Origin of the sequence: Burkholderia sp. HI2761 (genome assembly GCF_002223355.1) — a bacterium.
In the GTDB taxonomy this organism is placed as follows: Bacteria; Pseudomonadota; Gammaproteobacteria; order Burkholderiales; family Burkholderiaceae; genus Burkholderia.
The window spans coordinates 57,672-169,365 of record NZ_NKFN01000001.1 but is presented as its reverse complement, the minus strand read 5'-3'; the positions used below and the strand labels follow the sequence as shown (position 1 = coordinate 169,365).

General features: G+C 67.7%; 110 protein-coding genes, 1 tRNA gene, 1 other RNA gene, 1 pseudogene and 1 riboswitch (2 of these 114 only partly in view). Of the genes and pseudogenes, 59 read left to right on the top strand and 54 right to left on the bottom strand.

Annotation, left to right across the window (positions count from 1 at the left end):
* Positions 1–617, top strand: partial view of a murein biosynthesis integral membrane protein MurJ gene (gene murJ / locus CFB46_RS00805; protein WP_027785239.1) — the 3' portion only. 934 nt of this gene lie to the left of the window's left edge; 617 of the gene's 1,551 nt are visible here — the last part of the coding sequence; the start codon falls outside the window, past its left edge; its stop codon occupies positions 615–617.
* Between the two features lie 8 nt (positions 618–625).
* Positions 626–1,468 (top strand): SirB1 family protein, encoded by an 843-nt coding sequence (locus CFB46_RS00800; protein WP_027785238.1) that lies wholly within the window; start codon positions 626–628, stop codon positions 1,466–1,468.
* A gap of 76 nt (positions 1,469–1,544) precedes the next feature.
* Here the strand turns inward: CFB46_RS00800 and CFB46_RS00795 are convergent.
* The 5 genes and pseudogenes from CFB46_RS00795 to lpxK all read right to left on the bottom strand — a co-directional run.
* Positions 1,545–1,742, bottom strand: a pseudogene (locus CFB46_RS00795) (3-hydroxyacyl-CoA dehydrogenase); the annotation flags it as partial.
* Positions 1,743–1,812: 70 nt separating this feature from the next.
* Positions 1,813–2,475 carry an adenylate kinase gene (gene adk / locus CFB46_RS00790; protein WP_027785236.1) on the bottom strand — a complete coding sequence of 221 codons (663 nt, stop codon included), beginning with the start codon at positions 2,473–2,475 and terminating at the stop codon, positions 1,813–1,815.
* 208 nt (positions 2,476–2,683) lie between these two features.
* Entirely contained in the window at positions 2,684–3,475 is a 792-nt protein-coding gene (gene kdsB / locus CFB46_RS00785; protein ID WP_011546043.1) for a 3-deoxy-manno-octulosonate cytidylyltransferase, read from the bottom strand.
* A 124-nt stretch (positions 3,476–3,599) separates the two neighbouring features.
* On the bottom strand, positions 3,600–3,794 hold the full coding sequence (locus tag CFB46_RS00780) for a Trm112 family protein (protein ID WP_006482216.1): 195 nt from the start codon (positions 3,792–3,794) through the stop codon (positions 3,600–3,602).
* Positions 3,775–4,803: a tetraacyldisaccharide 4'-kinase gene (gene lpxK / locus CFB46_RS00775; protein WP_089499110.1), complete on the bottom strand. Its 1,029-nt coding sequence runs from the start codon at positions 4,801–4,803 to the stop codon at positions 3,775–3,777. Before lpxK ends, CFB46_RS00780 begins: the two co-directional genes overlap by 20 nt.
* Before the next feature lie 450 nt (positions 4,804–5,253).
* On the opposite strand from lpxK, the gene xseA reads away from it, so the two are divergent.
* Together xseA and sodB are read left to right on the top strand one after the other, a co-directional pair.
* A complete protein-coding gene (gene xseA, locus CFB46_RS00770; RefSeq protein WP_089499109.1) occupies positions 5,254–6,636 on the top strand; it encodes an exodeoxyribonuclease VII large subunit in 1,383 nt (460 codons plus the stop codon).
* Between the two features lie 230 nt (positions 6,637–6,866).
* The gene (gene sodB / locus CFB46_RS00765) at positions 6,867–7,445 is read left to right on the top strand and encodes a superoxide dismutase [Fe] (RefSeq protein ID WP_027785232.1); all 579 of its coding nucleotides are present in this window, start codon (positions 6,867–6,869) and stop codon (positions 7,443–7,445) included.
* Between the two features lie 105 nt (positions 7,446–7,550).
* On the opposite strand, the gene chrA is transcribed toward sodB, so the two are convergent.
* Positions 7,551–8,762, bottom strand: coding sequence for a chromate efflux transporter (gene chrA / locus CFB46_RS00760; protein WP_089499108.1), 1,212 nt, complete (start codon positions 8,760–8,762; stop codon positions 7,551–7,553).
* 108 nt (positions 8,763–8,870) lie between these two features.
* Positions 8,871–9,578: a Crp/Fnr family transcriptional regulator gene (locus CFB46_RS00755; protein ID WP_027785230.1), complete on the bottom strand. Its 708-nt coding sequence runs from the start codon at positions 9,576–9,578 to the stop codon at positions 8,871–8,873.
* Positions 9,579–9,659: 81 nt separating this feature from the next.
* On the opposite strand from CFB46_RS00755, the gene CFB46_RS00750 reads away from it, so the two are divergent.
* The 3 genes from CFB46_RS00750 to CFB46_RS00740 all read left to right on the top strand — a co-directional run bounded on the left by CFB46_RS00750 (position 9,660) and on the right by CFB46_RS00740 (position 11,940).
* Entirely contained in the window at positions 9,660–10,184 is a 525-nt protein-coding gene (locus tag CFB46_RS00750) for an Mpo1 family 2-hydroxy fatty acid dioxygenase (protein WP_089499107.1), read from the top strand.
* Positions 10,177–11,232 (top strand): 2-dehydropantoate 2-reductase, encoded by a 1,056-nt coding sequence (locus CFB46_RS00745; RefSeq protein WP_027785228.1) that lies wholly within the window; start codon positions 10,177–10,179, stop codon positions 11,230–11,232. The genes CFB46_RS00750 and CFB46_RS00745 overlap by 8 nt, the downstream gene beginning before the upstream one ends.
* Before the next feature lie 102 nt (positions 11,233–11,334).
* Positions 11,335–11,940, top strand: coding sequence for a class I SAM-dependent methyltransferase (locus CFB46_RS00740; RefSeq protein WP_027785227.1), 606 nt, complete (start codon positions 11,335–11,337; stop codon positions 11,938–11,940).
* Between the two features lie 19 nt (positions 11,941–11,959).
* On the opposite strand, the gene CFB46_RS00735 is transcribed toward CFB46_RS00740, so the two are convergent.
* Entirely contained in the window at positions 11,960–13,234 is a 1,275-nt protein-coding gene (locus CFB46_RS00735) for an EAL domain-containing protein (protein WP_027785226.1), read from the bottom strand.
* Positions 13,235–13,402: 168 nt separating this feature from the next.
* Complete coding sequence (gene mdtD, locus CFB46_RS00730; protein WP_011694373.1) at positions 13,403–14,839, bottom strand: multidrug transporter subunit MdtD; 1,437 nt, start codon at positions 14,837–14,839, stop codon at positions 13,403–13,405.
* Between the two features lie 237 nt (positions 14,840–15,076).
* On the opposite strand from mdtD, the gene CFB46_RS00720 reads away from it, so the two are divergent.
* On the top strand, positions 15,077–15,400 hold the full coding sequence (locus CFB46_RS00720) for a DUF2917 domain-containing protein (RefSeq protein WP_027785225.1): 324 nt from the start codon (positions 15,077–15,079) through the stop codon (positions 15,398–15,400).
* Here CFB46_RS00720 and CFB46_RS00715 read toward each other — a convergent pair.
* A complete protein-coding gene (locus CFB46_RS00715) occupies positions 15,373–16,605 on the bottom strand; it encodes a citrate/2-methylcitrate synthase (RefSeq protein ID WP_027785224.1) in 1,233 nt (410 codons plus the stop codon). The genes CFB46_RS00720 and CFB46_RS00715 overlap by 28 nt on opposite strands.
* Before the next feature lie 140 nt (positions 16,606–16,745).
* On the opposite strand from CFB46_RS00715, the gene CFB46_RS00710 reads away from it, so the two are divergent.
* Positions 16,746–18,137: a CoA transferase gene (locus tag CFB46_RS00710; protein WP_027785223.1), complete on the top strand. Its 1,392-nt coding sequence runs from the start codon at positions 16,746–16,748 to the stop codon at positions 18,135–18,137.
* 22 nt (positions 18,138–18,159) lie between these two features.
* On the opposite strand, the gene CFB46_RS00705 is transcribed toward CFB46_RS00710, so the two are convergent.
* Complete coding sequence (locus CFB46_RS00705; protein ID WP_006489667.1) at positions 18,160–18,906, bottom strand: GntR family transcriptional regulator; 747 nt, start codon at positions 18,904–18,906, stop codon at positions 18,160–18,162.
* Positions 18,907–19,072: 166 nt separating this feature from the next.
* Here CFB46_RS00705 and CFB46_RS00700 point away from each other — a divergent pair, with 166 nt between their 5' ends.
* Positions 19,073–19,918, top strand: a complete 846-nt coding sequence (locus tag CFB46_RS00700; RefSeq protein ID WP_027785222.1) for an aldo/keto reductase — start codon at positions 19,073–19,075, stop codon at positions 19,916–19,918.
* Positions 19,919–19,945: 27 nt separating this feature from the next.
* Here CFB46_RS00700 and CFB46_RS36920 read toward each other — a convergent pair whose 3' ends face one another.
* From CFB46_RS36920 to CFB46_RS00670, 6 genes are all read right to left on the bottom strand, one after another.
* On the bottom strand, positions 19,946–21,706 hold the full coding sequence (locus CFB46_RS36920) for a hypothetical protein (protein ID WP_089499317.1): 1,761 nt from the start codon (positions 21,704–21,706) through the stop codon (positions 19,946–19,948).
* A gap of 292 nt (positions 21,707–21,998) precedes the next feature.
* A complete protein-coding gene (locus CFB46_RS00690; protein WP_027785221.1) occupies positions 21,999–23,009 on the bottom strand; it encodes a HoxN/HupN/NixA family nickel/cobalt transporter in 1,011 nt (336 codons plus the stop codon).
* A 162-nt stretch (positions 23,010–23,171) separates the two neighbouring features.
* Positions 23,172–25,277 (bottom strand): elongation factor G, encoded by a 2,106-nt coding sequence (fusA, locus tag CFB46_RS00685; RefSeq protein ID WP_027785220.1) that lies wholly within the window; start codon positions 25,275–25,277, stop codon positions 23,172–23,174.
* Between the two features lie 227 nt (positions 25,278–25,504).
* Positions 25,505–26,005 carry a DUF192 domain-containing protein gene (locus CFB46_RS00680; protein ID WP_027785219.1) on the bottom strand — a complete coding sequence of 167 codons (501 nt, stop codon included), beginning with the start codon at positions 26,003–26,005 and terminating at the stop codon, positions 25,505–25,507.
* 160 nt (positions 26,006–26,165) lie between these two features.
* Entirely contained in the window at positions 26,166–26,381 is a 216-nt protein-coding gene (locus CFB46_RS00675) for a hypothetical protein (RefSeq protein WP_011352970.1), read from the bottom strand.
* A gap of 283 nt (positions 26,382–26,664) precedes the next feature.
* Positions 26,665–27,243: a pseudouridine synthase gene (locus CFB46_RS00670; RefSeq protein ID WP_027785218.1), complete on the bottom strand. Its 579-nt coding sequence runs from the start codon at positions 27,241–27,243 to the stop codon at positions 26,665–26,667.
* 276 nt (positions 27,244–27,519) lie between these two features.
* Here CFB46_RS00670 and icd point away from each other — a divergent pair, with 276 nt between their 5' ends.
* Positions 27,520–28,776 (top strand): NADP-dependent isocitrate dehydrogenase, encoded by a 1,257-nt coding sequence (gene icd / locus CFB46_RS00660; RefSeq protein ID WP_027785216.1) that lies wholly within the window; start codon positions 27,520–27,522, stop codon positions 28,774–28,776.
* A 282-nt stretch (positions 28,777–29,058) separates the two neighbouring features.
* Positions 29,059–31,287: an NADP-dependent isocitrate dehydrogenase gene (locus CFB46_RS00655; protein ID WP_027785215.1), complete on the top strand. Its 2,229-nt coding sequence runs from the start codon at positions 29,059–29,061 to the stop codon at positions 31,285–31,287.
* A gap of 123 nt (positions 31,288–31,410) precedes the next feature.
* Here CFB46_RS00655 and CFB46_RS00650 read toward each other — a convergent pair whose 3' ends face one another.
* Positions 31,411–31,635: a hypothetical protein gene (locus CFB46_RS00650; RefSeq protein ID WP_027785214.1), complete on the bottom strand. Its 225-nt coding sequence runs from the start codon at positions 31,633–31,635 to the stop codon at positions 31,411–31,413.
* 588 nt (positions 31,636–32,223) lie between these two features.
* Between CFB46_RS00650 and CFB46_RS00645 the strand changes: the two genes are divergently transcribed.
* Positions 32,224–33,831: a multicopper oxidase family protein gene (locus CFB46_RS00645; protein ID WP_027785213.1), complete on the top strand. Its 1,608-nt coding sequence runs from the start codon at positions 32,224–32,226 to the stop codon at positions 33,829–33,831.
* A 390-nt stretch (positions 33,832–34,221) separates the two neighbouring features.
* Entirely contained in the window at positions 34,222–35,751 is a 1,530-nt protein-coding gene (locus CFB46_RS00640; protein ID WP_227789535.1) for a YadA family autotransporter adhesin, read from the top strand.
* 248 nt (positions 35,752–35,999) lie between these two features.
* Here CFB46_RS00640 and CFB46_RS00635 read toward each other — a convergent pair whose 3' ends face one another.
* Complete coding sequence (locus CFB46_RS00635) at positions 36,000–36,203, bottom strand: cold-shock protein (protein WP_006478030.1); 204 nt, start codon at positions 36,201–36,203, stop codon at positions 36,000–36,002.
* Between the two features lie 545 nt (positions 36,204–36,748).
* On the opposite strand from CFB46_RS00635, the gene clpS reads away from it, so the two are divergent.
* The 4 genes from clpS to CFB46_RS00615 all read left to right on the top strand — a co-directional run bounded on the left by clpS (position 36,749) and on the right by CFB46_RS00615 (position 41,748).
* On the top strand, positions 36,749–37,063 hold the full coding sequence (gene clpS / locus CFB46_RS00630) for an ATP-dependent Clp protease adapter ClpS (RefSeq protein WP_006398529.1): 315 nt from the start codon (positions 36,749–36,751) through the stop codon (positions 37,061–37,063).
* Positions 37,060–39,360, top strand: coding sequence for an ATP-dependent Clp protease ATP-binding subunit ClpA (gene clpA / locus CFB46_RS00625; protein WP_027785211.1), 2,301 nt, complete (start codon positions 37,060–37,062; stop codon positions 39,358–39,360). Before clpS ends, clpA begins: the two co-directional genes overlap by 4 nt.
* Before the next feature lie 103 nt (positions 39,361–39,463).
* Positions 39,464–40,843: an amino acid permease gene (locus CFB46_RS00620; protein ID WP_027785210.1), complete on the top strand. Its 1,380-nt coding sequence runs from the start codon at positions 39,464–39,466 to the stop codon at positions 40,841–40,843.
* 134 nt (positions 40,844–40,977) lie between these two features.
* Positions 40,978–41,748 carry a COG4705 family protein gene (locus CFB46_RS00615; protein ID WP_089499106.1) on the top strand — a complete coding sequence of 257 codons (771 nt, stop codon included), beginning with the start codon at positions 40,978–40,980 and terminating at the stop codon, positions 41,746–41,748.
* Between the two features lie 57 nt (positions 41,749–41,805).
* On the opposite strand, the gene dut is transcribed toward CFB46_RS00615, so the two are convergent.
* From dut to CFB46_RS00590, 5 genes are all read right to left on the bottom strand, one after another.
* On the bottom strand, positions 41,806–42,252 hold the full coding sequence (gene dut / locus CFB46_RS00610; RefSeq protein ID WP_027785208.1) for a dUTP diphosphatase: 447 nt from the start codon (positions 42,250–42,252) through the stop codon (positions 41,806–41,808).
* Between the two features lie 55 nt (positions 42,253–42,307).
* Positions 42,308–43,519, bottom strand: a complete 1,212-nt coding sequence (gene coaBC / locus CFB46_RS00605; RefSeq protein WP_027785207.1) for a bifunctional phosphopantothenoylcysteine decarboxylase/phosphopantothenate--cysteine ligase CoaBC — start codon at positions 43,517–43,519, stop codon at positions 42,308–42,310.
* 67 nt (positions 43,520–43,586) lie between these two features.
* Positions 43,587–44,087: a signal peptidase II gene (gene lspA / locus CFB46_RS00600; RefSeq protein WP_027785206.1), complete on the bottom strand. Its 501-nt coding sequence runs from the start codon at positions 44,085–44,087 to the stop codon at positions 43,587–43,589.
* A 2-nt stretch (positions 44,088–44,089) separates the two neighbouring features.
* The gene (ileS, locus tag CFB46_RS00595; protein ID WP_027785205.1) at positions 44,090–46,927 is read right to left on the bottom strand and encodes an isoleucine--tRNA ligase; all 2,838 of its coding nucleotides are present in this window, start codon (positions 46,925–46,927) and stop codon (positions 44,090–44,092) included.
* 104 nt (positions 46,928–47,031) lie between these two features.
* Complete coding sequence (locus tag CFB46_RS00590; RefSeq protein WP_027785204.1) at positions 47,032–48,024, bottom strand: bifunctional riboflavin kinase/FAD synthetase; 993 nt, start codon at positions 48,022–48,024, stop codon at positions 47,032–47,034.
* A gap of 123 nt (positions 48,025–48,147) precedes the next feature.
* Between CFB46_RS00590 and purN the strand changes: the two genes are divergently transcribed.
* The 6 genes from purN to nadC all read left to right on the top strand — a co-directional run bounded on the left by purN (position 48,148) and on the right by nadC (position 55,289).
* A complete protein-coding gene (purN, locus tag CFB46_RS00585) occupies positions 48,148–48,810 on the top strand; it encodes a phosphoribosylglycinamide formyltransferase (RefSeq protein WP_027785203.1) in 663 nt (220 codons plus the stop codon).
* Positions 48,807–50,072 carry an RsmB/NOP family class I SAM-dependent RNA methyltransferase gene (locus CFB46_RS00580; protein ID WP_027785202.1) on the top strand — a complete coding sequence of 422 codons (1,266 nt, stop codon included), beginning with the start codon at positions 48,807–48,809 and terminating at the stop codon, positions 50,070–50,072. Before purN ends, CFB46_RS00580 begins: the two co-directional genes overlap by 4 nt.
* 17 nt (positions 50,073–50,089) lie before the next feature.
* Entirely contained in the window at positions 50,090–51,472 is a 1,383-nt protein-coding gene (locus CFB46_RS00575) for a mechanosensitive ion channel family protein (protein ID WP_089499105.1), read from the top strand.
* Between the two features lie 220 nt (positions 51,473–51,692).
* Positions 51,693–52,889 (top strand): DesA family fatty acid desaturase, encoded by a 1,197-nt coding sequence (locus tag CFB46_RS00570; RefSeq protein ID WP_027785200.1) that lies wholly within the window; start codon positions 51,693–51,695, stop codon positions 52,887–52,889.
* Between the two features lie 253 nt (positions 52,890–53,142).
* Complete coding sequence (gene nadA, locus CFB46_RS00565) at positions 53,143–54,279, top strand: quinolinate synthase NadA (protein WP_027785199.1); 1,137 nt, start codon at positions 53,143–53,145, stop codon at positions 54,277–54,279.
* Positions 54,279–55,289 carry a carboxylating nicotinate-nucleotide diphosphorylase gene (nadC, locus tag CFB46_RS00560; protein ID WP_089499104.1) on the top strand — a complete coding sequence of 337 codons (1,011 nt, stop codon included), beginning with the start codon at positions 54,279–54,281 and terminating at the stop codon, positions 55,287–55,289. The genes nadA and nadC overlap by 1 nt, the downstream gene beginning before the upstream one ends.
* A 97-nt stretch (positions 55,290–55,386) precedes the next feature.
* Here the strand turns inward: nadC and nadB are convergent, their stop codons facing one another.
* The 4 genes from nadB to radC all read right to left on the bottom strand — a co-directional run bounded on the left by nadB (position 55,387) and on the right by radC (position 58,563).
* Positions 55,387–56,973, bottom strand: coding sequence for an L-aspartate oxidase (gene nadB / locus CFB46_RS00555; protein WP_027785197.1), 1,587 nt, complete (start codon positions 56,971–56,973; stop codon positions 55,387–55,389).
* Between the two features lie 160 nt (positions 56,974–57,133).
* The gene (gene rpmG / locus CFB46_RS00550; protein WP_006478046.1) at positions 57,134–57,301 is read right to left on the bottom strand and encodes a 50S ribosomal protein L33; all 168 of its coding nucleotides are present in this window, start codon (positions 57,299–57,301) and stop codon (positions 57,134–57,136) included.
* Between the two features lie 17 nt (positions 57,302–57,318).
* A complete protein-coding gene (gene rpmB, locus CFB46_RS00545) occupies positions 57,319–57,552 on the bottom strand; it encodes a 50S ribosomal protein L28 (RefSeq protein WP_004186391.1) in 234 nt (77 codons plus the stop codon).
* Positions 57,553–57,789: 237 nt separating this feature from the next.
* Positions 57,790–58,563, bottom strand: a complete 774-nt coding sequence (gene radC / locus CFB46_RS00540; protein WP_027785196.1) for a RadC family protein — start codon at positions 58,561–58,563, stop codon at positions 57,790–57,792.
* Positions 58,564–58,698: 135 nt separating this feature from the next.
* Between radC and CFB46_RS00535 the strand changes: the two genes are divergently transcribed.
* The 8 genes from CFB46_RS00535 to CFB46_RS00500 all read left to right on the top strand — a co-directional run bounded on the left by CFB46_RS00535 (position 58,699) and on the right by CFB46_RS00500 (position 65,854).
* Positions 58,699–59,154 (top strand): FKBP-type peptidyl-prolyl cis-trans isomerase, encoded by a 456-nt coding sequence (locus CFB46_RS00535; RefSeq protein ID WP_006488950.1) that lies wholly within the window; start codon positions 58,699–58,701, stop codon positions 59,152–59,154.
* Between the two features lie 2 nt (positions 59,155–59,156).
* On the top strand, positions 59,157–60,137 hold the full coding sequence (ispH, locus tag CFB46_RS00530; RefSeq protein WP_006488968.1) for a 4-hydroxy-3-methylbut-2-enyl diphosphate reductase: 981 nt from the start codon (positions 59,157–59,159) through the stop codon (positions 60,135–60,137).
* A 270-nt stretch (positions 60,138–60,407) separates the two neighbouring features.
* Positions 60,408–61,052 (top strand): hypothetical protein, encoded by a 645-nt coding sequence (locus CFB46_RS00525; RefSeq protein ID WP_027785195.1) that lies wholly within the window; start codon positions 60,408–60,410, stop codon positions 61,050–61,052.
* A 209-nt stretch (positions 61,053–61,261) separates the two neighbouring features.
* Positions 61,262–62,212 (top strand): branched-chain amino acid ABC transporter permease, encoded by a 951-nt coding sequence (locus tag CFB46_RS00520; RefSeq protein ID WP_027785194.1) that lies wholly within the window; start codon positions 61,262–61,264, stop codon positions 62,210–62,212.
* 19 nt (positions 62,213–62,231) lie between these two features.
* Entirely contained in the window at positions 62,232–63,401 is a 1,170-nt protein-coding gene (locus CFB46_RS00515) for an ABC transporter permease subunit (RefSeq protein WP_027785193.1), read from the top strand.
* 24 nt (positions 63,402–63,425) lie between these two features.
* Positions 63,426–64,202 (top strand): ABC transporter ATP-binding protein, encoded by a 777-nt coding sequence (locus CFB46_RS00510; RefSeq protein ID WP_027785192.1) that lies wholly within the window; start codon positions 63,426–63,428, stop codon positions 64,200–64,202.
* On the top strand, positions 64,202–64,918 hold the full coding sequence (locus CFB46_RS00505; protein ID WP_027785191.1) for an ABC transporter ATP-binding protein: 717 nt from the start codon (positions 64,202–64,204) through the stop codon (positions 64,916–64,918). The genes CFB46_RS00510 and CFB46_RS00505 overlap by 1 nt, the downstream gene beginning before the upstream one ends.
* 264 nt (positions 64,919–65,182) lie before the next feature.
* Entirely contained in the window at positions 65,183–65,854 is a 672-nt protein-coding gene (locus CFB46_RS00500) for a DUF2278 family protein (RefSeq protein ID WP_027785190.1), read from the top strand.
* Between the two features lie 24 nt (positions 65,855–65,878).
* On the opposite strand, the gene CFB46_RS00495 is transcribed toward CFB46_RS00500, so the two are convergent.
* From CFB46_RS00495 to CFB46_RS00485, 3 genes are all read right to left on the bottom strand, one after another.
* A complete protein-coding gene (locus tag CFB46_RS00495) occupies positions 65,879–66,334 on the bottom strand; it encodes a GNAT family acetyltransferase (RefSeq protein ID WP_027785189.1) in 456 nt (151 codons plus the stop codon).
* A gap of 12 nt (positions 66,335–66,346) precedes the next feature.
* The gene (locus tag CFB46_RS00490) at positions 66,347–67,531 is read right to left on the bottom strand and encodes an acetylornithine transaminase (protein WP_027785188.1); all 1,185 of its coding nucleotides are present in this window, start codon (positions 67,529–67,531) and stop codon (positions 66,347–66,349) included.
* A 294-nt stretch (positions 67,532–67,825) separates the two neighbouring features.
* A complete protein-coding gene (locus tag CFB46_RS00485) occupies positions 67,826–68,857 on the bottom strand; it encodes a CDP-6-deoxy-delta-3,4-glucoseen reductase (RefSeq protein WP_027785187.1) in 1,032 nt (343 codons plus the stop codon).
* 107 nt (positions 68,858–68,964) lie between these two features.
* Between CFB46_RS00485 and CFB46_RS00480 the strand changes: the two genes are divergently transcribed.
* Positions 68,965–70,002, top strand: coding sequence for an NAD-dependent epimerase/dehydratase family protein (locus CFB46_RS00480; protein ID WP_027785186.1), 1,038 nt, complete (start codon positions 68,965–68,967; stop codon positions 70,000–70,002).
* Here the strand turns inward: CFB46_RS00480 and CFB46_RS00475 are convergent.
* Positions 69,985–70,173, bottom strand: a complete 189-nt coding sequence (locus CFB46_RS00475) for a hypothetical protein (protein WP_027785185.1) — start codon at positions 70,171–70,173, stop codon at positions 69,985–69,987. The two genes, CFB46_RS00480 and CFB46_RS00475, sit on opposite strands and share 18 nt — an antisense overlap.
* A gap of 106 nt (positions 70,174–70,279) precedes the next feature.
* On the bottom strand, positions 70,280–70,996 hold the full coding sequence (locus tag CFB46_RS00470) for a 16S rRNA pseudouridine(516) synthase (RefSeq protein WP_027785184.1): 717 nt from the start codon (positions 70,994–70,996) through the stop codon (positions 70,280–70,282).
* A 113-nt stretch (positions 70,997–71,109) separates the two neighbouring features.
* Here CFB46_RS00470 and copC point away from each other — a divergent pair, with 113 nt between their 5' ends.
* The 4 genes from copC (at position 71,110) to CFB46_RS00450 (ending at position 74,099) form a co-directional block, all read left to right on the top strand.
* Positions 71,110–71,484 carry a copper homeostasis periplasmic binding protein CopC gene (gene copC, locus CFB46_RS00465; protein ID WP_027785183.1) on the top strand — a complete coding sequence of 125 codons (375 nt, stop codon included), beginning with the start codon at positions 71,110–71,112 and terminating at the stop codon, positions 71,482–71,484.
* 63 nt (positions 71,485–71,547) lie between these two features.
* On the top strand, positions 71,548–72,048 hold the full coding sequence (locus CFB46_RS00460; protein WP_027785182.1) for a DinB family protein: 501 nt from the start codon (positions 71,548–71,550) through the stop codon (positions 72,046–72,048).
* A gap of 177 nt (positions 72,049–72,225) precedes the next feature.
* A complete protein-coding gene (locus tag CFB46_RS00455; protein WP_027785181.1) occupies positions 72,226–72,999 on the top strand; it encodes an SDR family oxidoreductase in 774 nt (257 codons plus the stop codon).
* Positions 73,000–73,169: 170 nt separating this feature from the next.
* Positions 73,170–74,099 carry a LysR family transcriptional regulator gene (locus CFB46_RS00450; protein ID WP_027785180.1) on the top strand — a complete coding sequence of 310 codons (930 nt, stop codon included), beginning with the start codon at positions 73,170–73,172 and terminating at the stop codon, positions 74,097–74,099.
* Between the two features lie 121 nt (positions 74,100–74,220).
* Here the strand turns inward: CFB46_RS00450 and CFB46_RS00445 are convergent, their stop codons facing one another.
* Positions 74,221–75,108 carry a LysR family transcriptional regulator gene (locus CFB46_RS00445; protein WP_034185436.1) on the bottom strand — a complete coding sequence of 296 codons (888 nt, stop codon included), beginning with the start codon at positions 75,106–75,108 and terminating at the stop codon, positions 74,221–74,223.
* 105 nt (positions 75,109–75,213) lie between these two features.
* On the opposite strand from CFB46_RS00445, the gene CFB46_RS00440 reads away from it, so the two are divergent.
* Positions 75,214–76,104, top strand: a complete 891-nt coding sequence (locus CFB46_RS00440; RefSeq protein ID WP_027785178.1) for an alpha/beta fold hydrolase — start codon at positions 75,214–75,216, stop codon at positions 76,102–76,104.
* A gap of 30 nt (positions 76,105–76,134) precedes the next feature.
* Here CFB46_RS00440 and CFB46_RS00435 read toward each other — a convergent pair whose 3' ends face one another.
* Together CFB46_RS00435 and CFB46_RS00430 are read right to left on the bottom strand one after the other, a co-directional pair.
* Positions 76,135–77,034, bottom strand: a complete 900-nt coding sequence (locus CFB46_RS00435; protein WP_027785177.1) for an SDR family oxidoreductase — start codon at positions 77,032–77,034, stop codon at positions 76,135–76,137.
* Positions 77,035–77,077: 43 nt separating this feature from the next.
* Positions 77,078–77,815 carry an SDR family oxidoreductase gene (locus CFB46_RS00430; RefSeq protein ID WP_027785176.1) on the bottom strand — a complete coding sequence of 246 codons (738 nt, stop codon included), beginning with the start codon at positions 77,813–77,815 and terminating at the stop codon, positions 77,078–77,080.
* A 120-nt stretch (positions 77,816–77,935) separates the two neighbouring features.
* On the opposite strand from CFB46_RS00430, the gene CFB46_RS00425 reads away from it, so the two are divergent.
* On the top strand, positions 77,936–78,838 hold the full coding sequence (locus tag CFB46_RS00425) for a LysR family transcriptional regulator (protein ID WP_027785175.1): 903 nt from the start codon (positions 77,936–77,938) through the stop codon (positions 78,836–78,838).
* A gap of 30 nt (positions 78,839–78,868) precedes the next feature.
* Here CFB46_RS00425 and CFB46_RS35770 read toward each other — a convergent pair whose 3' ends face one another.
* The 4 genes from CFB46_RS35770 to CFB46_RS00410 all read right to left on the bottom strand — a co-directional run bounded on the left by CFB46_RS35770 (position 78,869) and on the right by CFB46_RS00410 (position 81,544).
* Entirely contained in the window at positions 78,869–79,036 is a 168-nt protein-coding gene (locus CFB46_RS35770; RefSeq protein ID WP_175888615.1) for a hypothetical protein, read from the bottom strand.
* A gap of 147 nt (positions 79,037–79,183) precedes the next feature.
* Positions 79,184–79,268: transfer RNA gene (locus CFB46_RS00420), tRNA-Leu, on the bottom strand.
* A 106-nt stretch (positions 79,269–79,374) separates the two neighbouring features.
* Positions 79,375–80,532: an ABC transporter substrate-binding protein gene (locus tag CFB46_RS00415; RefSeq protein WP_027785174.1), complete on the bottom strand. Its 1,158-nt coding sequence runs from the start codon at positions 80,530–80,532 to the stop codon at positions 79,375–79,377.
* Between the two features lie 70 nt (positions 80,533–80,602).
* Positions 80,603–81,544: a CysB family HTH-type transcriptional regulator gene (locus tag CFB46_RS00410; RefSeq protein ID WP_027785173.1), complete on the bottom strand. Its 942-nt coding sequence runs from the start codon at positions 81,542–81,544 to the stop codon at positions 80,603–80,605.
* A 218-nt stretch (positions 81,545–81,762) separates the two neighbouring features.
* On the opposite strand from CFB46_RS00410, the gene CFB46_RS00405 reads away from it, so the two are divergent.
* The 6 genes from CFB46_RS00405 to cobA all read left to right on the top strand — a co-directional run bounded on the left by CFB46_RS00405 (position 81,763) and on the right by cobA (position 87,946).
* Positions 81,763–83,442 (top strand): nitrite/sulfite reductase, encoded by a 1,680-nt coding sequence (locus tag CFB46_RS00405; protein WP_027785172.1) that lies wholly within the window; start codon positions 81,763–81,765, stop codon positions 83,440–83,442.
* A 25-nt stretch (positions 83,443–83,467) separates the two neighbouring features.
* Positions 83,468–84,010: a DUF934 domain-containing protein gene (locus tag CFB46_RS00400; protein ID WP_027785171.1), complete on the top strand. Its 543-nt coding sequence runs from the start codon at positions 83,468–83,470 to the stop codon at positions 84,008–84,010.
* Positions 84,007–84,759, top strand: a complete 753-nt coding sequence (locus CFB46_RS00395) for a phosphoadenylyl-sulfate reductase (protein WP_027785170.1) — start codon at positions 84,007–84,009, stop codon at positions 84,757–84,759. The genes CFB46_RS00400 and CFB46_RS00395 overlap by 4 nt, the downstream gene beginning before the upstream one ends.
* A gap of 75 nt (positions 84,760–84,834) precedes the next feature.
* The gene (cysD, locus tag CFB46_RS00390) at positions 84,835–85,797 is read left to right on the top strand and encodes a sulfate adenylyltransferase subunit CysD (RefSeq protein WP_006478076.1); all 963 of its coding nucleotides are present in this window, start codon (positions 84,835–84,837) and stop codon (positions 85,795–85,797) included.
* 22 nt (positions 85,798–85,819) lie between these two features.
* Positions 85,820–87,136: a sulfate adenylyltransferase subunit 1 gene (locus CFB46_RS00385; protein WP_027785169.1), complete on the top strand. Its 1,317-nt coding sequence runs from the start codon at positions 85,820–85,822 to the stop codon at positions 87,134–87,136.
* A gap of 60 nt (positions 87,137–87,196) precedes the next feature.
* A complete protein-coding gene (cobA, locus tag CFB46_RS00380) occupies positions 87,197–87,946 on the top strand; it encodes a uroporphyrinogen-III C-methyltransferase (RefSeq protein WP_027785168.1) in 750 nt (249 codons plus the stop codon).
* An 84-nt stretch (positions 87,947–88,030) separates the two neighbouring features.
* Here the strand turns inward: cobA and CFB46_RS00375 are convergent, their stop codons facing one another.
* From CFB46_RS00375 to lptF, 3 genes are read right to left on the bottom strand one after another with little or no spacing between them, the layout of a single operon-like run.
* Positions 88,031–88,414 (bottom strand): sirohydrochlorin chelatase, encoded by a 384-nt coding sequence (locus tag CFB46_RS00375; protein WP_027785167.1) that lies wholly within the window; start codon positions 88,412–88,414, stop codon positions 88,031–88,033.
* 27 nt (positions 88,415–88,441) lie between these two features.
* The gene (lptG, locus tag CFB46_RS00370) at positions 88,442–89,590 is read right to left on the bottom strand and encodes an LPS export ABC transporter permease LptG (protein ID WP_027785166.1); all 1,149 of its coding nucleotides are present in this window, start codon (positions 89,588–89,590) and stop codon (positions 88,442–88,444) included.
* Between the two features lie 3 nt (positions 89,591–89,593).
* A complete protein-coding gene (lptF, locus tag CFB46_RS00365; protein ID WP_027785165.1) occupies positions 89,594–90,688 on the bottom strand; it encodes an LPS export ABC transporter permease LptF in 1,095 nt (364 codons plus the stop codon).
* A gap of 122 nt (positions 90,689–90,810) precedes the next feature.
* Between lptF and CFB46_RS00360 the strand changes: the two genes are divergently transcribed.
* The 3 genes from CFB46_RS00360 to CFB46_RS00350 are packed head-to-tail and all read left to right on the top strand — an operon-like array spanning position 90,811 to position 93,554.
* On the top strand, positions 90,811–92,322 hold the full coding sequence (locus tag CFB46_RS00360; protein WP_027785164.1) for a leucyl aminopeptidase: 1,512 nt from the start codon (positions 90,811–90,813) through the stop codon (positions 92,320–92,322).
* A 34-nt stretch (positions 92,323–92,356) separates the two neighbouring features.
* Complete coding sequence (locus CFB46_RS00355; protein WP_027785163.1) at positions 92,357–92,773, top strand: DNA polymerase III subunit chi; 417 nt, start codon at positions 92,357–92,359, stop codon at positions 92,771–92,773.
* Between the two features lie 25 nt (positions 92,774–92,798).
* A complete protein-coding gene (locus CFB46_RS00350; RefSeq protein ID WP_027785162.1) occupies positions 92,799–93,554 on the top strand; it encodes a DUF2486 family protein in 756 nt (251 codons plus the stop codon).
* A gap of 149 nt (positions 93,555–93,703) precedes the next feature.
* Here CFB46_RS00350 and CFB46_RS00345 read toward each other — a convergent pair whose 3' ends face one another.
* A complete protein-coding gene (locus CFB46_RS00345) occupies positions 93,704–94,030 on the bottom strand; it encodes a c-type cytochrome (protein WP_027785161.1) in 327 nt (108 codons plus the stop codon).
* A 128-nt stretch (positions 94,031–94,158) separates the two neighbouring features.
* Entirely contained in the window at positions 94,159–95,832 is a 1,674-nt protein-coding gene (gene ilvD, locus CFB46_RS00340) for a dihydroxy-acid dehydratase (RefSeq protein ID WP_027785160.1), read from the bottom strand.
* A gap of 134 nt (positions 95,833–95,966) precedes the next feature.
* Between ilvD and CFB46_RS00335 the strand changes: the two genes are divergently transcribed.
* Together CFB46_RS00335 and lgt are read left to right on the top strand one after the other, a co-directional pair.
* Positions 95,967–96,881 carry a LysR substrate-binding domain-containing protein gene (locus CFB46_RS00335; protein WP_027785159.1) on the top strand — a complete coding sequence of 305 codons (915 nt, stop codon included), beginning with the start codon at positions 95,967–95,969 and terminating at the stop codon, positions 96,879–96,881.
* A gap of 89 nt (positions 96,882–96,970) precedes the next feature.
* On the top strand, positions 96,971–97,867 hold the full coding sequence (lgt, locus tag CFB46_RS00330; protein WP_027785158.1) for a prolipoprotein diacylglyceryl transferase: 897 nt from the start codon (positions 96,971–96,973) through the stop codon (positions 97,865–97,867).
* Between the two features lie 111 nt (positions 97,868–97,978).
* On the opposite strand, the gene CFB46_RS00325 is transcribed toward lgt, so the two are convergent.
* From CFB46_RS00325 to CFB46_RS00305, 5 genes are all read right to left on the bottom strand, one after another.
* Positions 97,979–98,719, bottom strand: coding sequence for an SIMPL domain-containing protein (locus CFB46_RS00325; RefSeq protein ID WP_027785157.1), 741 nt, complete (start codon positions 98,717–98,719; stop codon positions 97,979–97,981).
* A 180-nt stretch (positions 98,720–98,899) separates the two neighbouring features.
* Positions 98,900–99,361 (bottom strand): EVE domain-containing protein, encoded by a 462-nt coding sequence (locus CFB46_RS00320; protein WP_027785156.1) that lies wholly within the window; start codon positions 99,359–99,361, stop codon positions 98,900–98,902.
* Positions 99,362–99,430: 69 nt separating this feature from the next.
* Positions 99,431–99,612: non-coding RNA, 6S RNA (gene ssrS / locus CFB46_RS00315), on the bottom strand.
* Positions 99,613–99,693: 81 nt separating this feature from the next.
* Complete coding sequence (locus CFB46_RS00310; RefSeq protein ID WP_006478091.1) at positions 99,694–100,008, bottom strand: cell division protein ZapA; 315 nt, start codon at positions 100,006–100,008, stop codon at positions 99,694–99,696.
* Positions 100,005–100,355 carry an ATPase gene (locus tag CFB46_RS00305; RefSeq protein WP_027785155.1) on the bottom strand — a complete coding sequence of 117 codons (351 nt, stop codon included), beginning with the start codon at positions 100,353–100,355 and terminating at the stop codon, positions 100,005–100,007. Before CFB46_RS00305 ends, CFB46_RS00310 begins: the two co-directional genes overlap by 4 nt.
* 154 nt (positions 100,356–100,509) lie before the next feature.
* Positions 100,510–100,758, top strand: a riboswitch (cobalamin riboswitch).
* Positions 100,759–100,800: 42 nt separating this feature from the next.
* On the opposite strand from CFB46_RS00305, the gene CFB46_RS00300 reads away from it, so the two are divergent.
* From CFB46_RS00300 to cobC, 5 genes are all read left to right on the top strand, one after another.
* Positions 100,801–101,916, top strand: a complete 1,116-nt coding sequence (locus CFB46_RS00300) for a FecCD family ABC transporter permease (protein WP_089499103.1) — start codon at positions 100,801–100,803, stop codon at positions 101,914–101,916.
* On the top strand, positions 101,913–102,731 hold the full coding sequence (locus tag CFB46_RS00295; RefSeq protein ID WP_027785153.1) for an ABC transporter ATP-binding protein: 819 nt from the start codon (positions 101,913–101,915) through the stop codon (positions 102,729–102,731). Before CFB46_RS00300 ends, CFB46_RS00295 begins: the two co-directional genes overlap by 4 nt.
* A 61-nt stretch (positions 102,732–102,792) precedes the next feature.
* A complete protein-coding gene (gene cobT / locus CFB46_RS00290; protein ID WP_027785152.1) occupies positions 102,793–103,848 on the top strand; it encodes a nicotinate-nucleotide--dimethylbenzimidazole phosphoribosyltransferase in 1,056 nt (351 codons plus the stop codon).
* Positions 103,849–103,861: 13 nt separating this feature from the next.
* Positions 103,862–104,614 carry an adenosylcobinamide-GDP ribazoletransferase gene (locus CFB46_RS00285; RefSeq protein ID WP_034185434.1) on the top strand — a complete coding sequence of 251 codons (753 nt, stop codon included), beginning with the start codon at positions 103,862–103,864 and terminating at the stop codon, positions 104,612–104,614.
* A complete protein-coding gene (gene cobC / locus CFB46_RS00280; protein WP_027785150.1) occupies positions 104,599–105,183 on the top strand; it encodes an alpha-ribazole phosphatase in 585 nt (194 codons plus the stop codon). The genes CFB46_RS00285 and cobC overlap by 16 nt, the downstream gene beginning before the upstream one ends.
* Before the next feature lie 107 nt (positions 105,184–105,290).
* On the opposite strand, the gene CFB46_RS00275 is transcribed toward cobC, so the two are convergent.
* From CFB46_RS00275 to cobU, 4 genes are read right to left on the bottom strand one after another with little or no spacing between them, the layout of a single operon-like run.
* The gene (locus CFB46_RS00275) at positions 105,291–106,208 is read right to left on the bottom strand and encodes a cobalamin-binding protein (protein ID WP_027785149.1); all 918 of its coding nucleotides are present in this window, start codon (positions 106,206–106,208) and stop codon (positions 105,291–105,293) included.
* Complete coding sequence (cobD, locus tag CFB46_RS00270; RefSeq protein WP_027785148.1) at positions 106,205–107,224, bottom strand: threonine-phosphate decarboxylase CobD; 1,020 nt, start codon at positions 107,222–107,224, stop codon at positions 106,205–106,207. Before cobD ends, CFB46_RS00275 begins: the two co-directional genes overlap by 4 nt.
* Positions 107,217–108,161: an adenosylcobinamide-phosphate synthase CbiB gene (gene cbiB, locus CFB46_RS00265; RefSeq protein ID WP_027785147.1), complete on the bottom strand. Its 945-nt coding sequence runs from the start codon at positions 108,159–108,161 to the stop codon at positions 107,217–107,219. The genes cobD and cbiB overlap by 8 nt, the downstream gene beginning before the upstream one ends.
* Positions 108,155–108,709 carry a bifunctional adenosylcobinamide kinase/adenosylcobinamide-phosphate guanylyltransferase gene (gene cobU, locus CFB46_RS00260; RefSeq protein ID WP_027785146.1) on the bottom strand — a complete coding sequence of 185 codons (555 nt, stop codon included), beginning with the start codon at positions 108,707–108,709 and terminating at the stop codon, positions 108,155–108,157. Before cobU ends, cbiB begins: the two co-directional genes overlap by 7 nt.
* 75 nt (positions 108,710–108,784) lie before the next feature.
* Between cobU and CFB46_RS00255 the strand changes: the two genes are divergently transcribed.
* The 4 genes from CFB46_RS00255 to CFB46_RS00245 form a co-directional block, all read left to right on the top strand.
* Positions 108,785–110,287, top strand: coding sequence for a cobyric acid synthase (locus CFB46_RS00255; RefSeq protein WP_027785145.1), 1,503 nt, complete (start codon positions 108,785–108,787; stop codon positions 110,285–110,287).
* Between the two features lie 82 nt (positions 110,288–110,369).
* Positions 110,370–110,504 carry a hypothetical protein gene (locus CFB46_RS36270; RefSeq protein ID WP_256980616.1) on the top strand — a complete coding sequence of 45 codons (135 nt, stop codon included), beginning with the start codon at positions 110,370–110,372 and terminating at the stop codon, positions 110,502–110,504.
* A 148-nt stretch (positions 110,505–110,652) separates the two neighbouring features.
* Positions 110,653–111,066: a DoxX family protein gene (locus tag CFB46_RS00250; protein ID WP_027785144.1), complete on the top strand. Its 414-nt coding sequence runs from the start codon at positions 110,653–110,655 to the stop codon at positions 111,064–111,066.
* 156 nt (positions 111,067–111,222) lie between these two features.
* A protein-coding gene (locus CFB46_RS00245) for a ParA family protein (protein WP_027785143.1) crosses the window boundary here: on the top strand, positions 111,223–111,694 show its 5' portion. Its footprint extends 188 nt past the window's final position; the window shows 472 of its 660 coding nt (coding positions 1–472); it begins with the start codon at positions 111,223–111,225; the stop codon falls past the right edge of the window.

Sequence of the window (111,694 nt, the reverse complement as noted above, 5' to 3'; positions counted from 1 at the left end):
ACTGGGGGCTGCGCGTCACGTTCCTGCTCGCGGCGCCGAGCGCGCTCGCGCTGTTTTTCTTCGCGACGCCGCTCACCGCGACGCTGTTCAACTACGGCAAGTTCGACGCGCATACCGTCACGATGGTCGCGCGCGCGCTCGCCACCTACGGGATCGGCCTCGTCGGCATCATCCTGATCAAGATCCTCGCGCCGGGCTTCTATGCGAAGCAGGACATCAAGACGCCCGTGAAGATCGCGATCGGCGTGCTGATCGTCACGCAGCTCTCGAACTACGTGTTCGTGCCGCTGATCGGCCACGCGGGCCTCACGCTGAGCATCGGCGTCGGCGCGTGCCTGAACTCGCTGCTGCTGTTCCTCGGGCTGCGCAAGCGCGGCATTTACCAGCCTTCGCCGGGCTGGCTGCGCTTCTTCGTGCAGCTCGTCGGCGCGGCGCTCGTGCTCGCGGGCCTGATGCACTGGTGCGCGATCAGTTTCGACTGGACCGGGATGCGCGCGCAGCCGCTGGATCGCATTGCGCTGATGGCTGCGTGCCTCGTGCTGTTTGCTGCACTATATTTCGGTATGTTGTGGGTGATGGGCTTCAAATACGCTTACTTCAGAAGGCGCGCCAAGTGACGACCGCAATGACCCGCGTCCTCGACTACTTCAGCACGCTCGTGGCGGACGACGACAGTCTGCCCGTCACGGAAGCCGCGCTGTCGCTGGCGCAGGACGCGTATCCCGACCTCGACCTGCAGGGCACGCTGGCCGAACTCGACATGCTGGCGGCGCGGCTGCGCCGGCGGCTCGCCGACGATACGGACCTCAAGGGCCGCGTCGCCGCGCTGAACGACTTCTTTTTCCGCGAGCTCGGCTTCGCATGCAATCACAACGATTACTACGACCCCGATAACAGCCACCTGAACGCCGTGCTGAAACGGCGGCGCGGGATCCCGATCTCGCTGTCGGTGCTGTACCTGGAGCTCGCCGAGCAGATCGGCGTGCCGGCGCGCGGCGTCTCGTTCCCCGGCCATTTCCTGCTGCGCGTGACGCTGCCGGACGGCGACCTGATCATCGATCCGACCAACGGCCATTCGCTGTCCGAAGCCGAGATGGTCGAGATGCTCGAGCCGTACGTCGCGCGTGCTGCCGGTGCGGTCGACAGCGCGTTGCGCGCGTTGCTGCAGCCCGCGACGAGCCGCGAGATCATCGCGCGGATGCTGCGCAACCTGAAGACGGTCTATCTGCAGACGGAACGCTGGCAGCGGCTGCTCGCGGTGCAGCAGCGGCTCGTGATCCTGTTGCCCGAGCAGCTCGACGAAGTGCGCGACCGCGGCTTCGCGTATGCGCGGCTCGACTACCTGCGTCCCGCGCTCGAGGATCTCGAGCAGTATCTCGGCGAGCGGCCGGAGGCGGAAGACGCGACCGTCGTCGAGTCGCAGGTCAGCGAATTGCGGCAGCGGATGCAGCGCGACGGCGAGGATTGAGTCGCCCGCGCGCCGGTGCCGGTACACGGAAAAAACGCACGCCCGCATCGCGGGCGTTTTTCTTGCGCGCGTGCCGTTACTTCGACTGCATCCGGATCGCGCCGTCGAGCATCGGATTCTCGACGATCTGGCGCACCAGCATCGCGTATTCGGCCGGCTTGCCGAGCCGCGGCGGGAACGGCACCATCGCGCTGAGCGCGTCCGGGGGCACGCCGAGCAGCATCGGCGTCTCGAACAGGCCGGGCGCGACCGTCATCACGCGGACACGCGCACGGCCGTGCCAATCGCGGCAGGCGAAAAAAAACCGCCCGGAGCGGGCGGCTTGCGGGGGCGCGACGTGCTGCTTACTTCAGTGCGCCAAACGCGCGCTCGCGGATTTCGTCGACGCTGCCGAGGCCCGAGATCTTGCGATACTGCGGCGCCTTCAGGCCGTTTTCCTCGCCGCGCTGCGCCCAGTCGCCGTAGTACGTGATCAGCGGCTTGGTCTGCGCTTCGTACACCTCGAGACGCTTTTTGACGGTTTCTTCCTTGTCGTCGTCGCGCTGGATCAGCGGTTCGCCCGTCACGTCGTCGTGGCCTTCGACCTTCGGCGGGTTGAACTTGACGTGGTACGTGCGCCCCGATGCCGGGTGCGTGCGGCGGCCGCTCATGCGTTCGATGATTTCCGAGAACGGGACGTCGATCTCGAGCACGTAGTCGATCGCGACGCCGGCTTCCTTCATCGCGTCAGCCTGCGCGATCGTGCGCGGGAAGCCGTCGAACAGATAGCCGTTCGCGCAATCGGATTCCTTCAGGCGTTCCTTGACGAGGCCGATGATCAGCGCATCCGGCACGAGCTTGCCGGCGTCCATGTAGCCCTTCGCCTCGACGCCGAGCGGCGTGCCGGCCTTCACGGCCGCGCGCAGCATGTCGCCCGTCGAGATTTGCGGGATGCCGAATTTTTCCTTGATGAAGTTTGCCTGGGTGCCCTTTCCCGCGCCGGGCGCGCCCAACAGGATCAAACGCATGGTGATATCTCCAAGTATGTAGATTCGTGAGGCGAGACATAAAGGCGTCGGCGACGGCGGGCGCGGGGCTTGCCCGGCGCGAGGCGGACCGGTCTGATGCGGCGCGTCGGCGAGGGCGACGCGCGGCTGCCGGCAGGGCCACGGGCGGGGTCAAGCGAGGACGCGCTGGTCGCGGACGGCTCGCACAATCGCCTGATTATGCCACGGGTTATTTTGAACCCGGCTGAAAAAGGGCCTGCACGCGCGCGAGATCGGCCGGCGTGTCGATGCCGGCTTCGGGCGCGGACTCGGTGATCAGCACCGCGATGCGCTCGCCGTGCCACAGCGCGCGCAGCTGTTCGAGCTGCTCGGCCTGTTCGATCGGCGCCTGCGCGAGCGACGGATAGGTGCGCAGGAAACGCGCGCGATACGCATAGAGGCCGATGTGCCGGTAGACCGGGAAAGCCGGTGCAGGCATGGCCGCGACGTCCGGCCAGTGCGGCTGGTACGCGTCGCGGCTCCACGGAATCGGCGCGCGCGAGAAGTACAGCGCGACGCTCTGCGCGTCGAGCGCGACCTTCACGACGTTCGGATTGAACACGTCGGCCGCGTCGTGGATCGGGTGAGCCGCGGTCGCGATCGCGCATGCCGGATGCGCGGCCAGGTGCGACGCTACGTCGCGCACGAGCACGGGGTCGATCAGCGGCTCGTCGCCCTGTACGTTGACGACGACGGTATCGTCGCGCCAGCCGAAGGCAGCCGCGACTTCCGCGAGCCGATCGGTGCCGGACGGATGATCGGCGCGGGTGAGCACCGCTTCGAAGCCGTGATCGCGCGCCGCGTCGAGCACGCTTTGCGCGTCGGAGGCGACGAGCACCTGCTGCGCGCCCGCCTCGCGCGCGCGCTCGGCGACACGCACGACCATCGGCTTGCCGCCGAGATCGGCGAGCGGCTTGTTCGGGAGCCGCGTCGACGCGAGCCGGGCGGGAATGACGGCGATGAAGGGTGGCGGGTGAGTCATCGGGGAGTGCTGAGAAGGACGGGGCGGGCGACGCCGGAAGCCGGTCGCCCGGCGGAGTGCGGCGACCCGGCCGGGGCCGGGCCGTCGGTGTCGAATCGGTGCGCCGGGCGAGCGGCGCGGCGGTTCAGCGGCCGGCCGGGTCGACCGGCGTGCCTTCGACGGTCTGGCGCGCTTCGTCGACGAGCATCACGGGGATGCCGTCGCGGATCGGGTAGGCGAGCTTGTCCGCGTTGCAGATCAGCTCCTGCGCGGCACGGTCGTAGTGGAGCGGGCCTTTGCAGATAGGGCACACAATGATTTCAAGCAGGCGAGCGTCCACGGAGTTTCTCCACAACGAGGGCAATGAGGCGAGGGTCGAGCGCGGCTTCGACGGGGACAACCCACAGTCGGGCGTCGCGCCAGGAAGCGCCCAATTTTACTGCATCCTTCTCGGTGATCAGGATCGCATCGACGGCGTCGTCGACGAACGGATTGTCGGCGAACGCGTAATGGTCGGGCAGCGCGCGGGTCGCCGGCGCGAGGCCGGCCGCGCGCAGCGTCGCGAAGAAGCGTTCCGGCGCGCCGATGCCGGCCGCGGCGAGCACACGTTCGTTCGCGAATTGCGACAGCGGGCGGCGCAGCGCGGGCTGATCGAGATGCCACGCGGCGCCCGGCGTCAGCGCGAGCGCATAGGTGTCGGGCCACGGCGGCAGCGCGCCGCTGTACGGATCGTTGACGAGCGTGGCGTCGCGGTGCCGCGACAGCGGCTCGCGCAGCGGGCCGGCCGGCAGCAGGAAGCCGTTGCCGCCGAGCCGGTGGTCGAATACGACGAGTTCGACGGTACGCGCGAGACGGTAATGCTGCAGGCCGTCGTCGCTGACGATCACGTCGACGTCCGGATGCGCGGCGCGTAGCGCCTGCGCGGCCGCGACGCGGTCCGGGCACACCCACACGGGCGCGCCGGTGCGGCGCGCGATCAGCAGCGGTTCGTCGCCGGCCGCGTCCGCCCGCGACGCCGGCGTGACGGCGGTCGGCGCCTTCACGTTCGCGCCATAGCCGCGCGACACGACGCCGGGCGTGAAGCCGGCCGCGCGCAGCGCGTCGACGAGCGCGATCACGGTCGGCGTCTTGCCGGTGCCGCCCACGGTCACGTTGCCGACCACGACCACCGGCACGCCGACGTCGACCGGCTGCTTCCAGCCTTGCGCGTAAGCGGTGCGGCGCAGCGCCGCGCACAGGCCGAACACGCATGCGAACGGCGTGAGCGCCCACGCGAGCGCGCCGCGCCGCTGCCATTCGCGTGTCAGGCGCGCTTCGAGTCGCGCGAGCGGGCCGCCGGGCGCGCTCATCGGGCCGGGCGCGGCGCGTGGTGCGCCGCGGCGAGGGACGGATTCGTCAAGGCGGATTCTCCGTTGGGCGGCGCATGCCGCAGGGTCCGTGGAAGGCGGCACTCTAGCGCGCCGCACGCCGGCGCGGCAAGCGCGACCGGCCGCCGCCGCTCGCGGGGCCGGATCGGGGCGACCTGTGGATAACTCTGTGAAAAACTCCCCGGTCGATTGCCTCAAACGCCCGCCCGGCGGGCATCGAATCGGATGAGAATCGTTTCGAAAGGTTTAAAAAATTATAAAAATCAATACGTTACGGAGAATTGTCTGGTGTTTTTTGCGGTTTCGGACCGTTTTACGCGGACGAATGTCAGCATGTGGACACCTTTGCGTGCGCGGCGGCGAATGCGGCGGCGCTGGACGCGGCTCGCGTGTCGGACTATCGTGACGCCGCCAGCATTCATCCGACCGCCCATGCTTTCCGATTCCCCTTTTTCCGCACCCGGCGCCACGCGCGGCGGCGACGAAGTGATTCCCGTTTCGGCGCTCAATCGTGCGATTTCGACGATGCTCGAGCGTTCGTTCCCGCTGCTGTGGATTTCCGGCGAAGTGTCGAATTTCACGCGCGCCGCGAGCGGCCACTGGTATTTCTCGATCAAGGACCAGCAGGCGCAGATGCGCTGCGTGATGTTCCGCGGTCGCGCGCAATACGCCGAATTCACGCCGCGCGAAGGCGACCGCATCGAGGTGCGCGCGGTCGTCACGATGTACGAGCCGCGCGGCGAAGTGCAGCTCAACGTCGAAGCAGTGCGGCGCACCGGGCAGGGGCGCCTGTACGAGGCGTTCCTGCGGCTGAAGGCGCAGCTCGAAGGCGAGGGCCTGTTCGCCGCCGAGCGCAAGCGGCCGTTGCCGGCCCACCCGCGCGCGATCGGCATCGTCACGTCGCTGCAGGCCGCCGCGCTGCGCGACGTGCTGACCACGCTCGCCCGGCGCGCGCCGCACATTCCGGTGATCGTCTATCCGGCCCCCGTGCAGGGCGCCGGTTCCGCCGAAAAGCTCGTCGCGGCCGTCGCGACCGCGAATGCGCGGCGCGAGGTCGACGTGCTGCTGGTCTGTCGCGGCGGCGGCTCGATCGAGGATTTGTGGTCGTTCAACGACGAGGCGCTGGCGCGCGCCATCGCGGCGAGCGAACTGCCGGTCGTGAGCGGCGTCGGGCACGAAACCGACTTCACGATCGCGGATTTCGCGGCCGACCTGCGCGCGCCGACGCCGACGGGCGCGGCCGAACTCGCGAGCCCGCAGCGTGCACTGCTGCTGCGCGAGGTCGACGACCGCCAGCGGGCGCTCGCGCGCTGCATGGCGCGCCGGCTCGAACAGCGTGCGCAGCAGCTCGACTGGCTCGCACGCCGGCTCGTGAGCCCGGCCGAGCGGCTGCAGCGGCAGCGCACGCACGTCGAGCAGCTCGCGGTGCGGCTGGCGTCGGCGGCGTCGCGGCCGGTGCGCGATGCGCGAGCCCGTTTCGCGCTCGCGCAGCTGCGCTGGCAGCGCGCGCGGCCCGATCCGTCACAGGCGCGCCACGCGCTCGCGGGGCTGTCGCAACGTCTCGCGAGCGCATTGCAGCGCCGTCATGAACGCGACACGGCACGTGTGTCAGCCTGTGCGGCACGGCTCGAGGTGCTGAGCCCGCAGCGCACGCTCGAGCGCGGCTATGCGGCGCTGATCGATGCGCAGACGGGCCGCGCGGTGCGCGCGCCGAACGCGCTGAAGCCGCAGCGGCGCCTGACCGTGCATCTCGCCGAAGGCTCGGCCGACGTATCGCTCGCCGACGTGCAGCCGCGGCTGACCGATACGATCTGACGTAAGCGGCGCGAGCGACACGCGAGGAACGTCGCAATGCGCGCAGCGTGGCCGGGCACGAATGCTGCGCATCGTCGGGTTCGTCCTGCCGGACGTTGCGCCAGCATCGCTTTTCCGCATACCGCGGATAAATGGCCCGTGAGTTTGCGGGGTTATTCGTCCTCGCCTACAATCGGACGCTCGGCAGCATTCAACACAAGCCCCCCTACATACTCAACGAAGGAATCGCCATGGCTCATACGCTCCCGCCGCTCCCGTACGCCGAAGACGCACTCGCGCCGACCATCTCGGCCGAGACGATCCAGTACCACTACGGCAAGCACCATCAGGCTTATGTGACGAACCTGAACAATCTGATCCCGGGCACGGAATTCGAAAACCTGCCGCTGGAAGAGATCGTGAAGAAGTCGTCGGGCGGCATCTTCAACAACGCCGCGCAAATCTGGAACCACACGTTCTTCTGGAACAGCCTGTCGCCGAACGGCGGCGGCGCACCGACGGGCGCGCTGGGCGATGCGATCAACGCGAAGTGGGGTTCGTACGACGCATTCAAGGAAGCGTTCACGAAGGCCGCGGTCGGCACGTTCGGTTCGGGCTGGGCATGGCTCGTGAAGAAGGCCGACGGTTCGCTCGACATCGTGTCGACGAGCAACGCCGCCACGCCGCTGACGACCGCCGACAAGGCACTGCTGACGATCGACGTGTGGGAACACGCGTACTACATCGACTACCGCAACGCACGTCCGAAGTTCGTCGAAGCGTTCTGGAACATCGTGAACTGGGACTTCGCAGCGAAGAACTTCGCGTAAGTCCGGCGCCTGCGCGCCGCCACGGCGCGCGCGGCATCGAAAAAAAGCCCTCGTTTCCGAGGGCTTTTTGTTTTTGCGCCGCCCGAACGAGCCGCGTTCGCCGGATCAGCCCACCATGCCGAGCAGCCAGCCGAGCGCCGCGCTCGCGATCACGACTGCCCACGGCGGCACGCGCCAGAACATCAGCGCGACGAAGGCGACCAGTGCGGCGGCCAGGTCGCGCGGCGCGACGATCGTATCGGTCCAGACCGGGTGATAGAGCGCGGCGAGCAGCAGCCCGACGACGGCCGCGTTCACGCCGGCGAGCGCGGCCTGCATCCGCGTGCTGCGGCGCAGGCGTTCCCAGAACGGTGCGGTGCCGGCGACGAGCAGGAACGACGGCGCGAAGATCGACACGAGTGCGATCGTGCCGCCGAGCCAGCCGTTCGGCGCATCGCGCAGCGACGCTCCGAGGAATGCGGAGAACGTGAACAGCGGCCCCGGTACGGCCTGCGCGACCCCATACCCGGCGAGAAACGCCGAATCGCCGACCCAGCCGGGTGCGACCACCGCCGCCTGCAGCAGCGGCAGCACGACATGGCCGCCGCCGAACACGAGCGCACCGGTGCGGAAGAACGCATCGACGACGGCGAGCGTATCGGAACGCAGCGCGCGGGCCGCGAACGGCAGGGCGACGAGCAGTGCCGCGAACACCGCGAGCCACAGCACGCCTGCCCGCGGCGACACGTGCAGCGGCAACGGTTCATGCGCGTCGCGCGCCGGTTGCGGCAGCAGCACGAGACCGGCCGCTGCGGCCACGACGATCACCGCGACCTGCGTCCAGGCGGCCGGCGCGAGCAGCGCGACGCACGCGGCCGCGGCCATCAGCGTGACGCGCCGCGCATCCGGGCACAGCGTGCGCGCCATGCCCCATACGGCCTGCGCGATCACCGCGACCGACACGATGCGCAGCCCGTGCAGTGCGCCGGCTTCGATCGGCGCGCCCGTAGCATGCACGCCGAGTGCGAACAGCATCATCAGCAGCGCCGACGGCAGCGTGAAACCGAGCCACGCGGCGAACATGCCGGCATAGCCGGCACGCGCGAGACCGATCGCCATCCCGACCTGACTGCTCGCCGGCCCCGGCAGGAACTGGCACAGCCCGACGAGATCCGCATAAGTGCGCTCGGTGAGCCAGCCGCGCCGCGTGACGAATTCCGCGCGAAAGTAGCCGAGATGCGCGACCGGCCCCCCGAACGACGTGAGGCCGAGCCGCAGGAACGCGATGAATACGGGCCACGGGTGACGGGCGGGGGCGGGGAGGGTCGACGTGTTCAAGGGGCGGTGCGCGCGACGGATGGAACGAGCCGCCACGATAGCGCATCGCGGCGGCCGCGGGCAGCGCGTCGCGGTTGATAAAGACCGATGGCGGCCGTTATGCGGCGTTCAGTGCGTGCCGTCGCCGAGCCCGCTCGCGCGGCGCAACGCGTCGATGTCCACGAGTTCGATCTCGCCGACGTGCAGCCGCACGACGCCGTCGGCCTGCAGCGCCTTCAGCAACTGGTTGGTGGTCTGCCGCGTCAGCGACAGCATCGACGCGAGCGTTTCCTGCGACAGCCGGACGTGCGTGCGCCCGGCGCTGATGCCGCCGTAGCCTTCGGCGATCATCAGCAGTCGCGCGGCGAGCCGCTGCGCGGCCGGCATCACGCTCATCGACTCGACGGTCAGGAAACTCAGGCGCAGCTTTTGCGCCATCAGCAGCGCGAACTGCCGCCAGTATTGCGGCGTCGTATCGAGGATCGCGAGCAGCGCGGCCTGCGGTACGTGCAGCAGCAGCGCGTCGTCGAGTGCAATGGCGTCGTGCGTGCGCGGCTGGCCGTCGAACAACGCGATCTCGCCGAACCACGTGACGGGTTCGGCCACCGTCAGCAGCGCTTCCTTGCCCTGCGGATCGACCGCACCTATCGTGAGTGAACCGGCCAGTACCGCGTACAGCCCGCACGGCGGGTCGCCGCGCCGGAACAGCGCGTGGCCGGACGGCAGACGGCGCAGCGTCGCGCGGGCGATCAGCTCCGCGCGCAGCGCGGGCGGCAGCGCGGCGAACCACGGGTTCGCTTCGATCTGCGGCAGGTACGGGGCGAGCGAGGAAGGCATGGGCACGCGATGTCGGGTAGCTGACAGAGGTTCTCGGGCGTGACGCGCATCATAGCGCTCAATAACCGATCAGGAGACGCGATGAAGACCCTCGAAGACCATCTTTCCCAGTATGCGGCCTACCATCGCGACGCGCGCAACATCGCGACGCATCTGGTCGGCATCCCGATGATCGTGTTCGCGGTCGAGGTGTTGCTGTCGCGGCCGGCGATCGGGGCGCTGGCCGGCATCGCGTTGTCGCCGGCGCTGCTGCTCGTCGTCGTGTCCGCGGTGTTCTACCTGCGTCTCGACCTGCGGTTCGGGATCGTGATGGCCGTGCTGCTCGCGCTCGGCCTGTGGGCCGCGCAGTCGCTGGCGCGGCTGCCGACCGCGCAGTGGCTCGCGATCGGCGTCGGCGCGTTCGTCGTCGGCTGGATCGTGCAGTTCGTCGGGCACTGGTTCGAAGGCCGCAAGCCCGCGTTCGTCGACGATCTGGTCGGCCTGATCGTCGGGCCGCTGTTCGTCGTCGCCGAGGTCGCGTTCTTCGCGGGGCTGCGCAGCGACGTGCGCCGCGAAGTCGAGCGGCGCGCGGGCCCCGTGCATGGGGGCGCGCATTCGCATGTCTGACGGGCCGGCCGGGCCGGTCTGCGTGTTCGGCGCGGGGGCGCTCGGCTGCTATCTCGGCGGCCGCCTCGCGGCGGGCGGCGCGGATGTGACGCTCGTCGGCCGCGCGCGGATCGGCGACGCGATTCATCGGCACGGGCTCACGCTGACCGATCGGCGCGGCTATCGCGCGGCGCTCGCGCCGGCCGATGTCGGATTCGCGACCGATCCGGCCTCGGCGGCCGACGCACGGCTCGTGCTCGTCGCGGTGAAGTCGGGCGCCACGCGCGAGGCCGCCGCGCAGCTGGCCGGCGTGCTGCGGCCCGGCACCATCGTGATCAGCTTCCAGAACGGCCTGCACCATGCCGACACGCTGCGCGACGCGTTGCCGCAAGCAACCGTGCTGGCCGGCATGGTGCCGTTCAACGTGATCGAGCGCGGGCCCGGCGCGTTTCACCAGGGTTCGGCCGGCACGCTCGCGGCCGAGGCGGCGCCGGCGCTGCAGCCGTTCACCGGCATGTTCGCGCGCGCCGGATTGCCGCTCGTGCTGCATCGCGACATGCGCGCCGTACAGTGGGCGAAGCTGCTGCTCAACCTGAACAATCCGATCAATGCGCTCGCGAACCTGCCGCTGCGCGACGAACTCGCCCAACGCACGTACCGGCGCTGCGTCGCATTGGTCCAGCGCGAGGCGCTGCACTGGCTGGCGCGGGCCGCGCTCCGGCCCGCGCGGTTGACGCCGCTGCCGGCCGCGTGGATCCCGGCCGTGCTCGATCTGCCCGATGCGGCTTTTCGGGTGCTCGGCGGCCGGATGCTGGCGATCGATCCGTTGGCGAGATCGTCGATGTCCGACGATCTCGCGGCGGGCCGCGCGACCGAAGTCGACTGGATCAACGGTGAAATCGTGCGGCTGGCCGGGCGCTTCGGTGCGTCGGCGCCGGTCAATGCGCGACTCTGCGTGCTCGTCCACGACGCTGAAAGCGCGGCGGCGCGCCCGGCGTGGCGAGGCGATGCACTGTGGGCCGATCTGTCCGCGCAGGTGCCGCACGCGGGCCACGTGCCGGCCGGGTAGGCTGGGTAGGCCGGCGTCGCACCATCCGCCGTCGCCACGGGCCGTGCGCAACGGCTAAGATGCGGAGTGCGTCATACGACGCGCCTTTGCGGAGCAATCGCCATGGTGGATCGCCCAACTCTCGATGCCTACGATGCGCATGCGGCGCAATTCGCACAGGACTGGCTCGACCAGGCCGCACCCGACGACATGTACGCGCTGCTCGAACAGCATTTCTCGCCGGGGCTGACCGCCGACGTCGGTTGCGGCGCGGGGCGCGACACGGCCTGGCTCGCGTCGCGCGGCTTCGACGTGCGCGGCTACGACGCGAGCGCCGCGCTGCTCGACGAGGCGCGGCGGCGCCATCGGGGTCTGGTTTTCGAGCTGGCCGCGTTGCCGGCGCTGGCCGGCGTACCGTCCGGCGCGTTTCGCAACGTGCTGTGCGAAACGGTCGTCATGCATCTCGAACAGGCGGACGCAGCCGCGGCCGCCGCGCGGCTGGCCGATCTGCTGATGCCGGGCGGCACGTTGTACCTGAGCTGGCGGGTGGCCGGAAACGGCGTGTTGCGCGACGAGCGCGGCCGCCTCTATACGCCGCTCGACTCGGCGCGGATGCATGCGGCGCTGGGCGCCGGCGTGCACGTGATCGACGAACACGAAGTCGTCAGCGCGTCGTCCGGCAAGCGCGTGCACCGGCTGATCGTGCGCAAGGCGGGCGGCGACGCGTGAACGCGGCGCGCTATCGGGTTCAGTCGCGGTTGAGCGCCGCTTCCCAGTTGATGTCGACGCAGAGCACCTGCATGCCCGTCGCGGCAGGTGCGGCGATCGACGCGGTCACGCACAGGTGCGCCTCGTTGATCGACAGGTAGGGCGGCGTCAGATGCACGCCGCCCGGCGCGCGCATCGCGTCGATGAAATACGGGCGGCGTTCCCAGCTCGCGCCCTCGGAATGCAGCAGCGGCCGGAAGCGCTTCGCGCGTTGCGACACGCTGCCGCGCGCGAGCACGTTGTCGCCGATCTGGCGGCCCGACGCGTCGAGCAGGAAGCAGCGCGCGGTCTCGGGCAGCCCGAGCACGGCGGCGGCCGCATCGGTGAGCGATTCGCCCGCGCCGAGCTTGCGGCTCGCTTCCTCCAGCGCGGCGACGTACGGCGCGAGCCGTTCCGCCTGCGTGCGCTCGCGCTGCGCGACGCGCAGCCGCAGCGCGGCCGACAGCGTATCCATGCAGCCCGCGGCGGCCTGCGGCTGCACGGGATCGACGCTCGGCCCCGCAAAGTACTGGCCCTGCACGAAATCGACGTCGCATTCGAGCGCGATCAGTGCGTCGCGTTCGGTCGTGAGCCCGCCCATCAGCACGAGCTGCCCGGATTCGTGCAGCAGCGACACGAGCCCCGGCAGCACGCGTTCGAGATGCGAGTGCTCGCTCGCCTGCGCGAGGATGCCGCGGTCGAGCGTGACGATGTCGGGATGCAGATGCCATACGCGATCGACGTTCGAATGCTTCGCGCCGAACCCGACGAGCGCGATCAGGAAGCCGGCCTTGCGCAGGCCGTCGATGATCGCCGCATAGCGCGGCGTTTCGCCGCCGGCCTGCTCGGGCACCTCGAGCACCACGCGGTGCGGCGGCAGCCCGAGCGCCTTCAGGTTCGCGAGCAGCGCGTCGCCGTAGATTGTGTCCATCAGCGCGGCCGGATGCAGGCTCAGGAAGAGCCATTCGTCGTGGCTGTCGAACGCGTGGAAGTTACCGAGATGCAGCGATTCGGCGAGCCGGCCGAGCTCGAGCAGGTCGCCGCGCCGCGCCGCCTGCGTGAATACCTCGTGCGACGCCACCTGACGGCTTTCCTCGTCGTGCGCGCGCAGCGACGCGTGATAGCCGATCGCGCGCCGGTGCGACACCGAGAAAACGGGCTGGAACACGCTGAACACCGTGTAGCCGCCGTACAGCACGGTGCGCCGGTTCCCGTCGTCGCCGGCGACCGGGCGGGGCGGCTGAAAGCCGGGGGGATCGATTTCGATCATGCTCATGATGTCGGCCGAAGGAAGATTGCCAGTTTACCCACAGAATAGGCCAGCAAGAAGCATGCACGGCGGGGCGCCGCGCGCGGCCGCTCGTCGCGGCCGGCTCGCGCACGCGCGCCGCGCCGCGTTGCACCGCGATGGTGCGCGCGCGCCCGATTCGGCGCGCACCGCGCGTCACGCGCGCTCGGACGGGTCGGTCTTGCGCGCTGTGCTGCGGATCTCGGGCGCGAGCTGCGCGAAGATCCACGCGGACGCGGCCGTGATGATCCCGACGCAGATGAACGTCGCATGGAACGCCGGCAGCGTGTTGCTCGGCGTCACGGTGCGCAGCATGCCGGTGAACGTCGCGAGCAGCGCGCCGGCGACCGTGACGCCGAGGCTCATCGACAGCATCTGCACGAGCGAGAAGAGGCTGTTGCCGCTGCTCGCGCCGCCGGTGCCGAGATCCTTCAGCGTCAGCGTGTTCATCGCGGTGAACTGCATCGAGTTGAAGCCGCCGAACAGCGCGAGATGCACGACCTTCACCCACACCGGCACCGTGTCGCGCATCAGGGCGAAGCTCGCCATCATCACGCCGACCATGATCGTGTTCGCGAGCAGCACCTTGCGGTAGCCGTGCTGCGTGATCAGGCGCGTGATGATCCGCTTCGAGAACATGCCGGCCGCCGCGACCGGCAGCATCATCAGCCCGGCCTCGAACGCCGAATAGCCGAGGCTCACCTGCAGCAGCAGCGGAATCAGGTACGGCATCGCGCCGCTGCCGATCCGCGCGAACAGATTGCCGAGCAGCCCGACGCTGAACGTGTGGATCTTGAACAACTCCAGCGAGAAGATCGGCTGCGGTGCGCGCACCGCGTACAGCCCGTACGCGACGAAGCACGCGAGGCTCAGGATCAGCAGCACCAGCACGGCCGCGTGCTGCATGCCGAGATCGGCGAGCCCGTCGAGCGACAGCGAGATCGCGACCATCCCGATCGTCAGCAGCAGATAGCCCTTCAGGTCGAAGCGGCCGGCGGCCGGGTTGCGCGAATCGGGCATCGAATAGAAGGTCGCGATGCAGCCCGCGACGCCGACCGGCACGTTGATCAGGAAGATCCAGTGCCACGACGCGATCTTCACGAGCCAGCCGCCGAGCGTCGGCCCGATCAGCGGGCCGATCAGGCCCGGAATCGCGACGAACGACAGCGCGGGCAGGTAGCGCTCGGCCGGGAACGTGCGCAGCACCGCGAGCCGTCCGACCGGCAGCAGCATCGCGCCGCCGACGCCCTGCACGACGCGGAACGCGACGAGCTGCGTCAGCGTATGGGCGTTCGCGCACAGCAGCGAGCCGAGCGAGAACACCAGGATCGCGCTGAAGAACACGCGCCGCGTACCGAACGTATCGGCGAGCCAGCCCGACACGGGGATCATCACCGCCATCGTCAGCGAGTACGCGATCACGACCGATTGCATCCGCAGCGGCGATTCGCCGAGGCTCGCGGCCATCGACGGCAGCGCCGTGTTGACGATCGTCGCGTCGAGCGTCTGCATGAAGAAGCCCGTCGCAACGAGCCAGAGCATCACGGTGAGGTTCTTTTCGCCGGGAGCGGCGGCGGGGGGGCGTTGGAACATGACGGCAGGGGCGGTGGCGCGGGACAGCCGACATTGTAGGGAAAGCCGCCGCGCCGTGCAGTTTGGGGCCGGGATGTCATGCGGCCGCGACCTGCCGTTCCGGCCCGACCGCCGGAAGCCTGTCTCCGTCGGGCGGCCGGTACAGTTCAGCCAAAAGTGTCTGCGGCCGTATCTGTCCGTGTGCGGCAGCTATCCGAAATACTGGTGCCATTGAACCCGTGCGACCAGGAGGCCGTCATGCGCGAACTGCGACTTTACGTGATGGACGGCGACGAGCCGGCGGGACGGTGGCGGATCGTCGATCGCACGCTGCTCGAGGTGGCCGAAGGCGACGTGTGGGTGACCGTCGAGGGTCGGCCCGACGATCACTGGCTGGGCGCGGGCGCCTCGCTGACGTTGCTGCCCGGCACGCGCGCGTGGGTCAGCGCCGGGCCGGGCGGCGCGACGTTCGCGTTCGGCCCGCTCGCGGCGCCAGCCGAGCGCTGCACGTCCGCATGGTGGCGCCCGTTCGCCGCGTGGCGCGGCGGCCGGCGTCACGCGGGTGCGTCGCTGCCGACGTAGCGCGCCCGGGGCCGGATCAGCTTGCCGTCCGCATATTGTTCGAGCGCGTGGGCGATCCAGCCGGCCGTGCGGCCGGCCGCGAACAGGGTGAACGCCGCGCCGTCGGGCAGCGCGAGCGTGCGCTCCAGCACCGCGAGCGCGAAATCGATCGTCGGCCGCAGGCCCGTCGCCGCTTCGACGTGTGCGGCGAGCGCGCGCGCCATGTGCAGCGCTGGGCGGTCGGGTACCGCCGCATGCAGCGCATCGAGCAGCGCCCGCGCGCGCGGGTCGCCGTCGGGATACAGCGGGTGCGCGAAGCCGGACAGGGCCGTGCGGGCGCCGTCCGCGCGTTCGTCGTGCGCCAGCCGCAGCGCCAGGTAGCGATCGAGATCGGCGGCGCGGGCCGCTTCGTCGAGCAGCGTGCCGGCGCGGAACGTCTCGCCGCCGTGGCGCGGTCCCGACAGCGCCGCGAGCCCACCCGAGATCGCGCCGAACAGATGGGTGCCGGTCGACGCGATGCAGCGCACCGCGAAGGTCGACGGATTCAGTTCGTGATCGGCGCACAGCACGAGCGCACGCCGCAGCAGGTCGGCTTCGTCGCGCCGCCGCACGCGCCACGCTGCCGCGAGCTGGCGGTGCACGGGCGCGTCGCCCGGCGCGATGCCGGCGAGCGCGGCCGTCGCGATACGCAGCAGCAGCGCCGCGGCATCGAGCTGGGCGTCGCGCCCCTGCGCCCACCGGCGCGGCAGCGACGCGGCCGCGGCCGGCAGCAGCACCAGTGTCCGTTCGAGCGGCGCGAGATGCGCCCAGCGACGCGCCCAGTCGTCCCACTGCGCCGCGTCGAAACCGGTCGATGCGAGCGACGTGGCGGCCAGCCGCGCGGGCGGACAGTCCCATAGCCGCGCGGCCGTTTCCTCGAGTGTCGCGGCGTCGGCCAGCGCGATCGCATCGGCGCCGCGGTAGCGCAGGCGGCCGTCGGCGATCTGCGTGATCCGCGATTCCAGGACCGGCACGCCCCAGTCGAGCGAGCGTTCGGCGACACCGCCCGCGCGTTTCGCGTCGGCGCGGCGGCGCGCGAGCAGGCGCACCTCGTTCGCGTCGTAGCGGCGGCGCTTGGTGGCGCCATCGGGCAGCGAGCGCAGCAGGCCGCGGCTCACGTACGCGTAGAGGGTGCTCACGCTGACGCCGAGCATGCCGGCGGCTTCCTGCGCACTGACGGATGTCATGCCGGTTGCTCCTGTCGCCGCGCATGAAGCGCGGGCCCGCTACAACTATTCGTTATGTATTGATTCGCGCAATCAAGATTGATCGTGCCTGTCGCGAATTCTAGACTCGATTCCGTCTCCTCAACGGCGTCTCCTTCACCATGACACCCGAATTCGCATTGGCGCATCTTTGGCAACTCGCAGACGGCGAGCGCGACGCGCTGGCCCGCACGACCGTGACCGGGCAGGACCCGACGTTGCCGTCGACGTTTCATGTCGGCACGCTTGCCGCCGCGACGATCGCCGCAGCCGGGCTCGCGGCAGCCGAATGCCATCGGCTGCGAACGGGCGTCGCGCAATCGATCGACGTGTCGGTGCGCGACGCGCTCGTGGCGTTCCGCAGCGAACGCTACCTGCGCGTGGACGACGGGCCGCCGCCGGAATTGCGCCATCCGGTGACCGGCTTCTTCGAGACGGGCGAGGGACGCTGGATTCAGTTGCATGCGAATTTCCCGCATCACCTGCGCGGCATTCTCGGCGTGCTCGGCTGCGGCTCGCAGCCCGCCGACGTGGCCGCGGCGATCCGCACGTGGGACGGCGCGGCACTCGATACCGCGCTGGCCGATGCCGGCCTGTGCGCGGCATTGATCAGAACCCCTGACGAATGGGCGGCTCACGAGCAGGCGCGCGCGATCGCGTCGCTGCCGCTGTTCGAGATCGAGCGGATCGGCGACGCGCCGGCCGAGCCGATCGGCCGCGGCGAAGCCGGCCAGCCGCTGGCCGGCGTGCGCGTGCTCGATCTCACGCGCATCATCGCGGGGCCGGTCGCGGGCCGCACGCTGGCGTCGCACGGCGCGCAGACGCTGCTCGTTAATGGTCCACACCTGCCGAACATCGCGCCGCTCGTGATCGACAACGGGCGCGGCAAGCGCTCGACGTGGATCGATCTGCGCGACGCGGCAGGCGTCGATACGCTGCACGCGCTGGTGCGCGACGCGGACGTGTTTCTGCAGTCGTACCGGCCCGGCGCGCTCTCGGCGCGCGGCTTCTCGCCGCAGGCCCTGGCGGCGCGGCGGCCCGGCGTCGTCTACGTGTCGGTGTCGGCGTACGGGCATGCAGGATCGTGGGCGAAGCGGCGCGGTTTCGACAGCCTCGTGCAGTCGGCGAGCGGAATCGCATGGCAGGAGCAGCAGGCCGCGCGGGCGAGCGGGCCGCGCCATCTGCCGTGCCAGGCGCTCGACCATGCGACGGGGTATCTCGCCGCGTTCGGCGCGATGATCGCGCTCGCACGGCGCGCACGCGAAGGGGGAAGCTGGCACGTGCGGATGTCGCTCGCGCAGACGGGGCGCTGGCTGCAGTCGTTCGGCGCCGTGCCGGACGGGCTGCAGGCGCCCGATCTCGCGCTTGCCGACGTGCGGGACAGGATCGACCGCATCGCGTCGCCGTTCGGCGTGCTCGACACCGTGCGGCCGGCCGAACGGTTGTCGGCGACGCCGCCGTCGTTCGCGCGTCCGCCCGTGCCGCTCGGCACCGACGACGCGCGCTGGCTATGAGGGCCGGCGACGCTCGCTCGCGTTACTTGCGCAGTTCGACGACGAAATCGTAGTAGTCGTTGCGGCAGTAGGTATCGGTCAGTTCGATCGCGCGCTGGTCGGACGTATAGCCGATCCGCGTGATCAGCAGGAGTGCGTCGTGCGGGGCGATACCCATCTGCTCGGCGATCTCGTCGGTCGCGTTGACCGCGCGGAAATGCTGCAGCGCGCGCACGATCGGCGTGCCGCGCGCTTCGAGATAGCTGTACAGCGAGCCGACGATCGCCTGGGGATCGGGAATCAGCGTTGCGGGGAACGTCGAATTCTCGACGGCCATCACGATGCCATCGGCGAGCCGCAGACGTTTCAGGCGTGTAACCGATGCGGCCGGCGACAGTCCGAGCTGGATCACTTCATCGCGGTTCGCCGGCTGAATTTCGCGCGCGAGCCACTGCGAGCTCGGTTTGAAGCCGCGGCGCTCGAGCATTTCGCTGAAGCTCGACAGTCGCGACAGCGGATCCTCGTAGCGTGGCTGGATGAAGTTGCCCGCGCCCTGGGTGCGGCGGATCAAGCCTTGCTCGACGAGCAGCGCGATCGCCTTGCGCGCGGTGATGCGCGACACGCCGAGCGCTTCGGACAACACACGCTCGGAAGGCAGCGCTTCGCCGGCCGTCCAGCGGTTGTCGTGGATCGCATCGCCGAGCTTGCGGGCGAGCTGCAGGTAGAGCGGCGTATCGTTGTCGGGGTCGGGGCGCAGGTCCTGCCAGCGGTCGTCCGTGGGTGCCTTCATACAATGGGTATCGATCAGGTTGCGGCCATTCTAAGTCATCATGCCGCGCCGTTATAGCCGGTTTTTGCCGTGCAATAGGCCGGGGGCGCACCGATTGACTACACTGATGCGTCGTATCCGATGCTTCGGCCGCGGTGTGCGGCCACGAATCCGCAACGAGGAACGCATGACAGACACGATCGCCACGGTCGTTTTGCCGAACGGCGAGACGATTCCGAAGCTGGGCTTGGGCACCTGGGAAATGGGCGAGCGGCCGGCGCGGCGCGCGGACGAGATCGCCGCGCTGCGCGAGGGCGTCGAACTCGGGATGACGCTGGTCGATACGGCCGAGATGTATGGCGACGGCGCGACCGAGGAACTGGTCGGCGACGCGCTCGCGGGCCTGCGCGACGACGTGTTTCTCGTCAGCAAGGTCTATCCGCACCATGCGAGCCGGCGCGGCGTCGTCGCCGCGTGCGACGCGAGCTTGAAGCGCCTGCGTACCGATCGCCTCGACCTGTACCTGCTGCACTGGCGCGGATCGGTGCCGCTCGAGGAAACCGTCGAGGGCTTCGACGCGTTGCAACGTGCGGGCAAGATCCGCCACTGGGGCGTGAGCAACTTCGATACGGCCGACATGGCCGAACTCGTCGACGAGGCGGGCGGCGATGCGTGCGCGACCAACCAGATTCTCTACAACATCGCGCGACGCGGTCCGGAATTCGACCTGCTGCCGTGGCTGGCCGAGCACCGGATTCCGGCGATGGCGTACAGCCCGGTCGATCACGGGCGTCTGCCGAAACACTCGCCGCTCGACGAGATCGCGAGGCTGCGCGGCGTGTCGGTGACGCGCGTCGCACTGGCATGGGTGCTCGCGCAGCCGGGTGTATTCGCGATTCCGAAGGCGTCGCGGATCGAACACGTGCGCGACAACCGCGCCGCGCTCGATTTCGTGTTGAGCGATGACGAGCGCGCGCAGCTTGACGCATATTTCCGTCCGCCGCGCAGCAAGCGCGCGCTCGAGATGCTCTGACCGTATTCGGCCGGGCAACGCTTCGGGTCAGTGGTTGCCGCCGGACGATCCGCCGTTGCCGTGACCGCCGCCATTGCCGTTGCCGGCGCCACGGCCGTTGCCGACGCCATTGGCCCCGCCGTTGCCGGCGCCGCCACTGCCATTGCCGTTGCCGTTGCCACCGCCATTGCCGTGGCCGCCGGTGCCATGAGCGCCGCCGCTGCCGCTGCCGCTGCTTCCGCCGCTCCCGCCGCTCCCGCCGCCGTTGCCCGAGCCACCACTGGCGTTGCCGTGGCCTCCACCGCCGGCACCGCCAGCGCCACCGTTGCCGTTGCCACGACCGTTGGCGCCGCCATTGCCGGCTCCGCCACTGCCGTTGCCATTGCCGTTGCCGCCACCATTCCCGTGACCGCCGGTGCCGTGACCGCCGCCGCCGTCGCCGTGACCGCCGGTGCCGCCGTCGCCATGGCCGCTGCCATTGCCGTGACCACCATCGCCGTCGCCATGACCGCCGCTGCCACCGTCGCCATGGCCGCCGCCATTGCCGTGGCCACCACCGCCGTCGCCATGACCGCCGCTGCCACCGTCGCCATGGCCGCCGCCATTGCCGTGGCCACCACCGCCGTCGCCGTGACCGCCGCCGTCACCGCCGCCATGGCCGTGACCACCATCGCCGTCGCCATGACCACCGCCAGGGCCGTGACCACCGCCATTACCATCGCCGTCGCCGTGACCGCCACCATGGCCGTGACCACCGCCGTCACCATCGCCGTCGCCGTGACCGCCGCCGTGGCCGTGACCGCCGCCATTACCATCGCCGTCGCCGTGACCGCCACCATGGCCGTGGCCACCGCCGTCACCATCGCCGTGGCCGTGACCGCCGCCGTGGCCGTGACCACCGCCATCACCATCACCGTCGCCATGACCGCCGCCATGGCCGTGACCGCCGCCATCACCATCGCCGTCGCCATGGCCGCCACCATGACCGTGACCGCCGCCGTCACCATCGCCACCACCACCGTGGCCACCGCCACCCGAAGTGCCGCCACCTGAGGTACCACCACCTGAGGTACCGCCACCTGAGGTACCGCCACCCGAGGTACCGCCACCCGAGGTACCGCCACCCGAGGTACCGCCACCCGAGGTACCGCCACCCGAGGTACCGCCACCCGAGGTACCGCCACCCGAAGTGCTGCCACCCGAGGTACCGCCACCCGAAGTGCCGCCACCCGAGGTACCGCCACCCGAAGTGCCGCCACCCGAGGTACCGCCGCCCGAAGTGCCACCACCCGAAGTGCCACCACCCGAAGTGCCGCCACCCGAAGTGCCGCCACCCGAAGTGCCGCCACCTGACCCACCGTTGCCGGACGCATTGCCTCCGCGGCCCGTGCCGCTCGTACTGCCTGACGTTCCACCTGTCGTTCCACCGACACCGGCAGGTCCGACGGCGCCGTTTCCGTTGTTGCCGCCGCTACCGCTGCCATTCCCGTTGCCACTACCCGTGCCACCGCCGTTCCCATTGCCGCTACCGGTACCGCTACCGCTACCGCTCGCACCGGCACCGCCATTCCCGACGCCGCGGCCGGCAAAAACGTGCACCGCGCACGCAGCCGGATTGGCGGCGCACGGCGATGCGTTCTCGACCAGCGTCATGATGGTGTCCGCGCTGGCATTCGCGTCGGACGCGGCGTCGGGCTTCGTGTTCTGTGCGACGGCATACGAGCAGCAGCACGCAAACGCGGCCGCGGCCAGCAAGGTTGCACGAGGGCGCCGTCCCGCCGCGCGGAACGGTTGTTTCGTCTTATGCATCATGGCCTCCCCATGCGCGCGATGCCTCGTTGTCGCGCGACGATCTACGTGTGGTGCAGGGGGGCGTAAAAGATTCGTTGTCCTATCGTCGGCCGATAGCCTCCGGGCCGGCGCTTGACGCCAGCCGCGGATGCGGATCGGCACGCGGGCCCGCCGTGCGAATCCCTATCAGCGAGATTCGTGCCATCGGCCGCTCGGGCCCGTGGCGAAAGGCGGGGGCCGTCGCGTGATCACGCGTGCAACGTCGTTGGGGAGCGTTTTGTTTCCGGAATGAAACGTAGAGGTGTGTCGTTCAGCGTGCCGGCGCGCCGGCCGCGCGTTGCCAGCGGTGGAACAGGATCGACGCGATCCAGCAGACGAGGAACAGCGCGACGATGCCGTAGCCGATCGACCCGAAGCGTTCGCCGAGCGCATCGAGCGTGTCGCGCACGGGGCCCGTCAGCGACAGCTTGTCGGCCAGCAGGCCGGCCGCCTCGATCCCGCCGATCGCCAGCGCGACGGCCGCCGACACGAACGTGATGCTCGCGTTGTAGAGCAGCTTGCGCCGCGGATCGTCCATCGCCCAGCCGTATGCGTGAATCATCAGGACGTTGTCGGTCGAGTCGATCAGCGTCATGCCGGCGGTGAAAAGCGCGGGGAACAGCATGATCGTATAGACCGGCAGCCCCTGGCTCGCCTGCGCGGCGGCGATCGCGAGCAGGCCGATTTCGGTTGCAGTATCGAAACCGAGCCCGAACAGCACGCCGACCGGATACATGTGCCAGCTCTTCGACACGAACCGGAACAGCGGGCGCAGCAACCGCGATACGAGTCCGGTAGGACGATGATCATGTGCGCCGTCGTGCGTGTGCCCGGATGCACCGCGATAGCGTCGCCACACGTCGCGCAGGATCATCAGGTTCACGCATGCGAGCGCAAGCAGGAACGTGGCCGATACCGCCGTGCCGATCGTGCCGCCGATCTCGCGGAACGCATCGAACCGGTCGCGCAGCGCGAACGCGGTCAGCGCGATGCCGAGCGTCGCGGCGATCACGATCGTCGAATGGCCGAGCGAGAAGAACAGGCCGACGCTCACCGGACGCTGGCCGTCCTGCATCAGCTTGCGCGTCGCGACGTCGATCGCGGCGATGTGATCCGCGTCGACCGCATGCCGCAGCCCGAGCCCGTACGCGATCGCCGCGGTGCCGAGCAGCAGCGGATGGTCGCGCAGCACCGCGAGCGCCCACAGCCAGACGGCGACGTTCGCGGCGATCAGGCCGGCATAGAGAGTCAGCAGGCGGCGCAGGGCAGGGGTGGGAGGCATCGGGCGGTTCCATCTGACGAATCGCCGTCCATTGTGGCACGCGAAAAAAAGCTCGGTGCGCCGACCAACAAGCCGCGAACGCGATGCGCGCCGGATGAAAAAAAGCCCGTCCGGAACCGGACGGGCTTCGCGTGCATGCGCCAGGAAGGGCGCGCGCGGCGCTTACTTCGTCTTCGCGTTGATCACGGCTTCCGACACGTTCGTCGGCGTTTCCGCGTAATGCTTGAACTCCATCGTATACGTCGCACGACCTTGCGTCGCCGAGCGCAGCGACGTCGAATAGCCGAACATCTCCGCGAGCGGCACCTCGGCACGCACCAGCTTGCCGCCGCCGCCCGCGATGTCCTCCATCCCCTGCACGATGCCGCGCCGGCTCGACAGGTCGCCCATCACGTTACCCATGAAGTCCTCGGGCGTCTCGACCTCGACGGCCATCATCGGCTCGAGCAGCACGGGCTTTGCCTTGCGCATCGCTTCCTTGAACGCCATCGAGCCGGCCATGCGGAAGGCGTTTTCGTTCGAGTCGACGTCGTGGTACGAGCCGAACGTCAGCGTGACCTTCACGTCGACAACCGGGTAGCCGGCCAGCACGCCGCTCTTCAGCGTTTCCTGGATCCCCTTGTCGACCGACGGAATGTATTCGCGCGGAATCACGCCGCCCTTGATCGCGTCGACGAACTCGTAGCCCTTGCCGGGGTTCGGCTCGAGCGTGATCACCGCGTGCCCGTACTGGCCGCGGCCGCCCGACTGCTTGACGAACTTGCCCTCGACGTCCTTCGCCGGCGTGCGCACCGTCTCGCGATACGCGACCTGCGGCTTGCCCACCGTCGCTTCCACGCCGAATTCACGCTTCATCCGGTCGACCAGGATTTCGAGGTGGAGCTCGCCCATCCCCGAAATGATCGTCTGCCCCGATTCCTCGTCGGTCTGCACGCGGAACGACGGGTCTTCCTGAGCCAGACGGTTGAGCGCCAGGCCCATCTTTTCCTGGTCGGCCTTCGTCTTCGGCTCGACGGCCTGCGAAATCACCGGCTCCGGGAAAATCATGCGTTCGAGCACGATCGGGTGAGCCGGATCGCACAGCGTGTCGCCCGTGGTCGCTTCCTTCAGGCCGACCGCGGCAGCGATGTCGCCCGCGCGCACTTCCTTGATTTCCTTGCGCTCGTTCGCGTGCATCTGCAGGATCCGGCCGAGCCGCTCCTTCTTGTCCTTCGTCGCGTTGAGCACCGTGTCGCCGGATTCGACCACGCCCGAATACACGCGGAAGAAGATCAACTGGCCGACGAACGGGTCGGTCATGATCTTGAACGCGAGCGCGGAGAACGGGTCTTCGTCATTCGGATGACGTTCCGCCTCCTTGTCGTGCAGGTCGTGGCCGAGGATCGCGGGCACGTCGACCGGCGACGGCAGGTAGTCGATCACCGCGTCGAGCATCGCCTGCACGCCCTTGTTCTTGAACGCGCTGCCGCACAGCATCGGCACGATCTCGTTCGCGATCGTGCGCTTGCGCAGCGCGGCCTTGATTTCGTCCTCGGTCAGCGATTCATGGTCGTGCAGATACTTCTCGAGCAGTTCCTCGCTCGCTTCGGCCGCGGCCTCAACCATCTTCTCGCGCCATTCGTGCGCGAGCTCGACCAGGTTCGCGGGGATGTCCTCGTACGTGAACTTCACGCCCTGGCTTTCGTCGTCCCACACGATCGCCTTCATCTTCACGAGATCGACGACGCCCTGGAAATGATCTTCCGCGCCGATCGGAATCTGGATCGGCACGGCGACGCCTTTCAGGCGCTCGCCGATCTGCTTCTGCACGCGGAAGAAGTCGGCGCCGATCCGGTCCATCTTGTTGACGAACGCGATGCGCGGCACCTTGTACTTGTTCGCCTGGCGCCACACGGTTTCCGATTGCGGCTGCACGCCGCCGACCGAGTCGTAGACCATGCACGCGCCGTCGAGCACGCGCATCGAGCGCTCGACCTCGATCGTGAAGTCGACGTGCCCGGGCGTATCGATGATGTTGATCCGGTGTTCCGGATAGTTGCCGGCCATGCCCTTCCAGAAGGCCGTGGTAGCAGCCGACGTGATCGTGATGCCGCGTTCCTGCTCCTGCTCCATCCAGTCCATCGTGGCCGCGCCGTCGTGCACTTCACCGATCTTGTGGCTCACGCCGGTGTAAAACAGGATGCGCTCGGTCGTCGTGGTCTTGCCGGCATCGATGTGAGCGCTGATCCCGATATTTCGATAGCGCTCGATGGGGGTTTTGCGGGGCACGTGAACCTCCTGGTGGTTCGGATCGTAAGCGGGCCGGCTGGGGCCGACCCGGGCTGAAACAAGCGAGACTTCAAGCATAGCGCTTGCGCGTGGCTTTTGCAGATGCGGCCGGCGCCGGCGGAATCAAGGCGTGCATCGCCGCCGGCGGGCGAAAAAAAGCCGGCGCGCAACGGGCGGCCGGCTTTCGGTCGGTGCGCGGCGCGATGCCGCCGCGCGGGCCGTTGCCGTTATTGGGCCCGCGGCAGGCCGTCGAGCTTCATGCCGGGCTTGATGCCCTTCGCGGCGAACCAGCCCTTGCTCATTTCGAGCGCATAGACGCCGTTGTTGCGCGGACAGTGGTTGTCGGTGGTTTCCGCGCGCATCTCGTCGATGTCGGTGATCGTGCCGTCCGCGCGGATGAACGCGATCGACAGCGGAATCAGCGTGTTCTTCATCCAGAAGCAGTGCACGGCGTTCTCGTTGAAGACGAACAGCATGCCTTCGTTCGGCGCGAGCTGCGAACGGTACATCAGCCCCTGTTCGCGATCGGCGTCGTTGGCGGCGACGGCCGCGTCGATCACATACATGCCGGCGCGCAGCTTCACGCGCGGGAACTCGCTCGGCTGCTTGGCGCCGGGCGGCACTTGCGCGCCGGCGGCCTGCATGCCGAGCGCGAGGACGGCGAGGGCGGCGGGAAACACGGCGGCGCGCGCAAGGCGGCCGAGCGACGAGCGCAGGGAGAATGACACAGCATGGCTCCTGTCTGGAAAACGAGACCCGCATGGTACGCGATGCGCGCCGGCGGGCACAAAAAAGAAAAAGGCAGATCGCCTTGCGGTGATCTGCCTTTCAACGCCGTAAGAACGGCAGAACTGCGTGTTCTTGACTGCGTTATTACAGCTTGCTTACTTAGTTCGAAGCAGCTGCCGGTGCTGCTGCGTCGCTTGCTGCAGCCTTCTTCGATGCCTTGTGGTGCTTCTTGGCAGCGTGGTGCTTCTTGGCAGCGTGCTTGGCCGGTGCCGAAGCAGCTTCTGCTGCTGCCGGAGCAGCTTCCGGAGCCGAAGCTTGTGCGAAAGCAGCCGTTGCGAAGAGGCCAGCGACCAGAGCGGCGATCAGTTTGTTCATGTTGTGTTCCTCAGCTTTAGTTAATTAACCAAATGACCCGGCAATAGGAGTCATGTCGTCTAACGGTGCCATCCACCTTTCGGTTGACAGACGCTTCGAGAAATTTCTCTTTGCGCTGCGGGCGCCGAATCGTATTCGAATAAAACGTCGCTTTCGTGACGCAAACACGGGGTTCGGCTGCCAATGCCGGATAGCTAAGGTTGGCATCTGCGTGGTTTAACGCGCGATCTCGGGGGGCGGTTGACGAAAAAGATGACGAAAAATTCGTGCATTCCCGGATTCGTCATCCGGCGGATGCGAAACCGTCCCACGGCGCGCGCGGCGGCAGGGCGATCGTTTCGCCCGGTGCAATGCCGAGCGCGAATATATCGAGCGCGCCGATGCCGACGCGCACCAGACGCAACGTCGGGAAGCCGACGGCCGCCGTCATCCGGCGCACCTGCCGGTTCTTGCCCTCGGTGATCGCCAGCTCGATCCACGTGGTCGGGATCGCGGCGCGGTAGCGGATCGGCGGATTGCGCGGCCACAGCGTGTCGGGCGGCTCGATGAATTCGGCGCGGCACGGGCGCGTCACGTAGTCGCCGAGGTCGACGCCGCGTGCGAGCGCCTTCAGGTCGGCGGGCCCCGGCGCGCCGTCGACCTGCGCCCAGTAGCGCTTCACCAGCTTGTGGCGCGGCTCCGCGATGCGGGCCTGCAGCGCGCCGTCGTCGGTGAGCAGCAGCAGCCCCTCGCTGTCCGCGTCGAGCCGGCCGGCCGCGTACACGCCGGGCGTTTTTACCCAGTCGCCGAGCGACGGCCGCGTCTCGTGCGCGGAAAACTGGCAAATCGTGCCGAACGGCTTGTTGAGGGCGATCAGGTTCATGGCGGGGCGCCCACCGGCGCCCCGCGGAGAGCGGGGGCGGGCGGTCTATGGCAAATGGCGGAATCTTAATGCATAATACGGAACGGCAAGTCCTCTGTCTTATATAAGACATAAGTGAGGTCTTGATACGCAGTGCCGCGGTTCGCGCCGAAGTGCCCGGTTGGGGCGCTAGAATAGCGGCTCGCTGTTGCCGTCACGGGGTGGCCATGCCGCGCCCCCGCCGCGCGCGCAGCTTCGACCAGCATCACCTGCTCAGCCACGTCACTGGAGTCGATCATGCCGTATCAGCACATCAAGGTTCCGGAGGGCGGTGACAAGATCACCGTCAACAAGGACTTCTCGCTCAACGTTTCCGATCAGCCGATCATTCCCTATATCGAAGGCGACGGTACGGGCTTCGATATCACCCCGGTCATGATCAAGGTCGTCGACGCGGCGGTCGCGCATGCGTACAAGGGCAAGCGCAAGATCCACTGGATGGAGATTTTCGCGGGCGAGAAGGCGACCAAGGTGTACGGTCCGGACGTGTGGCTCCCGGACGAAACGCTGCAGGTGCTGAAGGAATACGTGGTGTCGATCAAGGGGCCGCTCACGACCCCGGTCGGCGGCGGCATCCGTTCGCTGAACGTCGCGCTGCGCCAGGAGCTCGACCTGTACGTGTGCCTGCGCCCGATCCAGTACTTCAAGGGCGTGCCGTCGCCGGTGCGCGAGCCGCAGAAGATCGACATGGTGATCTTCCGCGAGAACTCGGAAGACATCTACGCGGGCATCGAATGGGCCGCGGGCTCCGAGCAGGCGAAGAAGGTGATCAAGTTCCTGCAGGACGAGATGGGCGTGAAGAAGATCCGCTTCCCGGAAACCTCCGGGATCGGCGTCAAGCCCGTGTCGACCGAAGGCACCGAGCGCCTCGTGCGCAAGGCGATCCAGTACGCGATCGACAACGATCGCAAGTCGGTCACGCTGGTGCACAAGGGCAACATCATGAAGTTCACGGAAGGCCTGTTCCGTGACGCCGGCTACGCGCTCGCGCAAAAGGAATTCGGCGGCGAGCTGATCGACGGCGGCCCGTGGATGCGCGTGAAGAACCCGAAGACGGGCAACGAGATCACGATCAAGGATTCGATCGCCGACGCATTCCTGCAGCAGATCCTGCTGCGCCCGGCCGAATACGACGTGATCGCGACGCTGAACCTGAACGGCGACTACGTCTCCGACGCGCTGGCCGCGCAGGTCGGCGGCATCGGGATCGCGCCGGGCGCGAACCTGTCGGATTCGGTCGCGATGTTCGAAGCGACGCACGGCACGGCGCCGAAGTACGCAGGCAAGGATTACGTGAACCCGGGTTCCGAGATCCTGTCGGCGGAAATGATGCTGCGCCACCTCGGCTGGACGGAAGCAGCCGACACGATCATCGCCGCAATGGAAAAGTCGATCCTGCAGAAGCGCGTCACGTACGACTTCGCGCGCCTGATGGAAGGCGCGACGCAGGTGTCGTGCTCCGGCTTCGGCGAAGTGCTGATCGAGAACATGTAAGACCCCTTCCGGGGTGGGCCGGCACGTTGCCGGCCGCTCCGGCGCTGACTGCCGGCGCCGGAGCGTTTCGTGGATGGCAGGTTTGTTGGCAGGGCGGCCCGGCATGCGGGCCGCGGCGCCGCGATGCGGCCCGCGAGCCCTGCAAGGTAAAACATGACGGCCCTCGCAACACCACCGCCCGGCTGAACCGGCGCGCCCCTTTCGCGATCGACCCGGTCGCTCCCCGCCGGTTACCGCCGGCGCTCTTCAGTTCCACCATCACGTAGCAATGCTTTGACCACCATGTCCACTTCGCCCAAGATCATCTACACCCTCACCGACGAAGCGCCGGCGCTCGCGACCTATTCGCTGCTGCCGATCGTCAAGGCCTTCACGCGTTCGTCCGGCGTCGCCGTCGAAACGCGCGACATCTCGCTCGCCGGCCGCATCATCGCGGCATTCGCAGACGTCCTGCCGTCGGAGCAGAAGGGTTCCGACGATCTGGGCGAGCTGGGACAGCTCACGCTGAAGCCGGAAGCGAACATCATCAAGTTGCCGAACATCAGCGCATCGGTGCCGCAGCTGAAGGCCGCGATCGCCGAATTGCAGGCGCAGGGCTACGCACTGCCGGCCTATCCGGAAGATCCGTCGACGGACGAAGAGAAGGCCGTCAAGGCCCGCTACGACAAGATCAAGGGCAGCGCGGTGAACCCGGTGCTGCGCGAAGGCAACTCCGACCGCCGCGCGCCGCTGTCGGTCAAGAACTACGCACGCAAGCATCCGCACAAGATGGGCGCGTGGAAGTCCACGTCGAAGTCCCACGTCGCGCACATGACCGAAGGCGACTTCTACGGCAGCGAGAAATCGGCGCTGATCGCCGATGCCGGCAGCGTGAAGATCGAACTCACGACGACCGACGGCGTGAAGAAGGTGCTGAAGGAAAAGACGGCCGTGAAGGCCGGTGAAGTGATCGACGCATCGGTGATGAGCCGCCACGCGCTGCGCAGCTTCATCGAAGCGCAGATCGCCGACGCGAAGGCGCAGGACGTGCTGTTCTCGGTGCACCTGAAGGCGACCATGATGAAGGTCTCGGACCCGATCCTGTTCGGTCACTTCGTGTCGGTGTTCTACGGCGACGTGCTCGCGAAGCACGCGGACGTGCTGGCGAAGGTCGGCTTCAACCCGAACAACGGGATCGGCGATCTGTACGCGCGCCTGAAGGATCTGCCGGCCGACACGCGCGAAGCGATCGAAGCCGACGTCAAGGCCGAATACGCGGTGCGCCCGCGCCTCGCGATGGTCAACTCGGACAAGGGCATCACGAACCTGCATGTGCCGAGCGACGTGATCGTCGACGCATCGATGCCGGCGATGATCCGCGATTCGGGCGGCATGTGGGGCCCGGACGGTCAACTGTACGACGCGAAGGCCGTGATTCCGGACCGCTGCTACGCGGGCGTCTACCAGGCCGTGATCGAGGACTGCAAGCAGCACGGCGCGTTCGATCCGGTCACGATGGGCAGCGTGCCGAACGTCGGCCTGATGGCGCAGGCAGCCGAAGAATACGGTTCGCACGACAAGACGTTCCAGATCCCGGCGGACGGCGTCGTGCGCGTCGTCGACGAAGCCGGCAACGTGCTGCTGGAGCACGCGGTCGAGTCGGGCGACATCTGGCGCATGTGCCAGACGAAGGACGCACCGGTGCAGGACTGGGTCAAGCTCGCGGTGAACCGCGCCCGCGCCACCGGCGCCCCGGCGGTGTTCTGGCTCGACCCGGCGCGTGCGCACGATGCGCAGATCATCGCGAAGGTCGAACGCTACCTGAAGGATCACGACACGAACGGCCTCGACATCCGCATCATGACGCCGGTCGACGCCACGCGTTTCTCGCTCGAGCGCATCCGCGCGGGCAAGGACACGATTTCGGTCACCGGCAACGTGCTGCGCGATTACCTGACCGACCTGTTCCCGATCATGGAACTCGGCACCAGCGCGAAGATGCTGTCGATCGTGCCGCTGATGGCCGGCGGCGGGATGTTCGAAACGGGGGCGGGCGGCTCCGCGCCGAAGCACGTTCAGCAGTTCGTCGAGGAAGGCTTCTTGCGCTGGGATTCGCTCGGCGAATTCCTCGCGCTGGCCGCGTCGCTCGAACATCTCGGCAACGCTTACCAGAACCCGAAGGCGCTCGTCCTCGCGAAGACGCTCGACCAGGCGACCGGCAAGTTCCTCGACGAGAACAAGTCGCCGGCGCGCAAGGTCGGCGGCCTCGACAACCGCGGCAGCCATTTCTACCTGTGCCTGTACTGGGCGCAGGCGCTGGCCGAGCAGACCGAGGACGCCGCGCTGAAGGCGCAGTTCGAAGGCGTGGCGAAGGCGCTGTCCGACAGCGAAGCGCGCATCCTGGAAGAACTGGCGGCCGCGCAAGGCAAGCCGCAGGCGATCGGCGGCTACTACCGTCCGAACGTCGAGCTGACGAGCCAGGCAATGCGCCCGAGCGCGACGCTGAACGGCATCGTCGACGCGGTTGCCTGACACCGGCCGCGCAATCGCGCGAGCCGATGCAAGTGCCGGCGCGGCGGGTTGAACCTTTCGCCGCCCGGCACTCAAGAAAAACGCCCCGGTCGCCCGGGGCGTTTGTCGTTGCAGGCTTGCCATTCAGACGTGAACGATTTCCCATTCCGTGATTTCGTCCGGCACTTCGAGTGTGGCCGTGTCGAGTTCGGACGGCTGCTCGCAGTCGCCGCGGGAGATGCGGTCGGCAGCCACTTCCGGACACGAGAATGCGCCGAGCAGGGCGTTGCCGAACGTCGCTTCCCAGCCGCCGTTTGCCGGCAGGATGTAGAACGACCCGAGCGCTGAACCAAAGCGAAATCCCTTCATTTCCGTTCTCCCATTCTGATTACGAGCGATTCTGTTGTGCCGCCTGCCGGCTCGGCCGGCTGTGGCCCGACTGGCTGCTTGCGCCGGTGTCCGTATCGAACGGGGTGGCGAAGCGTCAGTGCATGGAACAAAGTCTACGTCCGCGACCTGCTCGGATGGTGCATGTAGAACGGCTTCTCGAAACAAAAATTCTCTTTTAAAAACAATTAATTACTCACGTCGTTTTGTATTGCGGAACGTTTTTCGGCATCGCGAAACGGGAAATTTGTGCCCTGCACCACGAATTTTTATAACGCAGTGACTTATTCCGCATCGTGAAAAAACGGCGGATTGACGGATCGTCGATGCAGCGGGTGCGAACGTGAGGGGCGAGCGGAAGGCGCGAACGGGCGATCGGTGACCGGCAGCGGTTGCCGAAGCGGCGATCGGCGATGTCGGTCGTGGCGCCGTATCCGGCGCGGTAGCGCGGCTTGCTGCGGCGTATCGCCGCCCGACAGGCGGCGGCGTTTTTCGATCGGGCCCTGCGGTTATGATGACGCGACCGCCGCGGCTGTCGCGTGGCGCCGCATGAATAACGAGGATTGATTGATGAGACGGAGAACCTTCCTGTCGCGCGCCATCGGTGTCGCGGCCGCGTCGCTGTTCGCGCGCACTGCATGGGCGCAGCATGCCGGTCATGCTGGCATGGCCGGCATGGATTCGATGGACGACATGCCCGGCATGTCGGGCATGTCAGGGATGCCGGGTCACGCGCAGCACGGCACGCCCGCGCCGGTCGCGCTCGCGCCCGCCGACGCACTGCCGGCCGGCGCGCCGCTCGGGACGTTGCGTACGCTGCCCAACGAAAGTCGTGAGCCCGGCACGTTCCGGGCCACGCTCGTCGCTCAACCGGTGGCGCGACCGCTGCTGCGCGGCGCGCGGCCGACGACGTTCTGGCAGTTCGGCGCGGGCACGCAAGGCCCGGTCGTCGGCCCGCTGATCGACGTGCGCGAGGGCGATACGGTCGAGATCCGGTTCGTGAACAAGCTGCCGCAGCCGTCGACGATCCACTGGCACGGCCTGCCCGTGCCGCCCGATCAGGACGGCAACCCGTCCGATCCCGTCGCGCCCGGAGCGTCGCGCGTGTATCGCTTCACGTTGCCGAAGGGCAGCGCCGGTACCTACTGGTACCACCCGCATCCGCACATGATGACCGCCGAGCAGGTGTTCCGCGGGCTGGCCGGCCCGTTCGTCGTGCGTGCCGCAGACGATCCGCTTGCCGGCTGGCCCGAGCGCCACCTGTTCGTGTCGGATCTGAAGCTTGCACGCGACGGCACGATTGCGCCGAACGACATGATGGACTGGATGAACGGCCGTGAAGGTCAATTCGTGCTGGTCAACGGCGCGCGCCGGCCGCGCATCGACGTCGCGGGCGACGAACGCTGGCGTGTCTGGAACGCGTGCAGCGCACGCTACCTGCGCATCGCATTCGACGACGGCCGCGTGTTCGAGCACGCGGGCACCGACGGCGGATTGTTCGATGCGCCGCGGCGCGTGACGTCGCTGCTGATCGCGCCGGGCGAGCGCGCGGAGGTGCTGGTGCACGCCGGCGACCGCGCGTCGCGCGCGGTGCTGCAGGCGGCCGAGTACGACCGCCGCAAGATGGCGATGTCGCACGACGACGGCCACGGCAGCCTGCCGCCCGATCCGGCGCTCGCGCTGGCCGATGTCGCGTTCGTACCCGCCGAGGCCCGTGCGCTGCCTGCCACGCTGCGCGCGGTGCGGCCGCTGGGCGAACCGGTGGCGCACAAGACGGTCGCGTTCGGCGAGGAAATGGACATGGACGCGATGATGAAGGGCGCGGCGCACGGCCGGCCGGCGGGCATGCGCTTCACGATCAACGGCGACACCTACGCGCCGCACCGCGCGACGCTGACGAGCCGTCGCGGCGACGTCGAGCGCTGGGAGATCCGCAATACGACCGACATGGACCATCCGTTCCATCTGCACGGCACGCAGTTCCAGGTGATCGAGCGGGCGTCGGCCGGTTCGCGCACGAGCGAACCGTTCCGCGCATGGCGCGATACCGTGAACGTGCGCAGCGGTGAAACCGTGTCGATTCTCGTCACGCAAGACATGCCCGGAGAGCGTATGTTTCACTGCCACATTCTCGAACACGAGGATCTCGGGATGATGGGGACGCTGAGGGTCGTCTGAACCGTGGGCGGCGCACGATATGTCATGTGTCGCCGACGGTCGAAATCGAATGCTGCAGACAAGCCGCGCATCGTATTCGGTGCGCGGCTTTTTTCGTATCCCCGCTTGAACGCGCGTTTTATGTCGGCCGCGCATACGACCGGCACGTGGTTTAAAGGGACTCTTAGTCGCCGGAACGCAAAATAGAACTTGTCCTATTTTCCGGGGCGTCTGTGCTTCCTATACTGGTCCGCGATCACCTTGGAAGGTGACACGCTCGGATTGCCAGGCGCGGCGGAAGGGCGACATTTCGGGAATACCGGATGCATGGTCAACCCCCGATGTTTCGGCAAAACGCGGAAGTGCGGCGCTAACAATATTGAGATTTGCTGGGTGGAGTCTCACGCCGGAATGTTTGATGTGGATTTGGTTAGGAATATCATGAAAATAATTAGTAATCCGAATGGAATGCGGGAAATGAAAGGCGGGCGCTCTGTTTCGGATGCCGCACGTGTGCTCGCCATGCGTGCGATCGCGTCCGGTGTGGCTGGCATGCTCGGATTGATGCTCGTGGACGCGAACGCTCAAACGATTAGCGAACGGGTGGACTCGCTGGAAAACAGTGTGTCGACGATCAACGGTAGGCTGTCGGGCCTGCAGAGCGATGTCTCCAACCTGAAGAATCGCCTCGAAGGTTCGCTGCCGTCTCCCGGCACTGGCAAGGACAGTGTCGCGGTTGGCAAGAATTCGAATGCATCCGGGGCGGGGAGTACGGCAGCGGGTGTGAACGCCTCGGCGACGGGCGACTCGAGCACGGCAAACGGGGCGCGGTCGAAGGCGACCGGCCAATCGAGCGTGGCCGCCGGTGCCGATTCGGAGGCGTCTGGTACGGACAGCACGGCCAATGGTGCGCGGTCGAAGGCAAACGGCGAATCGAGCACGGCCGCCGGTGCTGATTCGGAGGCGTCCGGTACGGACAGCACGGCAAACGGCGCCCGCTCGAAGGCAAACGGCGAATCGAGCACGGCCGCCGGTGCCGATTCGGAGGCGTCTGGTACGGACAGCACGGCCAATGGTGCCCGCTCGAAGGCAACCGGCCAATCGAGCGTGGCCGTCGGTGCCGATTCGGAGGCGTCTGGTACGGACAGCACGGCAAACGGTGCGCGGTCGAAGGCAAACGGCGAATCGAGCACGGCCGCCGGTGCCGATTCGGAGGCGTCCGGTACGGACAGCACGGCAAACGGTGCGCGGTCGAAGGCGACCGGCGAATCGAGCACGACGACGGGCGTCAATTCGGAGGCGTCCGGTATGAACAGCACGGCAAACGGTGCGCGATCGAAGGCGACCGGTGAATCAAGCACAGCCGCCGGTGCCGATTCGGAGGCGTCGGGCACGAACAGCACGGCGAACGGTGCACGCGCGAGGGCGACCGGCCGCGACTCGACGGCAATGGGCGTGAGCGCAGAGGCGCTCGGCGACGGCAGTTCGAGCTTCGGTGTCGGCGCGTCGTCATCAGGCACGAATAGCACGGCGCTCGGCACGGACGCGGTCGCGGCCGGCCGGAATTCGGTTGCGCTCGGGCACGGCTCGATTGCCGATCGTGACGACACCGTGTCGATCGGGGCGCCGGGCCAGGAGCGCAAGCTCGCGAACGTCGCCGACGCGGTTCTGCCTCACGATGCGGTCAACCTGAAACAGTTGAACGCAGTAGCCCGGCGGGCGTACAGCGGTGTGGCCGCGGCGACCGCATTGTCGATGATTCCGGATGTCGATCTGGGCAAGACGATCGCAGTGGGCGTCGGCATGGGCAGCTATCTCGGCTACCAGGCCGTCGCGCTGGGTGCGTCGGTGCGGCTCGGCGAAAACCTGAAGGTGCGCGCCGGAGCCGGCATGAGTTCGGCTTCGACGACGTGGGGTGCGGGCGCGTCGTACAGCTGGTAAGCCACGCGGGGCAGGCGCAGGCTTTGACTGCTGCGGCAAGCCCGTTAGGTCGCCGCACGGCAGTCCTCCGTGCGGTGACAACTGACGATCTGTATGCCTGACCCGACAATCGCACTTCTTTCGCTGAAATTGTGCGAATCCGGCAGCTAATCGAAAAAGAAAGTGCCGATTGCAATAACAAAAATCCAATAGACAAAAAAGAAACCCGGCGCGGTGCGCCGGGTTTCTTCGTCCGATATCCGATGCCTTTATGCGGCCTGGATGTTCGACGCTTGCTTGCCCTTCGGTCCTTGAACGACGTCAAAGCTCACCTTCTGGCCTTCCTTCAGCGTCTTGAAGCCATTCATGGTGATAGCCGAGAAGTGCGCAAACAGATCCTCACCGCCCTCGTCGGGAGTGATGAAACCGAAGCCCTTCGCGTCGTTGAACCACTTAACGATACCAGTTGCCATTTTCCTACTTCCCCTGTCACACAGTCGCTGCTACTTACCACGAGCACGCTCGAAAAGCTAAACGACTGAAAATACAGTCGTTCCCCCCTCACAAGCTCACCTCGGCCTCTTTCGTTTCGCCAATCGGCGAATTGAAAAAAGTGCCAGCTTGATTGTTGGCGCTCTTTATTGGAGTGTCAAGTGGAATTTTTAGACGTTTAGAGGGTCGTTGTAAAGAACCCATTTTCAGGGTTTTTCCGGCTTTGCTTTGCAGCATGCGGCCAAGCGCGGGGGCTTGAAAAGCCGCATAATCGGCTCATATACCAGGCTCGAGTGACACGCGTTCGAGTCGTCCCGGCTTGTGGGATACTGGATGCGGACACGACGTTCCGGTGCGATTCCCCCTGACGGTTCGTGTTCCGCGCCATGCGTGAAAGCCGGCACCGCAGCCGGCTTTCGTATGGCGCGAGGACGATCGCGTGTTCCGGGATACCGGGGAGGGCGCCGGCCGGTCGGTCGGGTAATGGCAGGATTGCGGGCCTGTCCGAGTTGTTTAGAATGGGTGTATGGCGATTATCCCGGACAAGCAGGACAGTACCGTCCTGGAACGCAAGCAGCAGAAGCTCAAGCCGCCTTCGATGTACAAGGTGGTGCTGCTGAACGACGACTTCACGCCGATGGAGTTCGTCGTGATGGTGGTCCAGGAGTATTTCAAGAAGGATCGCGAGACGGCCACGCAGATCATGCTGAAGGTCCATCGCGAAGGGCGAGGGGTTTGTGGGGTCTATACGCGGGACATCGCGTCGACCAAGGTTGAGCAAGTCGTTACCCATGCGCGGCAGGCAGGGCATCCGCTGCAGTGCGTGATGGAGGAAGCATGATTGCCCAGGAATTGGAAGTCAGCCTGCACATGGCGTTCATGGAAGCACGCCAGGCGCGCCATGAGTTCATTACGGTCGAGCATTTGCTGCTCGCCCTGCTGGATAATCCGACGGCGGCCGAGGTGTTGCGCGCGTGCGCGGCAAACATCGAGGACCTGCGTCAGAACCTGCGCAATTTCATCCACGACAACACACCTACCGTCCCGGGCACCGACGATGTCGACACCCAGCCGACGCTCGGTTTCCAGCGCGTGATCCAGCGCGCGATCATGCACGTCCAGTCGACGTCGAACGGCAAGAAGGAAGTGACCGGCGCGAACGTGCTGGTCGCGATCTTCGGCGAGAAGGATTCGCACGCCGTGTACTACCTGCAGCAGCAGGGCGTCACGCGCCTCGACGTGGTGAACTTCATTTCGCACGGCATCGCGAAGACGAACAACGGCGAAGCCGCGAAGTCGACCGACGCGAACGCGGAAAGCGAAGACGCGAATGCGCAGAAGGAAACGCCGCTCGCCCAGTTCACGCAGAACCTGAACCAGATGGCGAAGGACGGCCGCATCGATCCGCTGATCGGTCGCGAGCCCGAGGTCGAGCGCGTCGTGCAGGTGCTGTGCCGCCGCCGCAAGAACAATCCGCTGCTCGTCGGCGAAGCCGGCGTCGGCAAGACCGCGATCGCCGAAGGGCTCGCGTACCGGATCACGCGCGGCGAGGTGCCGGACATCCTCGCGAACGCGCAGGTGTACTCCCTCGACATGGGCGCGTTGCTGGCAGGCACCAAGTATCGCGGCGATTTCGAGCAGCGCCTGAAGACGGTGCTGAAGGAGCTCAAGGAGCGCCCGCACGCGATCCTGTTCATCGACGAAATCCATACGCTGATCGGCGCGGGCGCCGCATCGGGCGGCACGCTCGACGCGTCGAACCTGCTGAAGCCGGCGCTGTCGTCGGGCACGCTCAAGTGCATCGGCGCGACCACGTTCACCGAATATCGCGGCATCTTCGAGAAGGATGCGGCGCTGTCGCGGCGCTTCCAGAAGGTCGACGTGACGGAGCCGAGCGTCGAGCAGACGGTCGCGATCCTGCGCGGGCTGAAGTCGCGCTTCGAGGAGCACCACGGCGTGAAGTATTCGTCGGGCGCCCTGTCGGCCGCGGCCGAACTGTCGGCGCGCTTCATCACCGACCGTCACCTGCCGGACAAGGCGATCGACGTGATCGACGAGGCGGGCGCCGCGCAGCGCATCCTGCCGAAGTCGAAGCAGAAGAAGACGATCGGCAAGGGCGAGATCGAGGAAATCATCTCGAAGATCGCGCGCGTGCCGGCGCAAAGCGTGTCGCAGGACGATCGCAGCAAGCTGCAGACGCTCGATCGCGACCTGAAGAGCGTCGTGTTTGGCCAGGATCCGGCGATCGACGCGCTCGCGGCCTCGATCAAGATGGCGCGCGCGGGCCTCGGCAAGATGGACAAGCCGATCGGCGCGTTCCTGTTCTCCGGCCCGACGGGCGTCGGCAAGACCGAAGTGGCGCGCCAGCTCGCGTTCACGCTGGGCATCGAGCTGATCCGCTTCGACATGTCGGAATACATGGAGCGTCACGCGGTGAGCCGGTTGATCGGTGCGCCGCCGGGCTATGTCGGGTTCGACCAGGGCGGCCTCTTGACCGAAGCCGTCACGAAGAAGCCGCATTGCGTGCTGCTGCTCGACGAAATCGAGAAGGCGCATCCGGACATCTTCAACGTGCTGCTGCAGGTGATGGACCACGGCACGCTGACGGACAACAACGGCCGCAAGGCGGATTTCCGCAACGTCATCATCATCATGACGACGAACGCGGGCGCCGAGTCAATGCAGAAGGCGACGATCGGCTTCACGACGCGCCGCGAAACCGGCGACGAGATGACCGACATCAAGCGCCTGTTCACGCCGGAGTTCCGTAACCGGCTGGATGCGATCATCAGCTTCCGCTCGCTCGATGAGGAAATCATCATGCGCGTGGTCGACAAGTTCCTGATCCAGCTCGAGGAACAGCTGCACGAGAAGAAGGTCGACGCGCTCTTCACCGACGCGTTGCGCAAGCATCTCGCGAAGCACGGCTTCGACCCGCTGATGGGCGCGCGGCCGATGCAGCGGCTGATCCAGGACACGATCCGGCGCGCGCTGGCCGACGAACTGCTGTTCGGCAAGCTGCTCAACGGCGGCCACGTGACGGTCGACGTCGACGAGGGCGACAAGGTGCAGCTGTCGTTCGACAAGCTGGCGAATCCGCCGCACAAGCCGAACGAAGAGACGGTCGAAGTCGAGTAAGCGATAATTCGTTGTTCATGCGAACGGCGCGGGAAGTTCTCCGCGCCGTTTCGTTTTATCCGGCGCCGGCGGCGCGATGGTGGTGCAGGGGAGTGGTAACGCAGTGACACAACAACAACGGTCGTTCGACGATATCGTCGCGCGCGAACAAGGGTTGCGCCACGCGCTGACGTCGGGGCAGATGGCGATGATCGCGATCGGCGGCGCGATCGGCACGGGGCTGTTCCTCGGCAGCGGGTTCGCGATCGGGCTCGCCGGCCCGAGCGTGCTGGTTTCGTATGCGATCGGCGCGCTGATCGCGCTGCTGCTGATGGGCGCGCTCGCGGAAATGACGGTCGCGCATCCGACGGCCGGCTCGTTCGGCGCCTATGCCGAGCACTACGTCGGCCCGCTCGCGGGTTTTCTCGTGCGTTATGCGTACTGGTTCGCGGTCGTGTTCGCGATCGGCACCGAGATCAGCGCGATCGCCGTGTTCATGAAGTACTGGTTCCCGGCGGTGCCCGGCTGGTACTGGGTGATCTGCTTCTCCGCGCTGCTGATCGCGGTGAACCTCGCGAGCGTCACGTTGTACGGGACGGTCGAATACGCGTTTTCGCTGCTGAAGATCGCGGCGATCGTCGTGTTCATCGTGCTCGGCGCGTATCTCGTCTGGTCGGCGCCGGCCGCATCGGGCGTCGGTTTCGCGAACTACACCGCGCACGGCGGCTTCATGCCGAAGGGGCCGTGGGGTACGTGGGTCGCGGTGATCGTCGCGATCTTCAGCTACATGAGCATCGAAGCCGTCGCGATCGCGGCCGGCGAGGCGCGCGATCCGCAGCACGCGGTCACGCGCGCATTCCGGTCGACCGTGTTCCGGCTCGTGCTGTTCTACCTGCTGACACTCGCGCTGATGCTCGCGATCGTGCCGTGGACGCAGGCCGGCACCGACGAAAGCCCGTTCGTGAAGGTAATGGCCGCGACGCACGTGCCGTACGCGGCGGGCGTGATCAACTTCGTGCTGTTGATCGCGGCGCTGTCGGCGATGAACAGCCAGCTCTACGTGACGACGCGGATGATGTTCAGCCTGTCGCGCGCGCGTCTCGCGCCCGCGGTGTTCGGCCGGCTCGGCACGAACGGCGTGCCGCGCGCGGCGCTGTGGATCTCGACGAGCGGCGTCGCGGTGGCGGCCGTGCTGGTCGCGCTTGCGCCCGACACCGCGTTCACGGTGATGATGGCGATCGCGATGTTCGGCGCGCTGTTCACCTGGCTGATGATCTTCGTCACGCACCTGCGGTTCCGTTCGCGGTATCGCGGCCCCGCGCTCGCGTTCCGGATGTGGGGACACCCGTTCGGCAGCCTGCTCGGCGCGGGGCTCGTGGCCGCGATTCTGCTGACGACCGCTTTCACGCGCGAGTTCCGGATGACGATGGTGGTCGGCGTCGTATTCGTCGTGCTGCTGACGCTCGCCTACGCACTGCATTACCGGCACCAACACGCGCGCTGAGCGCGCCGGCGTGGCCGCCCACGCCGTTCTTCAGTCGCTAAGGTTCCGTTAAGCGAGCGGCGACTACATTCGATCCTGTCTGCAAGGCGTGCGGGTCCGTACCGGCGCGCCATTTCCTGTAAAAAGGGGTTCGAATGAACAAACTTCCCGAAATCACGCTCGCGTTCTGGATCATGAAGATCTGCGCGACGACGCTCGGCGAAACGGGCGGCGACCTGCTGTCGATGACGCTGAACGTCGGCTACGCGGTGAGCTCGATCCTGCTGTTCGGCTTCTTCCTCGTGACGCTGGGTGCGCAGCTCAGGACGACGCGTTATCGTCCGGCGATCTACTGGGCCGTGATCGTCGCGACGAGCACGGCCGGCACGACAATGTCCGATTTCATGGATCGCACGCTCGGGCTCGGCTATGCGGCCGGCTCGTCGATTCTGGTCGCGATCCTGCTGGCGATCTTCGCGGTCTGGCGCCTCAGCGGCGAATCGCTGTCGGTCGACCTGATCCGGACGCGCAAGGTCGAGCTGCTGTACTGGATCGCGATCCTGTTCTCGAACACGCTCGGCACCGCGCTCGGCGACTTCCTCGCCGACAGCTCGGGGCTCGGTTTCGGCGGCGGCGCACTGCTGATCGGCGGCCTGCTGGCGGCGATCGTGCTCGCGCACTACTTCACGCGCATTTCCGGCGTGCTGCTGTTCTGGGCCGCGTTCGTGCTCACCCGTCCGTTCGGTGCAACGGTCGGCGACCTGCTGACGAAGCCGGTCGCGAAGGGCGGCCTCGCGCTCGGTACGGTCGGCTCGTCGGCCGTGCTGCTCGGCGTGCTGGCGGCGATGGTCGTCTATGCGAGCATCGCGCAGGCGCGGCGTCGCGAGCCGGCGCTCGCGCGAATCGCGCAATCGAGTGGCAAGTGAGTGATGGCGCGTGAAAAGGAAAGGGGCCGCGAGGCCCCTTTTTTCGTGCTGCGTGGCTCAGTGGCGGCCGGTGCTGCCGAAGCCGCCTGTGCCGCGATCGCTCTCGGCGAATTCGTCGACGATGTTGAACTGCGCCTGCACGACCGGCACGATCACGAGTTGCGCGAGCCGTTCGAACGGGTTCAGCACGAACTCGGTCTGGCCGCGGTTCCACGTCGAGACCATCAGCTGGCCCTGGTAGTCGGAGTCGATCAGGCCGACGAGGTTGCCGAGCACGATCCCGTGCTTGTGGCCGAGGCCCGAGCGCGGCAGGATCAGCGCCGCATAGCCGGGATCGGCAAGGTGGATCGCGAGGCCGGTCGGCACGAGCGTGGTTTCGCCCGGCTGCAGCGTGACCGGTGCGTCGAGGCATGCGCGCAGGTCGAGGCCGGCGCTGCCGGTGGTCGCGTAGGCGGGCAGGTAGTCGCGCATGCGCGCGTCGAGGATCTTCAGGTCGAGTTTCATGCGGTCGTCGAATCGGTCGGGAAGGGCGCGGCGGTGATGGCCGCCGCGCGGTAGATCAGATCAGGCGGTTGTCGGGCAGGCGCTTCGCGATTTCCGCGACGAGCGCATGCGCGAGTTCGTCTTTGGGCGCGCGCGGCAGGCGCGTGAGGCCGGCGGCCTCGAACAGCACGACTTCGTTGTCGTCGAGGCCGAACGTCAGCGGGCCGAGATTGCCGACGAGCAGCGGCACGTTCTTGCGCTTGCGCTTCTCGTCGCCGTGCACGTCGAGGTCGCCGCTTTCGGCCGCGAAACCGACGCAGAATGGCGCATCGGGCAGCGCCGCGACCGACGCGAGGATGTCGGGATTCTCGACGAACGCGAGCGCCGGCATCTTGTGGTCGGCCGTCTTCTTCATCTTGTGCTCGGCCGGCTGTTCGACGCGCCAGTCGGCGACCGCGGCCACCGCGATGAAGATGTCGGCGTCGGCGACCGCGTGCATCACCGCGTCGTACATCTGCTGCGCGGTCTGCACGTCCTGACGGTAGACGCCCCACGGCGTGTCGAGCGCCACCGGCCCGGCGACGAGATGCACGTCGGCGCCGGCCTGCTGCGCGGCGCGGGCGAGCGCGAAACCCATCTTGCCGCTGGAGCGGTTCGTCAGGCCGCGCACCGGGTCGAGCGGTTCGAACGTCGGCCCGGCCGTGATCAGCACGCGGCGGTGCGCGAGCACCTTCGGCGCGAAGTGCGCGACGATCGCTTCATAGATCGCCTCGGGCTCGAGCATGCGGCCATCGCCGACTTCGCCGCATGCCTGCGCGCCCGAATCCGGGCCGAGCACCGACACGCCGTCGGCGCGCAGCTGCGCGGCATTGCGTTGCGTGGCCGGGTTCTGCCACATCTGGCGGTTCATCGCGGGGACGACGAGCAGCGGACAGTCGCGCGCGACGCACAGCGTCGACAGCAGATCGTCGGCGAACCCATGCGCGAGCTTGGCGAGGAAATCCGTCGACGCGGGCGCGATCACGATCGCGTCGGCTTCGCGCGACAGGTCGATGTGCGCCATGTTGTTGTCGATGCGCGCGTCCCACTGGCTCGTATAGACGGGCCGGCCCGACAGCGCCTGCATCGTGACGGGCGTGATGAACTGGGTGGCGGCGTCGGTCATCGCGACCTGCACGGTCGCGCCGGCCTTCACGAGCAGCCGCGTGAGTTCGGCGATCTTGTAGCAGGCGATGCCGCCCGTCAGGCCGAGAACGAGGTGTTTTCCTGCGAGTTCTGCGTGTGCCAACTCAGGCCTCCTGGGGTCAAACGGAACGGCCGGCGCGAAGCCGGCCGTCGACACGGAGTATGCGCGCTCAGCGCGAGCCGCGCACGCGCCGCAGCTCGTCGTAGATCAGCAGCACCGCCCCGATCGTGATCGCGGAATCGGCGAGGTTGAACGCCGGGAAGTGCCACGCGCCGACGTGGAAATCGAGGAAGTCGATCACGTGACCGTAGACGAGCCGGTCGATCACGTTGCCGAGCGCGCCGCCGAGGATCAGCGCGAGCGACAGGCTGAACAGCCGCTGCTGGCCGTGACGGCGCAGCAGGAAGCAGATCACGAGCGTCGCGCCGATTCCGAGCGCGGTGAACGCCCAGCGCTGCCAGCCGCTCGCGGTCGACAGGAAGCCGAACGCGGCGCCGCGGTTGTACACCAGCACGAGGTTGAAGAACGACGTCAGCGCATGCTGCGCGCCGTACGCGAACGTTTTCAGGATCGCGATCTTCGACAACTGATCGAACAGGATCACGATCAGCGAAATACCGAGCCAGGGCGCGAGCGCGCCGCTGGCCGGTTTCGACAGGGTTTTCGCCATGGTTAAGCAGCGCTCCGGATTTCGCCGTTTTCAAACAGGTTCGAGAAGCAGCGGCCGCACAGCGTCGGATGCTCGGCGTGCGCGCCGACATCTTCGCGGTAGTGCCAGCAGCGCTCGCATTTCTGGTACTTCGACGCGGCCACGTCGACGCTTTCCTGCGCTTCGTCGTCGACCTTGACGACCGTCGCGGCCGACGTGATCAGCACGAACTTCAGGTCGTCGCCGAGGCTCGTGAGCGCGTCGTAGCGCGCGCCGCTCGCATGCACGGCCACTTCGGCCTGCAGCGACGAACCGATGCGGTTCGCGGTGCGCGCTTCCTCGAGCGCCTTCGTCACGTTGCCGCGCACGTCGCGCAGCAGCGCCCACTTCTCGATCAGCGCGGCCGAGCCGGCGACTTCCGGATACGCGTAGTAGGTTTCCGTGAAGATCGTGTCGCTCGCCGGCTGGAACACCTTCCATGCTTCTTCCGCGGTGAACGACAGGAACGGCGCGAGCACGCGCAAAAGGCCGTGCGTCAGGTGGTACAGCGCGGTCTGCGCGGAGCGGCGCGCGCGCGAATCGGCGGCGCTCGTGTACAGGCGATCCTTCAGCACGTCGAGGTAGAAGCCGCCGAGGTCTTCCGAGCAGTACGTCTGCAGCTTCGCGACGACCGGGTGGAATTCGTACTTTTCGTAGTGGCCGAGCAGCTCCGTCTGCAGTTGCTGCGAGAACGCGACCGCATAGCGGTCGATCTCGAGCCATTCGTCGACCGGCACCGCGTGCTGCGCGAAGTCGAAATCCGACAGGTTCGCGAGCAGGAAGCGCAGCGTGTTGCGGATGCGGCGATAGCCTTCGGTCACGCGCTTCAGGATCTCCTCGGAGATCGCGAGCTCGCCCGAGTAGTCGGTCGACGCGATCCACAGGCGGATGATTTCCGCGCCGAGGCGGTTCGCGACTTCATGCGGGTCGATGCCGTTGCCGAGCGACTTGCTCATCTTGCGGCCTTCGCCGTCGACCGTGAAGCCGTGCGTGAGCAGGCCCTTGTACGGCGCGCGGCCGTCGATCATCGATGCCGTGAGCAGCGACGAGTGGAACCAGCCGCGATGCTGGTCCGAGCCTTCGAGGTACAGGTCGGCCGGGAACTGCAGCTGATCCTTGTGCGAGCCGCGCAGCACGTGCCAGTGCGTCGTGCCCGAGTCGAACCACACGTCGAGCGTGTCGCGGTTCTTTTCGTACAGGTTCGCATCGTCGCCAATCAGCTCGCGCGGGTCGAGCGACTGCCACGCCTCGATGCCCGACTGCTCGACGCGCTTCGCGACTTCCTCGAGCAGCTCGAGCGTGCGCGGGTGCAGCTCGCCGGTTTCCTTGTGCACGAAGAACGCCATCGGCACGCCCCACTGGCGCTGGCGCGACAGCGTCCAGTCCGGACGGTTCGCGATCATGCTGAACAGGCGCTGCTTGCCCCAGGACGGGTAGAACGCGGTCGCGTCGACGCCTTCGAGCGCCGTCTCGCGCAGCGTCTTGCCGCCGTCGCGCGGCGTCACGTCCATGCCCGCGAACCACTGCGACGTCGCGCGGTAGATGATCGGCGTCTTGTGGCGCCAGCAGTGCATGTAGCTGTGCGTGTACTTCTCGCTGCGCAGCAGGGAGCCGGCCGCGTGCAGCGCGTCGACGATCTTCGGGTTCGCCTCCCAGATCGACAGGCCGCCGAACAGCGGCAGCGATTCGATATAGCGGCCGTCCCCCATCACCGGGTTGATGAAGTCGGAATCGGTCATCCCGTGCGCCTTGCACGACATGAAATCCTCGATACCGTACGCGGGCGACGAGTGCACGACGCCGGTACCGGTGTCGGTCGTCACGTAGTCGCCGAGGTAGACGGGCGCGGTGCGCTTGTAGCCGGGGTGAGCCGACGCGAGCGGGTGGTGGAAGCGCAGGTTCGCGAGCTTCACGCCGGGCGCGGTCGCGACGACGCGGCCGGTCAGCTTGAAGTCGGTCATGCAGGCTTCGACGCGCTCTTCGGCGATGATCAGCAGCCCGCGCTCGGTGTCGACGAGCGCGTAGACGATTTCCGGATGGAGGTTCAGCGCCTGGTTGGCGGGAATCGTCCAAGGCGTGGTGGTCCAGATCACGATGCCGCCCTCGGCGCGCGGCAGCGCCGGCAGGCCGAACGCCTGCGCGGTCTTTTCCGGTTCCGCGAACGCGAACATCACGTCGATCGTCGGATCGGTGCGGTCCTTGTATTCGACTTCCGCTTCCGCGAGCGCCGAGCCGCAGTCGAAGCACCAGTTGACCGGCTTCAGCCCGCGGTACACGTAGCCCTTCTCGATGATCTTGCCGAGCGCGCGGATTTCTTCCGCCTCGTTGACGAAGTTCATCGTCTTGTACGGGTTGGCCCAGTCGCCGAGCACGCCCAGGCGCTTGAAGCCGACCTTCTGCTTCTCGATCTGCTCGGTCGCGTACGCGCGCGCCTTGCTCATCACTTCGGCCGCCGGCAGCGACTTGCCGAACTGCTTCTCGATCTGGATCTCGATCGGCATCCCGTGGCAATCCCAGCCCGGCACGTAAGGCGCGTCGAAGCCGGCCATGTTGCGCGACTTGACGACGATATCCTTCAGGATCTTGTTGACCGCGTGGCCGAGGTGGATGTCGCCGTTCGCATACGGCGGGCCGTCGTGCAGGATGAACTTCGGGCGGCCCTGGCTGGCCGCGCGGATCTTGTCGTAGATGCCGCGCTCTTCCCACTCCTTGACCCACTGCGGCTCGCGCTTGGGCAGGTCGCCGCGCATCGGGAACGGCGTGTCGAGCAGGTTGACCGGATACTTGGCCTGCGGTTTCGAATCGGCTTTCTTGTTGCTCATGATGGGATCGCTATCTAAATCGGGGAGACGCTCGGGCGTCGTGAATCGGGGATGCGCGCGAGAGGGCGGCGCGAGGGTGCGGCGCCAGGGCGCCGCCGTCCGGATCAGCTAATTCGGTCGGTGGCCGACGTCGCGAAGCCCGTCGCGCGGCTGCCCGGCGCACGGTCGCGCTCGATGAAGTACGCGCGCGCATTCGCGACGTCCAGCGCGATCGCGCGCGACAGCGCCTCGAGATCGTCGAACTTCGCCTCGTCGCGCAGCTTCTTCAGGAATTCGACACGGATCAGCTTGCCGTACGCATCGCCGTGCCAGTCGAGCAGATGGACCTCGAGCAGCACGCGGCCCGAATCGTCGACGGTCGGGCGCAGCCCGAGGCTCGCGACGCCCGGCAGCGGCGCGGGGCCGAGGCCGTGCACCTGCACGACGAAGATGCCCGCGAGCGCCGGCCGCTTGTGCGCGATCGGCAGGTTCAGCGTCGGGAAGCCGAGGTCGCGGCCGAGCTTCAGCCCGTGCGCGACGTGGCCGCTGATCGCGTAGCCGTGGCCGAGCGCTTGCGCGGCCGTGTCGAGGTCGCCCGCGGCGAGCGCCGCGCGCACGCCGGAGCTGGAAATGCGCGTGCCGTCGCTGCCGGCCACCGTGCCCATTTGCTCGACCTCGAAGCCGTGCTGCTCGCCGGCCGCCTTCAGCGTGTCGAAGGTGCCCGCGCGCTTCGCGCCGTAGCAGAAATCGTCGCCGACCATCATCCAGCGCGTGTGCAGCCCGTTCACCAGCGTGCGCTCGACGAACGCCTGCGGCGACTGGCTCGCGAAGGTGTGGTTGAAGTGCTCGACGACGACGCGGTCGACCCCGTGGTCGCGCAGTGCCTCGAGCTTGTCGCGCAGCATCGCGATGCGCGGCGGCGCGCCGGCCGGGTTGAAGAATTCGCGCGGGTGCGGCTCGAACGTCATCACGCACACGGGCAGGCCGCGTGCGTCCGCTGCCGCGCGCACGCGCGCGAGCAGGGCCTGGTGGCCGCGATGGACACCGTCGAAGTTGCCGATCGTCAGCGCGCACGGGGCGCGGCTCTCGGCGTTGGGCAGGCCGCGGAAGACTTTCACGATAGCGGATGCAGCGTCGGGGGAATGGGCGGTGGGATGCCGCAAAGCAGAAGATTATAAACGTTCGGGCGGGCCGGCGGCCGAGAAGGCGGGAAACGCGAGGGCGAATGGTAAAATTCGCGGATGAAAAAAATCGTGATCCTGATTTCCGGTCGCGGCAGCAACATGGAGGCCATCGTCCGCGCGTGCGCGCGGGAACGCTGGCCGGCCCGGATTGCCGCCGTGATCGCCAACCTGCCCGATGCGGCCGGACTGGCTTTTGCCGCGTCGCACGGGGCGGCGACGGCGGTGGTCGACCACCGGTCGTTCGATGGCCGCGACAGCTTCGACGCGGCGCTCGCCGCCGAGATCGACCGTTTCGCGCCCGATCTCGTCGTCCTCGCCGGCTTCATGCGTATCCTCACGCCCGCATTCGTCAGACGATACGAGGGCCGGCTGCTGAATATCCATCCGTCGCTGCTGCCGAGCTTCAAGGGCATCCATACGCACCAGCAGGCGCTGGATGCCGGCGTCGCGCTGCATGGCGCGAGCGTGCATTTCGTCATTCCCGAGCTCGACAGCGGCGCGATCGTCGCGCAGGGCGCGGTGCCCGTGCGCGCCGGCGACGACGCGGCCGCGCTCGCGCAGCGCGTGCTGACGATCGAGCACGTGCTGTATCCGCGTGCGGTGCGCTGGTTCGTCGAGGGGCGCCTGCGCCTCGAGAACGGCCGTGCAGTGGTGGCGCCCGACGAGGCGCGCTGGATTTTCGCGGATCAACCGCATACCGAAACGAGTGAGGGTGTATGAAGCTGCACGGATTCCTGATCGGCCAGACCGAGACTTTGCTGGCCGAGGTGCTGAAGTTCGCCGGCCCCGCCGACGCGACGACGAGCCGGTTCTTCCGCGCGCATCCGAAGCTCGGGCATGCCGAGCGCGGCGTGATCGCGGAGGCCGTGTTCGCGGTGCTGCGCCGGAAGATGGAGTTTTCGCATCTGGCCGAGAGCGGCACGGGCACGCCCGCGCGGCGCCTCACGCTGCTCGGCCTGATGCAGACGGTCGGTCGCAATGCGCTGAAGCCATTCCTGTCCGACACCGAGTCCGCCTGGCTCGAGCACGTGTCGAAGATCGACCCTGCGAGCCTGCCTGTGCGCATTCGCACGAATCTGCCCGACTGGATTCACCAGGCGCTGTCGGCCCGTTTCGACGCCGACGAGCTCGCGCAACTCGCCGCCGCGCTGAACTACCCGGCGCCGCTCGACCTGCGTGCCAACGCGCAGAAGGCGACCCGCGACCAGGTGATCGAAGCGCTGCGCGTGAGCGGCATCGAGGCGGGCGCGACGCCGTTCGCGCCGTTCGGCGTGCGCGTGGTCGGCAAGCCGGCGCTGACGCGCCTGAAGCTGTTCGAGGAAGGCGCGATCGAGGTGCAGGACGAAGGCAGCCAGCTGCTGTGCTCGCTGGTCGCGCCGCGGCGCGGCGAGATGGTCGTCGATTTCTGCGCGGGCGCCGGCGGCAAGACGCTCGCGCTCGGCGCGATGATGCGCTCGACCGGGCGCCTCTATGCGTTCGACATCTCGGAGAAGCGCCTTGCGAAGCTGAAGCCGCGCCTCGCGCGCAGCGGGCTGTCGAACGTGAACCCGGTGCTGATCGACAGCGAGCACGACGCGAAGATCAAGCGGCTCGCCGGCAAGATCGACCGCGTGCTGGTCGACGCGCCGTGCAGCGGCCTCGGCACGCTGCGCCGCAATCCTGACCTGAAGTGGCGGCAGACGCGCACGGCGATCGACGAGCTGACGCCGAAGCAGGCGTCGATCCTCGCGAGCGCCGCACGGCTCGTGAAGAAGGGCGGCCGGCTCATCTACGCGACCTGCAGCGTGCTCGACGCCGAGAACGAGCGCATCGTCGAACAGTTCCTGGCCGATCACCCCGAGTTCGTGCTGGTGCCGGCGCAGCAGGTGCTGGCCGACCAGCGCATCGAGCTCGAGACGGGCGACTACCTGTCGCTATGGCCGCACCGTCACGCGACCGACGGTTTCTTCGCGGCGGTGCTCGAACGCCGCGCCGCGCAGTAACGACGCGCGGACGGACGATGGAGAATCTGCAGAGCCGCCTGCTGTCGCACCGGCTGGCATCGGTGATTCGCGATTTCCACCAGCCGGTGATGATCTGGCAGGCGGCGCTCCTCGTCGGGGCGCTGTGTTTCGCGTGGGTGGCCGCGCGCTTCGTGCACGGCCGGATCGACGCTCGGCGCCGGGCAGCCGGACGCGCGCCGGGCGCGGGCGCGCAAAGCCTGAAGCGTGCGCTGTTTCCGCTGTTCGGCAGCGTGTTCGTCGGCGCCGCGCAGCTCGCGTTCGACCCGTTCATGTCGACGTCGCTGCTGTCGCTCGCGCTCGTGCCGCTGTTCGGCATCGGGCTGATCTACGTGCTGTTCTTCTTCGCGCGGCGCGTGTTCGCGCGCGACGGCCACACGCACGCATGGCTGTCGATCGTCGAGAAGATCGTGTCGACCGTCGTGTGGGCCGCGATGGCGATGACCGTGCTCGGCATCCAGCGCGACGTGCTCGGCTGGCTCGACAGCGTGCAGTTCCGGGTCGCGACCGCGCACCTCACGCTGCTGTCGGTGATCTCCGGTGCGCTGTGGGTATGCGTGACGCTGATGGTCGCGATGTGGCTCGGCTCGGTGCTCGAGGATCGCCTGTCGCGCGCGAGCACGCTCGACGCGAACCTGAAGGTCGTGCTGTCGCGGGTCGGCCGCGCGCTGCTCGTGTTCGCGGCGATCCTGATCGGGCTGTCGCTCGTCGGCATCGACGTGACGGTGCTCGGCGTGTTCGGCGGCGCGGTGGGCGTCGGCCTCGGTTTCGGGCTGCAGAAGATCGCGAGCAACTACGTGTCGGGCTTCATCATCCTGGTCGACCGCTCGCTGCGGCTTGGCGATGCGATCAGCGTCGGCGGGCTGCAGGGCGTCGTCACGCAGATCCGCACGCGCTACACGGTCGTGCGCGGCCTCGACGGCAACGAGACGCTGATCCCGAACGAGAAACTGATCACCGACGTCGTGCAGAACCAGTCGTCGTACCTGACGCGCGGCTATGCGAAAGTCGCGGTGCAGGTCGCGTACACGAGCGACGTCGAGCAGGCGCTCGCGTTGCTCGTCGCTGCCGCGAAGGACGTGCCGCGTGTGCTGGCCGAGCCGGCGCCGACCCCGTACCTCGTGAGTTTCGGCGCGGACGGGATCGACCTGGAGCTCGGCTTCTGGATCGAGGATGCGGCGAAAGGCACGTCGGGCGTGCGCTCGAGCGTGAACCGCAACATCTGGCGGCTGTTCAGCGAGCACGGGATTTCGATTCCGTTTCCGCAGTGCGAGGTGCGCGTGGTCGGGCTGCCGGACGGCTTTCCCGCGCCGGGCGTGGCGGCCGGGCTCGATCCGGCGCCCGCCGACGGTGCGCTGAACGGGCGCGCGCCGGCGGCGTAGCGGGCGGGCGCGGTCAATCGTACCGATTCCCCGGTCGAAACCGGATCGCGCGCCTTTCCGAGTCCGCCGGTGGACCGCGCGGATTGCGTCAGGGCAAGAAAATATTCATTTTTTACAAAGACTTGGAACGGTTGAAGTAAAATTCTGGTCTACACGCGGTATGCTTTCAGTTTTATGACGCTGGCATGAGCCGGCGTCGCTCTCATCACGGGTAACTGCCTTGTTGAATTCCCTGCTCGATTTTCTTTCCCACGGGCTCCTGCGTTTTTCGTGGTGGCAGGTCGCGCTGTTCGCGCTTGCCGTCACGCACGTCACGATCATCGGCGTGACGGTCTACCTGCATCGCTGCCAGGCGCACCGCGCGCTGGAGATGCATCCGATCGCGAGCCATTTTTTCCGTTTCTGGCTGTGGATGACCACCGGGATGCTGACCGGCCAGTGGGCGGCGATCCATCGCAAGCACCACGCGAAGTGCGAAACCGAGGAAGATCCGCACAGCCCGCAGACGCGCGGCATCTGGAAGGTGTTCCTCGAGGGCGCCGAGCTGTATCGCGCGGAAGCGAAGAATGAAGAGACGATGCGCAAGTTCAGCCACGGCACGCCGAACGACTGGCTCGAGCGCAATCTCTACTCGAAGTACCCGATCCTCGGCATCAGCATGATGATGGTGATCGACGTCGCGTTGTTCGGCGTGCTCGGCCTGACCGTGTGGGCCGTGCAGATGGTGTGGATCCCGTTCTGGGCGGCGGGCGTCGTCAACGGCTTCGGTCATTTCTGGGGTTATCGCAACTTCAACTCGGCCGACGCCAGCACGAACCTGTTCCCGTGGGGCATCCTGATCGGCGGCGAAGAACTGCACAACAACCACCACACGTTCGCGACGTCGGCGAAGCTGTCGAACAAGTGGTACGAGTTCGATATCGGCTGGATGTACATCCGCATCATGTCGGCATTCGGTCTCGCCAAGGTGAAGAAGGTCGCGCCCACGCCGCGCCTGAACAAGCCGAAGACGGTGCTCGACCAGGAAACGCTGCAGGCCGTGCTGTCGAACCGCTATGAAGTGATGGCGAGTTACGGCAAGGCCGTGAAGCGTGCGTACCGCCAGGAGCTCGCGCACCTGAAGGAACTCGGTTCGAGCGAGAAGTACCAGCTGATGCGCGGCGCGCGCAAGTGGTTCCACAAGGACGCCGACGGCCTCGACGAGCCGCAGAAAAAGCTGCTGCCGGAAATCTTCGCGAACAGCCAGAAGCTGCATACGTACTTCCAGCTGCGCCAGGATCTCGCCGCGATCTGGGATCGTTCGACCGCGTCGCGCGAACAACTTCTCGCGCAATTGCAGGATTGGTGCCATCGCGCGGAACAAAGCGGCATCAAGGCGCTGCAGGAATTCGCGACGCGCCTGCGTCGCTACGCCTGATTCGAAATCGATTAGAATCTCAGGACGTCACAAACCCCGCGTTGGCGGGGTTTTTTCATTTGGGGCGCCGGTTTTTGACGGATCGGCGGCGCCGGTATTGGTATGAAGCTTTGGGGCGTGGCGAGTGGGTGCCCCGGACGAGTGCAAGGGATGGGATCGGGGCAGGCGCCAAAGCGCCGACGCTGATCGACCGCGAAGCATGGGATCAGAGTAAGCGCTGAAGCGCCAACTCTGATCGACAGGAGATATGGAGATGCAATCGACGATCAAACCCGTCGAGTACGACCGGCCCGTCGCAGCTGGGACCGTGTGCGGCGTGGGACAGGCATGGGCCAAGGTGCCCGAGGCGCCGTCCGCCGAGGAGCGCGCTTCGCTGAAGGCACGCATCAAGGCGTTGCTCGCCCGTGAAAAGGCCGTGCTGGTCGCCCACTACTACGTGGATGCCGAACTGCAGGAACTGGCCGACGAAACGGGCGGCTGCGTGGCCGATTCGCTCGAAATGGCCCGCTTCGGCCGCGATCACGACGCGCAGACGCTGGTCGTCGCGGGCGTGCGCTTCATGGGCGAAACCGCGAAGATCCTGAGCCCGAACAAACGGATCCTGATGCCCGATCTCGACGCGACCTGTTCGCTCGACCTCGGCTGTCCGGTCGACGAATTCTCGGCGTTCTGCGATGCGCATCCGGACCGTACCGTCGTCGTCTACGCGAACACCAGCGCGGCCGTGAAGGCGCGCGCGGACTGGATGGTCACGTCGTCGATCGGCCTCGAGATCGTGGCCGATCTGCACGCGCGCGGCGAAAAGATCATCTGGGCCCCGGACCGCCATCTGGGCAGCTATATCCAGAAGAAGACCGGCGCGGACATGCTGCTGTGGCAGGGCTCGTGCCTCGTCCACGACGAGTTCAAGGGCATCGAGCTCGACCTGCTGCGCGCCGAATATCCGGACGCGAAGGTGCTCGTCCATCCCGAGTCGCCGGAAAACGTCGTGGCGCAGGCCGATGTCGTCGGTTCGACCACGCAACTGATCGACGCGGCCGTCAAGTTCGACGCGAAGCGCTTCATCGTCGCGACCGATCTCGGCATCCTGCACAAGATGCAGCTCGCAGCGCCCGGCAAGACCTTCATCGCGGCGCCGACGGCCGGCAACAGCGCGACCTGCAAGAGCTGCGCGCACTGCCCGTGGATGGCGATGAACGGCCTCGCGAATCTCGCCGACGTGCTTGAACGCGGTCACAACGAGATCTTCGTCGATCCCGCGATCGGCGAGCGTGCGCGTTTGCCGATCGACCGGATGCTCGAATTCGCGGCTGCGCACAAGAAGCGCGTGCAGGCGAGCGGCGACTTGCAGCGCGACCAGCAACTGTTCGCGAACGTGGGGGCGGCGTAATGAACGGCCCCCACGCTCACATTCGTTCGCTGTCGACCGGAGTTGGCGCTTCAGCGCTTACTCCGGTCCCATGCACGGCTCCCCCCGAGGGGGCGGCCGCCTTCCTTGGGGGCGGCCCGGCGGAAGGCGCCGCGACTGCAGTCTCCCCTCTGTTCGAAGCCGTCCGCGCCCAATACGGCGCGGCATTCGACGAAGCGATCGCGCGCAACATGGCCGATGCGATCGCCGAAGACGTCGGCACCGGCGACCAGACCGGGCGGCTCGTGCCGGCCGGCGAGCGCCGCCGTGCGCGGATCATCGTGCGCGAGGAAGCCGTGCTGTGCGGCGTGCCGTGGTTCGACGCCGTGATCGCCCGGATCGATCCGTCGATCGTCGTGCAATGGCGCTATCGCGAAGGCGACCGGATGACGGCCGATTCGACCGTGTGCGAACTCGAAGGGCCGGCGCGCTCGCTCCTGACCGCCGAGCGCAACGGGCTGAACTTCCTGCAGCTGCTGTCGGGCGTCGCGACCGCGACGCGCCGCTACGTCGATCGCGTCGAAGGCACGCGCGCGAAGATCCTCGATACGCGCAAGACGCTGCCGGGGCTGCGGCTCGCGCAGAAGTACGCGGTGCGCGTGGGCGGCGGCGAGAACCAGCGTCTCGCGCTGTACGACGGCATCCTGATCAAGGAGAACCACATCGCGGCGGCAGGCGGTGTCGGCGAGGCACTCGATGCGGCGTTCGCGCTGGAATCGGGCGTGCCCGTGCAGATCGAAGTCGAGACGCTCGCGCAGCTCGACACGGCGCTCGCGCATCGCGCGCAGTCGGTGCTGCTGGACAACTTCACGCTCGACATGATGCGCGAAGCGGTGAGTGTGGCTGCGGGCAAGGCCGTGCTCGAGGTATCGGGCGGCGTCAATCTCGATACGGTGCGCGCGTTCGCGGAGACGGGCGTCGATCGCATCTCGATCGGCGCGCTGACGAAGGACGTGCGGGCGACGGACTATTCGATGCGGATCGTCGACTGACCCAACGTCGTTCAATCAGACAAAAAGCCGCTGGCGCGCGAACGCCGGCGGCTTTTTTCTTGTGCTGCGGCCGCAGCGGGAAAGGGCGGCGTGCGGCTCAGCGGCGCACGCGCGGCGTGAGCACGCTCGGCAATGCCTTCGGCAGCGTATGCGGCCAGTCGCGGCTGTAGTGCAGCCCGCGGCTTTCGCGGCGGGAGTGCGCGCTCTTGACAATCAGCGTTGCCACGTCGACGAGGTTGCGCAGTTCGAGCAGGTCGCGCGTCACGCGGAAATTCGCGTAGTACTCGTGGATCTCGTCGCGCAGCAGCGACAGCCGGTGCTTCGCGCGCTCGAGGCGCTTGTCGGTGCGCACGATGCCGACGTAGTTCCACATCAGGCGGCGCAGTTCGTCCCAGTTATGTGCAACGACGACTTCCTCGTCCGCATCCGATACGCGGCTTTCGTCCCACGCGGGCAGCGTGGCGGGCGTGTCGGTATCGAAGCCGGCCGCCTCGATCGCCTCGGCTGTCGCGCGGCCGATCACGAGGCATTCGAGCAGCGAGTTGCTCGCGAGCCGGTTCGCGCCGTGCAGCCCCGTGTACGATGTTTCGCCGACCGCATACAGGCCGGCGAGATCGGTGCGCCCCGCGAGATCGGTGACGACGCCGCCGCACGTATAGTGCGCGGCCGGCACGACGGGGATCGGCTGTTTCGCGATGTCGATGCCGAATTCGAGGCAGCGCGCATGAATCGTCGGGAAATGTTCGCGCAGGAACGCTTCCGGCTGATGGCTGATGTCGAGATACACGCAGTCGATCCCGCGCTTCTTGATCTCGAAGTCGATCGCGCGTGCGACGATGTCGCGCGGCGCGAGCTCGGCGCGCGGATCGTGCGCGGGCATGAAGCGCGTGCCGTCGGGCAGCTTCAGCAGGCCGCCTTCGCCGCGCACGGCTTCCGAAATCAGGAACGACTTCGCGTACGGATGGAACAGGCAGGTCGGGTGGAACTGGATGAATTCCATGTTCGACACGCGGCAGCCCGCCCGCCACGCCATCGCGATGCCGTCGCCGGTCGCGGTGTCGGGGTTCGTCGTGTACAGGTAGACCTTGCCGGCGCCGCCGGTGGCGAGCACCGTATGCGGCGCCTCGATCGTAATCGTACGGTCGTTGTCGACGTCGAGCGCATACAGGCCGTGACAGCGGCGGCCGGGCAGGCCGAGGCGGTCCGACGTGATCAGGTCGATCGCATGGTGGTTTTCGAAGAACGTGATGTTCGGATGCTGGCGCGCGCGCTCCGACAGCGTCGCAAGCACCGCATGGCCGGTCGCATCGGCCGCATGGATGATCCGGCGATGGCTGTGGCCGCCTTCGCGCGTCAGATGAAAGCCGAGTTCGGCCGCGTCGTCCTTCGTGAACGGCACGCCTTGCGAGATCAGCCATTCGATTGCTTCGCGGCCGTGCTCGACGATGTAGCGCGTCGCGCCTTCGTCGCACAGGCCGCCACCGGCGACCAGCGTGTCGTCGACGTGGTTCTCGATGCTGTCCGTCGAGTCGAGGACCGCCGCGATGCCGCCCTGCGCGTTATCGCTCGCCCCCTCCATCATCGAACGTTTCGCGATCAGCGCGACACGTCGCGTGCTGGCCAGGTTGAGTGCGACCGATAGCCCTGCCAGGCCGCTGCCGACGATCGCCACGTCGAATTTCATGCTGCATCTCCATCGTTACGCTTTTGATCTTGTGCGTTCCGGCGGCCGCGGCCGCGGAAAGGGGAGAGCATACCGCGTCGGGCCCGAGCGTGCGCGCAAAACAAAAAGCCCCGCAGGAGCGGGGCTTTTCGGTCGCCGTCAGGCTGGCAGAAACCGGAGATTACTTGATCTTGGTTTCTTTGTATTCCACATGCTTGCGGACGACGGGATCGAACTTCTTGATCGCCATCTTTTCCGGCATGTTGCGCTTGTTCTTCGTGGTCGTGTAGAAGTGACCCGTACCAGCGGTGGACTCGAGCTTGATCTTGTCGCGTGCGCCTTTTGCCATGATTGTGCTCCTTGGGCTTAGGCTTCGCCGCGTGCGCGCAGGTCAGCGAGCACGGAATCGATGCCGTTCTTGTCGATCAGGCGCAGGCCGGCGTTCGAGACGCGCAGGCGCACCCAGCGGTTTTCGCTTTCAACCCAGAACCGGCGGTTTTGCAGGTTCGGCAGGAAGCGACGCTTGGTCTTGTTGTTGGCGTGGGAAACGTTGTTGCCGCTCATCGGCGCTTTCCCAGTTACTTGGCATACGCGTGCCATGAGAGCACTCCTAATACGCTAAATTCGGGGTTCGATCGCCGGTGAAGGTTCCATCGCGCCGCCACGTGATCCATGGTTGCACTCAGAACGCCGTAGCCCTTGCAGACGAGGCCCTTCGATGGCTAGAACTGGTTGGAAAAAATACAGACGGCGATTCTAGCAGAAAAAGTTCAGAAAAATCAAACCTAATTTCACTTCGCCGTTGCGGCGCCCTGGGACGGGCCGCCGCGCCACAGTTTACAGCCAACCGGCCCGCGCGAACGAAAAAGTATCGCTGACGCCGACGACGACGTGATCGAGCAGCCGCACGTCGACGAGTTCGAGCGCGTCTTTCAGCACGCGGGTCAGGCGGCGGTCTTCCGCGCTCGGCTGCACCGCGCCCGACGGATGGTTGTGCGCGACGATCAGCGCCGCGGCGTTATGTTTCATCGCGCGGCGCACGATCTCGCGCGGATAGACGGCCATGCGCGTGAGCGAGCCGCGCGCGATTTCCTCCATGTCGATCAGGCGGTTGCGCGCGTCCAGATAGACCGCGATGAACACTTCGTACTGGCGCGTGCCGATCTTCAGTCGCAAACAATCCTCGACGGCACCGGGCGAGTCGATCGGCGTCCGTTCCTCCGCTTTCTCCACCAGCATGCGCCGCGCGATCTCGGTGACCGCGACGAGCCGCGCGGAGCGCGCGGGACCGATGCCGGGGTGCGCCTCGAAATCGCCGGTGGTCGCTTCGAGCAGCCCGCTCAGCGTGCCGAACTGCTCGACCAGTTTGCGGGCGGTGACGAAGACATCGTGACCGGGCTTGCCGGTGCCGAGCAGCAGCGCGATCAGCTCGTCGTCGGTCAGCGCGGTCGGCCCGCGTTCCACCAGCCGTTCGCGCGGCCGCTCGGGCCGCCAGCCGGCCGGGCGGCGCCTGTGCCGGTTGATCGGGATGACGCGGCCGGGCGGATCGGTCGGCGTGTCGGCGGTGTCGCGGCATTCGGCCGACGGCAGGATGAGGCGGGGTGACGGCATGCTCGGAACTCCATTGGGCGCGGGCGGCGTGCGCGACGTCGTCGCACTTTCCTCCTTGCCCGCTCAGGTGACTTACAATATTGGCTTTGCGCCGGGCCATTCGGCCGTATCGGGCGCCGACTGAACGAGTAATTCATGAGCCTCATCGATCTATCCGAAGTGAAGCCCGGTTCCCACGTCACGTTGCATTACCGGCTGGCACTGGCCGACGGCGCCGACATCGTCAACACCTTCTCGGACAAGCCGGCCACGCTGCTGCTGGGCGCGGGGCAACTGGCGCCGTCGCTGGAACAGATTCTGCTCGGGCTCAGGGTTGGCGACCACTCGACTTTTCAGCTAGCCCCCGATCAGGGGTTCGGCCCCCGCAATCCCGACATGCTCCAGCGCGTGACGCTGTCGACGCTGCGCGAGAACGGGATGGTCGGCGACGATTTCACCCCGGGCGAACTCATCGAGTTCAATGCACCGGATGGCGGTCGCTACGCGGGGGTGCTGAAGGAAGTCAGCGAGACCTCGGCGCTGTTCGACTTCAATCATCCGCTCGCGGGCCAGGCGCTCACGTTCGAAGTGAAAATCATCGGAATCCTGTAATCATGAGTACCACCGATACGCTGTCCGGGCAGACCGTCGCCGCCGACGCCGAAATCCTGCTGGCCCAGCCGCGCGGCTTCTGCGCGGGCGTCGACCGCGCGATCGAGATCGTCGAGCGCGCCATCGCGATGCACGGTGCGCCGATCTACGTGCGTCACGAAATCGTCCACAACAAGTACGTGGTCGAGGATCTGAAGAAGAAGGGCGCGATCTTCGTCGAGGAACTCGAGGAAGTGCCGGCCGGCAACACCGTGATCTTCAGTGCGCACGGCGTGTCGAAAGCCGTGCGCGACGAGGCCGACGTGCGCGGGCTGCGCATTTACGACGCAACCTGCCCGCTCGTCACGAAGGTGCACGTCGAGGTGGCGAAGATGCGCCAGGACGGCGTCGACATCGTCATGATCGGGCACAAGGGCCATCCCGAAGTCGAAGGCACGATGGGCCAGGTCGAGCGCGGCATGCACCTCGTCGAAAGCGTCGAGGACGTGCAGAAGCTCGAACTCGCCGATCCCGAGCGCATCGCGCTCGTCACGCAGACGACGCTGTCCGTCGACGACGCGGCCGAGATCATCGGTGCGCTGAAGGCGAAGTATCCGAAGATCCGCGAACCGAAGAAGCAGGACATCTGCTACGCGACGCAAAACCGCCAGGACGCGGTGAAGTTCATGGCGCCGCAATGCGATGTCGTGATCGTGGTCGGGAGCCCGAACAGCTCGAACTCGAGCCGGTTGCGCGAAGTGGCCGAAAAGCGCGGGGTGGCCGCGTACATGGTCGACGCGCCCGACCAGATCGATCCGGCATGGGTCGCCGGCAAGCGCCGCATCGGCGTGACGGCCGGCGCGTCGGCGCCCGAGGTGCTCGCCCAGGCCGTGATCGCACGGCTGCGCGAACTCGGCGTGCGCAACGTCCGGGCGCTCGACGGCATCGAGGAAAACGTGTCGTTTCCGCTGCCGCGCGGGTTGAACCTGCCGCCCGCCGCCTGATTGCCGCATCGCACTCGCGGAACACCGAAGCGCGCCTCCCGGCGCGCTTTTTTTGTGGTCTCGAAATTGCAATCGCAACCATTATTCCCAATCGTGGTGCAACCCGGTTGCTCCCGCCGCGCGTAATCGTGTCTCAAAATTGGTTGCAATGCAGGAAAACCCCATCGAATCAGGAATATTGGCGTCCTATAAATGGAGTTACAATGCGCCCGTTTTCAAGCCGGAATGGCTTTGAAATCGGGTTTTTGGCAAGGCGCGGGAGACCATTCAATGCATGTGAAGTTGGCTTACGCCGTGTCCGTCGCCGCACCGGTTGCAATCCATGCCGGCTGCAGCAAAAAGAGCGACGACGGGGCGGGCAGGGAGGCGGCGGGGTTCGCGGCGCCATCGGCCAGCGGCGTGCGCGTCGCCGGAAGCGGACGCGCGGCGCCATCGGCACGCCGTATCGCGCAACTGGGCAGGGACAAGGAACACGGGGCACGTTTGACGATCGAGGAAATCAACGCGCGCGGCCCGACGACCGGGCCGGCAGCGGGCATGCAGGCTGCGCCGCGGCCAGCGGCCGGTCGATGGATGCCGGACGATCGCGGCGTTGCCGGCAGCGTGCCGATGCCACTGTCCCGCCTTCAATTCGATTCGACGAAACAGCGCGTTGCCGCGACCGCCCATGGCGTGGCGCGCAGTCTGGTTCGTACGATGGATTCCGATGCAGTCCTGACGCAAGTCGGGCGCGGCTGCCGCAACGCCTTGCCGGGCGACGCGGCGCGGAATCCGCTCCGTCCGGGCGCGATGCTTGCATGGCACCGGACGGGCCAGGGCACGGATGCCGGGAAACCGGACGACGGCCGTCTCGGCATGCTGCCCCACGACTTCAAGGAGGCCACGAACACCGTCCTCGATGTCGTGACGATTTAGCGACGGGACTCATGACGGCACCGAAACAGTGCGGTGCCGTTTTTGTATCCGCTCCGGCGGCAGGTCCGGCCGTACAGGCCGGGCGGCGCGCGCCGGGACGATCCACCCTTACCGGTATCGACTAGTACCCGCAGTGTCGCCGAGAAGGCGCGATGCCTCGCTTACCCGCGGCGCAACGACCTCCGGCAGCATGGGCCAAGGAGCTTTAAATGGATATTTTCGTCCAGCAGGTTCTCAACGGGCTGGTGCTCGGCAGTGTGTACGCCATCATCGCGTTGGGATACACGATGGTGTACGGCATTCTCGGCATCATCAACTTCGCGCACGGCGACGTGCTGATGATCGGCGCGATGGTCGCGCTGTCGGCCATCACCGTGCTGCAGAACCACTTTCCCGGCCTCGGCAACGTCGCGACGCTGACGATCGGCCTGGGCATCGCCGCGGTCGTCTGTGCGTTCGTCGGCTTCACGATCGAACGGGTCGCGTACCGGCCGCTGCGCCGCGCGCCGCGCCTCGCGCCGCTGATCACCGCGATCGGCGTGTCGATCCTGCTGCAGACGGCTGCGATGATCATCTGGTCGCGCAACCCGCTGCCGTTCCCGCAATTGCTGCCGACCGACCCGATCAACGTGATCAAGGCTACCGACACCACGCCTGGCGCCGTGATCTCGGTCACTGAAATCGTGATCATCGCGGTCGCGTTCCTCGTGATGGCAGGCCTGCTGCTGCTCGTGCACAAGACCAAGCTCGGCCGCGCGATGCGCGCGATCGCCGAAAGCCCGAACACCGCCAGCCTGATGGGCGTGAACCCGAACTTCGTGATCTCCGCGACGTTCATGATCGGCTCCGCGCTCGCCGCGCTGGCCGGCGTGATGATCGCGTCCGAATACGGCAACGTGCACTTCTACATGGGCTTCATCCCCGGCATGAAGGCGTTCACCGCGGCGGTGCTCGGCGGGATCGGCAACCTCGGCGGCGCGATGGTCGGCGGCGTGCTGCTCGGCCTGATCGAGCAGCTCGGGGCCGGCTACATCGGCAACCTCACGGGCGGCGTATTCGGCAGCAACTATCAGGACGTGTTCGCCTTCATCGTGCTGATCATCGTGCTGGTGTTCCGTCCGTCGGGGCTGCTGGGCGAACGGGTCGCGGATCGCGCGTAACGGAAGGGGAGCAAACAACATGACATCCATTCAACCGATCGAATCGTCGACGTCGCTCGTCGAAGAGCGCAACACCGCCAAGACCGTGGTCATCGGCCTCCTCACCGCGGTCCTCGTGATCGCCGCGCCGATCCTGATCGGCTCTGCCGGCGGCAACTACTGGGTCCGCGTGCTCGACTTCGCGATGCTGTACGTGATGCTCGCGCTGGGCCTGAACGTGGTGGTCGGCTTCGCCGGCCTGCTCGACCTCGGCTACATCGCGTTCTATGCGGTGGGCGCATACGTGGCGGCACTCCTGAGCTCGCCGCACCTGACCTCGCAGTTCGAGTGGATCGCGGCGCTCGCGCCGAACGGCCTGCACGTGCCGTTCCTGCTCATCGTGCCGATCGCGATGGCGCTGGCGGCGACCTTCGGGATCCTGCTCGGCGCGCCGACGCTGCGCCTGCGCGGCGACTATCTGGCGATCGTGACGCTCGGCTTCGGTGAAATCGTCCGGATCTTCATGAACAACCTCGACCGTCCGGTGAACATCACCAACGGCCCGAAGGGGATCACGGGCATCGATCCGGTGCACGTCGGCGGCTTCAACCTGTCGCAGACGCATACGCTGTTCGGCTTCCAGCTGCCGTCGGTGTACATGTACTACTACCTGTTCGTGCTCTGCTCGCTGCTGGTGATCTGGGTGTGTACGCGTCTGCAGCACTCGCGTATCGGCCGCGCGTGGGCAGCGATCCGCGAAGACGAGATCGCCGCGAAGGCGATGGGCATCAACACCCGTAACGTGAAGCTGCTCGCGTTCGCGATGGGCGCGTCGTTCGGCGGCCTGTCGGGCTCGATGTTCGGCGCGTTCCAGGGCTTCGTGTCGCCCGAGTCGTTCACGTTCTGGGAATCGATCGTCGTGCTCGCCTGCGTGGTGCTCGGCGGCATGGGTCATATCCCGGGCGTGATCCTGGGTGCGGTGCTGCTCGCGATCTTCCCGGAATTCCTGCGCTCGACGATGAGCCCGCTGCAGCATGCGCTGTTCGGTCACGACATCGTCGATACGGAAGTGATCCGTCAGGCGCTGTACGGCCTCGCGATGGTGGTCATCATGCTGTACCGCTCGGAAGGCCTGTGGCCCGCGCCGAAGCATGAGGACAAGATCGCGAAACTGGCGAAGCGCAACAGCAAGAAGCCGGTGCGCGCTTAACCAACGGACAAGGGGATAACACACATGAGCGACAAGCAAATCCGACTGTCCGTGCAGGGCGTGAACAAGCGCTTCGGCGGGCTGCAGGCACTGTCCGACGTCGGCCTGCAGATCCGCGAAGGCGAGATCTATGGCCTGATCGGCCCGAACGGCGCCGGCAAGACGACGTTCTTCAACGTGATCACGGGCCTCTACACGCCGGACTCCGGCGACTTCAAGCTGGACGGCACGAACTACACGCCGACGGCCGTGCACCAGGTGGCCAAGGCCGGCATCGCGCGCACGTTCCAGAACATCCGCCTGTTCGGCGGGATGACGGCGCTCGAGAACGTGATGGTGGGCCGCCACGTGCGCACCAAGCACGGGCTGCTCGGGGCGGTGTTCCAGACGCCGGCCGAACGTCAGGAAGAGCGCGAGATCAAGGAACGCGCGATCGAGCTGCTCGAATACGTCGGCGTGCTGCAGTACGCCGACTACACGTCGCGCAACCTGTCGTACGGTCACCAGCGTCGTCTGGAAATCGCACGGGCCCTGGCGACCGACCCGAAGCTGCTCGCGCTCGACGAGCCGGCAGCCGGGATGAACGCGACCGAGAAGGTCGAACTCACGCGCCTGCTCGACAAGATCCGCTCGGACGGCCGCACGATCCTGCTGATCGAGCACGACGTGAAGCTCGTGATGGGGCTGTGCAACCGGATGACGGTGCTCGATTACGGCAAGGTGATCGCCGAGGGTCTGCCGCAGGACGTGCAGAAGAATCCGAAGGTGATTGAGGCATATCTCGGCGCAGGGGTGCACTGATGGCAGCGGCAATGTTGAAAATCAAGGGCTTGCAGGTCAACTATGGCGGCATCCAGGCCGTCAAGGGCGTTGACATGGAAGTCCGTCAGGGCGAGCTCGTGACGCTGATCGGCGCGAACGGCGCCGGCAAGACCACGACGATGAAGGCGATCACCGGCCTGAAGCCGTACTCGGCGGGCGACATCGAGTACGACGGCAAGTCGATCAAGGGCGTGCCGTCGCACGAACTGCTCAAGCGCGGCCTCGCGATGGTGCCGGAAGGCCGCGGGATCTTCGCGCGGATGTCGATCATCGAGAACATGCAGATGGGCGCGTACCTGCGCAACGACAAGGAGCAGATCAAGAAGGACGTCGACCGGATGTTCGGCTTCTTTCCGCGCCTGAAGGAACGGGCGACGCAGCTCGCGGGCACGCTGTCGGGCGGCGAGCAGCAGATGCTCGCGATGTCGCGCGCGATTCTCTCCAAGCCGAAGCTGCTGCTGCTCGACGAGCCGTCGATGGGCCTGTCGCCGATCATGGTCGAGAAGATCTTCGAAGTGGTGCGCGAGATCTCGAAGGAAGGCATCACGGTGCTGCTGGTCGAGCAGAACGCACGCCTCGCGCTGCAGGCGGCCGACCGCGGCTACGTGATGGATTCGGGCACGGTCACGATGGAAGGCGACGCCAAGCAGATGCTCGACGATCCGAAGGTGCGCGCCGCGTATCTGGGCGAGTAAGCGATCGAATGAACGGGCCGGTTGCGCAGGTCGCACCCGGGCTTTCAAAAAGCCGTCACGGGATAGCCGTGACGGCTTTTTTTTCGTATCGTGCGATTCGCGTCGAACTGTGCGCGCAAAGGCGACTCCATTCGATTGTTGCGCCGGCTAGCGTGCGGTCGTCCGCATGCGGTCGCCCGCAGCCGGTCGCCCGCAGCCGGTCGCCCGCAAACGGACACACGGGCCGCGTAGCATCGGCGGCTCATCGGGACACGGAGAACACGCATGAGTCTGGACTACGGTTTCGTGAAGGCGAAGGTGACGTCGGTGGCGCGGCTGAAGGGTTCGCCGCACGGCAGCGAGATCCAGTATCACATCCACCTGACGCTGGCGCTGCCGGCGGGCGACTGGGATGTCGCGATCAATGTCGGCACCAACGACGCGGACGACCTGCTGAACTACAAGCTCGTCTACGATTTCCACCATCCGGTCACGCAGACGCTCGCCGCCGCGGCCGAAGGCTTTACCGATCTCACGGGGCAGGCCGCGCTGCCCGCGCTCGACTACCTGCGCAGCGACATCCTGAACGAGACGGGCGCGTGGCGCGCGAGCGCGGTGATGGACGGCACCGAGCATCCGGAGCCGATCCCGTCGCTGCTGCGGCTCGTGAACGCCGCGCAGTCGCAGGGCCTCGACGTCGTCGTGTTCGGCCGCACCTATGCGCAAGGCAACGGCATCCACGACACGCACATGAACCAGGGCTCGACCGGCCCGAACTACCTGCATCGCGCGGGCGACGATCACAACGACCACAACGACGTGTGGCAGGACGGCGCGCTGATCGTGCGCGTGAGCGACACGCAGTGGGCCGCGTATTTCGCGGCGTTCGAGCAGCAGGCCGTGCCGACCGACGCGCTCGGCAACCCGCTGCCGGGCGCGGGGCCGATCACGCGCTGAGCCGTGCCGCTGCCGGCGGCCGCGTTACGCGGCGGGCAGCGTCTTGCCGAACGAGATGCGTTCCTCGACGCGATAGCCGAGCGCCGCGTAGAAGCGGCATGCGTCCTCGTTGCCGGGCAGCACCTGGAGGTTGATCTTCAGGCAGCCGCGCGCGGCGAGCGCGCGTTCCGCATGCGCGATCAGCGCGCGGCCGACGCCGAGCCGGCGTGCGTCGTTCGCGACGCCGAACGAGTAGAGCCAGCCGCGATGTCCGTCGAAACCGGCCATCAGCGTGCCGACGACGCGCGCCCCGCTGGTCGCGACGAAGAACAGTTCCGGCTGGGTCGCGAGCTTCAGCTCGATCGATCGCAGCGGATCGCGGTGCGGCGGCGCACCGGCTTCGTCGTACTGCGGGAACGCGTCGCGCCATACCGCGAGCACGGCATCGGTGTCGGCGCGTTCGAACGGGCGGATAGCGACAGCATCGGCGGCGGCATCCATCGCGGGGTCTCCTTACAGCGTGTCGAGGATCGACCGCAGCATCGCCATCATCCGGTCGATTTCTTCGGTCGTCACGTTCAGCGCGGGCATGAAGCGCAGCAGGTTCGGCCGTGCGGCGTTCAGCAGCAGGCCGTCGGGCTGCATGTCGCGCGCCTTCTCGACGATCTGCGGGCCGATGTCCTTGCCGAGCAGCAGCGCGCGCAGCAGGCCTTCGCCGCGTTCGCCCTCGAAGCCGCGCTCCTCCGACAGCTCGAGCAGCTTGCGCTTCAGGTATTCGCCGCGCTCGCGCACGCCTTCCAGGAAGCCGGGCGCGACGAGCTGCGAGATGACCGAATGACCGGCCGCCGTCATCAGCGGGTTGCCGTTGTACGTGCCGCCCTGGTCGCCGGCCTCGAACACCGCGACATCGGCCTTCGACAGCAGCGCCGCGAGCGGCACGCCGCTGCCGATGCCCTTGCCGAGCGTCATGATGTCCGGCTCGATATCGGCGAGTTCGTACGCGAACAGCGTGCCCGCGCGGCCGCAGCCGCTCTGCACTTCGTCGACAATCAGCAGCAGGTTGTGCTGTTTCGTCAGCGCGCGCAGCTCCTGCATGAATTCGCGCGTGGCCGGAATCACGCCGCCTTCGCCCTGGATCGGTTCGAGCATCACCGCGACGGTCTTGTCGGTGATCAGCTTCTCGACCGAGTTGATGTTGTTCAGTTCGGCCTTCGGGAAGCCCGGCACCTGCGGCGCGTAGATCGTGTCCCAGCCCGGCTTGCCGCTGGCCGACATCGTCGCGAGCGTGCGGCCGTGGAAGCTGTGGTCGAACGTGATGATCTCGTACGCGCCGTTCCTGAACTTGCGGCCCCACTTGCGCGCGAGCTTGATCGCGCCTTCGTTCGCCTCGGCGCCGCTGTTCGTGAAGAACACCTTGTCGAACACGCTCTGCTGCGTGAGCAGGGCCGCGAGCTTCGCCATCGGCTCGTTGTAGAACGCCGGCGACGGGTTCAGCAGCTTTTCGGCCTGCGTTTTCAGTGCTTCGACGACACCGTCGTTGCAATGGCCGAGGCTGTTGACGGCCCAACCCTGGATGAAGTCCAGATAGCGCTTGCCCGTGTGATCGTAGAGCCACGAACCCTTGCCGTGCGTAAACACGATGTCGGGGCGGTTCGTGATGTACATCAGCGAGTCGATCGGATAATCGTTCAGGGGCATGGCAGCAGACTCCAGCGGGCGTTGAAAGGGAAACGGGCAATAAAAAAGCCACGGAAGGCCGTGGCTGGTGGGTCGAACAGCTTGTGCGTAACCGGTGAAGCGGAGGAGGGTTACGCGCGAGTCCGTGACGAGCCGGCGGCATCCGGGCGGAGCGGCGAGCGGCGACGTCGGAGAGCGGACAGGAAGCGGTTCATGTGCGCAAGCATAAGGCATCCCGCGCCCCACTGTAAACCGCCGCGATGCCACGGATGTGACACGGGCGGCGCGCGGCGGGGACGCGGGCGCGCCCGGTGCTCAGACCGGATGCGCGAGATCGGCGGCGCTCGTGAACGAGTCCGCGTAGAACTCCTCGGCCGGCAGCGCGTGGTGCTGCGTGAAGTCGCGCTGCGCGGATTCGACCATCACCGGCGCCCCGCACGCGTACACCTGGTGGCCGGACAGATCGGGCAGATCATCGATCACCGCGCGATGGACGAAACCGGTGCGGCCCGTCCACTGGTCGGCGTCGTCCGGCTCGGAGAGCACCGGCACGTACTTGAAGTTCGGGATGTCGCGCGCCCACTGCTCGGCGAGCTCGGCGAGGTAGATGTCCTTCTTGCGGCGCGCGCCCCAGTAGAGCGTCATCGGGCGCGTGATGCCCGAGTGCTTCACATGCTCGATGATCGCCTTGATCGGCGCGAAGCCGGTGCCCGACGCGAGCAGCACGATCGGCTTGTCGGAGTCCTCGCGCAGGAAGAACGTGCCGAGCGGGCCTTCGAAGCGCAGGATGTCGCGCTCCTTCATCGCGCCGAACACGTGGTCGGTGAACTTGCCGCCCGGCATGTGGCGGATGTGCAGCTCGATCGGGCCTTCCTCGTGCGGCGCGTTCGCCATCGAGTAGCTGCGGCGCGAGCCGTCCTTCAGGATGAATTCGACGTACTGGCCGGCGAGGTACTGCAGGCGTTCGTTGGCTGGCAACTGCAGCTTCACGACCATCACGTCGTCCGCCTTGCGTTCGAGCGCGGCGATCCGACACGGCAGCTTCTTGACCTGCACGCCGTCGACGCCGGCGATCTCGCGCACGTCGATCTCGAGATCGCATTGCGCCTTCGAGCAGCACAGCAGCGCGAGGCCGCGCGTGCGTTCGTCGTTGGACAGCGCCGACGCGGCGTGCGGGCCCTGTTCGATCTGGCCCGACACGATCTGGCCCTTGCAGGAGCCGCACGCGCCGTTCTTGCAGCCGTACGGCAGATGGACGTTCTGACGCAACGCGGCCGCCAGCACGGTTTCGTCCGACTCGACCTGGAATTGCCGGCCGCTTTGCTTGAGAGTGACGTTGAATGCCATAGAACCAAACTAGAACAAAATGGGGGAACCGTGCATGTCGCGCACGGCAGCTACAATGCAAAACCGTTGCGCGTCGCGCAACGGCGGCTACTGATTTCGCAACCAACATGATCGCGACACGAATCCTGCGCCGGCCGCGCGTACTGATCGTCGGCTGCGGCGACGTCGGCATGCGCTGCGTCGCGCAATGGCGTGACGCGCGCCGCGACTTGCGCATCCTCGCGCTGACGAGCCACCCGGCCCGCTGCGACGAATTGCGCGCCGCGGGCGCCACGCCGATCGTCGGCGATCTCGATCGCCCGGCGACGCTCGGCCGTCTCGCGGGCCTCGCCCGCACGATCCTGCATCTCGCGCCGCCGCAATCCGACGGCCGCGACGATCGACGCACGCGTGCGCTGATCGCCGCAACGTCCATGCCCGCGCGTCGGCCGGCGGCACCGCCGGCATCGGCGGTCGGCCGGCTCCGAACGCTGCGCATCGCGGCGCGACAGGCCGGCGCGCCCGTTCGGGCAGCGCGTATTGTACCCGAGGGTCTTCGCGCGCCGAGGCTCGTCTACGCCAGTACGACGGGCGTCTACGGCGACTGCGGCGGCGCGCGCATCGACGAAACGCACCCGCTGCGCCCCGCGAATCCGCGCGCGTTCCGGCGCGTGTCGGCCGAGCGACAACTGCGCGCGGCGACGGTGCGCGGCGTGCTGTCCGCGCGCATCGTGCGCATTCCCGGCATCTACGCGGCGAACCGCCTGCCGGTCGCGCGGCTCGAGCGCGGCACGCCGGCGCTCGAGCCGGCCGACGACGTGTACACGAACCACATTCACGCGGACGATCTCGCGGCGATCCTGCGCCGTGCGGCCGAGCGCGGCAAGCCGGCGCGCGTCGTGCACGCGTCGGACGACACCGAACTGCGGATGGGGGAGTATTTCGACCGGGTCGCGCAGGGGCTCGGCCTGCCGAGGCCGCCGCGCGTCAGCCGCGCGGACGCGGAGCGCCTGCTCGAGCCGACGCTGCTGTCGTTCATGCGCGAGTCGCGGCGCCTGTCCAACGCACGGCTCAAGGCCGAATTGTGCGTGACGTTGCGCTATCCGACCGTAGACGATTTCCTTCAAACGCTCGCGCCGGGCAGCGCGTCAGGTGAGCGCCGGTAACGCCTCGATCAGCAGGAAGCACAGCAGCGCACCGATCAGCGCGCCGATCAGGTTCGGATGATATTTGTGCTTCAGATGCATCGTGGCCAGCAGGCCGCCGATCACGATGACGCCGATGACCGCGAACGCGATCATCGCCGACGACAGTGCGAAAGAATGGTTGATGTTCATGATGTCTCCCCCTGCATCGCTGCTCTTGCAGCTTGTGATTTCAGTATAGCGGGGGAACCTGCGGCGCAGGGGCGGCCGGACACCGAGCGGTCGTGCGGATTTTCCCTTACAGGGTTTGGACGGGATTGCGCAGCGCGGCAAGGTCGGCTTCGTCGAGCCACCGCCATGCGCCGGGTGCGAGGTCGGCCGGCAGCACGAAGCCGCCGATGCTTTCGCGGTGCAGCAACTCGACGCGATTGCTCGCCGCCGCGACCATCCGCTTGACCTGGTGGTACTTGCCTTCGAGCACGGTCAGCGCGAGCGCGTGCGTGTCGCGGGCGTCGGCGGCGACGGCCGCGATCGGCTTCGGCTCGCCATGCAATTGCACGCCGGTGCGCAGCGCGTGCAGTTGCGCGTCGTCGAGCGGGTGGCGCACGGTCGCGACGTAGGTCTTCGGCACCTTGCGCTTGGGCGACGTGTACGCGTGCACGAACTGGCCGTCGTCGGACAGCAGCAGCAGGCCGGTCGTGTCCTGGTCGAGCCGGCCGACGCATTGCACGCCGCGCGCGACGAGCGGCGCGGGCAGCAGGCTGAACACGCTCGCATGGTGCTGCGGATCGCGCGAACACTCGTAGCCGGCCGGCTTGTTGAGCGCGAGATACGCGCGCGCATGGAACGGCCATGCCGTATCGTCGACCGAGAACACGAGGCCGTCGGTGTCGAAGGCGGCGTCCGGGTCGGTCGCGGCGGCGCCCGCGACGGCGACGCGGCCCGCTTCGATCAGGCCGCGGCACTGGCGGCGCGAGCCGAAGCCCTGAGTGTAGAGAATGCTTTCGAGATCCATAGCGCGCGCATTCTATCAAGCACCGGCGCATGGCCGGCATGAACCCGCATGCGCTGGTAAGCTGCCGGAACGCTGCGCGGCGCGCGGCGCCGTTCATTCTTCACGGAAAGTCCATGCCTTTCGATTCATTCCCGTTCGGCCGCCAGGCTGCCGCCGTCATCGTCGCCGCGACCGTTTCGTCGACCGCGTTCGCGCATGCGCATCTCGCGAAGAGCGACCCGGCGGCGGGCGCCGCGCTGGCTGCCGCACCGGCGGCCGTCACGCTCGACTTCACCGAGCCGCTGGAGCCGGCATTCAGCTCGATCGTCGTCGTCGATGGCGAGGGCAAGACGGTGTCGGACGGCCGAGCGCGGATCGACGCGTCGATGCGCAAGCGGATGACGGTGCCGCTCGCGGCGCTCGGCACGGGCGCGTACATGGTGAAGTGGGTGGCCGTCGCGACCGACGGGCATCGCACGCAGGGCGCTTACGGCTTCAGCGTGAAGTGACGCAACGGCGGCGGCAGGCCCGTGCCAGGGTTGCCGCCCGCCTTATCCGACCAGGAGTCCTGCATGAATCCGACGACGCTCGACGCACTCGCCGATTTCCCCCGTCAGCTCGAAGCGCATTTCGCGGCCGTGCCCGACGGCTATGCGCGCTGGACCCCCGACGACTGGGCCGGCATCCCGAGCGAGCATTTCTCGCCGCTCGGGCAGCTCTGCCATGTGCGCGACATCGAGATCGACGGCTATCACGTACGGCTGCGGCGCATGCTCGACGAGGACCGGCCGCTGCTCGTCTCGATCGACGGCGACGCGCTCGCGACCGAGCGGCGCTACAACGACGCGTACGCGTCCGACGTGCTCGCGGCGATTCGCGACGCACGACGCGAGACGCTGGCGCTGCTGTCGAGCCTCACGCCCGAACAGTTCGAGCGTACCGGCGAGTTCGACGGCTACGGTTCGCTGACCGTGCGCGGGCTCGTCCATTACCTGTGCAGCCACGACCAGCAGCATCTGGCCGGCATGCAGTGGCTGCTCGGCAAGATCGACGCGGCGCTGTACGCGCGCTGAGCCGGCCGGCGGCCGCGCTTCGATAGCGGAATCGGGTGCCGCCGTCGGTGCGGCAGACCACATTGCACGGCTTCGATTGGATCGATTTTCTGGATAATCCATCCAGCCGCGGCCGGCTGACCGGCGCGGCGCGCATGCCTACACTCCTAGCTTCGTTCAACGAAAAAGGAGTCAACCGTGGCAACTCATACGCTCGCAGACAAGGTCGTCCTGATCGCAGGCGGCGCAAAGAATCTCGGCGGCCTGATCGCCCGGGACCTGGCGGGCCACGGCGCGAAGGCGGTGGCGATTCACTACAACAGCGCGGCGTCGCAGGCGCAGGCCGAGGAGACCGCCGCCGCGGTACGTGCGGCCGGTGCTCAAGCGGCGACGTTCCAGGCGGACCTGACGACCGCCGCCGCGGTCGAGAAGTTGTTCGACGACGCGAAGCAGCGCTTCGGCAAGATCGACATCGCGATCAACACGGTCGGCAAGGTGCTGAAGAAGCCGTTCACCGAGATCAGCGAAGCCGAGTACGACGAGATGTTCGCGGTCAACAGCAAGTCGGCGTTCTTCTTCATCAAGGAAGCCGGGCGGCACCTCGAGGATCACGGCAAGCTCGTCACGCTCGTGACGTCGCTGCTCGGCGCGTTTACACCGTTCTACGCGGCGTACGAAGGATCGAAGGCGCCGGTCGAGCACTTCACGCGCGCGGCGTCGAAGGAATACGGCGCGCGTGGAATCTCGGTGACGGCCGTCGGGCCGGGCCCGATGGACACGCCGTTCTTCTATCCGGCCGAAGGCGCCGATGCGGTCGCATATCACAAGACGGCCGCCGCGCTGTCGCCGTTCAGCAAGACAGGGCTGACCGACATCGAGGACGTCGTGCCGTTCATCCGTCATCTCGTGACCGACGGCTGGTGGATCACGGGCCAGACGATCCTGATCAACGGCGGCTATACGACCAAGTAACCGGCCCGTTTGCGGCAGCGCGGCGCACCGCAATGGCGCGTTTGCGTGGACAATGGACGGGCGCGTGGCCACGAGGCCGCGCGTCCGTTTTCTCCGTGTCGCCGAAGCCGGCCGGCCGCGATGCGCGCCAGCCGGCTGGCGACTGCCGTTCGAACCCGGGTTTCCCGCCGATGGACAAGCTGGATCAGGTCAGGATCTTCCTGCAGGTTGCCGAGATGGGCAGCTTCATCAAGGCCGCGCATGCGCTCGGCGTGCCGCGCGCGACCGTGTCGGCGGCCGTCCAGCAACTCGAGACGGCGCTCGGCACGCGTCTGTTGCACCGCACGACGCGTCAGGTGCAGCTGACCGCCGACGGCGCGCTGCTGCTCGAACGCGGCCGGCGCCTGCTCGCGGAGGCCGACGAGCTCGACCGTCTGTTTCGGCGCCGCGACCGCGACGTGGTCGGGCGGCTGAACGTCGACGTGCCGAGCCGGATCGCGCGCCGCGTCGTGGCACCCGCGCTGCCGTCGCTGTTTCGCCGCCACCCGAAGCTGCAACTGTCGCTCGGCTCGACCGACCGCACGATCGACCTCGTGCAGGAGGGCGTCGATTGCGCGATCCGCGTCGGGCGGCTCGCGGACAGCAGCCTCGTCGTGCGGCCGCTCGGGCAGTTCACGCTGATCAATTGCGCGAGCCCCGACTACCTGCGCGAATGCGGCGTGCCCGAGCATCCGGATGCACTCGCGCACGGGCACTGGGCGATCGGCTATGCGTCTCCGACGACGGGGCGCGAGCTAGGCTGGGAATACTGCGCGGACGGACGGCGGCACATGCTGACGCTGCCGAGCCGCGTGATCGTCAACAACGCCGAGACCTATATCGCCAGCTGCATCGCGGGAATGGGGCTGATCCAGATTCCGCGCTTCGACGTCGAGCATCTGCTGGCAAGCGGCGCACTCGTCGACGTGATGTCCGGCCACCGCGCCGAGCCGATGGACGTGGCGGCCGTGTATCCGCACCGCCGGCATCGTTCGAGGCGGCTCAACGCGTTCATCGAGTGGTTCGGCGAGTTGATGGCGGAGGCATTGAACGACGCGGGTGCGAGCGGCAGCGGCGACTGAAAGCGGCATCGTGCCGGTGCCTGCGGGCCGTCCCGCGCCGTTCTCCGGCTCGTGACGCCGCCCGATCGGTACCGGCGCGACGTGGCACCTGCGGCGACTGCGGCGACTGCGCCGCGCGTGCTCAGGCAGCGAACTGCCGCGTGCGCCCGGTGGCCCGAACCGCGTCGATCAGCGCGGCGCCGACGCCCGAGGGTTTCGACGCGAATGCGTAAAAGCGTGCGGCCGGCAGCGCCGGGAGGCCGTCGTGCGGCCCGCACTCGCGCAGGCCGTCGCGTAGTTGGCTGCGCGCGAGCGCCGTGACCGCGAAACCGGCGAGCGCGGCTGACATGCACCCGGCCATGCTCCCGCTTTCGAACAGCACGCGAAACGGCTGCAGCGCCGCGGCGAGCGCGGAAACCGCGGCTTGCCGATACACGCACGGCTCCGGAAACAGCGCGAGCGGCACGCCTTCTTCGGCATCGAGCGCCGTATCGGCCGCGAATGCCCACACGAGCGGCTCCTCCCACAGCAATTCGCCGGGCGTGTCGACCTGTCGGCACTGCTTGCCGAACACGACGTCGAGCCGGCCCAGCGATTGCTCCCGCAGCAGCGACGCGGTGATGCCGACCTTCAGTTCGATCGAGGTGCGCGGATGGCTGTCGCGGAACGTGCGCAGCACCTGCGGCAGCCACGTGCCCGCGAAATCCTCCGATGCGCCCACCCGCAGCGGCCCGTGCGCCGGCGCGCCGCGCAGCCGCGCGCGCACTTCGCGCTCCATGTCGACGATGTTGCGCGCGTACGCGTACAGCGTGTCGCCGGCCGGCGTCAGCGCGATACGGCGTGTCGTGCGCGCGAGCAGCACGGTGCCGGCCGCCTGTTCGAGCCGCTTGATGTGGCCGCTGACGGCGGACGGCGTCAGCGCGAGGCGTTCCGCGGCCGGCGCGAATCCGCGGCTGTCGACCACTTCGAGAAAGGTGCGCAGCAGCCCGATGTCGAGCGCGGTCGACGCAGGATTGGTCGGCGGTTCCATGGATCGATTCAACGCGATATCTAAAGAGTAAATCATGATACTCCGTGAATCGTGATGAAAGGCCGACCTACCATCGTAGGTTCATGCTGACTGACGGAGTACCCGATGACGACCTATGCACATGCGACGACCGCGTCGCTCGACATTGCCTATCTCGAATGGAATCCGCACGGCGAACACGTGGCCGTGCTGCTGCACGGATGGCCGGACAGCCCGGTCGGCTGGGAGGCGGTGGCATCGGCACTCGTCGCACGCGGCTACCGCGTGCTCGCGCCAGCGCTGCGCGGTTTTGCGCCGACGCGCTTTCGCGACGCGTCCGTGCCGCGCAGCGGCCAGCTCGCGGCGCTCGGGCGCGACCTGCTCGAATTCGTCGACGTGCTCGGTATCGAGCGGCCCGTGCTGGTCGGGCACGACTGGGGCGCCCGCGCGGCCGCGAACGCCTGCGGGCTGCGCGGCGGTGCCGCATCGCAGCTCGTGATGCTGTCGGTCGGGTACGGCACCAACGATCCCGCTCAGCCGCTGTCGCTGCAGCAGGCGCGCAACTACTGGTATCACTGGTTCATGGCGACGCCGCGCGGCGAGCAGGCGCTGCGCGACGACCGCCGTGCATTTGCGCGCCTGATGTGGGATACGTGGTCGCCGCCGGGCTGGTATCGCGACAGCGATTTCGACGCGGCGGCCGTTGCGTTCGACGGACCCGACTGGATCGACGTCGTGCTGCATTCGTACCGGCAGCGCTGGGGCTTCGCGGCGGGTACGCCGGCCTATGCCGCCGACGACGCGCGGCTGAACCCGGCGCCCGTGCTGACGGTGCCGACGCTCGTGCTGCATGGCGGCGCGGACGCCTGCAATCATCCGGACAGCTCGGCCGGGCGCGAACGGTTCTTCGCCGGGCGCTACGAGCGGCAGGTGCTCGACGGAGTGGGGCACTTCCCGCAGCGCGAGTCTCCGGCGGCGGTCGCGGACGCGATCCTCGGGTTCTGCGAGCGGGATTGACCCGCGCCGGCCGGCCCGGCGCGGGAAGGATCAGCCGCCCGCGCGCGGCGCGAGCAGGTCGCCGAGGCCGAGGTTCCGGAACATCTCGCGGCGGATGCGATCGCCGACGCGGAATACTTCCTCCGCGCCGTCCTGCGACGGATCGACGAAGACGCGGTATGGGCGCTTGCCGTGCGGAGCGGCGACGATATCGACGATCGCCGTCGCGACCGCGCCGGCATCGGCGTCCGCGGGTTCGAGCGCAGCGAGGCCCTTCAGCGCCTGATCGGCAACGCCCGCATAAGGGCCGCTGTCGTAGAGCGCCTCAGCCGCCGCATCGGCCGGCTTGCCCGCATGGGCGAAGTGATTCGTCCCCTTGGTGAATGCGCCCGGCACGACGATCGACGTTTCGATGCCCCAGCGGGTGAGCTCGGCAGCGTAGGACACCGCGAGCGAGTCCATCGCGGCTTTCGCGGCGAAGTAGGGGGCCAGGAACGGCGGGGTGCCGCCGCGCGCCGACGAGGACGATACCCATACGAGCAGGCCGCGGCCCTGGCCGCGCAGGTGCGGCAGCGCCGCGCGGTTCACGCGCTGGGTCGACACGACGTTGATGTCGTAGAGCTGCGCCAACTGCTCGGGCGTGAACGCTTCGGCCGGCCCGAACACCATGTGGCCGGCGTTGTGAACGACGACGTCGAGGCGGCCGTGGTCGGCGATCACGCGATCGATCGCGGCGTCGACCGATGCGTCGTCGCCGACGTCGAGTTCGAGGCTGCGCAGGTCGACGCCGTGTTCTTGCGCATAGGTGGCGACGGCGGCGACGCGCGGTGCGTTGCGCCCGGCGCTCTCGCGCATCGATGCGTAGACCGTGTGACCGGCGCGGGCGAGCGCCTGGGCCGTCAGCAAGCCGAAGCCGCTGGACGCGCCGGTGACGAGGACGACTTCCTTCATGAGCGATCTCCTGGTGGAAAGACGAGGGGCAGCGGGCGGTCCGTTAGCACATGCCGCCGTTGGCGCGCAGGATCTGGCCGTTGATCCACGCGCCGTCGGGGCTCGCGAGGAACGCGACGACGCGCGCGATGTCGTCGGGCTGGCCGAGCCGCTCGAGCGGGTTCAGCTTCGCGAGCCGATTGACGAGTTCGGGGCTCTTGCCCTGCAGGAACAACTCGGTCGCGACCGGCCCCGGCGCGACGGCGTTCACGCGGACGCCGCGCCCGCGCATTTCCTGCGCGAGCACCTGCGTGAGGCTTTCGACCGCCGCCTTGCTGGCGACGTACACGCCGTAAGTCGGCATGCGCATGCCGATCACGCTGGTCGACAGGTTGATGATGCGTCCGCCGTCGCGCACCCGTTTTGCCGCTTCGCGGCATACGTTGAACGTGCCTTTCACGTTGATGGCGATCGTTTCGTCGAAGAGCGCATCGTCGCAGTCGGCGATGGCCGCCAGCTTCATCACGCCCGCGGAATTGACCACCACGTCGATGCCGCCGAATGCGTCGCGGGCGGCGTCGAACAGCGCGGCCACGGCGGCCGGGTCGGCGACGTTCGCCTGCACCGCGACGGCATGGCCGCCGTCGGCGACGATCGCGTCGACCACCTCGCGGGCCGGGCCGGCGCTCCCGGCATAGTTGACGACGACCCGGAAGCCGTCCCGGGCGAGCTGGCGGGCGATTTCCGCGCCGATGCCGCGCGACGAACCCGTGACGAGGGCGACCTGTTCCGATGTGCTCATGTCCTGCTCCTGGTGAATGGATGGGTGCCGTTCGATCCGGCGACAGGACTACTGTAGGCTTCCTCGGTGAATAAAAATAATGAATAATGATCAGCCAATGAATGACTAAAAGTATGTCTCATGGGATTCGACAGCAGGCTGCTCAGCGGTATCGGCGTGCTCTCCGCGGTGATCGAGGCCGGCACCTTCGCGCGGGCGGGCGAGGCGATGGGGCTGACTCAGCCGGCGGTGAGCCGCGCCGTCGCCCGGCTGGAAGAGCGGGTCGGCATCCGGATCTTCAACCGGACGGCGCGCGCGATCACGTTGACCGACGAAGGACGACGCTTTTACGAGGCGGTCGCGCCGCTGCTGGCCGGCATCGAGGAGGCGGCGCTCGACGCCGGCGAGTCGAAGGCGCGCGTGAGGGGGCGGTTGCGGGTCAACGTGGACGGCACGTTCGGTCATTACGTGCTGGCGCCGCGGATGGCGGAATTTCTCGATCGCTTTCCCGATCTGTCCGTCGAGATCAGCGTGCGCGACCGGATGGGCGACCTCGTCGCCGACGGCTTCGACGTGGCGGTGCGCTTCGGCATCCCGGAGCCGTCGTCATATCGTGCGCGACTGCTGCTCGAGACGCGCGTGCTGACCTGCGCGTCGGCGGCCTATGTCGAACGTCACGGCGAGCCGCGTCATCCGCGCGATCTCGCGCACGGGCATCGTTGCGTGCTGATTCGCGACCCGGTGACGGGGCGGCCGTATGAATGGGAGTTTCATCGGGGCAAGGAGGTCGTGCCGATCGACGCCGCCGGCAGGCTGATGGTGAACGACACAGGCGGGCTGCTCGGCGCGTGCCTCGGCGGCGCGGGCATCGCGCAATTGCTGGAACTCTACGCGCGGGACATCGTTGCCGACGGGAAGCTGGTCCTGCTGCTGCCGGAGTGGACGGACGAGACATTTCCGCTCTACGCGTATCACCACGCGTCCAATCTCGTTGCCGCGAAGGTGCGCGTGTTTCTCGACTTCGTCCGCGAGTTGACGGTCTGAGTGTCTGCACGGCGAAGGGCGGCCGGCAGGTCATTCGGTGCGATGGGGAATGTTGTCCGGGAACGGATAGGGCGCATGCGGCCCGGGCCAGTCGGGTACCGGCGGCGCGCTCAGCACGTCGCACCCGTCAAGCATGAGCGCCAGCCCCGCGGCGAGCACGCCGCGGCAGATCCGGCATGAAATCGTGCGCATGAACATGGGTGGCCTCCGTGGTCGGCATTCCCTGATGCTTGGACTGCCGGGCGGGATACCTGTTGCGGCGAACGCGGCGCAAAAACAAAAAACCCGCGAAGCGGCGAGCTTGCGCGGGTTTCGACAGTTGCAGCGCATGACGCTGCGAAATACTGGTGCCCAGGGCCGGAATCGAACCGGCACGCCTTGCGGCGGGGGATTTTGAGTCCCCTGCGTCTACCAATTTCACCACCTGGGCTTGATCCTGGCCGCGCATGCGATGTGCAGATTGTGCGCGGCGAAACGCGGATTATGGCGGAAAACCGCGCACCCGGCAAGCAGCCCGGCACCCGGCCGCATACGACTTACTGGCTCAGGTAGACGAACTGGCCATGTTTGACGATCCCCATCACGCTCGCGCGCTGATCGAGCCCCACGTGATCCTTGTCGCTCGTATTGACGACGCCGTTAGGCACGACGAGCTCATGTGCGCGTTCGAGTTCGCGCCGCAGCGCGGCACGGAAGGCCGGCGTGCCGGGCTGCGCGGCCTTCAGCGCGCGACCGACCGCGTCCGCGAGGCGCAGGTACACGCCCGCCGCGTCGCCCGCGAACTGCGTGACGGTGCCTGCGCCATATCGGGCTTCATACGCGTCGACGAATGCCAGCGCGGCCTTGCGCGCCGGATGGTCGGCCGGCAGCGTGCGCGCGACGACGACCGGCTGGGTCGGGAACAGCGTCCCGTCGACGTCCTTGCCGCCGAGCTTGATGAATTCCGGCGTCGCGATCCCGTGGGTCTGGTAGATCGCACCCTTGTAGCCGCGCTCGATCAGCGTGCGCTGCGGCAGCACGGCCGGCGTGCCCGAGCCCGCGATCAGGATCGCATCGGGTTTCGCCGCGATCAGCTTCAGCGCCTGGCCGGTGACGCTCGCGTCGGTGCGGTTGAAGCGCTCGGTCGCGATCACGCGGATCTTGCGCAGGTCCGCGAAGCGCGTGAATTCGTTGAGCCAGCTGTCGCCGTAGCTGTCCGCGAAGCCGATGAAGCCGACCGTCTTCACGCCGTGGTTGGCCATGTAGCGCGTCATCACGTCGGCCATCGCGCTGTCGCTCTGCGCCATCTTGAACGCCCAGGTCCGCGCGCCTTCCTGCGGCTCGACGATCGCGCCCGAGCCGACCAGCGTGATCATTGGCGTCTGCGCGGCGGCCACCGCGTCGAGCGCCGCGAGCGCGGCCGGCGTGATGTTCGGCCCGACCACGACGTCGACGTGATCCTCGTCGACCAGCTTGCGGATGTTGCGCACGGCGGCGCCCGGGTCGGACGCGTCGTCGAGCACCGTGACCTGCACGGGCTGCCCGGCGATCGTCTTCGGCCACATCAGGATCGCGTTCTTGCTGGTGATGCCGATCGCGGCGGCCGGGCCGGTCGACGACAGGTCGACGCCGACCTTCAGGTCGGCATGCGCGGCCGCGCAGGCCAGCACGAGGGCGGCGCCGGCGGCGCGGCGCAACAGGGCGGGAAGCGTCATGCGGGAATCTCCATCTCCGTCGGGCAACAAAAAGGGGCGCAATATGCGCCCCTGTGTTTATACCTGTCCGTCAAAGCTCGTACGATTCGGATTCGCCCTTGAGCGCCTGCTCGATCAGCTTGCGGTTCAGCGTCGGCGACAGCAGTTCGACCAGCGTATACACATAGCTGCGCAGGTAGGCGCCCTGCTTGAGCGCGACGCGCGTCACGTTGCTGCCGAACAGGTGGCCGACCGGAATCAGCCGCAGGCCGCGATCGCGCTCGGGATTGAACGCGATGTCGGCCATGATGCCGACGCCGAGGCCGAGTTCGACGTAGGTCTTGATCACGTCGGCGTCGATCGCCTCGAGCACGATGTCCGGCGACAGCCCGCGCAGCGCGAACGCGTGATTGATCTTCTTGCGGCCCGCGAACGCGTCGTCGTACGTGATCAGCGGATATTGCGCGAGATCGTCCAGCGTGACCGGCTTGCGTTCGAGCAACGGATGGTCGGCCGGCACGACGGCGGCGTGATGCCACTGGAAGCAGGGCAGCGACACGAGTTCCTTGTAGTCGGAGATCGCCTCGGTCGCGATCGCGAGATCGGCCTGGTCGTGGATCACCATCTCGGCCACCTGCGTCGGGCTGCCCTGCAGGATCGACAGGTGCACCTTCGGGAAGCGTTTCTTGAACTCGGCGATCGCGGCCGGCAGCGAGTAGCGGGCCTGCGTGTGGGTCGCCGCGATGGTCAGGTTGCCCTGGTCCTGCGCTGCATAATCTTTTCCGACCCTTTTGAGGCTTTCAACCTCCTGAAGAATCCGCTCGACCGAAGCAAGAATGATCCGGCCCGGCTCGGTGAGCGAGCGCACGCGCTTGCCGTGCCGCGTGAAGATCTCCACGCCCAGCTCGTCCTCGAGCTCGATGATCGCCTTCGATACCCCCGGCTGCGACGTATAGAGCGCCTTGGCGGCCTCGGTGAGGTTGAAATTCTGCCGGACGGCCTCGCGCACGAAGCGGAATTGGTGCAGGTTCATTTATAACCCCTTGGCATATCAAAAGAATTTTTTAGTCGTTTGAAATATAAGGGGAGTTTATTACGATTCACCGGAGTTTTTCAAATATGGATATCTGTTTTCGTCATTAGCAATCCAGCCGGCAGCGGATGGCCGGCGGCGGTGACGACGGAACGGAAATTCGGGCGCGACGTGGCTAGGACGTCGCGCGGTCAACACGAAAACCCTGGGGTCCCCGAATGTATCAGTACGACCAATACGACCAGACGATCGTCGACGAGCGAGTCGCGCAGTACCGCGACCAGGTGCGCCGCCGGCTGTCGGGCGAGTTGAGCGAAGACGAATTCCGTCCGCTGCGTCTGCAGAACGGCCTGTACATGCAGCGTCACGCGTACATGCACCGCATCGCGATTCCGTACGGCAACCTGCGCAGCGAGCAGCTCCGGATGCTGGCCCGCATCGCCCGCGAACACGACCGCGGCTACGGCCACTTCTCGACCCGCTCGAACATCCAGTTCAACTGGATCGAGCTGGAAGAGACGCCCGAGATCCTCGCGAAGCTCGCGTCGGTGCAGATGCACGCGATCCAGACGTCGGGCAACTGCATCCGCAACATCACGGCCGACCAGTTCGCCGGCGTCGCGCAGGACGAAGAGATCGATCCGCGCCCGTGGGCCGAGATCCTGCGCCAGTGGTCGACGTTCCATCCCGAATTCGCTTGGCTGCCGCGCAAGTTCAAGATCGCGGTGTCGGGTTCGAAGCATGACCGCGCGGCCGTGCAGATCCACGACCTCGGCGTGTACCTGAAGAAGAACGCGCAGGGCGAGGTGGTCGCGAGCATCCTCGCGGGCGGCGGCCTCGGCCGTACGCCGATCGTCGGCGCGGTGATCAAGGAAGACCTGCCGTGGCAGCACCTGATCACGTACTGCGAAGCCGTGCTGCGCGTGTACAACCGTTACGGCCGCCGCGACAACCTGTACAAGGCGCGCATCAAGATCCTCGTGAAGGCGCTGTCGCCGGCGAAGTTCGCGCAGCAGGTCGAGGAAGAATGGCAGCACCTGAAGGACGGCCCGTCGACGCTCACGCAGGCCGAGCTCGACCGCGTGTCGCAGTATTTCAAGCCGCCGGTCTACGAGAAGCTGGCCGACACCGACGCATCGTTCGAACAGCATCTGCTCGAGAACAAGGCGTTCGCGCGCTGGGTCGAGCGTAACGTCGCGCCGCACAAGGTGCCCGGTTACGCCGCGGTCACGCTGTCGCTGAAGGATCACCGCGTGGCCCCGGGCGACGCAACCGACGCGCAGATGGATCTGGTCGCCGACTGGGCCGACGCGTACTCGCTCGGCGAACTGCGCGTGTCGCACGAGCAGAACCTGATTCTCGCGAACGTGAAGAAGCGCGACCTGTTCGCGTTGTGGGAAAAGGCGAAGGCAGCCGGTTTCGCGACGCCGAACATCGGCCTGTTGACCGACATCATCGCGTGCCCGGGCGGCGACTTCTGCTCGCTCGCGAACGCGAAGTCGATCCCGATCGCCCTCGCGATCCAGCAGCGTTTCGACGATCTGGATTACGTGTACGACCTCGGCGACCTGTCGCTGAACATTTCCGGTTGCATGAACTCGTGCGGTCATCACCACGTCGGCAACATCGGCATCCTCGGCGTCGACAAGGACGGTGCCGAGTGGTACCAGGTGTCGCTCGGCGGCGAGCAGGGCACGGGCCGCAACGGCGCGCGCCTCGGTCGCGTGATCGGGCCGTCGTTCTCCGCGGAAGAAGTGCCGGACGTGATCGCCAAGCTGATCGACACGTTCGTCGAAGCGCGCATCGACGGCGAGCGCTTCGTCGACACCTACGATCGCATCGGCATCGCGCCGTTCAAGGAGCGCGTGTATGCGGCGCGCCAGGCAGTGAACGCGTAACCAACCGGCTAGAAGGAATTTGCAGATGGCTTCGATTATCAAGAACCGCGCAGTGATCGACGACGCATGGCAGGTCGTGCGCGCGGCGGAAGACGGTGCGCTGCCCGCGGTCGACGCATTGCCGGCCGGCAAGGTGCTGGTGCCGTTCGCGTTGTGGCAGGCCGAGCGCGCGGCGCTCGTCGCCGCGAAGACGAAGGACGAACTCGGCGTGTGGCTCGCGCCGGACAGCGAACCGGCGAACCTCGCGGCCGACTTCGGCGCGATCTCGCTGATCGCCGTCGAGTTCCCGCGCTTCGCGGACGGCCGCGGCTACAGCATCGCGCGCCTGCTGCGCGAACGTCATGGCTGGACCGGCGAGTTGCGCGCGATCGGCGACGTGCTGCGCGACCAACTGCTGTACATGTCGCGTTGCGGCTTCGACGCCTTCGCGGTGCGTGCCGACAAGGACATTCACGACGCGCTGAATGCGTTCACGGAATTCACGCAGCGTTACCAGGGCGCGTTCGACGAGCCGGCGCCGCTGTTCCGCCGCCGCGAGGCCGCGGCCGACAGCAAGGTGAGCGCATGAGCACCGCGACCGCCACCGAACTGACGCCGGAACTCGCCGCGAAGGTCGAGCGCCTCGACACGCTGCTCGCGCAAATCGGCGCCCGTCACGACAAGGTGAAATTCGCGAGCAGCCTCGCGGCGGAAGACATGCTGCTCACGCACGCGATCCTGTCGAAGGGCGTGTCGATCGGCATCTTCTCGCTGAACACGGGGCGCCTGCACGCGGAAACGCTCGGCATGATCGACCGCGTGCGCGAGCGCTACGGCTACGAGATCGAGCAGTTTCATCCGCAGCAGGATGCGGTCGATCAGTACGTCGCCGAGCACGGCCTGAACGCGTTCTACGAGAGCATCGAGCTGCGCAAGTCGTGCTGCCACATCCGCAAGGTCGAGCCGCTGAACCGCGCGCTGTCGGACGTCGGCGCGTGGGTGACGGGCCAGCGCCGCGAGCAGTCGGTCACGCGTGCGGAGCTGCACGAGGAAGAACAGGACGAAGCGCGCGGGATCGCGAAGTACAACCCGCTCGCCGACTGGACGGAAGCCGACGTGTGGGCGTACCTTAACGCGTTCGACGTGCCGGTCAACCCGCTGCATGCGCGCGGCTACCCGAGCATCGGCTGCGAGCCGTGCACGCGCGCGATCCGTCCCGGCGAGGACAGCCGCGCGGGCCGCTGGTGGTGGGAATCGCGCGACACGAAGGAATGCGGGCTGCACATCACGACGATCACGCCGATTCCCGCGAATGCCGAAACCGGCGCCGCGCACTGAAAGCCGACAAGAAACTGAATATTGCGCCGCCTGCGACAGCGGGCGGCACGAACCCGGAAGAGAAGGACTGAAATCATGAGCACGACGCTCGAGCAATCCGCCTTTGCCCCGCCCACCGGCGCCGACAGCCGCATGGGCCACCTCGACTGGCTCGAAGCCGAGTCGATCCACATCCTGCGCGAACTCGTTGCCGAATGCAGCAAGCCGGCGCTGTTGTTCTCGGGCGGCAAGGATTCGGTCGTCGTGCTGCATCTGGCACTGAAGGCGTTCGGCCTCGGCGCGAACCGCAAGACGACGCTGCCGTTCCCGCTCGTGCATATCGACACGGGCCACAACTACGAGGAAGTGATCGACTTCCGCGACCGCCGTGCGCAAGAACTCGGCGCCGAGCTGGTGGTCGGCCACGTCGAGGATTCGATCAAGCGCGGCACGGTCGTCCTGCGCCGCGAAACCGATTCGCGTAACGCCGCGCAGGCCGTCACGCTGCTGGAAACGATCGAGCAGCACGGTTACACGGCGCTGATCGGCGGCGCGCGCCGCGACGAAGAGAAGGCGCGCGCGAAGGAGCGCATCTTCTCGTTCCGCGACGAATTCGGCCAATGGGACCCGAAGGCGCAGCGCCCGGAACTGTGGAGCCTGTACAACGCCCGCCTGCACAAGGGCGAGCATCTGCGCGTGTTCCCGATCTCGAACTGGACCGAGCTCGACGTGTGGCAGTACATCGCGCGCGAGAACCTCGAACTGCCGTCGATCTACTACGCGCACCAGCGCGAGATCGTGCGCCGCAACGGGCTGCTCGTGCCGGTCACGCCGCTCACGCCGATGCGTGACGGCGAGACAAGCGAGCTTGCGCAGGTGCGCTTCCGCACGGTCGGCGACATCAGCTGCACGTGCCCGGTCGAGAGCGACGCGGACGACGTCGAGAAGATCATCGCCGAAACGGCGGTGACCGAGATCACCGAGCGCGGCGCGACCCGAATGGACGACCAGGCGTCCGAAGCGGCGATGGAACAGCGCAAGAAGCAAGGTTATTTCTGAAGCACACGAGGACATTCACATCATGAGCATCATCGAAAATCACGAAGACCTCGGCGTGCTGCGCTTCATCACCGCGGGCAGCGTCGACGACGGCAAGAGCACGCTGATCGGCCGCCTGCTGTACGACAGCAAGGCCGTGCTGTCCGACCAGCTGTCCGCGCTGTCGCGCGCGAAGAACAAGCGCACGGTCGGCGACGAGCTGGATCTCGCGCTGCTGACGGACGGGCTGGAAGCCGAGCGCGAGCAGGGCATCACGATCGACGTCGCGTATCGCTATTTCGCGACCGCGAAGCGCAAGTTCATCATCGCCGACACGCCGGGCCACGAGCAGTACACGCGCAACATGGTGACGGGCGCGTCGACCGCGCACGCGTCGATCATCCTGATCGACGCGACGCGCGTGACGATCGAGAACGGCATCGCGGACCTGCTGCCGCAGACCAAGCGCCACAGCGCGATCGTCAAGCTGCTCGGGCTGCAGCACGTGATCGTCGCGATCAACAAGATGGACCTCGTCGACTACAGCGAGGCGCGTTTCAACGAGATCCGCGACGCGTACGTCGCGCTCGCGAAGCAGCTCGGCCTGACCGACGTGCGCTTCGTGCCAGTGTCGGCGCTGAAGGGCGACAACATCGTCGGCGCGAGCGAGCGCATGCCGTGGTACGCGGGCGAACCGCTCCTCGACGTGCTCGAGTCGCTGCCGGTCGAGACGCAGGCGCATGACGCGCTGCGCTTCCCGGTGCAGTGGGTCGCGCGCCAGGACGGCAGCTCGGCCGACGATTTCCGCGGCTACATGGGCCGGATCGAGTCGGGCGAAGTGAAGGTCGGCGACGCGATCGTCGTGCTGCCGTCGAACCGCACCGCGACGGTTGCGGAGATCGTCGCGCCGGTGCCGGGCGGTACCGCGTCCGTCGCGCACGCGTTGGCGGGCCAGACGGTGACGCTCCGTCTCGCGGAAGATGTCGACGTGTCGCGCGGCGACATGTTCGTCACGACCGCCGAGCCGGTCGAGCCGGCCAAGAAGCTCGAGGCCGACTTGTGCTGGTTCGACGAGACGCCGCTGTCGCAGCAGCGCAAGTACCTGCTGAAGCAGACCACCAGCACGGTGTTCGCGAAGATCGGCTCGGTCAAGCAGGTGCTCGACGTGCATACGCTGTCGCACGCGACCGACCGTCAGGAACTGAAGATGAACGACATCGGCCGCGTGGCGCTGACGCTGCAGAAGCCGATCGTCTGCGACACGTACGATGCGCACCCCGGTACGGGCGCGTTCGTGCTGATCGACGAGGCGACGCATCACACGGTCGCCGCAGGCATGATCCGCGCGTTCTCGGCGTAATCGTCAATCCGCGCGGCGGCGAACCGGCCGCCGCGGCAGGACCCTAGCGAAGCGACAAACATGGGCAAGGTATATCTGATCGGAGCGGGGCCGGGCGCGGCGGACCTCATTACGGTGCGCGGCATGCGGCTGCTCGAGCAGGCCGACGTCGTGCTGCACGACGCGCTCGTCGAGCCCGCGATGCTCGACTATGCGCCGAACGCGCGGAAAATCGCGGTCGGCAAGCGTTGCGGGCAGCGCTCGACCGCGCAGCATTTCATCAACAAGCAGATCGTCGACGCGGCGCGCGAGCATGCGTGCGTGGTGCGGCTGAAGGGCGGCGATCCGATGCTGTTCGGCCGCGCCGAAGAGGAAATGCGCGCGCTCGACGCGGCCGGCATCGACTACGAGGTCGTGCCGGGCATCACCGCGGCGCTGGCCGGCGCGGCGACGCTGAAGCGTTCGCTCACGTTGCGCGGCGTGTCGCGCAGCGTCGCGTTCGCGACGCACAGCCGCGCACCGGGCAGCGACGAGATCCGCGAGGCCGCACGCGCCGATTCGATCGTCTACTACATGGGCCGCGACAGCGCGCCCGGCATCGCGCAGGAATTGATCGACGCCGGCCGTGCGCCGACGACGCCGGTGGCGATCGTCGAGGCATGCAGCACCGCACGCGAACGCACGCTGACGCTGACGCTCGCGCGGATGGCGGCCGGCGACGCGCAGGCGTGGCTCGATCCCGCGGAACCGAGCCTGCTGATGATCGGCGATGCATTCGCCGAACGCACGCGGCAGGCACAGGCGGGCGATCCGATGCGCAATGCCGCCTGAGCGCGGCTCGAGCGCGGTCCCAAACGAAAAAAGCGCCGGCAGATGCCGGCGCTTTTGCGTTGGGGGCGGCGAATGCGTCGGCCGCTACGCGTCGTCGCCGAGCTGGTCGACACAATAGCGCGCGACCGCGTCGAGCACGCCGTCGTCTTCGCCAACGGCCGTCGCGCAGCGGATCTCGACGCCCGGATGTGCGGCGCGGCATGCGTCGACGAGCTGCGGCAGGTCGCGGCGGACATGGCCGCCCTGGCCGAAGAACACGGGCACCACGGTGATGCGGGCGCAGCCGGCCGCGACTTGCGCGGCGACGGCCTCAGCGAGCGACGGCGTCATCAGTTCGAGGAACGCGAGCGACACCTGCGCGGCAGGGGAGCCGGCGCCGCGCAGCCGCGCGGCGAGCCGCTCGAACGGCTCGGCCCAGCGCGGGTCGCGGGCGCCGTGGCCGAACAGGACGATACCGTGCGAATGCATGTCGAAGCCTCCGTCGCGACGCGGCGCTCAGTGCCGGTCGACCCACTTGAGCGCGAACAGGCCGAGCGCGAGATAGATGAGGCCCGGCGTCGCCGCGGTGAGCGGCGCGGGCCACGTGTTCAGCGTGCCGATGTGCGAGAACAGCGTGTTGAGCAGCTGGAAACTCATGCCGAGCATGATCCCGCCGAACACCTTCACGCCGACCACGCCCGCCCGCGTGTGCAGGTACGCGAACGGCAGCGACAGCACGAGCATCACGAATACGGCGAACGGATACAGCAGCTTGCGCCACAGCGCGATGTCGTAGCGCTGCGTGTCCTGCTGGTTTTCCTTCAAGTGCTGGATGTAGCGGAACAGGTTGACGATCGACATGCGCTCCGGCGACACGAGCAGCACCGACAGGATCTGCGGCGTCAGGTCCGAACGCAGCCGGTATTCGGGCAGTGATACCTGCTGCGACCGGAACACGGGGTTCAGCGCGTCGGCCGGCTGGCCGCTGATCGGCTTGATCGGCGTCAGCTCCGTCTCGGTGACGCCCGTCAGCAGCCAGTGGCCGGGCGGCTCGTAGCGGCCGGTTTGCGCGATCCGCACGTTCTGCAGCTGGAATTTCGAGTCGAATTCGTAGATGCGCACGTTGCTGATCGTCGAGTCGGGCGACAGGCTGCCGACGTTCACGAAGCGCGTGACCTGCTCGCCGTTCTCGCGGGCCGCGAGCGTGTCCTTCACCCACACGCCCGACTGGAAGTTCGACGACACCGATGCGCCGAGCGCCTGCAGCCGCACGCGTTCGGACAACTGGTCGGCGTACGGGCCGACGAATTCGCCGATCAGGTAGGTGACGATCACGAGCGGCACGCCGATCTTCAGCAGCGAACGCAGCGCCTGGTTGGTCGCGAGGCCAGACACGCGGAAGATCGTGAATTCCGAGTTCGCGGCCATCTGCGCGAACACGTAGATCGCGCTGATCAGCGCGGCGACCGGGATGATCTCGTAGAAGCGCGACGGCGTCTGCAGCGCGACGCGCAGCACCGCGTAGCCGAACTTGTAGTTGCCGTGCCCGACCGAGTTCAGCTCGCTGATCAGGTCGAAGAAGAAGAACAGACCGGAGAACGCGAACAGGATGAAGATGAACGTGACGTAGATCTGCCGCGCGAAGTACTTTTCATAGAGCCGCATCGATCATGCTCCCGAGCGGCCGAACAGCGCGCGTGTCAACAACGGACGATTGCGCACGCGCAACCAGAAAATGAACGCGACGATCGCCGCGACGAGCACGTGCAAGCCGACGAGACCGACGCCGAACGACATCTTGCCCTGCTCGATCTGCGCCTGCACGACGTTCAGCAGGTTCGAATACGTGAGGTAGATCAGCACGGCCATCACGAGGTTGATCGTGCGGCTGCGGCGCGGGTTCTGGTACGCGAGCGGGATGCCGAGCACCATCAGGTTCAGCGCGATCAGCGGCAGCCCCGCGCGCCACGCGAATTCCGCGAGATTGTCGCGCGTAGGGTTGCGCAGCAGGTCGGGCGTGGGCGTGCTGTTGGTGGTCTGGACGTTGACGACCGGCTTGCTGGTGATCTTCACGCCGTAGCGCTCGAACTCCATGATCTTGAAGTTCGGCTGGCCGGGCGTGCCGTCGTAGCGGCGGCCGTCTTCGAGGACGACGAAACGATCGCCGTCCTTCGAGGTTTCCGTATGGCCCGTCTGCGACACGACCACGTTGAGCTTGCCGTTTTCCGTCGACGTGACGAATACGTTCTGGACCTTGCTCTGGTCGGGCGTCATCTTCTCGATGAAGAACACGCGATGGTTCGCGGCCGATTCGCGGAACTGGCCCGGCGCGAGCAGCGAGATTTCGTCGCGCTGCTGGAAGCGCGCGCGGATCATCTTGCTCTGCTGGTTCGACCACGGCCAGCCGACGAACGCGAAGAACGTGATCAGCAGGATGATCGGCGCGGCGAACACGCCGATCGGCTTGATGAGGCGCGTGAGGCTCACGCCCGATGCGAGCCACACCACCATTTCGGAGTCCCGGTACCACCGGGTCAGCACGAACAGGATCGACACGAACAGCGTGACGACGAGCATCACGGCGAGGTAGCCGATCACGGTGAGGCCGATCAGCACGAGTACGTCCCGCGGATCGATTTCGCCGGACGCGGCGTAGCCGACGATGCGAATCATCATCGTCGTGAGCATGATCGTGAGCAGCACCATGAACACGGCACCAGCCGTATACGCAAGCTCGCGCTGGAGGGAGCGTTCGAAGATCATTCTTGATGAGAAGAGGGCGGGAGGCTGCGCACGCGTGGTGGAGCGCTCGCGCCGCCACGGGAAAAATAGCGGATAATTGCGGCTTTCATCCTTAGCCCAGATTTTATCCGAGGACAAGCGCGATGGACTTTAGCATAAAAGGCTGTGATTGGAGCAAAGGCGAGGCCAAGGGGTTCCTGACCGGGAAGTCCGACTGCATCGTGCTCGGCATCTTCGAGGCGCAAACCCTGTCGGGCGCGGCGCTCGACATCGACACGGCCACCAAGGGGCTGATCTCGCGCGTCGTGAAGGCCGGCGACATGGACGGCAAGCGCGGCAAGACGCTGTTCCTGCACGAAGTGTCGGGCATCGGCGCGTCGCGCGTGCTGCTCGTCGGGCTCGGCAAGCAGGATGCTTTCAATCAGAAAGCCTACAACGACGCCGTGACGGCCGCCTGGCGCGCGCTGCTGGCGACCAAGGTCGTCCAGGTCACGTTCTCGCTCGCGCAACTGCCGGTCGACGAGCGCAGCTCCGACTGGGGCGTGCGCGCCGCGATCCTCGCGCTGCGCAACGAGACCTACCGCTTCACGCAGATGAAGAGCAAGCCGGAACCGGCGTCGCACACGCTCAAGCGCGTCGTGTTCAGCGTCGACCCGGCGGACGAAAAGGCCGCGAAGGTCGCGGTCAAGCAGGCCGTCGCGCTCGCGAACGGGATGGATCTCACCCGCGATCTCGGCAACCTGCCCGGTAACGTCTGCACGCCGACCTATCTCGGCAACACCGCGAAGAAGATCGCGAAGGATTGGGGCCTGAAGGCCGAAGTCCTCGGGCTCAAGCAGATCCAGGCGCTGAAGATGGGGTCGTTCCTGTCGGTCGCGCGCGCGTCGGTCGAGCCGCCGCAATTCATCGTGCTGCACTACCAGGGCGCCGCCGCGAAGGCCGCGCCGGTCGTGCTGGTCGGCAAGGGCATCACGTTCGATACGGGCGGCATCTCGCTGAAGCCGGGCGAAGCCATGGACGAGATGAAGTACGACATGTGCGGCGCGGGCTCGGTGCTCGGCACGATCCGTGCGGTGGCCGAGATGGGCCTGAAGATCAACGTCGTCGCGATCGTGCCGACCTGCGAGAACATGCCGGGCGGCAACGCGACGAAGCCGGGCGACATCGTCACCAGCATGAAGGGGCTGACGATCGAGGTGCTGAACACCGACGCCGAAGGCCGCCTGATCCTGTGCGACGCACTCACGTATGCCGAGCGCTTCAAGCCGGCCGCCGTGATCGACGTCGCGACGTTGACGGGCGCATGCGTGATCGCGCTGGGCGGCCACAACAGCGGGCTGTTCTCGACGAACGACGCGCTCGCGGGCGAACTGCTCGACGCGTCGCGCGAGGCGAGCGACCCGGCATGGCGCATGCCGCTCGACGACGAGTACCAGGATCAGCTGAAGTCGAATTTCGCGGATCTCGCGAACATCGGCGGGCGTCCGGCCGGCGCCGTGACGGCCGCGTGCTTCCTGTCGCGCTTCACCGAGAGCTATCCGTGGGCTCACCTCGACATCGCGGGCACCGCATGGAAGGGCGGCGCCGCGAAGGGCGCGACGGGCCGTCCGGTGCCGTTGCTCGCGCAGTTCCTGATCGACCGCGCCGGCCAGTGATGGCGGGGCTGACGACGCTGCGGGTGCGCGGGCAATGACGCGAATCGATTTCCACTCGAACGTCGGCGATTCGCTCGCGTACGCGTGCCGGCTGCTGCGCAAGGCCTATCAGGCCGGGCAGCCGGTCGTCGTGCTCGCCGAGCCCGCGCGCCTGCGCGCGCTCGACGAGCGGCTCTGGACGTTCTCGCCGCTCGATTTCATCCCGCATTGCGGCGTCGACAGCGAGCACGCCGCCGGCACGCCGATCGTGCTGGCCGCCGATCTCGACCGCGTGCCGCATCATCACGTGCTGCTGAACCTCGGCGCGACCGTGCCCGCGCAGTTCGCCCGCTTCGAGCGCCTGCTCGAAGTGGTCGGCAACGTGCCGGACGAGCTGGCCGCGGGCCGCGAGCGCTACCGGTTCTACCGTGACCGCGGCTATGCGCTGAACAACTACAAGCAGGGCGGCTAGCCGCAACCGTCGACGGAGTGTTCCCGTGACAGAAGCCGATTCATCCTCGATCCCGACGCTGACCGACGTGCTGGTGCCGGGCAAGCCGGCGCCGGCGCGCTCGCCCGCGTCCGCCGCCCCCCGGCCGCACGATGACGCGGCGATTCCGGTGCTCACCGACGTGATCACGCCGGCCGCCGCCGGTGCCGCGCCGGCTGAATCCGATAAAACCGAAGCCGACCCCGATTCCGTCATGGTCGAACCCGTGCCGACACCGCACGTGCCGACCGTGGAGCTGCCGGGCGATGCGGCAACGGCAACCGCCGCGGGTGAGACCGATGCGCCGGCCGAGCCCGGCGCCGCGGAGCACGTGGTCGCCGAAGACGCGGCGGCGATGACGGCGCCGCTGCGCTCGTCGCTGGTCGATGACGACACGCCGCCGCACACGTTCGCCGCGATGGCGCGCGAGGCGGCCGCATACGTGCCCGAGCCGGCGATGCCGGAGGCGGCCCTGCCGAGCGCAGCGCCGCAGCCGGATGCGCAGGCCGCAGTCGCGCTGACACCGGAAGATGCGCAGCACATCGCCGAACGGCTTCGCAATCGCCTGACGAACTATCTGACCGGGGCAGGGCGCGAGGCCATCGAAGCGCGTTGTCGCGATGCGCTGCACGAGCATTCGGCCTGGCTGGTCGGCCAGGTCACGCGCGAAGTCGCACTCGCGCTGGAAACCGAAGTGATGGACTGGGTGCGCGATGCGGTCGATGAAGAGATCGCCCGTCGTCGCGCCGGCCATTCCGGCTGAACGCGCAATCGTTCGCGGTGGCGAAAAAGAGGGTGCAGGTTCGGTAAGCGCCTGCTAAGCCCGCCGGGGAGGCGCGCTGGTTGGTCGGGCCGGCCCGTCCTCTTGCGACGTCCTGCACCCAATGCGGGTACGCCGCGCGGGTATCCGCTTCAGCGTACCGACAGCACCCACTGAGCGAGCGTGTGGGCCTCGGTGCTCGTCAGTTGCGTATTGGCGGGCATCGGCACGCTGCCCCATACGCCGACGCTGCCTTTCACGATCGATTGCGCCAGGTAATCGGCGCCGTCGCCGCGCGTCGCGTACTTGCCGGCGATGTCGCGGAACGACGGACCCATCAGCGGCTTGCCGATCGCATGGCAGGCCATGCAATTCTTGCGCTGCGCCAGCGCGAGCCCGTCGGCCTGGTCAGCATGCGCCGCCGCCGCGCTGCCGGTCAGCAGCATGGCGAGCAGCACGCGCGATATCGTCTGTTTCATGCGGTTCTCCGCCGGCGGGGACGGCCGGCTTCATGGTCCGCGCATTATAGAAGCAAAGGGGAAGCACGTTTTGCGCGTTCCCCCCGGGCGGCCCGATTATCGGGGCCGCATGCCGTGGCGCCTGTGCATCAACCCGTGACCGCCCCCAGGTTCGCCGGCCGGGCGAGCGCCGCGAATTTGGCGAGCACGCCGCGCGTATAGCGGGGCGCCGGCTGCTGCCACGCAGCGCGGCGGCGCGCGAGTTCCGCATCGTCGACGTTCAGTTGCAGCAGCAGCCGGTGCGCGTCGATCGTGATCGAATCGCCTTCCTGCACCAGTGCGATCGTGCCGCCGACGAACGCCTCCGGCGCGACGTGGCCGACCACCATGCCCCAGGTGCCGCCCGAGAAGCGGCCGTCCGTGATGAAGCCGACCGATTCGCCGAGCCCCTTGCCGATGATCGCGGACGTCGGTGCGAGCATTTCCGGCATGCCGGGGCCGCCCTGCGGGCCGAGGTAGCGCAGCACGAGGATGTCGCCCGCGCGGATCCGGTCGCCGAGGATCGCATCCATCGCGCTCTGCTCGTCGTCGAACACGCGCGCCGGGCCCGTGATCACCGGGTTCTTCAGGCCGGTGATCTTCGCGACCGCGCCGTCTTCCGCGAGATTGCCCTTCAGGATCGCGAGATGGCCTTCCTTGTACAGCGCGCGGTCGATCGGGAAGATCACGTCCTGATCCGCGCGCGGCACGCTCGGTACGTCCTTCAACTCGTCGGCGATCGTGCGGCCGGTGATCGTCATGCAGTCGCCGTGCAGCAGCCCCGCATCGAGCAGGATCTTCAGCACCTGCGGAATCCCGCCGGCCCGGTGCAGGTCGGTCGCGACGTACTTTCCCGACGGCTTCAGGTCGCAGATCACCGGTACGCGCTTGCGGATGCGCTCGAAGTCGTCGATCGTCCAGTCGACCTCGGCCGCGTGCGCGATCGCGAGATAGTGCAGCACCGCATTGGTCGAGCCGCCGGTGGCCATGATCACCGACACCGCGTTCTCGATCGATGCCTTCGTGATGATGTCGCGCGGTTTGAGGTCGCGCTTCACGGCCTCGACCAGCACCCGCGCCGATTCGGCGGCCGAATTGACCTTCTCCTGATCGGGGTTCGCCATCGTCGACGAATACAGCAGCGACATGCCGAGCGCCTCGAACGATGAACTCATCGTGTTCGCGGTGTACATGCCGCCGCACGAACCGGACGTCGGGCATGCGTTTTTTTCGACGCCTTCGAAGTCCTCCTGCGACATCCGGCCCGCGGTGAATTCGCCGACGGCTTCGAACGACGACACGATCGTCAGGTCGCGGCCCTTCCAGTTGCCGGGGCGGATCGTGCCGCCGTAGACATAGATGCCCGGCACGTTCAGGCGCGCGAGCGCGATCATGCCGCCGGGCATGTTCTTGTCGCAGCCGCCGACCACCACCACGCCGTCCATCCACTGGCCCTGCACGCAGGTCTCGATGCAGTCGGCGATCACTTCGCGCGACACGAGCGAGTACTTCATCCCTTCGGTGCCCATCGACATGCCGTCCGAAATCGTCGGCGTGCCGAAGATCTGCGGGTTCGCGCCGGCCGCCTTGACGGCGTCGACGGCTGCGTCCGACAGGCGCTGCAAACCGGAATTGCACGGCGTGATCGTCGAATGGCCGTTCGCGATGCCGACCATCGGCTTGTCGAAATCGTCCTTCTGGTAGCCGAGGGCGTAATACATCGAGCGGTTCGGCGAACGGGCCACGCCTTGCGTGATGTGCTTCGAGCGACGGTTGTACGACATGGGGGACTCCATCGTTGTGTGGGCGTCGCTCGGGAGGGCGCGCCGGTTCGGGTCGAACAAGCATGGAGTTTCCCGATTGGGATGTCCAATATATTATTTGTCGCCTATTAAGTCGTTTTGCGAATGAGTCGAACATGGCCGATCTGATCCCCGACCTGCGCCAGTGGCGCTATTTCGTGACCGTCGCCGACGAGCGCCATTTCGGCCGTGCGGCCGAGCGCCTGTCGATGACGCAGCCGCCGCTGTCGCAGGCGATCCGCGCGCTCGAGGACGCGCTGGGCGTCGCGCTGTTCGTGCGCACCAAGCGCTCGGTGGCGCTCACGGCGGTCGGCGCGGCGCTGCTGCCCGACGTGCGCCGGCTGCTGGCGTCGGCCGATGCGCTGCCGCCGCTGGCGCGGCGGCTCGCGCGCGGCGAGGCCGGTTCGTTGTCGCTCGCGTTCGTGTCGACCGCCGATTACGGGCTGTTGCCGTCGTTGCTGCGTGCCTTCGGCGCGCGCTATCCGCAGGTGCGGCTGCAACTGGTGGAAGCGACGAGCGACGTGCAGATCGACGAACTCGTCGCCGGGCGCATCGACGCCGGGCTCGTCATTCCGCCCGTGCCGCCGCGTCACGCGGCCGGGTTGTCGTACCTGCCCGTCGTGCGCGAGCCGCTGGTGGTCGCGATGCCGAGTACGGCCTCCGACGCGCCCGAGGATGAGCCCGTGCAGCTTGCCGACGTCGCCGCGTTGCCGCTCGTGATCTTTCCGCGTCGTTTGGCGCCCGGCTTTTATGACATCATTACGGGCTGCTACGGCGCGGCGGGGGAAACCCCGCGCATCGGCCAGGAGGCCATCCAGATGCAGACGATCGTCAGCCTCGTGTCGGCCGGCATGGGCGTCGCACTGGTGCCGCAATCGCTGCGTAACCTGCGGCGCACCGGCGTGGTCTACCGGCCGCTGGCCGGCCATGCGCCGGTCGTCGAGACGGGCCTCGTGTGGCGCACCGGCGACGTGAGCCCCGTGCTCGCCGGGTTCATCGACGTCGTGCGCGCGCAGGGTCTTGCCGCGTGACGTGAACGATGGCGTGCCGGCGCCGTCCAACGCGCGGTGCTGCGCGCGTGCGACGGCCGTACCGTATTCGAAAACTTCTTCGCTAATCCATGATCATTCACCCGAATTTCGACCCCGTTGCGATCCATCTCGGGCCGCTGGCCGTGCGCTGGTACGGCCTCATGTATCTCGTCGGCTTCATCGCGGCGATCGTCGTCGGCCGGATCCGCCTGAAGCTGCCGCATGTCGCGGCGCAGGGCTGGACCGCGAAGGACATCGACGACATGATGTTCTACGGCGTGCTCGGCACCGTGCTCGGCGGCCGGCTCGGCTACGTGCTGTTCTACAAGGCCGATTTCTACTTCTCGCATCCGCTCGACGTGTTCAAGGTGTGGGAAGGCGGCATGTCGTTTCACGGCGGCTTCCTCGGCGTGACGCTCGCGATGATGCTGTTCGCGTGGCAGCGCAAGCGGCACTGGCTCCAGGTCACCGATTTCGTCGCGCCGATGGTGCCGACGGGGCTTGCGGCCGGGCGCCTCGGCAACTTCATCAACGGAGAGCTGTGGGGCCGCGTGACCGACCCGACGTCGCCTTGGGCGATGCTGTTCCCGGGCGCGATGCGCGACGATGCGGCATGGTTGCCGAAACATCCGGAGCTCGTCGAGAAGTGGCATCTCGCCGACGTGTTCATGCAATACCAGATGCTGCCGCGCCATCCTTCGCAGCTCTATGAAATCGCGCTCGAGGGGATCGCGCTGTTCTTCGTGCTGTTCTTGTTCGCGCGCAAGCCGCGGCCGATGGGCGCGATATCCGCGCTGTTCCTGATCGGTTATGGCCTCGCACGTTTCACGGTCGAGTTCGCGCGCGAGCCGGACGACTTCCTCGGGCTGCTCGCCCTCGGCCTGTCGATGGGACAGTGGTTGTCGCTGCCGATGATTCTCGCGGGTATCGCGCTGATGGTCTGGGCGTATCGCCGCCGCGCGGCGAACGCGAATGCGACTGCATGACGGGGTATCGATGTACGCGTGATCGACGCGTGCATCGGCTACCCGGACGCGCATGAAAAACGCCGGCCCTCGGGCCGGCGTTTTTCGTTTCCGACAGCCGCGCGATGCGCGTTACTTCATCTGCACCGAGCCGTTGACGGTGACCGACACGGTGGCCTTGCCGCCTTCGACCGCGATCGGCGCGCTCATCTTCGCGCTGTCCATCGGCGCCGCGGCCATCGCCATCATGCGCGTGTACGGCTGCACGTTGCGGCCGCTGCCGACGTTCACGTCGCGGATCGTGTAGCTGCTGTAGCCGAACGCCTTCGCGGCTTCGTCCGCGCGGGCGCGGAACGACTTGATCGCGTCGGTCGTGAGCTTCTGCTCGGCCGTGCGCTGCGCTTCCGGCGACAGCGAGAACTCGACGTTCGCGACCTGCATCAGGTTCGACAACTGGCCTGCCAGCTTCGACGCCGCGGCGAAATCGCGCGATTCGAGCGCGACCTCGGTGCGCCCGCGCCATGCGGAGATCTTCCCGTCGCGATCGGTGCTCGGATACACGGAGAACGCGCCCGTGTGCGCGGTGACGCCCGACACGCCCTTCGCCTGCGACAGGGCCGCGTCCGCGCGCTGGTTCAACTGCGCGGTGAGGCTGCCCGGATCCTTGGCCTGCTGCTCGTAGAACAGCGTGATGTGGATGATGTCCTGCGGCACGTCGGCACTGGCCTGCGACGAAAGCGACAGCACGCCCGCCGGCTCCGGAAAGTGCGGGTTCGCCGCCTGGGCGTGCGCGGCGGGCGACGCGAGCGTCAGCGCGACGGGAACGGCGGCGGCGAGGGCGAGCGACAGCGCGAGTGCGGTTTTCTTGGTCATTGTTGGACTCCTTGTGCGAGGGCGCGCACGCGGGTCACGCGTGCGCGACGCGGGCGTACCGCGCGACGAAAAAACGACAGCCGGCCCGATCGGCCGACAGCGGTTGCTTAGGCTGCGCGAAAGTGCCGCGAGTTCCGTTACGGCAGCGCGTCCTGACCGGATTTGACCTTTGACGCGCGTCTACTTCATCAACTTTTCGGTGATGAATCGCCATTCCGCACGCGTGACGGGCGTGATCGACAGCCGGTTGCCGCGCGCGAGCACGCGCATGTCGGCGAGCTCGTCGTGCTCGCGCAGCGCGGCGAGCGGCACGAGCGGCGACTTCTTCACGAAGCGCACGTCGACGAGCAGCCAGCGCGGCGCTTCCTGCGTCGATTTCGGGTCGTAATAGGGGCTTTTCGGATCGAACTGCGTGGGATCGGGGTAGGGCGTCGACGATACTTCGGCGAGGCCGGCGATGCCCGGCTCGGGGCAGCTCGAGTGATAGAACAGCACGCCGTCGCCGATCTTCATCGTGTCGCGCATGAAATTGCGCGCCTGATAGTTGCGTACGCCGGTCCACGGCAGCGAGCGCTGCGGTGCGTGGGCGAGATCGTCGATGCTTGCTTCGTCCGGTTCGGACTTCATCAGCCAGTATTGCATGGTCGTGATCGACGCAGAAAAGGCTGCCACAAAAGAAAACGGCACCGGGACTTGCCCGATGCCGTTGGATAGGCCCCCACCTTGGCCGCTAGGCCGGCATCCTGAACCTGAGGTTCAGAGTTGGTCGCAGTTAGCAGCACTTCGGGTACATCAGACAGTGTGACGCGCGCGCCCGTGCTACAAATTTCCGCAACCGTGCACATGGCATTGGTTCAAGGAATATATGACCTTGGCGAACCAGGCAGGGAAGCTGACTGAACTGTGATTCGATGCGCCAATTTGACCACCGTTGACCGTCGAGATCAAGGGAAATCGACGCACCGTTTGAAACGTTACTGCGTCTCGTGCTGTGCGAGCACCGCGCCGAGCTGTTCGTTCATCTGGTGCATTGTACGACGGATTTCCTCCGCCGGAAATGCTTCACCATGCCGCACGCTCGTTTGCAGCCGCAGCAATTCCGATGCAAGCGACAGCGCCGCCATCACCGCGATGCGATCGGTGCCGCGCACCGAACTGTTCGAGCGGATTTTCGACATTTCGGCGTCGACGCGCGCGACCGCTTCGAGCAGCGCCGCTTCGGTCTCGGCCGAACAGGCGAGCCGATAGGGCTGACCGAGAATCGAGACTTCGATCTGCTTGGTGCTCATGCATGTTCTCCGTGGCTGGCCGCGTCATCGCCATCCGCGCGCGCCTGCGCATCCAGCAGGTCGAGCTGGTTGTCGGCTTGCTCCGCGCTCTTCGAGCGCGGCAGCTTTTCGAGAATCGCGTTCAGTTTCACCTGGGCGTCGTCGATTTTCGCCGACAACGTGTCGCGCTCGGCCGCGAGCGCATTGCGTTCGTCGCGCAGTTGCGCGAGTTCCGCGCGGACCGTGTCCGCTTCCGCGCGCAATTGCGCGACCTGCTCCTCGAGCGCGAGCCGTTCCGAGTGATAGCGCTTGTTCAGCGAAATCAGACGGCCAATATTTTGAGACAGGGTTTCGAGTTCGTTGAGCATTTGCTGCGTCCTCTAAAGACCCAGCATTTTAGCGCGGAATAACGCGCAATCCGACATCTGTAACGTTTCCAGTCGTAACACCCCTGCTTCTTGCCGCGAATAAGCGCGTCCCGCGCGGGTCCGGACGCTTCCTTGACGCTCGCGCGACCGGCTCCTAAACTGGCGCCGCCTCGGTGCTCGCGCGCAGGACGCGCGGTTAAACGGGAAGCAGGGTGCGGGCTCCAGGAGCGCGCCAACCTGCGCTGCCCCCGCAACGGTAAGCGGCCGCGTCGCGTGACGCAGGCCGGCTCGGGCGCGTTTCGCGTGCAGGTCGCATGCGGGCGCGGGCCACTGCGCGTCATGGCGCGGGAAGGCGAGCCGGACCGCCGCCAGCCCGGATACCGGCCGAGACGGGGAGCCCGCACGGGCTCCATGACGCGCGGCCTGCGGGGAAGCGGGGCGCGCAATGTTTCACGGAACGTTCTTCGATGCCGACCCCAATCGTCCGCCCTGCGCCGCTGTCGCGCCCGGCCGACTCCCGCAAGCGGATGTGCCGCGCGTCGTGCGCGCGGCCGTGCGCGGCATGAGCGCCGCGCGCGCCGTCGCGATCTGGGCCGCGCTGGCCGCTGTGGTCGCGCTGCTGTTCGTCGCGTCGCTGTCGATCGGCAGCGTGCCGATGTCGCCGTGGCAGGCGCTCGCGTCGCTCGTGCCGCACGGCGGCGATACCCTGTTTGCCGATATCGTCCGGACGCTGCGCCTGCCGCGCTCGCTCGCGGGTTTCGCGTGCGGCGCACTGCTCGCGCTCGCCGGCGCGTTGTTGCAGGTGCTGCTGCGCAATCCGCTCGCGGAGCCGTACGTACTGGGCGTGTCCGGCGGCGCGGCCGGCTTCGCGCTCGTCGCGATGATCGCGGGCGGCGCATGGTGGCTCGTCGACGCGTCGGCGTTCGCCGGTTCGCTCGTATCGGTCGCGCTCGTGCTCGGTCTCGCGAGGCGCGAGCTGTGGCGCGGCGAATCGCGCGACGCATCGCCGCGGCTGCTGCTCACGGGCGTCGTGATCGCGGCGGGGTGGGGCGCGCTCGTCACGCTGTTGCTGTCGCTCGCGCCCGACGCGCGGCTGCGCGGCATCATCTTCTGGCTGACGGGCGACCTGAACGGCGCGACGGCGCCGTGGTTCGCGTGGGGCGCGCTGTTGCTGAGCGCATGCGTCGCGCTGCCGGCCGCGCCGCAACTGAACGTGCTGCTGCGCGGCGACGCGACCGCGCTCGCGCTCGGCGTGCCGGTCGCGCGCCTGCGCGTGCGGATCTATCTCGTCGCGTCGCTGGCTGCCGCGGCCGCCGTGACGACGGCCGGCACGATCGGCTTCGTCGGGCTCGTCGTGCCGCATGCGTTGCGGCTCGCGTTCGGCAACGACCAGCGGATGCTGCTGCCGGCCGCGATGCTGGCGGGCGGCGGCGGCGTGATGGCGGCCGACCTGCTCGCGCGCACCGCGATCGCGCCCGCGCAATTGCCGGTGGGCGTGATGACCGCGTTGATCGGCGTGCCGGTGTTCCTGTGGATGTTGCTGAGGAGGCCGATGCGATGACGGGCACCACCGCACCGCACGCCGCTGCCGGCGACATGTCCTGTACGGCCGTGGACCTGACGCTGAAGGCCGGCGCCCGCACGTTGCTCGACCGCTTCACGCAGGGGTTCCGCCCCGGCGAGATCTGGTGCGTCGCCGGACCGAACGGCGCGGGCAAGACGACGCTGCTCGCCACGCTCGCGGGATTGCAGCCGCCCGTCGGCGGATACGTCGAGATCGACGGTCGGCCGCTTGCCGCGTGGCGCCCCGAGCAACTCGCGCAGCGTCGCGCGCTGATGCCGCAGCAATTGCACGATGCGTTCAGCGCGACCGTGTTCGACACAGTGCTGCTGAACCGCTTTCCGTATCTCGGCGGCTGGGGCTGGGAGCGCGACGGCGATCGCGCAGCGGCGCGCGATGCGCTCGCGACGTTCGACCTGACCGCGCTCGCGTCGCGCGACGTGATGTCGCTGTCGGGCGGCGAGCGGCAGCGGGTCGCGCTGGCCGCGACGCTGTGCCAGGATGCGCCGCTGATGCTGCTCGACGAACCGCTCGCGCATCTGGACCTGCATCACCAGATCGACTGCCTGACCGCGCTGGCCGCCTGGCTCGCGGCAGGCCCGCGCGCGGTGATGTTTTCGTGTCACGACCTGAACCTCGCGCGGCGTTTCGCGACGCATGCGCTGTTGCTCGACGGTCGCGGCCATGCGTGGGCCGGCCCCGTGCACGACGTGCTGACGCCCGAGCGCGCGAGCGACGCGTTCGGCTATCCGCTCGTGCTGATCCGCGAGAACGGCCGCGATGCGTTGCTGCCGGCATGGCCTGCGCGACAATGACCCTTCCTGTTCCGATTTTTCCGATGCGCGGCGCATGCCGCGCGCACGACACGGCTCCTCGATGACGACTCCGACCCATTTCCCGCCCGCGATCGCGCCGCTCGACGACGCGCTGCGCACGCGCCTGCAACATGTGATCGACCACAAGACCAAGCCGCCCGGCAGCCTCGGCCAGCTCGAGGCGCTCGCGCTGCAGCTCGGCCTGATCCAGCGCACCGAGCGGCCGGTCGTGCAGCGTCCCGTGACGATCGTGTTCGCGGGCGACCACGGCATCGCGGCCGAAGGCGTCAGTCCTTATCCGCAGGCGGTGACGGCGCAGATGGTCGCGAACTTCCTGGCCGGCGGTGCGGCGATCAACGCGTTCTCGGGCGTCGCGCAGAGCACGCTCGAGATCGTCGATGCGGGCGTCGCGTCGCCGCTGCCGCTGTCGGACCGGCTGGTGTCGCTGCCGGTCGCGCGCGGCACGCGCAACTTCGCGGCGGAACCCGCGATGACGCGTGAAGAAGCGATGACGGCGCTCGAGGCCGGCGCGGCGCGCGTCCGCCTGCACGCGTCGCTCGGCACGAACGTGATCGGCTTCGGCGAGATGGGGATCGCGAACACGTCGTCGGCCGCCTGCCTGATGAGCCGCCTGCTCGACGTGCCGATCGATGCCTGCGTCGGCCGCGGCACGGGGCTCGACGACCAGGGCCTCGCGCACAAGCGCGCGGTGCTCGGCCGCGCGCTCGTCAAGCACTCGCATGCGCTTGCGCCGCTCGACGTGCTCGCGACGTTCGGCGGCTTCGAGATCGCGATGATGACGGGCGCGTACCTCGCGGCCGCGAGCGAGCGGATGACGATCTTGGTCGACGGCTTCATCGCGACCGCCGCGCTGCTCGTCGCCGAGCGCATCGCGCCCGGCGTGCGCGACTACTGCGTGTTCTCGCATACGTCGCACGAGGCCGGCCACCGGCGCATGCTCGAGCATTTCGGTGCGAAGCCGCTGCTCGCGCTCGATCTGCGGCTCGGCGAAGGCACGGGCGCCGCGCTCGCGCTGCCGCTCGTGCGCGCCGCGGCCGCGTTCCTCGGCGAGATGGCGAGCTTCGAATCCGCCGGCGTCGACAATCGTGACGCCTGAGCGCACGCGCGGCATGCGGGCCGAACTGCGCTACTTCTTCGTCGCGCTCGGCTATTTCACGCGCGTGCCCATGCCGCGCTCGATCGGCTACGCGGCCGGCGACCTTGACCAGGCCGCGCGTTATTTCCCGCTCGTCGGCGCATGCGTGGGCGCATGGGGCGCGCTGGTCTATCTCGTTGCGCTGCGCGCGCTGCCCGCGTCGATCGCGGTCGGGCTGTCGATGGCCGCGACGTTGCTCGCGACCGGCGCATTCCACGAAGACGGCCTTGCCGACAGTTGCGATGCGTTCGGCGGCGGTTACACGCGCGACGACGTGCTGCGCATCATGCACGATTCGCGGATCGGCACGTTCGGCGCGGTCGCGCTCGTGATCGCGCTCGGGCTGAAATGGCAGGCGCTGACGTCGATGCTGCCGTTGCGCGCCGCATGGACGATGATCGCCGCGCACGCGGCGAGCCGCACGATGGCCGTGAGCCTGCTGATGTCGCTCGACTACGTGCGGCCCGAAGGCAAGGCGAAGCCGGTCGCGCAACGGATGAGCGCACGTGCCGCGTGCGTCGCGGCGGTGTTCGGACTGCCGTGGCTGTTCTGGCCCGACTGGCGCATGGGCGTTGCCGCATGCGTGGCGCTCGTCCTGGTGCGCGCGGGGCTGGCCCGCTATTTCGTGAAGCGGATCGGCGGTTATACCGGCGACTGTCTCGGTTTCGCGCAGCAACTGGGCGAACTGGCGATCTATCTCGTGGTGCTCGGATGGACATCGTCCTGATCCGCCATCCGGCCGTCGGCATCGAGCCCGGCATCTGCTATGGGCGCAGCAACGTGCCGCTCGCCGATTCGGCCGAGGGCGGCGCGCAGGCCGTGCGTGCGCATGTGTCGACACTGGGCGCACCGATGCCCGAACGGGTCTGGACGAGCCCGCTCACGCGTTGCGCGTCGATTGCCGAACGGCTCGCGCGGGCATTCGACGTGCCGCTGCGGCGCGATGCCGACTGGCAGGAAATGGATTTCGGCGCGTGGGAAATGCAGCGCTGGGACGATATCGACCGCGCGGCACTCGATGCGTGGGCGGCCGACCTGATGCATGCATGCGCGCACGGCGGAGAAAGCGTGGCGCGATTCGTCGAACGCGTGGCGCGGCAGGCCGATACGCTTGCGGAGCTCGACGGCTCGCAATGGGTCGTCACGCATGCGGGCGTGATCCGCGCATTCGCGTCGCATGTGTTGCGCATGCCGCTCGACACGCTGCTGTCGCGGCCCGTGCCGACGGGCGGGGCCGTCTGGCTGCGCACGCACGACGGCGCGCAAACATGGGAAGTCGTGCACTGGGATGCATAGGCGTACGTGCGTCCGCAGGTGAACGACGACGCTGCGCACGATCGGTCCGTCTCGAGCGCCGGACGCATCCGGCGTCGGTGCGCGACGAACGCGCCGGCCGCCGGAAATCAGCGCGCCGGCCGCCGCGCACGCGCGGCATCCAGATCCTCGCACAGCGCGGCCGCGCCCTGCACGATCCGCGGCGACGGCCGCGTCAGCAGATCGCCGTCGATCGCGAACAGGTTGTGGCGCGCCACGGCCGTCAGCGCGGGCCACGCGCGCCAGCGCGCGAGGCTCGGCAGCGGTTCGTTCGAACGGGTCGCGCCGGCACTCGTCGTCACGATCGCTTCCGGATTCGCCGCGAGCACGGCCTCGTCGGTCACGGTCGGCGCGAGCGGCTTGAGCGACGCGAACACGTTGCGGCCGCCGCAGAGTTCGAATACTTCGTCGATCAGGTGCGTGCCGTTGAGCGTCGTCAGCGGGCGGTCCCACACCTGGAAGAACAGCGTGACGGGCGGGCGTGCCGCGTAGCGTGCGCGTAGTGTCGCGAGGTCCCGTGTGAAGGCAGCCGCGGCGGCATCGGCGATCGGTTGCGTGCCGAGCAGCATGCCGAGCCGGCGCAGCGACGACGACACGTCGTCGAGATGCTTCGGCTCGCTGAAGAACAGCGGGATGTGCAGCGCGCGCAGCGCATCGGTCTGCCGCTCGGCGTTGCCGTGCCGCCAGACGACGATCAGGTCGGGCTTCAGCGCGGCGATTCGTTCGAGATCGAGCGCCTTGTTGTCGCCGACGCGCGGCACCGCTTGCGCGGCGGCCGGGTAGTCGCTGTACGTGACGGTGCCGACGAGCTTCGCGCCACCGCCGGCCGCGTAGACGAGTTCGGTCGCGTGCGGCGCGAGGCTGATCACCCGCTGCGCGGGCGCGGGCAGCGTGACCGTATTGCCGGCGTCGTCGCGCGTCGTGACGTCGGCGTGGACGAGCGGCGCGCGAGCGAGCGCCGCCAGCAGCGCGGCCGGCGCGAGCCGGCGGAACATGGGCGGACTCATGCGGCGGCCCGCGGCAGCAGCGGCACGCAATGCGCGAGCGCGTCGCCGAGGCGCCGCCATTCGGCTTCGCTGCCCGGCAGGCCGACGCGCACGCTCGACGGCATCGGGAAGTGCCGCGTCCAGATGCCGCGCGTCGCGAGCGCCGCATGCAGCGCCGCGGCGCGCGGGTCGTCGGTCCAGCTGAAGAGCGGCGTCGCGCGAACCGCGAAGCCGTGCGTGCGCAGCAGCGCGGCCAGTCGTTCGCCGTCGGCCGCGAGCCGCTCGCGGGCGGCCGCTTGCCACGCGCGATCGGCGAACGCCGCGGCGACGACGTGGCGTGCGGGGCCGCTCACCGTCCACGCGCCGAGCCTGTCGCGCAACGCGACGATTTGGTCGGGGCACGCGAGCACGAAGCCCGCGCGGATCCCGGCGAGCCCGAAGAACTTGCCGACCGAGCGCAGCACGACGAGCCCCGGATGATCGACCCGCGGCGCGAGCGATGGCGTGGCGCCCGTATCGGCGAACGCTTCGTCGACGATCAGCGTGCCGCCGCGTGCCGCCAGTTGCGCATGCCAGCCGAGCAGGCGCCCGGTCGGCACGAATTCGGCGGTCGGATTGTTCGGATTCCCGACGATGACGTGGCGCAGCGTCGCGGGCAGCGTGTCGGCGCGGATGTCAAGCGCGACGACGCGATGGCCGTGGCGCGCGAACGCGGGCGCGTATTCGCCGTACGCGAGCGCCGCGACGCCGGCGTCGCCGGCCGGCAGCAAGCCGGGCAACGCGCGGATCGCGGCCTGGCTGCCGGCGACCGGCAGCACGTGCGCGGCATCGGGCGCGTGGTAGTACTGCGCGGCGCGGGCCGCGAGGCCGTCGCCGTCGTCGGGCAGCCGGCGCCATGCGTCGGCCGGGACGGGCGGCACCGGAAAGCCCGCCGGATTGATGCCGGTCGACAGATCGAGCCACGCGTCGTACGGAATGCCGTGGCGGCGGGCGGCTTCATGCAGGTTGCCGCCGTGCGCGATGGATGAGTCAGACATGATGGGTGGCCATGACGAGTGCGCCGCTCGCGACCAGCAGCGCGAGCCACAAGGCGAGCGTGCGCGTGACGAGCGACAGCGCGGCGACGACGTGGACGGCCGTGGCCGTGGCGCCGGTGCCGAGCGCCGGGCGATCCTCGATCTCGCCGTGATAGACGGCCGGGCCGCCGAGCTGCACGTTCAGGCTGCCGGCGCCCGCGGCCATGACGGGGCCCGCGTTCGGGCTGTCCCAGTGGCGCGCCTGCGTGCGCCAGCAGCGCCACGCGGCGGCCGTGTCGCCGAGCAGCGCGTAGCTCGCGGCGGTGAGGCGCGCGGGAATCCAGTTCAGCGCGTCGTCGATGCGTGCGGCAGCCCAGCCGAAGGTCAGGAAGCGTGGCGTGCGATAGCCCCACATCGCGTCGAGCGTGTTCGCGAGCCGGAACAGCAACGCGCCGGGACCGCCCGCGACGACGAACCAGAAGAGCGCGCCGAAGATTGCATCGTTGCCGTTCTCGAGCGCCGATTCGACGGCGGCGCGCGACAGCGCACCTTCGTCCGCGCTGCTGGTGTCGCGCGACACGATGCGCGCGGTCAGCGCGCGCGCCGCGTCGAGGTCGCGCCGCAGCAGCGCGGCGGCGATCGGCGCGACGTGGTCGGCGAGGCTCTTCGCGCCGAGCGCGAACCACAGCAGCGCGACGTGCAGCGCAGCCGCGAACGGCCACGGCAGCACGCAGACGAGCCAGGCCGCGACGGCCACCGGCGGCACGACCGCCGCGAGCCACGCGGCGACGCCGACCACGCGGCCGCGCCGGCCCGTGTTCAGCGCGGCTTCGATGCGCGCGGCGACGCGGCCGAACGCGACGAGCGGATGCCAGCCGGCCGGCTCGCCGATTGCGCGGTCGACGAGCGCGGCCGCGACCGCGAGCATCGCGACGACGGGCAACGACAGCATCAGCATGGCTGCGTGCCCGCCTTGAGGTCGAGCGGCAGCCCGGCAACCAGCAGCGTGACGCGCGTCGCAAGCGCGGCGATGCGCTGGTTCAGGCGCCCGAGCTCGTCGACGTAGCGGCGCGTGACCGACCCGAGCGGCACGACGCCGAGCCCGATCTCGTTGCTGACGACGATCACCTTCGCGCGCGCGCCGCGCAACGCGTGCTCGAGCCGTTCGACGTGCGCCGCGTACCGCGCGTCGTCGAGCGGTTCGCCGTCGGCGGGGCACAGCAGGTTCGTGAGCCACAGCGTCAGGCAGTCGACGAGCAGGCAGGCGTGCGGATCGTCGAGCCGCGTGAGCGTGCCCGCGAGATCGACGGGCGCGTCGGCGAACCCCCAGTCGGCCGGCCGGCGCGCGCGATGATGCGCGATGCGCTGAGCGAATTCGGCATCGGCGGCGGTCGCGGTCGCGATGTAGGTGACGGGGCGGCCGCTGTCGGCGGCGAGCCGCTCGGCATGCGCGCTCTTGCCCGAGCGCGCGCCGCCGAGGACGAAGGTGAGGTCGTGCGGAATCATCGCGTGATTGTAACGGTGCGGGCGACCCGCCGCGGGCGATAATGCCGCCTTTGCTTCGCGACGACCTTTGACACGATGAATGCACCCGAGCCGCGGCCGCGCGGCACGCTGATGATCCAGGGCACGACGTCCGACGCGGGCAAGAGCACGCTCGTCGCGGGCCTATGCCGCCTCGCGCGCCGCGGCGGCGCGCGCGTGGCGCCATTCAAGCCGCAGAACATGGCGCTCAACAGCGCGGTGACGGTCGACGGCGGCGAGATCGGCCGCGCACAGGCGTTGCAGGCGCTGGCCGCCGGCGTCGCGCCGCATACGGATTTCAATCCGGTGCTGCTGAAGCCGACGAGCGACCGCGGCGCGCAGGTGATCATTCATGGCAAGGCGCGCATGAATCTCGACGCGCGGGCGTATCACGACTACAAGCCGGTCGCGTTCGAGGCGGTACTCGAGTCGTATGCGCGCCTGCGCGCCGGGTACGACACGGTGATCGTCGAAGGCGCCGGCAGCCCGGCCGAGATCAACCTGCGCGACGGCGACATCGCGAACATGGGGTTTGCGGAGCGCGTCGACTGCCCGGTCGTGCTCGTCGCCGACATCGATCGCGGCGGCGTGTTCGCGCACCTGGTCGGCACGCTCGCATGCCTGTCGGACAGCGAGCGCGCGCGCGTGCGCGGCTTCGTGATCAACCGCTTCCGCGGCGATCTCGAGCTGCTCGAACCGGGGCTCGACTGGCTGCGTGCCCGGACGGGCAAGCCGGTGTTCGGCGTGCTGCCGTACCTGCACGGGCTGCTGCTCGACGCGGAGGACATGTTGCCCGCACAGGCGCGCAGCGCCGCCGCGCGGGGCGAGGCCGGCGTGTTGCGCGTCGTCGTGCCCGCGCTGCCGCGCATCAGCAACCACACCGATTTCGACCCGCTGCGCGCGCATCCTCAGGTCGAATTCACGTACTGGAAGAGCGGCCCCGTGCCCGACGCCGACCTGCTGATCCTGCCCGGTTCGAAGAGCGTGCAGCGCGACCTCGCGTGGCTGCGCGACGCGGGCTGGGAAGCGCTGATCCGGCGCCATCTGCGCTACGGCGGCAAGGTGATCGGCATCTGCGGCGGCATGCAGATGCTCGGCCGCACGCTCGACGATCCGCTCGGCCTCGAAGGCGCGCCCGGCAGCGTGCCGGGGTTCGGGCTGCTCGATTTCGACACGACGCTGCAACCCGACAAGACGCTGAAGAACGTGACCGGGCAACTCGCGCTGCCGGGTGACGCGGCCGTACGCGGCTACGAGATCCACATGGGCGACACGCGCGGGCCGGCGCTCGCGACGCCCGCGCTGACGCTGGATGCCGATGCCGCGCGGGATGGCGTGCGTCCCGACGGCGCGATGTCGGCCGACGGCCAGATTCTCGCGACCTATGTGCACGGGCTGTTCGACGCGCCCGACGCATGCGCGGCGCTGCTCGCGTGGGCGGGGCTCGACGGGGCGGCCCGCATCGACTACCCGGCGCTGCGCGAGGCGTCGCTCGAGCGGCTGGCCGACACGTTCGCCGAGCATCTCGACCTCGACGCGCTGTACGCCGAGTTTCGTTGACGGCGAGCCGGTCCGCCCTCGCTTTTTTCGCCCGATCGCGTACAACGGAGGAGGGCGGGGGTCCGCCCGAAGGAGAGCGACGATGAGGGCTCGATGGTGGTGGAGCATGCTGCTTGCGGCGCTGCTGGGCGCGGCGGCGGCGTATGCCTGCGATTCGTCTGCGCCGGGCGGCGCGCAGTCCGGCGGTGACGCAACGCAAGGCAAGAGCGGTTACTGAACTGGATGCGGGGCATGATTGGTCATGCCCTTTTTTTGCTTCTATTCGTTCCTGAATGGAATCAATTTAATCGACGTGGCGTGTTTATCGGTCGAATCGATTCGAATAGAGTGCGTCCATTCCCCGTCCACTCCCGAAGGAATCCGTCATGAACCCCAACCGCCTGAATGATTTCGCCGCGACGCTGCTGCGCGTCGCCCTCGGCGTGCTGTACCTCGCGCACGTCGCGCAGAAAATATTCGTCTTCACGCTGCCCGGCACCGCGCAGTTCTTCGCGTCGATCGGCCTGCCGTCGTGGCTCGCGTACCTGACCACGTTCGTCGAGCTGGCGGGCGGCCTGGCGCTGCTCGCGGGGTTCCGCGTGCGTATCGCCGCGCTGGTGCTGCTGCCGTTCATGCTCGGCGCGCTCGCCGCGCATCTGCCGAACGGCTGGAGCTTCTCGTCGCCGCACGGCGGCTGGGAATATCCGGCGTTCTGGGCCGTCACGCTGGCCGTACAGGCCCTGCTGGGCGGCGGCGCGCTCGCGATCGGCGCGCGGGAGGGCACGGCCCAGCGCGCGTAATGTGAAGGAAAGGGGAAGGAAGCGCACGAAAGCGGCCCGCGGTTCGCCGCGACCGGTTCCGGTGACACCCCTTTGCCGATATCATCGCTCCCTGTATCCGCAATCGAGCGGCGCCTGCCATGCGGCCGGCGCCGCGCGGCATTTTCGGGGGAATTCATGACGGTCATCGTGGTGGCGAATCCGAAGGGCGGCGTGGGCAAGAGCACGCTGTCCACCAATCTAGCCGGCTATTTCGCGGCGCAGGGCGCGTGGGTCGCGCTGGCCGACCTGGATCGGCAGCAGTCCGCGCATGCGTGGCTGGACCTGCGGCCGGCGGGCCTGCCGGCGATCGAGGCGTGGGATCTCGATCCGGACGCGCCGTCGAAGCCGCCGCGCGGCCTCGAATATGCGGTGATCGATACGCCGGCGGGCCTGCACGGCACGCGGCTCAACGTCGCGCTGCAACTGGCCGACAAGGTGATCGTGCCGCTGCAGCCGTCGATGTTCGATATTCTCGCGACCCAGCAGTTTCTGGAGCGCCTCGCCGGCGAGAAGGCCGTGCGCAAGGGCAGCGTCGAGGTCGGGATCGTCGGGATGCGGGTCGATGCGCGCACGCGCTCGTCCGATCAGCTGCACCGGTTCGTCGAAG

Coding starts and splice junctions, on each gene's coding strand:
- rpmB (WP_004186391.1), bottom strand. CDS start 57,552: ATGGCACGCGTATGCCAAGTAACTGGGAAAGCGCCGATGAGCGGCAAC.
- CFB46_RS00715 (WP_027785224.1), bottom strand. CDS start 16,605: ATGACATCCGTCAGTGCGCAGGAAGCCGCCGGCATGCTCGGCGTCAGC.
- cobC (WP_027785150.1), top strand. CDS start 104,599: ATGGACATCGTCCTGATCCGCCATCCGGCCGTCGGCATCGAGCCCGGC.
- CFB46_RS00415 (WP_027785174.1), bottom strand. CDS start 80,532: ATGACGCTTCCCGCCCTGTTGCGCCGCGCCGCCGGCGCCGCCCTCGTG.
- mdtD (WP_011694373.1), bottom strand. CDS start 14,839: ATGTTCCAACGCCCCCCCGCCGCCGCTCCCGGCGAAAAGAACCTCACC.
- CFB46_RS00250 (WP_027785144.1), top strand. CDS start 110,653: ATGAACCCCAACCGCCTGAATGATTTCGCCGCGACGCTGCTGCGCGTC.
- CFB46_RS00435 (WP_027785177.1), bottom strand. CDS start 77,034: ATGAAGGAAGTCGTCCTCGTCACCGGCGCGTCCAGCGGCTTCGGCTTG.
- radC (WP_027785196.1), bottom strand. CDS start 58,563: ATGCCGTCACCCCGCCTCATCCTGCCGTCGGCCGAATGCCGCGACACC.
- cobT (WP_027785152.1), top strand. CDS start 102,793: ATGACGACTCCGACCCATTTCCCGCCCGCGATCGCGCCGCTCGACGAC.
- CFB46_RS00285 (WP_034185434.1), top strand. CDS start 103,862: ATGCGGGCCGAACTGCGCTACTTCTTCGTCGCGCTCGGCTATTTCACG.
- CFB46_RS00345 (WP_027785161.1), bottom strand. CDS start 94,030: ATGAAACAGACGATATCGCGCGTGCTGCTCGCCATGCTGCTGACCGGC.
- CFB46_RS00490 (WP_027785188.1), bottom strand. CDS start 67,531: ATGCCCCTGAACGATTATCCGATCGACTCGCTGATGTACATCACGAAC.
- CFB46_RS00520 (WP_027785194.1), top strand. CDS start 61,262: ATGGATATTTTCGTCCAGCAGGTTCTCAACGGGCTGGTGCTCGGCAGT.
- CFB46_RS00800 (WP_027785238.1), top strand. CDS start 626: ATGACCCGCGTCCTCGACTACTTCAGCACGCTCGTGGCGGACGACGAC.
- adk (WP_027785236.1), bottom strand. CDS start 2,475: ATGCGTTTGATCCTGTTGGGCGCGCCCGGCGCGGGAAAGGGCACCCAG.
- CFB46_RS36920 (WP_089499317.1), bottom strand. CDS start 21,706: ATGCATAAGACGAAACAACCGTTCCGCGCGGCGGGACGGCGCCCTCGT.
- CFB46_RS00500 (WP_027785190.1), top strand. CDS start 65,183: ATGAGTCTGGACTACGGTTTCGTGAAGGCGAAGGTGACGTCGGTGGCG.
- purN (WP_027785203.1), top strand. CDS start 48,148: ATGAAAAAAATCGTGATCCTGATTTCCGGTCGCGGCAGCAACATGGAG.
- CFB46_RS00470 (WP_027785184.1), bottom strand. CDS start 70,996: ATGGATCTCGAAAGCATTCTCTACACTCAGGGCTTCGGCTCGCGCCGC.
- CFB46_RS00650 (WP_027785214.1), bottom strand. CDS start 31,635: ATGAAGGGATTTCGCTTTGGTTCAGCGCTCGGGTCGTTCTACATCCTG.
- CFB46_RS00325 (WP_027785157.1), bottom strand. CDS start 98,719: ATGACCAAGAAAACCGCACTCGCGCTGTCGCTCGCCCTCGCCGCCGCC.
- CFB46_RS00670 (WP_027785218.1), bottom strand. CDS start 27,243: ATGAACCTGATCGCCCTCAACAAGCCGTTCGGCACGATTTGCCAGTTT.
- CFB46_RS00580 (WP_027785202.1), top strand. CDS start 48,807: ATGAAGCTGCACGGATTCCTGATCGGCCAGACCGAGACTTTGCTGGCC.
- CFB46_RS00710 (WP_027785223.1), top strand. CDS start 16,746: ATGACACCCGAATTCGCATTGGCGCATCTTTGGCAACTCGCAGACGGC.
- CFB46_RS00525 (WP_027785195.1), top strand. CDS start 60,408: ATGCATGTGAAGTTGGCTTACGCCGTGTCCGTCGCCGCACCGGTTGCA.
- cobA (WP_027785168.1), top strand. CDS start 87,197: ATGGGCAAGGTATATCTGATCGGAGCGGGGCCGGGCGCGGCGGACCTC.
- CFB46_RS00475 (WP_027785185.1), bottom strand. CDS start 70,173: ATGAACATCAACCATTCTTTCGCACTGTCGTCGGCGATGATCGCGTTC.
- CFB46_RS00505 (WP_027785191.1), top strand. CDS start 64,202: ATGGCAGCGGCAATGTTGAAAATCAAGGGCTTGCAGGTCAACTATGGC.
- CFB46_RS00720 (WP_027785225.1), top strand. CDS start 15,077: ATGCGCGAACTGCGACTTTACGTGATGGACGGCGACGAGCCGGCGGGA.
- lptG (WP_027785166.1), bottom strand. CDS start 89,590: ATGCGGCTCTATGAAAAGTACTTCGCGCGGCAGATCTACGTCACGTTC.
- CFB46_RS00360 (WP_027785164.1), top strand. CDS start 90,811: ATGGACTTTAGCATAAAAGGCTGTGATTGGAGCAAAGGCGAGGCCAAG.
- ileS (WP_027785205.1), bottom strand. CDS start 46,927: ATGAGCAACAAGAAAGCCGATTCGAAACCGCAGGCCAAGTATCCGGTC.
- nadB (WP_027785197.1), bottom strand. CDS start 56,973: ATGAAATTCGACGTGGCGATCGTCGGCAGCGGCCTGGCAGGGCTATCG.
- CFB46_RS00705 (WP_006489667.1), bottom strand. CDS start 18,906: ATGAAGGCACCCACGGACGACCGCTGGCAGGACCTGCGCCCCGACCCC.
- CFB46_RS00255 (WP_027785145.1), top strand. CDS start 108,785: ATGAATGCACCCGAGCCGCGGCCGCGCGGCACGCTGATGATCCAGGGC.
- copC (WP_027785183.1), top strand. CDS start 71,110: ATGCCTTTCGATTCATTCCCGTTCGGCCGCCAGGCTGCCGCCGTCATC.
- lgt (WP_027785158.1), top strand. CDS start 96,971: ATGATCATTCACCCGAATTTCGACCCCGTTGCGATCCATCTCGGGCCG.
- cbiB (WP_027785147.1), bottom strand. CDS start 108,161: ATGCTGATGCTGTCGTTGCCCGTCGTCGCGATGCTCGCGGTCGCGGCC.
- sodB (WP_027785232.1), top strand. CDS start 6,867: ATGGCTCATACGCTCCCGCCGCTCCCGTACGCCGAAGACGCACTCGCG.
- CFB46_RS00515 (WP_027785193.1), top strand. CDS start 62,232: ATGACATCCATTCAACCGATCGAATCGTCGACGTCGCTCGTCGAAGAG.
- CFB46_RS00495 (WP_027785189.1), bottom strand. CDS start 66,334: ATGGATGCCGCCGCCGATGCTGTCGCTATCCGCCCGTTCGAACGCGCC.
- ilvD (WP_027785160.1), bottom strand. CDS start 95,832: ATGTCGTACAACCGTCGCTCGAAGCACATCACGCAAGGCGTGGCCCGT.
- xseA (WP_089499109.1), top strand. CDS start 5,254: ATGCTTTCCGATTCCCCTTTTTCCGCACCCGGCGCCACGCGCGGCGGC.
- CFB46_RS00480 (WP_027785186.1), top strand. CDS start 68,965: ATGATCGCGACACGAATCCTGCGCCGGCCGCGCGTACTGATCGTCGGC.
- CFB46_RS00635 (WP_006478030.1), bottom strand. CDS start 36,203: ATGGCAACTGGTATCGTTAAGTGGTTCAACGACGCGAAGGGCTTCGGT.
- ispH (WP_006488968.1), top strand. CDS start 59,157: ATGAGTACCACCGATACGCTGTCCGGGCAGACCGTCGCCGCCGACGCC.
- lptF (WP_027785165.1), bottom strand. CDS start 90,688: ATGATCTTCGAACGCTCCCTCCAGCGCGAGCTTGCGTATACGGCTGGT.
- CFB46_RS00425 (WP_027785175.1), top strand. CDS start 77,936: ATGGGATTCGACAGCAGGCTGCTCAGCGGTATCGGCGTGCTCTCCGCG.
- lpxK (WP_089499110.1), bottom strand. CDS start 4,803: ATGAGCGCGCCCGGCGGCCCGCTCGCGCGACTCGAAGCGCGCCTGACA.
- CFB46_RS00740 (WP_027785227.1), top strand. CDS start 11,335: ATGGTGGATCGCCCAACTCTCGATGCCTACGATGCGCATGCGGCGCAA.
- nadA (WP_027785199.1), top strand. CDS start 53,143: ATGCAATCGACGATCAAACCCGTCGAGTACGACCGGCCCGTCGCAGCT.
- CFB46_RS00575 (WP_089499105.1), top strand. CDS start 50,090: ATGGAGAATCTGCAGAGCCGCCTGCTGTCGCACCGGCTGGCATCGGTG.
- CFB46_RS00400 (WP_027785171.1), top strand. CDS start 83,468: ATGGCTTCGATTATCAAGAACCGCGCAGTGATCGACGACGCATGGCAG.
- CFB46_RS00690 (WP_027785221.1), bottom strand. CDS start 23,009: ATGCCTCCCACCCCTGCCCTGCGCCGCCTGCTGACTCTCTATGCCGGC.
- CFB46_RS00320 (WP_027785156.1), bottom strand. CDS start 99,361: ATGCAATACTGGCTGATGAAGTCCGAACCGGACGAAGCAAGCATCGAC.
- cysD (WP_006478076.1), top strand. CDS start 84,835: ATGAGCACGACGCTCGAGCAATCCGCCTTTGCCCCGCCCACCGGCGCC.
- rpmG (WP_006478046.1), bottom strand. CDS start 57,301: ATGGCAAAAGGCGCACGCGACAAGATCAAGCTCGAGTCCACCGCTGGT.
- CFB46_RS00410 (WP_027785173.1), bottom strand. CDS start 81,544: ATGAACCTGCACCAATTCCGCTTCGTGCGCGAGGCCGTCCGGCAGAAT.
- CFB46_RS00640 (WP_227789535.1), top strand. CDS start 34,222: ATGTTTGATGTGGATTTGGTTAGGAATATCATGAAAATAATTAGTAAT.
- CFB46_RS00645 (WP_027785213.1), top strand. CDS start 32,224: ATGAGACGGAGAACCTTCCTGTCGCGCGCCATCGGTGTCGCGGCCGCG.
- CFB46_RS00440 (WP_027785178.1), top strand. CDS start 75,214: ATGACGACCTATGCACATGCGACGACCGCGTCGCTCGACATTGCCTAT.
- CFB46_RS00430 (WP_027785176.1), bottom strand. CDS start 77,815: ATGAGCACATCGGAACAGGTCGCCCTCGTCACGGGTTCGTCGCGCGGC.
- CFB46_RS00295 (WP_027785153.1), top strand. CDS start 101,913: ATGACGGGCACCACCGCACCGCACGCCGCTGCCGGCGACATGTCCTGT.
- CFB46_RS00615 (WP_089499106.1), top strand. CDS start 40,978: ATGAACAAACTTCCCGAAATCACGCTCGCGTTCTGGATCATGAAGATC.
- CFB46_RS00375 (WP_027785167.1), bottom strand. CDS start 88,414: ATGCATTCGCACGGTATCGTCCTGTTCGGCCACGGCGCCCGCGACCCG.
- CFB46_RS00460 (WP_027785182.1), top strand. CDS start 71,548: ATGAATCCGACGACGCTCGACGCACTCGCCGATTTCCCCCGTCAGCTC.
- CFB46_RS00405 (WP_027785172.1), top strand. CDS start 81,763: ATGTATCAGTACGACCAATACGACCAGACGATCGTCGACGAGCGAGTC.
- CFB46_RS00510 (WP_027785192.1), top strand. CDS start 63,426: ATGAGCGACAAGCAAATCCGACTGTCCGTGCAGGGCGTGAACAAGCGC.
- kdsB (WP_011546043.1), bottom strand. CDS start 3,475: ATGACTCACCCGCCACCCTTCATCGCCGTCATTCCCGCCCGGCTCGCG.
- CFB46_RS00385 (WP_027785169.1), top strand. CDS start 85,820: ATGAGCATCATCGAAAATCACGAAGACCTCGGCGTGCTGCGCTTCATC.
- CFB46_RS00355 (WP_027785163.1), top strand. CDS start 92,357: ATGACGCGAATCGATTTCCACTCGAACGTCGGCGATTCGCTCGCGTAC.
- CFB46_RS00735 (WP_027785226.1), bottom strand. CDS start 13,234: ATGAGCATGATCGAAATCGATCCCCCCGGCTTTCAGCCGCCCCGCCCG.
- CFB46_RS00755 (WP_027785230.1), bottom strand. CDS start 9,578: ATGCCTTCCTCGCTCGCCCCGTACCTGCCGCAGATCGAAGCGAACCCG.
- icd (WP_027785216.1), top strand. CDS start 27,520: ATGCCGTATCAGCACATCAAGGTTCCGGAGGGCGGTGACAAGATCACC.
- CFB46_RS00485 (WP_027785187.1), bottom strand. CDS start 68,857: ATGGCATTCAACGTCACTCTCAAGCAAAGCGGCCGGCAATTCCAGGTC.
- CFB46_RS00310 (WP_006478091.1), bottom strand. CDS start 100,008: ATGAGCACCAAGCAGATCGAAGTCTCGATTCTCGGTCAGCCCTATCGG.
- CFB46_RS00750 (WP_089499107.1), top strand. CDS start 9,660: ATGAAGACCCTCGAAGACCATCTTTCCCAGTATGCGGCCTACCATCGC.
- CFB46_RS00445 (WP_034185436.1), bottom strand. CDS start 75,108: ATGGAACCGCCGACCAATCCTGCGTCGACCGCGCTCGACATCGGGCTG.
- CFB46_RS00335 (WP_027785159.1), top strand. CDS start 95,967: ATGGCCGATCTGATCCCCGACCTGCGCCAGTGGCGCTATTTCGTGACC.
- CFB46_RS00300 (WP_089499103.1), top strand. CDS start 100,801: ATGTTTCACGGAACGTTCTTCGATGCCGACCCCAATCGTCCGCCCTGC.
- CFB46_RS35770 (WP_175888615.1), bottom strand. CDS start 79,036: ATGTTCATGCGCACGATTTCATGCCGGATCTGCCGCGGCGTGCTCGCC.
- CFB46_RS00450 (WP_027785180.1), top strand. CDS start 73,170: ATGGACAAGCTGGATCAGGTCAGGATCTTCCTGCAGGTTGCCGAGATG.
- lspA (WP_027785206.1), bottom strand. CDS start 44,087: ATGGCGAAAACCCTGTCGAAACCGGCCAGCGGCGCGCTCGCGCCCTGG.
- CFB46_RS00745 (WP_027785228.1), top strand. CDS start 10,177: ATGTCTGACGGGCCGGCCGGGCCGGTCTGCGTGTTCGGCGCGGGGGCG.
- CFB46_RS00675 (WP_011352970.1), bottom strand. CDS start 26,381: ATGAACAAACTGATCGCCGCTCTGGTCGCTGGCCTCTTCGCAACGGCT.
- CFB46_RS00395 (WP_027785170.1), top strand. CDS start 84,007: ATGAGCACCGCGACCGCCACCGAACTGACGCCGGAACTCGCCGCGAAG.
- cobU (WP_027785146.1), bottom strand. CDS start 108,709: ATGATTCCGCACGACCTCACCTTCGTCCTCGGCGGCGCGCGCTCGGGC.
- CFB46_RS00655 (WP_027785215.1), top strand. CDS start 29,059: ATGTCCACTTCGCCCAAGATCATCTACACCCTCACCGACGAAGCGCCG.
- clpS (WP_006398529.1), top strand. CDS start 36,749: ATGGCGATTATCCCGGACAAGCAGGACAGTACCGTCCTGGAACGCAAG.
- CFB46_RS00700 (WP_027785222.1), top strand. CDS start 19,073: ATGACAGACACGATCGCCACGGTCGTTTTGCCGAACGGCGAGACGATT.
- CFB46_RS00275 (WP_027785149.1), bottom strand. CDS start 106,208: ATGAGTCCGCCCATGTTCCGCCGGCTCGCGCCGGCCGCGCTGCTGGCG.
- dut (WP_027785208.1), bottom strand. CDS start 42,252: ATGAAACTCGACCTGAAGATCCTCGACGCGCGCATGCGCGACTACCTG.
- CFB46_RS00535 (WP_006488950.1), top strand. CDS start 58,699: ATGAGCCTCATCGATCTATCCGAAGTGAAGCCCGGTTCCCACGTCACG.
- cobD (WP_027785148.1), bottom strand. CDS start 107,224: ATGTCTGACTCATCCATCGCGCACGGCGGCAACCTGCATGAAGCCGCC.
- clpA (WP_027785211.1), top strand. CDS start 37,060: ATGATTGCCCAGGAATTGGAAGTCAGCCTGCACATGGCGTTCATGGAA.
- CFB46_RS00305 (WP_027785155.1), bottom strand. CDS start 100,355: ATGCTCAACGAACTCGAAACCCTGTCTCAAAATATTGGCCGTCTGATT.
- nadC (WP_089499104.1), top strand. CDS start 54,279: ATGAACGGCCCCCACGCTCACATTCGTTCGCTGTCGACCGGAGTTGGC.
- CFB46_RS36270 (WP_256980616.1), top strand. CDS start 110,370: ATGAGGGCTCGATGGTGGTGGAGCATGCTGCTTGCGGCGCTGCTGGGC.